This window comes from Gordonibacter pamelaeae (assembly GCF_003340385.1).
Taxonomy (GTDB): Bacteria; Actinomycetota; Coriobacteriia; order Coriobacteriales; family Eggerthellaceae; genus Gordonibacter; species Gordonibacter pamelaeae.
The window spans coordinates 1-115,343 of sequence record NZ_PPTS01000003.1; the positions used below are offsets into that span (position 1 = coordinate 1).

General features: G+C 62.7%; 100 protein-coding genes, 1 rRNA gene, 1 other RNA gene, 1 pseudogene and 1 CRISPR repeat array (1 of these 104 running past the window's edge). Of the genes and pseudogenes, 76 read left to right on the top strand and 27 right to left on the bottom strand.

Annotation, left to right across the window (positions count from 1 at the left end; all coding sequences use genetic code 11):
• Positions 1-89 (top strand): 5S ribosomal RNA (gene rrf / locus C1877_RS05030); the annotation flags it as partial.
• Positions 90-271: 182 nt separating this feature from the next.
• On the opposite strand, the gene C1877_RS15445 is transcribed toward rrf, so the two are convergent.
• Together C1877_RS15445 and C1877_RS15990 are read right to left on the bottom strand one after the other, a co-directional pair.
• Positions 272-598, bottom strand: a complete 327-nt coding sequence (locus C1877_RS15445) for a transposase (RefSeq protein ID WP_220149898.1) — start codon at positions 596-598, stop codon at positions 272-274.
• Between the two features lie 115 nt (positions 599-713).
• Positions 714-1,133: pseudogene (locus C1877_RS15990) on the bottom strand (IS110 family transposase); the annotation flags it as partial.
• Positions 1,134-1,150: 17 nt separating this feature from the next.
• Between C1877_RS15990 and C1877_RS05040 the strand changes: the two are divergent.
• The 8 genes from C1877_RS05040 to C1877_RS05060 all read left to right on the top strand — a co-directional run bounded on the left by C1877_RS05040 (position 1,151) and on the right by C1877_RS05060 (position 7,348).
• Complete coding sequence (locus tag C1877_RS05040; protein ID WP_114568567.1) at positions 1,151-1,423, top strand: type II toxin-antitoxin system RelB/DinJ family antitoxin; 273 nt, start codon at positions 1,151-1,153, stop codon at positions 1,421-1,423.
• 70 nt (positions 1,424-1,493) lie between these two features.
• Complete coding sequence (locus C1877_RS05045; protein ID WP_244909815.1) at positions 1,494-1,634, top strand: type II toxin-antitoxin system YafQ family toxin; 141 nt, start codon at positions 1,494-1,496, stop codon at positions 1,632-1,634.
• 99 nt (positions 1,635-1,733) lie between these two features.
• Entirely contained in the window at positions 1,734-1,979 is a 246-nt protein-coding gene (locus C1877_RS15110; RefSeq protein WP_147274507.1) for a hypothetical protein, read from the top strand.
• 263 nt (positions 1,980-2,242) lie between these two features.
• Positions 2,243-2,470 carry a hypothetical protein gene (locus tag C1877_RS15115; protein WP_147274508.1) on the top strand — a complete coding sequence of 76 codons (228 nt, stop codon included), beginning with the start codon at positions 2,243-2,245 and terminating at the stop codon, positions 2,468-2,470.
• Positions 2,471-2,631: 161 nt separating this feature from the next.
• Positions 2,632-4,107 carry an IS21 family transposase gene (gene istA, locus C1877_RS05050; RefSeq protein WP_114568568.1) on the top strand — a complete coding sequence of 492 codons (1,476 nt, stop codon included), beginning with the start codon at positions 2,632-2,634 and terminating at the stop codon, positions 4,105-4,107.
• Positions 4,108-4,209: 102 nt separating this feature from the next.
• The gene (gene istB / locus C1877_RS05055; RefSeq protein WP_220149899.1) at positions 4,210-4,974 is read left to right on the top strand and encodes an IS21-like element helper ATPase IstB; all 765 of its coding nucleotides are present in this window, start codon (positions 4,210-4,212) and stop codon (positions 4,972-4,974) included.
• 127 nt (positions 4,975-5,101) lie between these two features.
• Positions 5,102-5,680, top strand: coding sequence for a hypothetical protein (locus tag C1877_RS15120; RefSeq protein WP_147274509.1), 579 nt, complete (start codon positions 5,102-5,104; stop codon positions 5,678-5,680).
• A 666-nt stretch (positions 5,681-6,346) separates the two neighbouring features.
• Positions 6,347-7,348, top strand: a complete 1,002-nt coding sequence (locus tag C1877_RS05060; protein WP_181813792.1) for a glycosyltransferase — start codon at positions 6,347-6,349, stop codon at positions 7,346-7,348.
• Here C1877_RS05060 and C1877_RS15125 read toward each other — a convergent pair.
• From C1877_RS15125 to C1877_RS05070, 3 genes are all read right to left on the bottom strand, one after another.
• Positions 7,337-9,703: a hypothetical protein gene (locus C1877_RS15125; protein WP_147274510.1), complete on the bottom strand. Its 2,367-nt coding sequence runs from the start codon at positions 9,701-9,703 to the stop codon at positions 7,337-7,339. The two genes, C1877_RS05060 and C1877_RS15125, sit on opposite strands and share 12 nt — an antisense overlap.
• 626 nt (positions 9,704-10,329) lie before the next feature.
• Positions 10,330-12,174 carry an ATP-binding cassette domain-containing protein gene (locus tag C1877_RS05065; protein ID WP_114568569.1) on the bottom strand — a complete coding sequence of 615 codons (1,845 nt, stop codon included), beginning with the start codon at positions 12,172-12,174 and terminating at the stop codon, positions 10,330-10,332.
• Between the two features lie 10 nt (positions 12,175-12,184).
• The gene (locus C1877_RS05070) at positions 12,185-12,976 is read right to left on the bottom strand and encodes an ABC transporter permease (protein ID WP_114568570.1); all 792 of its coding nucleotides are present in this window, start codon (positions 12,974-12,976) and stop codon (positions 12,185-12,187) included.
• Between the two features lie 339 nt (positions 12,977-13,315).
• Here C1877_RS05070 and rfbA point away from each other — a divergent pair, with 339 nt between their 5' ends.
• The 16 genes from rfbA (at position 13,316) to C1877_RS05150 (ending at position 35,147) form a co-directional block, all read left to right on the top strand.
• Complete coding sequence (gene rfbA / locus C1877_RS05075) at positions 13,316-14,206, top strand: glucose-1-phosphate thymidylyltransferase RfbA (protein WP_114568571.1); 891 nt, start codon at positions 13,316-13,318, stop codon at positions 14,204-14,206.
• 1 nt (position 14,207) lies between these two features.
• Positions 14,208-16,040, top strand: a complete 1,833-nt coding sequence (locus C1877_RS05080; RefSeq protein WP_114568572.1) for a glycosyltransferase family 2 protein — start codon at positions 14,208-14,210, stop codon at positions 16,038-16,040.
• A gap of 67 nt (positions 16,041-16,107) precedes the next feature.
• Positions 16,108-18,966 (top strand): YfhO family protein, encoded by a 2,859-nt coding sequence (locus tag C1877_RS05085; protein WP_181813793.1) that lies wholly within the window; start codon positions 16,108-16,110, stop codon positions 18,964-18,966.
• Complete coding sequence (gene rfbB / locus C1877_RS05090) at positions 18,963-20,045, top strand: dTDP-glucose 4,6-dehydratase (protein ID WP_114568574.1); 1,083 nt, start codon at positions 18,963-18,965, stop codon at positions 20,043-20,045. The genes C1877_RS05085 and rfbB overlap by 4 nt, the downstream gene beginning before the upstream one ends.
• Positions 20,042-21,199, top strand: a complete 1,158-nt coding sequence (gene rffA / locus C1877_RS05095) for a dTDP-4-amino-4,6-dideoxygalactose transaminase (RefSeq protein WP_114568575.1) — start codon at positions 20,042-20,044, stop codon at positions 21,197-21,199. The genes rfbB and rffA overlap by 4 nt, the downstream gene beginning before the upstream one ends.
• Positions 21,192-22,457 carry an ATP-grasp domain-containing protein gene (locus tag C1877_RS05100; protein ID WP_181813794.1) on the top strand — a complete coding sequence of 422 codons (1,266 nt, stop codon included), beginning with the start codon at positions 21,192-21,194 and terminating at the stop codon, positions 22,455-22,457. Before rffA ends, C1877_RS05100 begins: the two co-directional genes overlap by 8 nt.
• Positions 22,458-22,487: 30 nt before the next feature.
• Entirely contained in the window at positions 22,488-23,513 is a 1,026-nt protein-coding gene (locus tag C1877_RS05105) for an NAD-dependent epimerase/dehydratase family protein (protein WP_080143475.1), read from the top strand.
• Positions 23,514-24,473 (top strand): glycosyltransferase family 2 protein, encoded by a 960-nt coding sequence (locus C1877_RS05110; RefSeq protein WP_114568577.1) that lies wholly within the window; start codon positions 23,514-23,516, stop codon positions 24,471-24,473.
• Position 24,474: 1 nt separating this feature from the next.
• Entirely contained in the window at positions 24,475-25,683 is a 1,209-nt protein-coding gene (locus C1877_RS05115; RefSeq protein WP_181813795.1) for a type III PLP-dependent enzyme domain-containing protein, read from the top strand.
• 2 nt (positions 25,684-25,685) lie between these two features.
• Positions 25,686-26,078, top strand: a complete 393-nt coding sequence (locus tag C1877_RS05120; protein WP_114568578.1) for an EamA family transporter — start codon at positions 25,686-25,688, stop codon at positions 26,076-26,078.
• 7 nt (positions 26,079-26,085) lie between these two features.
• The gene (locus C1877_RS05125; protein WP_244909797.1) at positions 26,086-26,427 is read left to right on the top strand and encodes a DMT family transporter; all 342 of its coding nucleotides are present in this window, start codon (positions 26,086-26,088) and stop codon (positions 26,425-26,427) included.
• 48 nt (positions 26,428-26,475) lie between these two features.
• The gene (locus tag C1877_RS05130; RefSeq protein WP_181813796.1) at positions 26,476-27,657 is read left to right on the top strand and encodes a glycosyltransferase family 2 protein; all 1,182 of its coding nucleotides are present in this window, start codon (positions 26,476-26,478) and stop codon (positions 27,655-27,657) included.
• Between the two features lie 46 nt (positions 27,658-27,703).
• On the top strand, positions 27,704-29,428 hold the full coding sequence (locus C1877_RS05135; protein ID WP_114568581.1) for a cell wall-binding repeat-containing protein: 1,725 nt from the start codon (positions 27,704-27,706) through the stop codon (positions 29,426-29,428).
• An 8-nt stretch (positions 29,429-29,436) separates the two neighbouring features.
• Entirely contained in the window at positions 29,437-31,467 is a 2,031-nt protein-coding gene (locus tag C1877_RS05140; protein ID WP_114568582.1) for a cell wall-binding repeat-containing protein, read from the top strand.
• Positions 31,468-31,549: 82 nt separating this feature from the next.
• Positions 31,550-33,220, top strand: coding sequence for a cell wall-binding repeat-containing protein (locus C1877_RS05145; RefSeq protein ID WP_114568583.1), 1,671 nt, complete (start codon positions 31,550-31,552; stop codon positions 33,218-33,220).
• Between the two features lie 73 nt (positions 33,221-33,293).
• Positions 33,294-35,147 carry a glycosyltransferase gene (locus C1877_RS05150; protein ID WP_147274512.1) on the top strand — a complete coding sequence of 618 codons (1,854 nt, stop codon included), beginning with the start codon at positions 33,294-33,296 and terminating at the stop codon, positions 35,145-35,147.
• A gap of 121 nt (positions 35,148-35,268) precedes the next feature.
• Here C1877_RS05150 and C1877_RS05155 read toward each other — a convergent pair whose 3' ends face one another.
• The 5 genes from C1877_RS05155 to C1877_RS05175 all read right to left on the bottom strand — a co-directional run bounded on the left by C1877_RS05155 (position 35,269) and on the right by C1877_RS05175 (position 39,493).
• Entirely contained in the window at positions 35,269-35,868 is a 600-nt protein-coding gene (locus C1877_RS05155; RefSeq protein WP_114568585.1) for a sugar transferase, read from the bottom strand.
• Complete coding sequence (locus C1877_RS05160; protein WP_114568586.1) at positions 35,868-37,094, bottom strand: DegT/DnrJ/EryC1/StrS family aminotransferase; 1,227 nt, start codon at positions 37,092-37,094, stop codon at positions 35,868-35,870. Before C1877_RS05160 ends, C1877_RS05155 begins: the two co-directional genes overlap by 1 nt.
• A 107-nt stretch (positions 37,095-37,201) precedes the next feature.
• Positions 37,202-38,512 carry a glycosyltransferase family 4 protein gene (locus C1877_RS05165; protein ID WP_244909798.1) on the bottom strand — a complete coding sequence of 437 codons (1,311 nt, stop codon included), beginning with the start codon at positions 38,510-38,512 and terminating at the stop codon, positions 37,202-37,204.
• Positions 38,513-38,608: 96 nt separating this feature from the next.
• Positions 38,609-39,103 carry a universal stress protein gene (locus C1877_RS05170; protein ID WP_015538604.1) on the bottom strand — a complete coding sequence of 165 codons (495 nt, stop codon included), beginning with the start codon at positions 39,101-39,103 and terminating at the stop codon, positions 38,609-38,611.
• A gap of 27 nt (positions 39,104-39,130) precedes the next feature.
• Positions 39,131-39,493, bottom strand: coding sequence for an Hpt domain-containing protein (locus C1877_RS05175; RefSeq protein WP_244909799.1), 363 nt, complete (start codon positions 39,491-39,493; stop codon positions 39,131-39,133).
• Between the two features lie 258 nt (positions 39,494-39,751).
• On the opposite strand from C1877_RS05175, the gene C1877_RS05180 reads away from it, so the two are divergent.
• The 11 genes from C1877_RS05180 (at position 39,752) to rsfS (ending at position 51,553) form a co-directional block, all read left to right on the top strand.
• Positions 39,752-41,095 (top strand): glutamine synthetase family protein, encoded by a 1,344-nt coding sequence (locus C1877_RS05180; RefSeq protein WP_114568588.1) that lies wholly within the window; start codon positions 39,752-39,754, stop codon positions 41,093-41,095.
• Positions 41,096-41,128: 33 nt separating this feature from the next.
• On the top strand, positions 41,129-41,800 hold the full coding sequence (locus tag C1877_RS05185; RefSeq protein WP_015538606.1) for a winged helix family transcriptional regulator: 672 nt from the start codon (positions 41,129-41,131) through the stop codon (positions 41,798-41,800).
• Between the two features lie 350 nt (positions 41,801-42,150).
• Positions 42,151-44,778, top strand: a complete 2,628-nt coding sequence (polA, locus tag C1877_RS05195) for a DNA polymerase I (protein ID WP_114568590.1) — start codon at positions 42,151-42,153, stop codon at positions 44,776-44,778.
• Between the two features lie 356 nt (positions 44,779-45,134).
• A complete protein-coding gene (gene rplU, locus C1877_RS05200) occupies positions 45,135-45,527 on the top strand; it encodes a 50S ribosomal protein L21 (RefSeq protein ID WP_015538607.1) in 393 nt (130 codons plus the stop codon).
• An 18-nt stretch (positions 45,528-45,545) separates the two neighbouring features.
• Positions 45,546-45,797, top strand: coding sequence for a 50S ribosomal protein L27 (gene rpmA, locus C1877_RS05205; RefSeq protein WP_015538608.1), 252 nt, complete (start codon positions 45,546-45,548; stop codon positions 45,795-45,797).
• Between the two features lie 159 nt (positions 45,798-45,956).
• Positions 45,957-47,351, top strand: coding sequence for a GTPase ObgE (gene obgE, locus C1877_RS05210; RefSeq protein ID WP_114568591.1), 1,395 nt, complete (start codon positions 45,957-45,959; stop codon positions 47,349-47,351).
• Positions 47,351-48,487, top strand: a complete 1,137-nt coding sequence (gene proB, locus C1877_RS05215; RefSeq protein WP_114568592.1) for a glutamate 5-kinase — start codon at positions 47,351-47,353, stop codon at positions 48,485-48,487. The genes obgE and proB overlap by 1 nt, the downstream gene beginning before the upstream one ends.
• Positions 48,488-48,499: 12 nt before the next feature.
• Positions 48,500-49,792 (top strand): glutamate-5-semialdehyde dehydrogenase, encoded by a 1,293-nt coding sequence (locus C1877_RS05220; protein ID WP_114568593.1) that lies wholly within the window; start codon positions 48,500-48,502, stop codon positions 49,790-49,792.
• A complete protein-coding gene (gene nadD, locus C1877_RS05225; protein WP_114568594.1) occupies positions 49,792-50,466 on the top strand; it encodes a nicotinate-nucleotide adenylyltransferase in 675 nt (224 codons plus the stop codon). The genes C1877_RS05220 and nadD overlap by 1 nt, the downstream gene beginning before the upstream one ends.
• The gene (yqeK, locus tag C1877_RS05230) at positions 50,463-51,122 is read left to right on the top strand and encodes a bis(5'-nucleosyl)-tetraphosphatase (symmetrical) YqeK (protein ID WP_114568595.1); all 660 of its coding nucleotides are present in this window, start codon (positions 50,463-50,465) and stop codon (positions 51,120-51,122) included. The genes nadD and yqeK overlap by 4 nt, the downstream gene beginning before the upstream one ends.
• A 14-nt stretch (positions 51,123-51,136) precedes the next feature.
• Positions 51,137-51,553 (top strand): ribosome silencing factor, encoded by a 417-nt coding sequence (rsfS, locus tag C1877_RS05235; protein WP_041239860.1) that lies wholly within the window; start codon positions 51,137-51,139, stop codon positions 51,551-51,553.
• A gap of 126 nt (positions 51,554-51,679) precedes the next feature.
• Here rsfS and brnA read toward each other — a convergent pair whose 3' ends face one another.
• The 3 genes from brnA to C1877_RS05250 all read right to left on the bottom strand — a co-directional run bounded on the left by brnA (position 51,680) and on the right by C1877_RS05250 (position 54,919).
• Positions 51,680-51,943: a type II toxin-antitoxin system BrnA family antitoxin gene (gene brnA / locus C1877_RS05240; protein WP_041238658.1), complete on the bottom strand. Its 264-nt coding sequence runs from the start codon at positions 51,941-51,943 to the stop codon at positions 51,680-51,682.
• Positions 51,918-52,193 (bottom strand): BrnT family toxin, encoded by a 276-nt coding sequence (locus C1877_RS05245; RefSeq protein WP_015538610.1) that lies wholly within the window; start codon positions 52,191-52,193, stop codon positions 51,918-51,920. The genes brnA and C1877_RS05245 overlap by 26 nt, the downstream gene beginning before the upstream one ends.
• A gap of 98 nt (positions 52,194-52,291) precedes the next feature.
• Positions 52,292-54,919, bottom strand: coding sequence for an AfsR/SARP family transcriptional regulator (locus C1877_RS05250; protein ID WP_114568596.1), 2,628 nt, complete (start codon positions 54,917-54,919; stop codon positions 52,292-52,294).
• A 223-nt stretch (positions 54,920-55,142) separates the two neighbouring features.
• Between C1877_RS05250 and C1877_RS05255 the strand changes: the two genes are divergently transcribed.
• The 19 genes from C1877_RS05255 (at position 55,143) to C1877_RS05345 (ending at position 78,082) form a co-directional block, all read left to right on the top strand.
• Entirely contained in the window at positions 55,143-56,147 is a 1,005-nt protein-coding gene (locus C1877_RS05255) for a P1 family peptidase (RefSeq protein ID WP_114568597.1), read from the top strand.
• Positions 56,148-56,158: 11 nt separating this feature from the next.
• Positions 56,159-57,484 carry a chloride channel protein gene (locus tag C1877_RS05260; RefSeq protein ID WP_015538611.1) on the top strand — a complete coding sequence of 442 codons (1,326 nt, stop codon included), beginning with the start codon at positions 56,159-56,161 and terminating at the stop codon, positions 57,482-57,484.
• A 191-nt stretch (positions 57,485-57,675) separates the two neighbouring features.
• A complete protein-coding gene (secA, locus tag C1877_RS05265) occupies positions 57,676-60,489 on the top strand; it encodes a preprotein translocase subunit SecA (protein WP_114568598.1) in 2,814 nt (937 codons plus the stop codon).
• 7 nt (positions 60,490-60,496) lie between these two features.
• On the top strand, positions 60,497-61,588 hold the full coding sequence (gene prfB / locus C1877_RS05270; RefSeq protein WP_015538612.1) for a peptide chain release factor 2: 1,092 nt from the start codon (positions 60,497-60,499) through the stop codon (positions 61,586-61,588).
• Positions 61,589-61,602: 14 nt separating this feature from the next.
• Entirely contained in the window at positions 61,603-62,442 is an 840-nt protein-coding gene (locus tag C1877_RS05275) for a transketolase (protein WP_114568599.1), read from the top strand.
• The gene (locus tag C1877_RS05280) at positions 62,435-63,409 is read left to right on the top strand and encodes a transketolase family protein (protein ID WP_114568600.1); all 975 of its coding nucleotides are present in this window, start codon (positions 62,435-62,437) and stop codon (positions 63,407-63,409) included. Before C1877_RS05275 ends, C1877_RS05280 begins: the two co-directional genes overlap by 8 nt.
• A gap of 46 nt (positions 63,410-63,455) precedes the next feature.
• Positions 63,456-64,304, top strand: a complete 849-nt coding sequence (gene ftsE / locus C1877_RS05285) for a cell division ATP-binding protein FtsE (RefSeq protein WP_041238666.1) — start codon at positions 63,456-63,458, stop codon at positions 64,302-64,304.
• The gene (ftsX, locus tag C1877_RS05290; RefSeq protein ID WP_114568601.1) at positions 64,297-65,202 is read left to right on the top strand and encodes a permease-like cell division protein FtsX; all 906 of its coding nucleotides are present in this window, start codon (positions 64,297-64,299) and stop codon (positions 65,200-65,202) included. The genes ftsE and ftsX overlap by 8 nt, the downstream gene beginning before the upstream one ends.
• A gap of 22 nt (positions 65,203-65,224) precedes the next feature.
• Positions 65,225-66,514 (top strand): S41 family peptidase, encoded by a 1,290-nt coding sequence (locus tag C1877_RS05295; protein WP_114568602.1) that lies wholly within the window; start codon positions 65,225-65,227, stop codon positions 66,512-66,514.
• A gap of 4 nt (positions 66,515-66,518) precedes the next feature.
• Positions 66,519-68,591, top strand: a complete 2,073-nt coding sequence (locus tag C1877_RS05300; protein ID WP_114568603.1) for a ribonuclease R family protein — start codon at positions 66,519-66,521, stop codon at positions 68,589-68,591.
• A 30-nt stretch (positions 68,592-68,621) separates the two neighbouring features.
• Positions 68,622-69,512, top strand: coding sequence for a DUF2238 domain-containing protein (locus tag C1877_RS05305; protein WP_227155477.1), 891 nt, complete (start codon positions 68,622-68,624; stop codon positions 69,510-69,512).
• 129 nt (positions 69,513-69,641) lie between these two features.
• Positions 69,642-70,112: a MarR family winged helix-turn-helix transcriptional regulator gene (locus C1877_RS05310; protein WP_041239458.1), complete on the top strand. Its 471-nt coding sequence runs from the start codon at positions 69,642-69,644 to the stop codon at positions 70,110-70,112.
• Positions 70,113-70,489: 377 nt separating this feature from the next.
• Positions 70,490-70,708 (top strand): acyl carrier protein, encoded by a 219-nt coding sequence (locus C1877_RS05315; protein WP_015539843.1) that lies wholly within the window; start codon positions 70,490-70,492, stop codon positions 70,706-70,708.
• A gap of 90 nt (positions 70,709-70,798) precedes the next feature.
• The gene (locus C1877_RS05320; protein WP_114568604.1) at positions 70,799-71,794 is read left to right on the top strand and encodes a nitronate monooxygenase; all 996 of its coding nucleotides are present in this window, start codon (positions 70,799-70,801) and stop codon (positions 71,792-71,794) included.
• Positions 71,791-72,747: an ACP S-malonyltransferase gene (locus tag C1877_RS05325; protein ID WP_114568605.1), complete on the top strand. Its 957-nt coding sequence runs from the start codon at positions 71,791-71,793 to the stop codon at positions 72,745-72,747. Before C1877_RS05320 ends, C1877_RS05325 begins: the two co-directional genes overlap by 4 nt.
• Before the next feature lie 16 nt (positions 72,748-72,763).
• On the top strand, positions 72,764-73,528 hold the full coding sequence (fabG, locus tag C1877_RS05330; RefSeq protein WP_114568606.1) for a 3-oxoacyl-[acyl-carrier-protein] reductase: 765 nt from the start codon (positions 72,764-72,766) through the stop codon (positions 73,526-73,528).
• The gene (gene fabF / locus C1877_RS05335) at positions 73,525-74,820 is read left to right on the top strand and encodes a beta-ketoacyl-ACP synthase II (RefSeq protein ID WP_114568607.1); all 1,296 of its coding nucleotides are present in this window, start codon (positions 73,525-73,527) and stop codon (positions 74,818-74,820) included. The genes fabG and fabF overlap by 4 nt, the downstream gene beginning before the upstream one ends.
• A gap of 203 nt (positions 74,821-75,023) precedes the next feature.
• Complete coding sequence (gene fabZ / locus C1877_RS05340) at positions 75,024-75,479, top strand: 3-hydroxyacyl-ACP dehydratase FabZ (RefSeq protein ID WP_015539842.1); 456 nt, start codon at positions 75,024-75,026, stop codon at positions 75,477-75,479.
• Between the two features lie 38 nt (positions 75,480-75,517).
• Positions 75,518-78,082 (top strand): acetyl-CoA carboxylase carboxyltransferase subunit alpha, encoded by a 2,565-nt coding sequence (locus C1877_RS05345; protein ID WP_114568608.1) that lies wholly within the window; start codon positions 75,518-75,520, stop codon positions 78,080-78,082.
• A 140-nt stretch (positions 78,083-78,222) separates the two neighbouring features.
• Here the strand turns inward: C1877_RS05345 and C1877_RS05350 are convergent, their stop codons facing one another.
• The 3 genes from C1877_RS05350 to C1877_RS05360 all read right to left on the bottom strand — a co-directional run bounded on the left by C1877_RS05350 (position 78,223) and on the right by C1877_RS05360 (position 82,709).
• Positions 78,223-81,528 (bottom strand): DEAD/DEAH box helicase, encoded by a 3,306-nt coding sequence (locus tag C1877_RS05350; protein WP_114568609.1) that lies wholly within the window; start codon positions 81,526-81,528, stop codon positions 78,223-78,225.
• 323 nt (positions 81,529-81,851) lie between these two features.
• The gene (locus tag C1877_RS05355) at positions 81,852-82,472 is read right to left on the bottom strand and encodes an NUDIX hydrolase (RefSeq protein WP_227155473.1); all 621 of its coding nucleotides are present in this window, start codon (positions 82,470-82,472) and stop codon (positions 81,852-81,854) included.
• 18 nt (positions 82,473-82,490) lie between these two features.
• The gene (locus tag C1877_RS05360; RefSeq protein WP_041239454.1) at positions 82,491-82,709 is read right to left on the bottom strand and encodes a helix-turn-helix domain-containing protein; all 219 of its coding nucleotides are present in this window, start codon (positions 82,707-82,709) and stop codon (positions 82,491-82,493) included.
• 112 nt (positions 82,710-82,821) lie between these two features.
• Here C1877_RS05360 and C1877_RS05365 point away from each other — a divergent pair, with 112 nt between their 5' ends.
• Complete coding sequence (locus C1877_RS05365) at positions 82,822-83,043, top strand: helix-turn-helix domain-containing protein (RefSeq protein ID WP_015539841.1); 222 nt, start codon at positions 82,822-82,824, stop codon at positions 83,041-83,043.
• Here the strand turns inward: C1877_RS05365 and C1877_RS05370 are convergent.
• Positions 83,040-83,255, bottom strand: coding sequence for a hypothetical protein (locus C1877_RS05370; protein WP_114568611.1), 216 nt, complete (start codon positions 83,253-83,255; stop codon positions 83,040-83,042). The genes C1877_RS05365 and C1877_RS05370 overlap by 4 nt on opposite strands.
• A 92-nt stretch (positions 83,256-83,347) precedes the next feature.
• Between C1877_RS05370 and C1877_RS05375 the strand changes: the two genes are divergently transcribed.
• The 6 genes from C1877_RS05375 to C1877_RS05400 all read left to right on the top strand — a co-directional run bounded on the left by C1877_RS05375 (position 83,348) and on the right by C1877_RS05400 (position 88,256).
• On the top strand, positions 83,348-83,575 hold the full coding sequence (locus C1877_RS05375) for a helix-turn-helix domain-containing protein (RefSeq protein WP_015539839.1): 228 nt from the start codon (positions 83,348-83,350) through the stop codon (positions 83,573-83,575).
• 529 nt (positions 83,576-84,104) lie between these two features.
• On the top strand, positions 84,105-85,271 hold the full coding sequence (locus C1877_RS05380; RefSeq protein ID WP_114568612.1) for a GNAT family N-acetyltransferase: 1,167 nt from the start codon (positions 84,105-84,107) through the stop codon (positions 85,269-85,271).
• 98 nt (positions 85,272-85,369) lie between these two features.
• Positions 85,370-85,668: a CRISPR direct-repeat array (repeat unit 32 nt; unit sequence GTCGCGCCCCATAGGGGCGCGTGGATTGAAAC).
• A 439-nt stretch (positions 85,669-86,107) separates the two neighbouring features.
• Positions 86,108-86,752: a thermonuclease family protein gene (locus C1877_RS15455; protein WP_015539838.1), complete on the top strand. Its 645-nt coding sequence runs from the start codon at positions 86,108-86,110 to the stop codon at positions 86,750-86,752.
• Positions 86,743-87,141, top strand: coding sequence for a GIY-YIG nuclease family protein (locus C1877_RS05390; RefSeq protein ID WP_083809066.1), 399 nt, complete (start codon positions 86,743-86,745; stop codon positions 87,139-87,141). The genes C1877_RS15455 and C1877_RS05390 overlap by 10 nt, the downstream gene beginning before the upstream one ends.
• 117 nt (positions 87,142-87,258) lie before the next feature.
• Positions 87,259-87,714, top strand: a complete 456-nt coding sequence (locus C1877_RS05395; protein ID WP_041239452.1) for a NanQ anomerase/TabA/YiaL family protein — start codon at positions 87,259-87,261, stop codon at positions 87,712-87,714.
• Entirely contained in the window at positions 87,711-88,256 is a 546-nt protein-coding gene (locus tag C1877_RS05400; protein ID WP_114568613.1) for a hypothetical protein, read from the top strand. The genes C1877_RS05395 and C1877_RS05400 overlap by 4 nt, the downstream gene beginning before the upstream one ends.
• A 40-nt stretch (positions 88,257-88,296) precedes the next feature.
• Here C1877_RS05400 and C1877_RS05405 read toward each other — a convergent pair whose 3' ends face one another.
• The gene (locus C1877_RS05405; protein ID WP_244909800.1) at positions 88,297-90,615 is read right to left on the bottom strand and encodes a bifunctional alpha,alpha-trehalose-phosphate synthase (UDP-forming)/trehalose-phosphatase; all 2,319 of its coding nucleotides are present in this window, start codon (positions 90,613-90,615) and stop codon (positions 88,297-88,299) included.
• 211 nt (positions 90,616-90,826) lie between these two features.
• Between C1877_RS05405 and C1877_RS05410 the strand changes: the two genes are divergently transcribed.
• The 6 genes from C1877_RS05410 (at position 90,827) to C1877_RS05435 (ending at position 96,183) form a co-directional block, all read left to right on the top strand.
• On the top strand, positions 90,827-91,108 hold the full coding sequence (locus C1877_RS05410; RefSeq protein WP_114568615.1) for a hypothetical protein: 282 nt from the start codon (positions 90,827-90,829) through the stop codon (positions 91,106-91,108).
• Positions 91,109-91,112: 4 nt separating this feature from the next.
• On the top strand, positions 91,113-92,300 hold the full coding sequence (locus C1877_RS05415; RefSeq protein WP_114568616.1) for a GGDEF domain-containing protein: 1,188 nt from the start codon (positions 91,113-91,115) through the stop codon (positions 92,298-92,300).
• On the top strand, positions 92,297-93,514 hold the full coding sequence (locus tag C1877_RS05420; RefSeq protein WP_114568617.1) for a GGDEF domain-containing protein: 1,218 nt from the start codon (positions 92,297-92,299) through the stop codon (positions 93,512-93,514). Before C1877_RS05415 ends, C1877_RS05420 begins: the two co-directional genes overlap by 4 nt.
• 208 nt (positions 93,515-93,722) lie before the next feature.
• Positions 93,723-94,922 carry a M42 family metallopeptidase gene (locus tag C1877_RS05425; RefSeq protein ID WP_114568618.1) on the top strand — a complete coding sequence of 400 codons (1,200 nt, stop codon included), beginning with the start codon at positions 93,723-93,725 and terminating at the stop codon, positions 94,920-94,922.
• 5 nt (positions 94,923-94,927) lie between these two features.
• Entirely contained in the window at positions 94,928-95,392 is a 465-nt protein-coding gene (smpB, locus tag C1877_RS05430; protein WP_096226801.1) for an SsrA-binding protein SmpB, read from the top strand.
• A 53-nt stretch (positions 95,393-95,445) separates the two neighbouring features.
• Positions 95,446-96,183, top strand: coding sequence for a hypothetical protein (locus C1877_RS05435; RefSeq protein WP_114568619.1), 738 nt, complete (start codon positions 95,446-95,448; stop codon positions 96,181-96,183).
• A 130-nt stretch (positions 96,184-96,313) separates the two neighbouring features.
• On the opposite strand, the gene ssrA is transcribed toward C1877_RS05435, so the two are convergent.
• Positions 96,314-96,682: a transfer-messenger RNA gene (ssrA, locus tag C1877_RS05440) on the bottom strand.
• A gap of 364 nt (positions 96,683-97,046) precedes the next feature.
• On the opposite strand from ssrA, the gene C1877_RS05445 reads away from it, so the two are divergent.
• The gene (locus C1877_RS05445) at positions 97,047-98,792 is read left to right on the top strand and encodes a L,D-transpeptidase family protein (RefSeq protein ID WP_227155469.1); all 1,746 of its coding nucleotides are present in this window, start codon (positions 97,047-97,049) and stop codon (positions 98,790-98,792) included.
• A gap of 18 nt (positions 98,793-98,810) precedes the next feature.
• Here C1877_RS05445 and ybaK read toward each other — a convergent pair whose 3' ends face one another.
• On the bottom strand, positions 98,811-99,296 hold the full coding sequence (gene ybaK / locus C1877_RS05450) for a Cys-tRNA(Pro) deacylase (protein WP_015538661.1): 486 nt from the start codon (positions 99,294-99,296) through the stop codon (positions 98,811-98,813).
• Between the two features lie 210 nt (positions 99,297-99,506).
• Positions 99,507-99,713, bottom strand: coding sequence for a helix-turn-helix domain-containing protein (locus C1877_RS05455; protein WP_231897325.1), 207 nt, complete (start codon positions 99,711-99,713; stop codon positions 99,507-99,509).
• A 337-nt stretch (positions 99,714-100,050) separates the two neighbouring features.
• Here C1877_RS05455 and loaP point away from each other — a divergent pair, with 337 nt between their 5' ends.
• Positions 100,051-101,649, top strand: coding sequence for an antiterminator LoaP (loaP, locus tag C1877_RS05465; protein WP_227155466.1), 1,599 nt, complete (start codon positions 100,051-100,053; stop codon positions 101,647-101,649).
• Positions 101,650-102,062: 413 nt separating this feature from the next.
• Here loaP and C1877_RS05470 read toward each other — a convergent pair whose 3' ends face one another.
• From C1877_RS05470 to C1877_RS05495, 6 genes are all read right to left on the bottom strand, one after another.
• Positions 102,063-102,965, bottom strand: coding sequence for an IS3 family transposase (locus C1877_RS05470; protein ID WP_315970799.1), 903 nt, complete (start codon positions 102,963-102,965; stop codon positions 102,063-102,065).
• A 361-nt stretch (positions 102,966-103,326) separates the two neighbouring features.
• A complete protein-coding gene (locus C1877_RS05475; protein WP_227155465.1) occupies positions 103,327-104,514 on the bottom strand; it encodes an ABC transporter ATP-binding protein in 1,188 nt (395 codons plus the stop codon).
• A gap of 114 nt (positions 104,515-104,628) precedes the next feature.
• On the bottom strand, positions 104,629-105,651 hold the full coding sequence (locus C1877_RS05480; protein WP_015538664.1) for a FecCD family ABC transporter permease: 1,023 nt from the start codon (positions 105,649-105,651) through the stop codon (positions 104,629-104,631).
• Positions 105,652-105,673: 22 nt separating this feature from the next.
• Entirely contained in the window at positions 105,674-107,086 is a 1,413-nt protein-coding gene (locus tag C1877_RS05485; protein WP_181813797.1) for an ABC transporter substrate-binding protein, read from the bottom strand.
• A 163-nt stretch (positions 107,087-107,249) separates the two neighbouring features.
• Entirely contained in the window at positions 107,250-107,783 is a 534-nt protein-coding gene (locus C1877_RS05490) for a hypothetical protein (RefSeq protein WP_015538665.1), read from the bottom strand.
• A gap of 144 nt (positions 107,784-107,927) precedes the next feature.
• Positions 107,928-108,854 (bottom strand): sirohydrochlorin cobaltochelatase, encoded by a 927-nt coding sequence (locus tag C1877_RS05495; protein WP_015538666.1) that lies wholly within the window; start codon positions 108,852-108,854, stop codon positions 107,928-107,930.
• A gap of 527 nt (positions 108,855-109,381) precedes the next feature.
• On the opposite strand from C1877_RS05495, the gene cobM reads away from it, so the two are divergent.
• The 6 genes in view from cobM to cbiE are tightly spaced (at most 1 nt apart) and all read left to right on the top strand, a layout consistent with a single transcriptional unit that may run on beyond the window.
• Complete coding sequence (gene cobM, locus C1877_RS05500) at positions 109,382-110,173, top strand: precorrin-4 C(11)-methyltransferase (RefSeq protein ID WP_114568621.1); 792 nt, start codon at positions 109,382-109,384, stop codon at positions 110,171-110,173.
• A 1-nt stretch (position 110,174) separates the two neighbouring features.
• Complete coding sequence (gene cbiD / locus C1877_RS05505) at positions 110,175-111,359, top strand: cobalt-precorrin-5B (C(1))-methyltransferase CbiD (protein WP_206671493.1); 1,185 nt, start codon at positions 110,175-110,177, stop codon at positions 111,357-111,359.
• A complete protein-coding gene (gene cobI, locus C1877_RS05510; RefSeq protein WP_015538667.1) occupies positions 111,352-112,041 on the top strand; it encodes a precorrin-2 C(20)-methyltransferase in 690 nt (229 codons plus the stop codon). Before cbiD ends, cobI begins: the two co-directional genes overlap by 8 nt.
• Entirely contained in the window at positions 112,042-113,175 is a 1,134-nt protein-coding gene (locus C1877_RS05515) for a cobalt-precorrin 5A hydrolase (protein ID WP_015538668.1), read from the top strand.
• Complete coding sequence (cobJ, locus tag C1877_RS05520; protein WP_015538669.1) at positions 113,175-113,918, top strand: precorrin-3B C(17)-methyltransferase; 744 nt, start codon at positions 113,175-113,177, stop codon at positions 113,916-113,918. The genes C1877_RS05515 and cobJ overlap by 1 nt, the downstream gene beginning before the upstream one ends.
• Positions 113,906-115,343, top strand: partial view of a precorrin-6y C5,15-methyltransferase (decarboxylating) subunit CbiE gene (gene cbiE / locus C1877_RS05525; protein WP_114568622.1) — the 5' portion only. 35 nt of this gene lie beyond the right edge of the window; the window shows 1,438 of its 1,473 coding nt (coding positions 1-1,438); it begins with the start codon at positions 113,906-113,908; the stop codon falls past the right edge of the window. Before cobJ ends, cbiE begins: the two co-directional genes overlap by 13 nt.

Consider the following 115,343-nt stretch of genomic DNA (forward strand, 5'->3'; position numbering starts at 1 on the left):
CCCGATCCCATTCCGAACTCGGAAGTTAAGCCCGCCATCGCCGAAAGTACTGCAGCGCCAGGCTGTGGGAGGATAGGGCGTCGCGCTCGCGGAGGATGCTTCCTTTACATCGCAGGCCCCCGGACCAGTCGCTGGTCCGGGGGCCTGCGCGCGTGTCAGAGGGGTGTTTCTATGGTTTTGTCAACTGGTTTTTCGAATTTGATCAACGGCTTTTGAGCATGGGCGACCAAGCTCCGGCGACGGAGCTTTTCGGAAACGGCGTTGCCGGCGTTCAGGCTCGAACGTGAGGGCGGGCGTCCCTCATGACGGCGTAGATGACCTTCAGCCTCTTTCTGGCCACGGCCTTGAGGGCCTTGTTGTGACACATGCCGCGCTCGCGGCATGCATCGTAGTAGCGGCCGAACTCGCCTTTCGTGCCGACGAGCGAGTTGCACGAGAAGATGGGCGGGTTCTTTAGCTCCTTGTTCCCGGCCCTCGACGACGACGCCGAGTCGAGGGAGGAGCCCGACTGCCTGTTGCAGGGGGCGAGCCCGGTGAACGACGCCAGCTTGTCGTGGCTCTCGAACAGCCTTATGTCGACTCCCGCCGAGCTCGGCAAGAACCCCCACTTGCCACGCCAGCCCCAGGTCGATGGCTGCTTCGAAGGCGGGGTCGGCCTCCAGCAGGACGGAGCGCAGCCTGTTCTTCGACTGGGTCGAGCACTTTGCTAGGAACCTTCTCTGGGAGGCGAGCAGCCTTATCTCCGCGCCCGCGTCGCCCTCGTCGGCGACGGGCCGGAGCGCCCAGGGCGTCCCGACGGCGGTGCGCGCGATGACCTCGGCGTCTATCTCGTCGGTCTTCGCGACGCCGGGGAACATGTCGCGCGCTCGCTTCATCGACAGGCCCGGAAGGTAGGCGACGTCCATGCCCGCCGCGCGAGCGCGCTCGAGCACGAGGGTTCCGATGTTGCGCTTCTGATCCACGATCACGAGGGCCTCGGCCCCCGCGCGCGCCGGGATCCCGTCGATGGGATCCGCCCTGTTGTCCACGGGGACGTCGAACAGAACCTTGCCGGAGGAGCGGGAGACGGCGCACGCCCGATGCGCTGACTTCCCGACGTCGAACCCGACGCAGGTTTCCTTTCCAGCCAACATGGGGAGAGGATGCCATCATGGAGGCTGGAAAGGAAACCTGCGTCGGGTTCGATGAGGGAAAGGCGACATTTGCTGAAATCTGTGACAGCATTGGCGCTGCGCCAAGCAACGCAATTCGAATGTTCGTCTCTGTATTCAATAAGCGCGGAGGATTTCCTTTTGACCTGTCGAATCCGTATGGCTTTAATGCGGAAACGCATTCAGCGATGAATGATGCCTCTAGCGGAAATAATCTGCCTGGTCCTTATGAGAACATCGATGAAATGTTTGCCAAGCTTGATAAGAACTAATTGATGCTCGAAATCAAGTTCACTACAAAATTTAAAAGATTTCAAGAGGACAAAGAAGCAAGGCAAGGATATCTCCAAGCTCTATGAAGCGCTTAATACGCTCGCTCATCGGAGGTGGCCAACAGAAAAAATGCATGATCATTTATTGTCTGGAAACTATGGTGGTCATAGAAAGTGCTATATTGAGCTAGACTGGCTGCTGGTTATCTGATTGATGATGGTGAGCTGATTCTTACGGCTGTTCGCACCGGAAGTCATAGCGAATTGCTGGGGCTGTAATACTTATTGTGAATACGCGTAGGGAGGACAGTTGACGAAAGTCGAAGTAGACACTCTTGAGGCAAAGTCAGCTCTGCTTGAGGCCTACTATGCGCTTCCAGAGAAGCAGCGAAAAAGAATACTTCTACCAAATAAATACATCGATTTGTTTGGCGTCATCGTGGGGCTTCTTAAGTTACTCATCTATTCTGAAAACTCATACGATTCTAAATCAATGATTGATTATTATTTCTCAAGCGTTGATCAGGGTATTCTGACAGGGCATTGTCTGCTTTGAAAAGCATTACTGATGACCAAAACCTTCCTAAAAGAATAAAGCACATCGCGAATGGTAAGACTGGAAAACGTTATTTTGAGCGTGTCCTTGGGGCAAAAGGTCTAAATCTTTACGCCGCGCTTTCCGAGGATCTCGCTTTTCTAGGAATACTGCTTGATCAGTTGATGCAAGGGGCCATGCCTATAATTTAAGCCTGGGAAAATACTTTACCGGTACTTGGTCGTGATAACCGACAGGCTTTAACAAGGCTAATTCCTCTTCCCTTGAGCCTGCTTCAGATGCTAATAGATTTCGAAAATGAGTTTGGCGAAAAAGTGCTCCAAAAATTGCCGGAAGATATGCTTGAAGAGGCGTCAAAACAAGTCTGCCTGTTTGGTACCGATAAGTTTGTTCCGGAACCTTGCAGTGTGGAAAAATACTTGAGAGAGGATGCGGAAAATCGGGTGCGCCTGATAAATGATTCCCTGGTAAAGAAGCTCAGGTGTTTTTAGTAACCTGATTTTTACGGGTTGTCCCAAGAATCTTTTTTCGGAATCCCACTGAAAGCTTTCGCTTCGGATTTTTCGCTTTTTGCAGGGTCATGCCGACTACACACGTAGGCGTATCCTCTTTCCAGTTGTTTTGAAAGCGCTGGAAAGGAGGTCGACGGGAAGTGATCGACATGGAAAGAATCAGCCGAATCAGAAGCTTGCATAGGAAGGGAGAGAGCGTCGCCGCGATCGCGCGGGCAATGGGCGTCTCGGAACCCACGGTTCGAAAATATCTCAGGATGGAAGACTTCTCGCCCACGATGAAGGTGAGGAAGAAGCGGTCTTCGAAGCTCGATGCCTACGAACCCATCGTTCGGCAATGGCTCGAGGAAGACAAGAACGCCTACCGCAAGCAGCGGCACACCATCACGCGGATTCACCAACGGCTGCGCGAGGAGTGCGGGGCGGAGATCAGCTACTCTTCCGTCTGCAACCTCGTTCACGCTATCAAAGACGAGGTCGATCCCGACCCCAGAAGCCAGTACCTGCACCTTGTCTGGTATCCCGGCGAGGCGCAGATCGACTTCGGCGAAGCCGACTGCTGCATCAAGGGGAGCCTCGTCCGGATGCACTACCTCGTCGTGGTCTACCCGTTTTCCAACATCGGGTTCACCCAGATCTTCTACGGCGAGACCGCCGAGTGCGTGTGCCAGGGCCTCAAGGACATCTTCGAGTACGTCGGGGGCGTGCCGAAGCGCTGTGTGTTCGACAACGCCACGGGGGTCGGTTGCCGGATCTGCGACGTGACGCGCCTGACGGACCTGTTCGGCCGTTTCTGCATCCACTACGGCTTCGACGCCGACTTCTGCAACCCCTACTCAGGCAACGAGAAGGGCTGCGTCGAGAACAAGGTCGCCACTTTCAGGAGCAATCTGCTCGTGTCCGTCCCCAAGTTCGACAGCATCGTCGATTACAACGGCGAGCTTCTCGAGCGGTCCTACAGGGCGAGAGACAGGCAGCACTACAAGAAGAAGGAGAACTGCCAGGCGCTGTTCGAGGAGGATTGCGTGTCGTCCTCCGAGCTGCCGCGCACGCCTTTCGACGTTGTGCGGTTCGAGACGCGCCGCGCCGACAAGTACGGCCGCTTGCACATCAACGGCTGCGCCTACTCGATCAACCCCTCGGCGGCTCGGAAGATGGTGACGTTCGGTGCCAGGGCGCATACCATCGACTTCTTCGACGCCCAGACCGCCAAGAAGATCACCACGATGCCGAGGGCCTACGGAGACCGCGTCACCGAGGTGACGAATCCGGGGGCCCAGCTGGAGCTCCTCGTCAAAAAGCCCGGCGGATGGAAGAACAGCGAGGTCAGGAACGCGATGAGCGACCCGGTGCGCGACTGGATCGACGGCATCGACAGCAAGAGGCGCAAGAGGCTGCTCATGTGGATGAACGACCTGTCGCAGGAGATCGGGTTCGACGTCGTGGCAGCGGCGATGGACGGGCTCATGGCATCCGCCAAGACCATCGAACATGCCGAAGTGGAGATCCTCGCCCGCCGCATGAGGGAGTCCGGCACCCTCGAGCCGATCGAGATGTCGTTCGACGACGACCTCTCCGAGTTCGACGATTTCGTCTTCAGCCAGGGGGTGTCGTAGATGGGCACTCACAAAAGGGCCTCGGAAGTCAATGCGATGCGCACGGAGTTCGGCACGCTCGCCAGAGAAATGAACCTAAGTCGTTTCGTAATCAAATGGTACATGGAGAACGCCCAGATCAATCAAATCGAAGCGGTGAACCTCTTGTTCTCGAAGGAAAGCGAGGCGCGGGCCGAGAACCGGCGCGCCCGCCTGTTCAAACGGGCCAAATTCCCGGCGATGAAATCGCTCGAGGGGTTCGATTTCGCCGGAGTCGTGTTCCACGACAGCTGCAGCAAGGAGAGGATGCTCGACCTCGACTTCGTGGAGAACGCGGAGAACCTCGTATTCTTCGGGAAATCCGGGCGCGGCAAGACGCACCTGGCCATCGCTCTGGGCATCCTGGCCACGCAAAGGGGCATGGAAGTCAGGTGGTGGTCCACCGCCGATCTCGTGCGTGCGCTCGGCAAGGCGAAGAAGGAGGGAGATCCCGGCAAGCTGATACACGACATCACGAAGGCGGACTTCGTCATCCTCGATGAGTTCGGATACGTTCCCTTCGATGTCGACGGATCCAGGCTTCTCTTCCAAATCCTATCGGGTTGCTATGAGAACAACAGCATCGTCTTTACCACCAACCTGCAGTTCAGCCAGTGGGGCAGCGTCTTCGGAGACAGAGAACTCGCCCGTGCGGCGATCGACCGCATCATCCACCACGGGCACCTGGTGAAGTTCGAAGGCCCGGACAGGCGCATGCAGGACTCCCCTATGTATCAGGGGAAGAACGAGTCCCTGGAGGCGCTGGACAGGAGCCTGGACGAGGAGGGCGTGCCCCTCGTGCATCCTGTTCTAAGGGCAGCAACCGAAGGAGATGGTGCGCCTGTGTGATCTCTGTTTCCGGGCATAAAAAAAGCCCTCGGGCCATCTGTCAGCAAGGCATGCCATCTTGTAAATCCCCAAAATTCCGCTCTGTGAAATCCGAAAAAAGTAGCTTGTAAAAACCTAAAGAAATTGATTGCAAAACACACTCAGGGGTGCAGTTACGGCATTGCAGTTTTCTGAGGATGGAATATCTCAGGCCGCCAATTCCTTGACTGAGCTTATCGATCGGATGCTAAGGGAGTTTGCCTCCAATGAATCTGTGCTTTTATGGCTGAAACATAACGATCTCTATAGCCATGAGACCGTGTATGAAAAAGACAATAAAGAACTACCAAACAAATTCGGACAGTGTCTTTGCTTCTTATATGGTGGTGGAAAAGTGCTTCAAAACGAAGGTGGGAATCAGGGGGCTGAAATTCTTACCACTCTTTACTACTATTTGGCAAAGTCTATGACAAGTGCTAGAAATTCGCTTCAGGCGATTAAACATTCCGACGCCGGTAACCAGGAGGAAAGAGACAGAATTCAAGAAAGTGCACTTGCAATTATGGGAATTGTCGAAATTGCTCATAGGTTCTGCTGGATTTACAAAGGTGAACTTCCATCCTGTTACTCAATCATGATATCTGAACCCTCTCAAGAAGAACTCAAATCGGAAAACGCAGTGACTCTTGGTTTCAACGATTCGAAATCTCGCGTTGTCGATAATTAGGTCAATTGGTGGTTTCCTTTTGGGGCGCACGTCAAAAGGCTCGCGCGCTTTAAGCTGGCCAAGAATGCCTACGAGTATCATTACGCAAGGGATGGTCCGCCCTGCAAGTATGAGGCCGTCAAAGAGGCTATTCTCGACATCTTTGAGCAAGGTTGCCAAACGTATGGTTGTCGTCGGGGCAAAGGTGATGCTGGAGGGGTTGTGGCATCGTCTTGTCGGGAAAGACGATGAGGAAGCTCATGGGAGATCGCCCACTCCTCATCTAGCGAAAAAGGGGTGCTGCAGTTCCTGCAAGAAGTAGCACAACTCACCAAAGCCGGACATTCCTAAAGCGCAACTTCAAAAGCTTTCGAGGTATACATGAAGATGGTGAGCGATGTCGCCGAGTTCTAGGTCGCTGGACAGAAGGTTTACCTGTCTTCCCTTATCGATCTGCTCAAAAGTAAGGTCGTCAGGCGTTCCATCTCGACGTCACCGACTGCCGCGTTTGCCGATGCCATGATCGACGTCATCGGCGAGAAGGCGCCAACGTGGGCTCTTCCGATAGTGCATACCGACCAGGGGCTGCAATACTGGGATAAAGACTGAGGACAATTAGTCTTCGAATAATGTGATTTGCGTGCGATAATTGATTTATGTGCGATAAGAAGCGAGCAAGGAGCTGTATTGGATTTATCGGTTATCATACCAGTCTACAACACGGAAGACTACTTAAAGCAGTGTCTTGAAAGCATTCCGCGATCGGATATTGATCTAGAGATTCTTTGCATGAATGATGGATCGACCGATGGCTCTCTTGCTATTATGCGGACTGCTGCTCAGAGCGATTGTCGAATAGAGGTAATTGATAAAGAAAATGAAGGATATGGAGCTACAGTTAACAAAGGTATTTTACGGGCCAAGGGGCGTTACATTGCCATTTTGGAGCCAGACGATTACCTTGATGGTGATATGTATACTGTTTTGTTTCGCCTTGCACAAGACTTCGACTATCCCGACATTGTGAAGTCTGCCTATTGGAATGTGGATGAAAGTGCGACTAGGAAAAAGAATTGCAGGTATCGAGGACGTATTCGATCGTCCATGCCGTTTCGTATACAGGATGAGCCGCTACTTCTTCGTTACCATCCGTCGATATGGTCTGCCGTCTATCGAAAAGCTTTTCTCGTTGAGAATAATATTCGTTTTAAGGAAGTTGCAGGCGCTGGGTGGGTTGATAATCCGTTTTTGGTGGACACCATGCTCAGGGCCGAAAACATCGTGTACACCGACGAGGCGTTTTACTGTTATAGAGAGCAACGCGTCGGTTCGTCTACCTCCGCAATGAAAGACATGCACGTACCTCTTGACCGGTGGCATGAAATGACTGATATACTAGAAGATCTAAATATCAAAGATGAAGCTATTCTTAATATTCATGCTTATCGGGCTTTTTACAATTTAAAGGTGGCTCGCTATGCTCAAAACTATACCGAAGAATTATGGCTTGAGGGCGCCAAAAGAATTACCCACCGTTTGGATCCATTGATCGTGGCACACTCTCCTTTCGTTTCGCTGAGAGACAAAAAGCTGTATGAACGATTGGAAAATAGGCGGCTAGAAAGTTTTCGGGTCATTGCTCATTGTCGAACTTTGATTACCGAGAGTTACTGGCGACTATTCGGATGAATCGGCTGTTAAATTACTATCTTTGGGATTATCTTTCGATCCCGTTAGTGCCACCCAAGAAGGAACGAGCCATCCATCAGCCCAATATCCTCCAATCAGATCTCTGTAGTATATTTCAGCCTCATCTTCATTGTCAGAGTGCGTATCTCCATTTGTGATCTCTGCTAATGAACGAGTGAGGGGGGTTCTGCTCATAAAACTCGAGTGCAGTTTAACCTTGTGGAATAATGCGACGAGGATTCCGAGAAAAATTAGGTATTCTACTAAGACAAGTGTTGCCCATAGGAATATCTGTGGGAAGAAGTTGAATCCAGTGTCAGGATTGATAATTGTTAAATAGATGACATTTGTAAGCCCTATTAAAGATGAAAACATAGTGATAGATGCCGAAACCCAAACCCATTCTTCCGATCGCTGACCACTTAATGATTCCCAGACAGACATCAGTCCAGCAAACGTCATCACTGAGAAAAAGATAGCGATGATTTGCATGTCATTGTGAAGACACGGGGATGGTGATTCATTCAGAAAGGGAAATACATATTTGAAGGCTGTGAAGCAAATCAGTGCAAGGCAGATGGCTGTAGAGACACAAATTGTTTGCATTGCGCGATGACTCGTGTCTTCATAGCTAGCCGAGAGGGCCATGTTGTGAAAGCCATGTCCGTTTTTGACGAATAGGCGTGAGTCGCTTTGATCGCATCTGCAGGTTGCCGTCATGCTTTCCGCACTCACTGTGGACTGATTCGTATTTACTTTCATTAATTCAGATTCGGCGTAGTAGGTATTTTCGGGTCCTGAAATTGACAAGTGATAGCTGTTGGCTCTATCGGCGTTTGCTAAGCTGAAATAGAAAGATTTCCTTTTCTTAGTAAGTCGTCGCTGAAGCCATCTTCCTCCCTTCGTGATACTCTCGGATGCGGTATTCCATACGCGAATAAGGGGAATATTCTGGCTTGTGCGGATAATAATGCTGGAACAACCTATGGCTATTTTCTCAAGAGCTGAATTTGCGCATTGAGGGTGATTCGTCGGTTTGGCTTTAGCTCGAACCAAAATAGGCTTGACTCGCCAATAGCCATTAAGCAGCGTTAATACAAGAGCTTCGAGCTCATCATGTTCTTCAGGCTTGCTTTTGCTGTTGCGGCAAAGGATAGCTAGATCGGCTTTAATTATCTCGCTTGTTTTCTGTATGTTGGCATCTCTCTCGTGAGGTGTACGGGTTGAGTTCAGTATGAAACTCGCTATCGTGTTTGAAATACGAAGAGCATCGGATTTCGTGCTACCAACTAGGCATTTGATTGCTATTGCAAGGGAATGAGTAATATATTGCTTAGCTTCGGTATCCTTTAGTCTTTCAAGTGTCTGCTCGTGCTCGTCGGTGTACTTGAGAGCAAATGTCAGCTCTCGCTTGTCCTGGATCGCTGCCGGTACAACTACGGTCTCACCTTGAAGTATTGGAGGAACAGTGATCTCGTATTCTGTTTCTATGTGGAAGAATCGCCCGCTTGAGCGAATGGATTCGTTAATGCGTTTTGTTTGTTTGGATGGGTTGAGAAGTGCGGTAAGCAGCAAAAGACTTAGGGCTTCGTTCTTTGTTTTTGCGGGGGTGAGTCTGTCTAGTATTTTATCGATCTGACTTTGGAGGGTGCAGGAAAGAGCTACACCTTTGAAAAAATACTTGTTTGAGGCGGAGATCACCTTCGCCATAAGCCATGCAAGAAAAAGCATATCAATCGCAAAATCCATCAAGATTGGCCCGAACACAAGGCATTTCGAATTTATAACAACGAGCACGATAGCCAGAATTAAAACGCTAGCACTGGCCACAAGAAAGAAGGCAAGATCAAGGAGGATGAGTTTTCGTAGTTGCGCACGAGATTTAGGGGTGTCGTCAAATAGGTTAAGCCATCGTTGCTCTTGCGGCTGTGTATATGAGCTTGACAGGTTTTTAGATGATTCAGCCCGTTTTTGAGGAAGAAAAACACCGAGTCCTATCGTCACGAAAATTAAAAAAATTGAGACTATACCTATCGGCGAGTTCGTTGGATCATTTAGTGTTTGCCAAGATGCGCTGAAGAAAAAAAGAAGAGCACAGGCGATGATGGCTACTACAAAATAAGAAATTATTACAAGTATTCGTGAGGACGAACGCTGCTGCTTCAGATATAGACCGCATTTCCTATACAAGATGGCGAGTGAGGCGGACATGGTTATCAGGGGGATGCAAAGAGCCATGAGTAGATCAGGAATATCCCTAGTGCAGCCGTTCCATCCGAGAACGATAATGGCGAATAGACAAAGTACCTGCAAAACCAAGAAAGTGATTGGTTGTGAACCTACGCATGCTGCCACCGCTTCTCCGTAAGCAAAGTATAAACAATATGCAATTATATGACATTAGGTAAACTATGATGCTAATTATATGCTTAAGGTACCAGTTTGGTTGATTGGTTCTGGGGCTTTGATGCCTAAATCATGATTTCCCGCTTCGTTCTTTTACCATTCCTGTTTAGCTAGGGTTTTTTGGCCAAGTACGCTTGCGACCGAGTTGGGAGATTGGCCTTCTCCGCCGTGCGCTATAGCGACGAGTCCGGGCTTGGTGCATACCCAATTACTGATGCACTTGGACATTCCCTACTGTGCGCGGGTGTTTTCTGGCGCAACCTTTAAAGGGAGGCATCGACGCAAGTGCCCTATACGAAGGCCGCGTCCCTGCTAGCCTGCCATAGTTTAGCAGTCAAACCGACAATCATGATGGGATGCATGAGGAGGGTTTCATCCTTGCTTTGCGTCGAAGAGGACGTGGTTCTGGCGAGGTTGCTTTGCGACTGAGTTGCATCCGAAAGTAAGTTCACCCATGATGAGGTGATCGATGCTTTGTGCGACGCGTTCGGCTTTCGAACCGGCTATGAGAGACTGACCAATCAAGAGATGGATAGTATGCGACTCCGCGTGATGTCTTTTTGTTTTGAAAAAATTTACAAAGCGAGTGCTTGCGTAACCACTTTGCCCAGAATTTCTTTGTCAAGTTTGCTGAAACGGGTTGAGTCTCCGAGAAATATAAGACTTTTTATGGCTCCCTTTCTGCTTTTGATGAAATCAAAAGCGTGGGCGACGCTGTCAAGATCCTGTGGTTCGACTATGAGAATGAGCGAATGATTTACTTTTGCGTATGGACCAACCGCGAAGGTATCAACTGGATTTCCAAGTGGCGATACAATTAAATTCTCGCTTTCGATGTAGCCATCAGTTTTGAGTATGTCGGATGTCCAGTTATTGATGAGCTCGTTTGCATGATAAGGGGTCGTGCCGCAAAAACGAACGATCTCCATGCCTGCATTTCGAAAAGGCTCAAGACAACTGTCCGGAAAAGATGCTTGTCCGCCAAGGACAATAAGGCGATCAAAAGAGCCTGACAGGATGGCGTGAATCGTCTCTTGCTCTATGGTGCAATATGTAGTAATAAAGAATAGAGGCGCCTTCTTTTCGCAGATATATGGCAGAAGCGAAATGGTATCCCCGGTGCAACCATCGTAAGTGATAACCGCTGTCGAACCCCAGGTCCCTCTTTTCAATCCTTGCCAAAATACTTCTCTCGCTGTTTCGGCGAGATTTTTCCCCTCGATGCGTGAAACCGCGATTTCAGTATTTGCCGTTAGCTCATTCGTAACATGATTTGAAACTTGTTTTTGCGATCCGAGAACGATTACTTCTTCCGGAGCGTAGCGTTTCAGCGCTTGCGATGTTACGTCGGGCAAGGAGTCGTGTTTTGCGAGCAGGAGCGGGGCATCTAGCAGGCCGGCTAAAGAATTCGCGATAAGACACATGGAATCCGACTCCCCGGAAGTCATGATAATCCTGGTACTACGATCTAATTCAGTCGACTCAATTTCTTCGAGAAGTTTTACTGCCGTGCCATAACGGTCGTCGCCAGATATTGTCGTTAGCGTTCCCTCTGGAATGATAACGTTCTCCAAAAGAGCATTGAACACTTTCCCTTCCGACTCAGGACTGCCCAAATGACCTCCCAACGCACGGTATATACGACACACTTCTTTTGCCGATCCAACAGTTCGGATATGTCCCTTTTCTAACCAAATCGCCTTATTGCACAGTCTCTCGATCTGGTCATTGTTATGGGAAACAATCAAGACAGTTACTTCATGCTCTTTGATCAGCTGCATGATGCGCCGTTCGCATTTTTGCTGGAACATAAAATCGCCAACAGAAAGAACTTCGTCTACGATGAGTATCTCGGGGACAATTACCGTCGCGATAGCGAAGGCTATGCGAGCAATCATGCCAGATGAATAGTTTTTCATAGGCATGTCAAGGAAAGTTTCTATTTCAGCGAATTCAACTATTTCATCAAAATGCTGATTAATGAACTTTCGCGAATAACCAAGCAGAGCTCCGTTCAAGTAGATATTCTCTCGAGCAGTGAGCTCCATATCAAACCCTGCCCCCAGTTCGATAAGGGGCGCAATGTTGCCGTTTATGGTGCATGTTCCTTCGGAAGGTTCAAGAACCCCGGCAACAATCTTAAGCAGGGTCGATTTTCCGGATCCGTTTGTTCCCAGGATGCCAAAAACATCGCCCTTCTTTACCTCGAATGAAATGCGATCGAGAGCTCTAAATTCCTTAAATATAAGCTCTCTGCGCGCGACGGCGATCGCATATTCTTTCAAGCTGTTCAATTGCTCACTTGCCATGTTGAAAATCATCGACACATTGTCAACTGATACCATAGCAGCGCGCCCATTTTCGGGTTTTATATGATTTGAGAGCATGCTCAGCGGGGTTGTATTAACGTTTTCGGGCATGTTGACCGCCTTATACGTAGAGGATGAATTTTTTCTCGGTTGCTTTAAATACTGCGAATCCGATTATGAATGTTGAGAGCGCCATGCCAAGGCAGATAAGCTGCTCTTGTATACCCGGGACGATTTGATTCATAGCGATGTCCCGAAAGTACGTTACATAGTGGTACATAGGGTTAAACTGCTCTGCAGCTTGCATCCAGTTTGGAAGGATACCGATCGGATAAAACAGGGGGGTGGCATATGTCCACGCGGTAATGATGACCCCCCAAAGATGACAGATGTCGCGGAAAAAAACAGCTAATGCAGCCAAAAGCATGCCGAGGCCGGCGCAAAATATTGCCACAAACAAAAGCAATAAAGGGAGAGCGAGCAGACTAAAAGTTGGGGAAATGCGGAAGAACAGCATAACGATGACTACAGCAATAAGGGAAATGGCGAAATTTACTAGTTGGAATAGTATTTTTTCCAGAGGAAAAATAAATTTCGAAACTCGTATTTTTTTAATAAGAGGGGCAGATTCGATAATGGAGCTCATAGCGCCGCTGGTGGAATCAGCCATGAGAGTAAATAGGATATTGCCCAATATTAGATACAGGGGAAAGTTTTCGATGTCGTCACCGAACTTGAGAATATTGCTGAATACGGCAACTAGCACACACATCATAAGCAAAGGATTGAGCACTGACCAGAGTACACCAAGGATACTTCGCCGATACTTCAGCTTGAAATCTTTGCTGACGAGAGAAGTGATAATGAACCAATTTCGTTTCATGGTGCCTTTAGCGGCTAATGTACGTGCCATGGGTTCCTTTGTGGTTAGGTTTGGCGCTAGTAGTCTAGTATTGTTTTGTGACAACAAGACTACATTGTACTTCCGTGGGTTTCTTGAATGCAGCAATGCACGAAAATATCAGCTTCGCTAAAAAACGATGCATGAGCGATACAGCAAGAGGGTCGAATTTCGTCGCTGGCCATTGTGCAGAAAAAGAGTGCTAACTTTTCGCATCACTTTCGATTGCGTAAATGCCTATGGTTTTCGGGTGGGATTGACCTCAGTTGGTCATTGTGCTGGTTGCGCAAACGATAAAGTACAAGGATAATCTTAGCTTTACATGTCAGCTAAATTGATGGAGGAATCACTGTGAAGGGCATCATATTGGCGGGGGGCTCGGGTACTCGTCTCAATCCTTTGACGACCGTCACCTCGAAACAGTTGCTACCCGTGTATGACAAACCCATGATTTATTATCCGCTTTCAGTTCTGATGATGGCAGGCATTCGCGACATTTTAATTATTTCGACGCCCGATGATTTGCCGAATTTCGAACGGCTTTTCAAGTCTGGAAAGCATCTGGGATTGAATTTGAGTTATAAAGTGCAGCCAACGCCCAATGGCCTTGCGCAGGCGTTTGTACTCGGAGAAGAATTTATCAATGGTGAAGCTTGCGCTCTTGTTCTCGGTGATAATATTTTTTACGGAAGTGGTTTGGGCGGATATCTTGCAACTGCGGTGCAACGTGCACGGGGAGCAACGGTGTTCGGCTATCGAGTGGAGGATCCAGAGCGATTCGGCGTTGTTGAGTTCGATGCGAGCGGCAAGGCTCTTTCTATCGAAGAGAAACCCAGGCATCCAAAGTCGAACTACTGTGTGACGGGTCTTTATTTTTACGATGAGCGCGTTTGCGAATATGCAAAGCGTGTAAGGCCTTCTGAGCGCGGCGAATACGAAATAACCGACCTCAACAAGATATATCTTGATGAAGGGGATTTAAACGTTGTTACGTTGGGCCGTGGTTTCGCATGGTTCGACACAGGTACGGTGGACTCTCTTTTCGATGCCAGTGAGTTTATTCGAGTGGTTGAGAGCTGCCAAGGTGTCAAAATTGCCTCGCTCGAGGAAATTGCTTACACGCAAGGTTGGATTGCCGAAGCGCAAGTATTTGAGGCAGCTGAAAAATATGGCAAAGCGGAATATGGGCAATATCTTTATAAAGTCATTGAATCAGCTCGTCATGAAGCCATAAGGGGCTAGGATGCAAAAAGTTAAGCTATCCAACATCCTTCTTGAGTCGGGACCAAAGATGGATTTTCATCCTGATCTTTACGCTCGGTCGGCATCCCCGATCATCCCGGATAAAGATAGTTCGTTCGCTGCGCAACTGATGCCGTATGCTAAATATGATTTCGGTACGTACTTCAACACCTGTTCTTGTGCGAAATATAAGAAGTATACTTATGCGGAAAATTTTTTTCTTCATCTCGAATTGAAGGGCAGCGGAGAAGTGAGGTTTGAAACCGTTTCTCGAACCTCACTTTCAACGGTTCGCACGATGGTCGGTCGTGTTGAGTTCGAAAACGAAGAGTTCGATGTAATAGAATTCGAGTTTCCCGAAACAAGCGATATATTGCTGGCATTTGAAATTGTGACTTACGGAACATGTCATATCAAAAACTCGTACTACTTTACACACGTGGCCGATGAAGAGGTTTCTCCCGTAAGGCTTTCTGTCGCAATGACAACGTTTAACAACGAAAAATTCGTAATACCGAACATTCAGTTATTCAAGCGAGAGCTACTTTCGCTTGGCGACGAGATCGCTCGTAGTTTGACAGTTCATGTAGTGGACAATGGTCGTTCGCTCGATGTCGAGGGGCTTTCTGGGGGAGGGGTGTTTATTCATCCCAATCCCAATGTCGGTGGCTCAGGTGGGTTTGCTCGCGGTATGATTGAGTCAATTCACCAGAAGGTCAAGCCCACCCATGTGCTGTTGATGGACGATGATGTGTCGGTGTCTCCCGAAAGCATTAGACGCACCTACGCATTGCTCTCCATCCGTCGCGAAGCCTATATTGATGCTTTTGTCAGCGGAGCGATGCTTAAGCTGGAGAAGCCCAATATGCAGTTTGAGGATGTCGCTTATGTCCGCGAAGATGCGCTCTATGATCGCATTAAACCCGATCTCGATATGGAGGACATCTCGGACGTTGTGCTCAATGAGACTATAGATGTTGAAAAGCGCAACGCTTACTGCGCTTGGTGGTATTGCTGCATTCCGATGAATGTTATCGAGGAAAACGGACTCCCGTTGCCCTTGTTCGTAAGGTGCGATGATGTCGAATACGGTATGCGCTGTCAGCCAACCATCATGGCGATGGGCGGGATTTGTGTCTGGCATTCCGCGTTCGGGGGACGCTTTAAAGCTTCTATTGATTTATACCAATATACTCGCAACTTTATGATTGCTACCGCATCGGTGGATCCTGCTTTGCAGAACATTTTCATAAAAAGGTTTTGGGACAATATCCAGCTGGAATTGAAGAAATTTAATTATGATAGCGCGGATCTCCTTCTCGATGCATTTGAGGACTATCTAAGGGGTCCTAAGTTCATAGAAGAAGTATCGGGAGAGGATACTGTCAAGAGAAATTCAACAAAAAATGAAAAGCTTATACCGTTGTCAAAAATTGATTTCCCTGGCGTTTCCGACGCAGCTATTTCTTTGGGAGAGATAGCTGAGGACGGGGGGCGAACCATCTTGGAGCGATTAGTGGATTACGCAACCTTCAACGGACATCGTTTACCAAATGTCATGTTGAAAGATGGATTTGCGGTTGTGCCCGCTGGTGGTTTTTCGTATCCCGCCAAACGGATGCGTATGCATAGAGTTCTGTTGGCGGTTGATTCCGATGGTAAACTGGGCAGCTTGCGTACAATGGACAGGACTAGATTTCGCCAGATAATGAAGCGCTATAAGAGGTGCCTTGGTGCGTATAGATCCAAAAGAGACGCTGTGATTGCTGAATATGCTGCCGCAGCAAAACATCTACGCTCCGAAGGGTTTTGGAAAAGATATCTAGGTATGTGAGCACGATTAAATCATCAATGATTAAGGTGGCGAAAACTAATATCATATGATGCAAAAAGGGGAAAACTTGATCGAACGCTTTGAGTGTTCAACAAGCAAGCGTTCATACGTTGTCGTATTCAGTGTGGTATTTTTAGCGTTTTTCATCGTCATGTGTTTTAGTTTTTTGATGGCGGGAAAAGGCTTCTTATGGTTGACCGACGGGCTTGAACAGCAGTACGTTTTTTTTGCTGCGCAAGGCGAGTGGCTTCGCCAAATACTTAATACAATTTTCGTCGAGCATAATTTTGCATTGCCAATGTGGTCGACGGAAATTGGTTATGGCGGAGACATGTTGGTGACGCTGTTCTCTTGCATTGGAGATCCTGTTAATCTGATTTCTGTGTTTTTCCCTCTTGAATATGCAGATTTAGCCTTGAATATGACGGTGGCGATCCACCTGTACCTCGCTGGTTTGATCTTCTCATTTTATTGCCTGTACAAGGGAAATGGAAGATTCGGAACGCTTATTGGTGCAGTAGTCTTTATGTTTAGTGGGTTCACGTTACTTGCTTTCACGCAGGTGTTCATGTTGGCTTGTCTCGTGTACGGTCCTTTAGTGCTTTGGGGTATCGATAAGGTATTCGACCGAAAAAATCCAGTCCTGTTCATTGCGTCGATAGCGCTCTGTTTTTTGAATTCGGTGACATTCTCGTATTCGATTTGTCTGTTACTCTTGGTGTACTGTCTCGTCCGTTATTGGCATCTCGATGAGAAGAAAACACCACGGGGGTTTGCGAAATGGGTTTTCAAAATAGCTGGCTACACGATGATCGGTGCCCTTATCGGCATGGTTTTCTTCGTTCCTAACGCAATGGCAATACTTGGGCAAGGCCGGCTAGGAGTTGATCGGCCCGAGGCGTTGTTCTACGAACCCTTGTATTACATAAAGTTACTTGCTGGCTTTCTCGCTGGAACCGATGTTGGTGCAGATTGCTCGTATGGGTTTGCTGCAATTGCCCTCATCGCGGTTTTCGCATTGTTCGGCACGAAGAAGTCGAGGGACGTCTCTGGTAGCGTAGACGGAATAATGAAAATCATGTTCATTGTCTTGACGGTGTTCTTATGTCTGCCAGCCATTGGAAAGGTTTTCAACGGTTTTGCTTATCCGAATAACAGGTGGGTATGGGCTTACGCGCTCTGCGTATCTTATATTGTTGTTGCGGTGATGCCTAGACTGCTCGCTCTGAATGTGCGCCAAAAGCGCTTTGTCGTAATCGGGTCGATTGCGTATGCGTTGGTTACGGGGCTGGTTTTCTTGCCGTTTGCAAGCAAGGAAGTGCTGTTCTCCTGTATCGTGCTGATCGGTTTAGCATTTCTGCTGTGCAATGCGAAGGACATCGCAAAGCAGAAAGCAAAGCTCGCTATCTTAGGTTCTACCTTTGTCTGTATCGCGTTTGTATTCAATAACTTTGGATCGATCTTTACTTCAGGTGGCCCTCATGCCGCCTCCCGTCAAGTCGGCATAGGACGCTCTTATGAACTTCTTGTAAATAACAATCCCAGCAATGTCGTTTCCGAGATAGTTGATGATTCTTTTTGGCGCTACGACGGATCTCGCGTCCCTATGTTCAGAAACAGCAATATGGTTCAACATCAAAACGCTCTTTTGTTCTACAGCAGCTACTACAATGATCTTGTTGATCGTTATCATTCCTATATGGGACTCATCTCGTCGTCGATGAATTTCTCGTACACCGGCCTTGATGCTCGCACGCCCCTCGAGGCTCTGGCCGGCGTGAAGTATTTTGTTGTACCGAAAGGGCAGACTGATATGCTCCCCCCGTTGTTCACGCATAAGGCGGCTTGCGGAGTGTACGATGGGATGGAATATATCGCCTATGGGACGGACGACTACTTGCCCACCACTTTTTTCTACGACGAGGTGATTGACGAAGCTGATTTCGAGGCGATGACTCCCGCACAAAGGCAGCAGGCGCTCCTGCAAGGCGTTGTGATCGAGGAACCTTCGTCTCTTGCGAAGAATGCGGATCTGCGGTTTACTGACCAGGCGGTGTCTTATGAGATTGCCCCGAAGCTGGATAAGGAGCAGTCTTTTGATGATGTTAATGATGCGTTCGAAGAACAGGGTATCGAGATAGATGGTACGAAGTTTACCGTGGTGCGTTCCGGTGCAACGATTGTGCTCAAAGCCGATATACCAGCTGATGTCGAGGCCTATCTTTATATCAAAGGGGTTAAGTATTCCGACGTGCCCCCATCAAGTAGGTTTACCGAGGCGCAGCGGGAGAGTATGAGCTTGTATAGCAAAGAGCTCGCGTTGTTTGACGATGTGTTCTACGGTTCGCCGACGAAGGATGTAAAGCTTGACGTTAAACTCGATGACGTGAGCCAACAGGTTTGGAATCCCACAGCATCGAGTCATTTGTATGGTGGAAAGGATTCTTGGCTGGTGAACTTGGGATATTCTGATGAAGAGCGCAAAGACGTAGAAGTAACGTTTTCGTCTGCTGGGGTGTATGACCTTGAGGATCTGCAGATAGTTGTCCAACCAATCGATGCTTATGCTGATCAGATACAGAAGCTCAAATCAACTTCGGCGAAGATTCACGGCGCCTCTTTTAACGGATCGACTTATTCTTGTACGGCAGATGCAGAAGGGTCGCCGAAGCTTTTGTACTTTGGAATACCTTACTCAAGTGGGTGGAGCGCTTACGTTGACGACAATCCTGTCGAGATAAAGCACTCCAATGTGGCATTCATGGGCGTAGAGCTTGATGGTGGGCGGCATGAAGTAGAGCTGCGGTATGAAACCCCCGGGCTTAAAACCGGTGCGATGCTTTCCTTGGTCGGGCTGGTGATGTTGGGCGCGGTTGTTGTGGTGGGGCGTGTTCGGCGCACAAAAATAGCGGAGGAGACAAAATGAAAACTTATCTAATTACCGGGGGAGCCGGCTTCATCGGAAGCAATTTTGTGCTCTACCTCTTAAAGCGTTATGAGGATATCTGCGTTGTCAATGTGGACGCTCTTACGTATGCGGGAAACCTTGAGAACCTGATTGCGGTCGAAAATGACGATCGATATCATTTTCGAAAAGTGAATATTTGCGATACAAGAGCTGTTGACAGGTTGTTTGAGCAGTTCGATGTCGACTTTGTAGTGAACTTTGCAGCAGAATCTCATGTGGATAGATCCATTGAGACCCCTCAGGTGTTCGTCAACACCAATGTGTGTGGCACCGTGTCCCTGCTTGATGCGGCAAGGAGGGCATGGGAGCTTGACGATGGGTCGTATGGGAGCAAGAAGTTCTTGCAGGTCTCGACCGACGAAGTGTACGGTTCCTTGGGTGTGGATGGTTATTTTACCGAGGATACGCCGCTCGATCCTCATAGCCCATATTCATCTTCCAAGGCATCTGCGGATTTGTTCGTGAAAGCCTACGGCGACACATATGGCTTCCCCTTTAACATTACCAGATGCTCGAACAATTATGGCCCGTTCCAGTTTCCCGAAAAACTTATTCCGCTCATGATCAATAATGCTTTGCATGGAAAGAAGCTGCCGATTTACGGCGATGGTTTGAATATTCGCGATTGGCTCTATGTAGAGGATCACTGCAAGGCTATCGACGTGGTTATCGAGCGAGGTAGACTAGGGGAAGTCTACAACGTGGGGGGGCATAATGAGCGGACGAATGTGGCCATAGTCGAAACCATTCTCGATTATCTTTCGTGCAATGTTAACGAAAATATTTCTCGCGATTTAATTGATTATGTCTCGGATCGAAAGGGACATGACCGCAGGTATGGCATCGATCCAAAGAAGATTTCAAATGAGTTGGGGTGGATGCCCGATACTCCTTTCGAGGATGGTATAAAGAAGACGATCGCTTGGTATCTCGAAAACAAGTCTTGGGTTGAAGGTGTCACGAGTGGCGGCTACCAGAATTATTATAAAGCGATGTATGGCGATCGCAACCGGTTGTCGCAAGGGGAGGATCGATGATTCCTTTTAACAAACCCGCTTTCGTGGGCACTGAACTTGACTATGTTGCTCAAGCAGTGAGAGGTGGAAAAATATGCGGTGATGGACCGTTCACCAAGAGATGCCATGGCTGGCTTGAGCACAATTTCGGTTGCCATAAGGCGCTTTTGACGACGAGTGGAACCTCTGCGCTCGAGATGGCTGCGATTCTTTGCGATCTCGCGCCGGGCGATGAGGTCATCATGCCAAGCTATACATTCTCTTCAACTGCCAATGCGTTCGTGCTTGTGGGCGCAAATATAGTGTTCGTTGACATTCGGCCCGATACTATGAATATTGATGAGCGAAAAATTGAGGCTGCAATAACGTCGAAAACTAAAGTAATAGTACCGGTTCATTATGCAGGCGTTGCCTGCGACATGGATGCAATTATGCACATCGCTCGCACGTATGGACTGAAGGTTGTCGAGGATGCGGCGCAAGGAGTGATGAGCACTTATCGAGGTCTCCCTCTTGGAACCATCGGCGACTTTGGCTGCCTCTCGTTTCACGAGACGAAGAACTACTCGATGGGTGAAGGTGGCGCGCTGCTTGTTAATGATCCTGCGTACGGCGAACGAGCCGAAATCATTCGTGAGAAAGGTACGGATCGTGCAAGATTCTTCCGTGGACAAGTCGATAAGTATACTTGGGTCGATTACGGAAGCAGCTACCTTCCCAGTGATCTTAACGCTGCTTATTTATGGGGCGAGCTTGAGCAAGCTAACCGCATTAACGACAAGCGCCTTACTCAGTGGGAGCGTTATCGTTCGGCATTCGAGTCCTTGGCGTATGCGGGGATGGTAGAGCTGCCGACGGTGCCCGTCGATTGTGCGCACAATGCTCATATGTTTTACCTCAAGTGTCGCAACCTTTCGGAGAGGTCTGAGCTGATCGCCTTTTTGAAGGCTCGAGAGATACAAGCGTCTTTTCACTATGTTCCGCTGCACTCTGCGCCCGCAGGCGTGCGGTTTGGTCGTTTTCACGGAAGCGAAGTCTATACGACTGTCGAAAGCGAGCGTTTAGTTAGATTGCCCCTTTATTTTAACCTTTCCTTATCCGAGCAAGATGAGGTTATCGAGGCGGTCAAAAACTTCTACGACACGAGTGCTCTGGTGGGGAGAGTCGATGAATAATCAATCGCATAATCTTCTTATCCTAGGCTCCATGGATGAATTCGTCGAATTGGTAGAACTCGCTCGGAACCGCGGTTATCGCACGATTGTGGTTGATGGATATGCAGATGGTCCGGCAAAACGATACGCTGACGCAAAGTACGACATTCCCATTACCGATGCCAAAGCTCTCGCTGAAGTGTGCAAACGGGAGCGAGTTGACGGAATCATTACCGCGTATTCCGACATACTTTTTCAGTGTCTCTGTCGGTTGTCGGATCTTACGGGCATTCCAAGCTACTGCCCTTCTGCGGGCATGAATTTTCTTCGCGATAAGACGCTTATGAAGAAGATGTTCGAGGATCTCTCTATCCCAACGCCTCAAAGTTTCGTTGTGTCCTCAAAAGATGAAAGTTTCCCAGTTGTAAATTACCCCTGCGTTATCAAGCCGGTAGCAGGATATGGCTCACGCGGTGTATTCGTGGTTGAGGATGAAGCGCAAGCTCGAGCTCGTGCTGTCGAGGCCGAGTGCGTTTCATCCCAAGGGAAAGCTATTATGGAAGAATATAACCCAGACTACGAATTTAATATGATCGCATGGGTCGCGGACGGTGCCGTGCACGCTGTTAGTATAGCGGATCGTGAGAAGAGTTCGGAAGTATCTTGGGAGGTTCCTCATGTGAGCAGGATTGTTTACCCGAGTCGGCTTCAAGACAGTGTTCGAGAAGAGGCTCTCGCGATTGTTCAGCGAGTTTCCGCTTATGTGGGACTGCGAAACGGTCCGATTTGCATGCAATTTTTCTGGAGCGCCAAGAGGGGCCTTCAGGTTTGCGAGATTGCGGGAAGGGTTTTCGGATACGAACATGAGTTGTTGTTTTATAGCAGCGGCCTGCGTGTTGAAGATTTGTTGCTAGATACCGTTTACGACAAGAAATCGCTTCGGCGCCGACTTGAGGACCACGATATTGATTCTTTTTCTCGCTGCTGTTGTGGCTTGTACTTTCACGGACGCGAGGCAGTGATTGGTTCGATGGACGGAGCGGTTGCCGCTATAGGGAATGCGGGGGATTCTGTCTGCGAAAGTTTTATGTACTATCGTGAAGGCGAGCGCGTCGGGCATGGATTTGGAGAAAAGCCCTACGTCGCCAGGATATACCTATGCGCAGAGAATTATGATTCACTGGATCATTCGACATTTGATTTATACCGGTCGTTTGATGTGTGCGATGAGAACGGAAAAAGTATAGTGTATCATAATGAACTGCCAAGCTACGAATGAGTGCTGGTAGAATGCCGAGAAGGGGGCGACATGAGCAAAAAGATAGTTATTTTTGGTGCGGCGGGAACGCTGGGCCTCTACTTGACCGATTATCTTGTCGAGCGACTAGACAGTGCTGAGTGGGAGATTATTGCTTCTGGGCGAAAGGATCTCACTTTTTTTGACCGATATGCGCCTGCTGTTCGCTACATTTCTGCAGACATAGCGAACAGGGAGTCGTTTGCTTCGTTGCCGCAGGAAGATGTGTACGCTGTCATCCATTTTGCGGGTGCCTTGCCTGCCTATATGAAGGGGTATGATCCGTGGCAGTACGTTAATACGAATGTGCTTGGGACGCTCAACGTTCTCGATTATGCTCACAGAGCGGGTGCGGACAGGATTTTGTACACGCAAACCATCTCCGATTATGCAGGCTATTTTGAAGAGTTGGTGGAATTGAAGGACGACATGCCACGTCGTCCTCCTATGACCGGTGACCATTCGGTTTACGCGATTACAAAGATTGCTGCCGAGCAGCTATGCTGGAACTATCAAGCTAATTACGGTCTCAAGTGTTTTGCATTCAGGCTTCCAAACATCTACTGTTTTATGCATGATAGCAAAACTCTTTATCGAGATGGCAAGCCGGCCACAAGCTCTTATAGATATATGATAGACCAAGCGCAAGCGGGAAAGCCGCTTGAGGTTTGGGGCGATCCAGAAAAAGGCATGGATTTGATTTACGTTAAGGACTTTTGCCAAATGATGGAAAAAGCTTTGTTTGTCGACCGAAATGAGGGCGGTATATATAATGTGGGTACTGGTGTGATGACCTCATTGGAACAGCAGGTGAAAAACATCATCACAGTATTTTCTCCAAAGGACAGACCTTCGGAAATTGTCTATTGTCCAGAGAAGCATGATTGCGTCAACTACTACATGAATGTTGATAAGGCGAAAGTAGAGTTGGGATACTCTCCCGAGTATGATCCTATAGCATTCCTTGTCGACTATAAAAAAGAAATGGAAGATGACCGTTTTGCGGACTTCTTCAAAGAAAAGTATGGTGAAAAATAAGTGGAATGTACGGCGCGTACAGTAGTTTCCGTTGTCATTCCTTGTTACTTCTCCGAGGCTACTATTGCAAAAGTTGTGCATCAAACGCGAGATGAGCTGGTCAAAAAGTTCTTTGACTACGAATTCATACTCGTTAACGATGGATCGACTGACAGAACGTTTCGGGAAATTGAGACGTTGTGTCGAGAAGATCACAAAGTTGTCGGAATAGATTTTGCAAAAAACTCTGGACAGCATAGTGCAATTATCGCTGGTCTCAATTATGCTTCAGGGGACTTGATTATGGTTATGGACGACGATTTGCAAACGCATCCGTCGCAGTGCCTTAAGCTTATCGAGGCCATGGACGGCGGCTACGATGTTGTGTTTGCTTGCTATCCGGAGCATAAAGAGGCATGGTGGCGGCGCCTAGGTTCTCTGTTTACGGTGTGGTCTATGCGCGTGCTGACCCAGCGCCCCAAAGGTATAGTGGCAAGCAGTTTTTTCGTTATGCGAAAGTATATTGCCGAGGAAATCATCAGATACCGCGGTCCCTATGTCTATATCCAGGGTTTGATTTTTCGATCAACCTGGAATATAGGCAATGTTGAAGTTCGGCATTTTGAACGGGAATCAGGGCGGTCCGGCTACACATTTAAGACGTTGCTGCGGCTTTGGTCGACGGTTCTCGGCTTCTCTCTTTTGCCTTTACGACTTTGCTCCGCTATCGGCATGCTGATGGGCGGAGGCGGTATAGTTGGGGCTATCTTCTTGGTGGTCCAGCGTCTTCTCAACGAAGATATGCAGCTTGGATGGAGCTCTCTTATGGTGGCTGTGCTAATTTGCTCGGGCGCGATAATGGTGTTTATGGGGCTGATTGGTGAATATCTCGGGCGCTTATTCATGACAATTAATAATGCACCGCAGTATGTGAAGAAGACCTTGATTGACGAGCGTGTTCATGAGGGGGCGGGAGAGTGACATGTTGAACTTCGCTGAAGTTGATCAATTAGAGACGCCGTGCTTTGTGCTGGACGCTCAAGAGCTCGGACAGAACTTCGATGATTTCAGGCACGCACTTGAAGAAAAATGGTCAGACAAATCTCATGTTGCCTACTCGGTCAAAACGAACCCTTTCCCCTGGATTTTATCAAAAGCGCGAACTGCTGGCTGTCTCGCGGAAGTTGTTTCCGATGAAGAATTTAACTTGGCACTTGCCCAAGGTTTCGCCCCTTGCGAGATCGTGTTTAACGGTCCAATCAAGAGCAGAGATTGGCTTAACTTTGCTCTTAACAATGGAACTTACGTCAATTTGGATTCGCGTCGAGAAATCGAATGGGTAAAAGAATATGCTGCAGCAACATCGCGTCTTGTGAAGGTCGGCGTACGCGCAAACATAGAATTGGAAAAGTATTGTCCGGGTGAAACTTTGTTTGAAGAGCACCATGGGCGTTTCGGTTTTTCTTTCGAGGGGGGCGATTTTGCGCGCGTTGTGGACGAATTGCGTGCGTTCGATGAGGGGGATATTGTGGTGTCGGGACTTCACATGCATGCCACGACGCGCAGTCGCTCAAACAACGTCTACCGGATGCTCGCGCGTTATGCTGCACGCATAGTGGAGGAATGCGAACTCAGCTTGGATTACGTCGATATTGGCGGTGGTTTTTTCGGTGGCGGTCCGCTCAACGTTGGCGCTTATGAAGAATACGTATTCACTATCGAATCGGAACTTGGAAAAGTTTGCGATCCGGACAAGGTCGAGTTGATCGTAGAGCCCGGTGGTGCAGTCGTTTGCACCCCAGGTTATTATGTCGGAAGAGTCGTAGACGTAAAGGACATACTCGATGAGCGCTATGTCGTTACGGAGCTTTCGCGCATTAACATTGATCATGAAATGAAGAAGACGTCATATAATCTAACGTTGCATGCTGTATCGTCTGATACTCATCCGTCGCAGATTTTGTGCGGATATACCTGTATGGATAGCGATAGACTTTGCGAATTGGTTGACGCTGTGGAATTATCTCCTGGCGACATTGTCGTCGTCAACAATGCTGGTGCATATTCCATGGCATTTACTCCGAACATGTTCATCAAATGCCCCCCTGCTGTTTACATTAAGGATGGGGACATAATTGAGATAGAGCGTCAGCCCTCTTTCGTTCGACCTCCTTGCGGTATTTGGGAATAGACATGTTCTCAGGTGTTAAGTCTTCAACGAAGACACTTATTGTTTTACACTTTGTTCTTGTGGTGTATTCCATAACGGGAATTTTGGGTAAAATTGCGTCTACGAAAGATTTCTTCAGTTTTGAGTTCTGCGCATATTATCTTGGAATAATTTTTCTCCTTGGTGTGTACGCAATCGCATGGCAACAGATTATCAAGAGACTTCCTCTGACAACCGCGTTTGCAAACAAGGCGATTACGGTCGTCTGGGGCATTGTTTGGGGTTTTCTTTTTTTTGGGGAATCTATTAATGCGCTTAAAGTGGCCGGAGCGTTGTTGGTTGTCGCAGGCGTTGTTGTTTATGCGCGTTCAGATGGTGCCTCTGGGCAAGACGCAGGGGATATGTCCAATGAATGAAACGGTTGTGATCTATTCGCTCGTTCTACTTTTTGGCGTTTTTGTGAGCGCGATTTCTCAGGTGCTTCTAAAAAAAGCTGCCATGAAAAAATACGATAGACCAATCGATGAATATCTGAACCCTCAAGTTATTTTCGCCTACGTATTGTTCTTCGGAACAACCTTTTTTAGTATCTTGGCTTATCGTGGAATACCCCTATCCCTTGGTCCTGTCCTTGAGGCGACGAGCTATCTGTATATTACGGTTTTTGGCGTTCTGATTTTCGGTGAGAAAATTAATCGCAAAAAGATGTTTGCACTGATGCTTATAGTTGCGGGCATTTGTGTATCGTCCTTAGGTACGGGGTAGGTCCAATGCATAAAAATATGATTTTTCTGTCAAAGAGGGCGAAAGCTGGTGAGCATTCTTTGGGACATCAGCCGGGCCTGTCTGTATGAAAAAAGAGGGGCTATCGTGCCGAAAGTGTCTGTAATTATTCCATGCTACAATCAAGAAAAATATTTAGAAACATGTTTGAACTCGGTGTTGTCGCAAAGCTTGTCTGATATAGAAGTGCTTTGCGTAGATGATGGTTCGACGGATGGCACCGGTGACATACTTGCCCAGTATGCGGCGAGAGATGATCGGCTACACCTCCTCAGTCAAAAAAACAAAGGAGCATCGTTTTGTAGAAATCGTGCGATCGATCAGGCGAGAGGCGAGTATCTTATCTTTTGCGATTCTGATGATATATATCCTGATACTGCAATAATAGAACGGCTTTATTGCGCTGGAGTTGAGCATGATGCCAAGGCGGTAGCTGGCTCGTATAGTATTTTTGACGAGACAGACAACGAGGTAAGATATGATTTCGACGGGCTTCTTTGGGGTCAAAGTTTCAAGAGGGAGGGTTTTGTTTCTTTCCTTGATTACCAATTCGATTATGGATTCACGCGTTTTATGTTTCGTTCGAGAGAGATAAAGAATAGCGGTATCAGGTTTGCTCCATATTCCCGATTTGAAGACCCACCTTTTTTGGTAGCCTTATTAGGGTATTTGGAGATGTTTTACGCAATTCCTGATGTTGTGTATCAAGCTCGAGTTGGCTATAAGCAAGTTGTTTGGGATAGCTCCGCTCAGGTTGATCTGCTTAAAGGGCTGTCGGATAATTTGCGGTATTCAAGGATCCATCGCTTGAAAAACCTTCACGAGCTAACTGTTCGCAGAATAGAAGAAGAATATGCCGGTGTTTTCTATTGGTCGCTTATCGACGAAATGGTTTTTTCGGCGATTGTGCGTGCAAATGGAGAAGTCTCCCCGGAACTTCTCAGCTCGTCTTTTCAAGGTCGTGTTGTTGATGGGTTTCTGTTGTTGAAACCTATGGAGCAGCAAGTTGCCAATGCCCAGAAATGGAACAAAGATATTCAGGATTTGCATGGAGCTGTTTTAGCGGAGCGCGCCGACAAAGAAAACGCTTGGGAAAGGTTGAAGGATGCAGGGCGCGAGTTGGCAGCTGTGTACGATTCTACGACATGGAGAATCGGGTCGGTCTTCACGGCCGTTCCTAGATGGTTTCGCGATTTCGGACGAAAAGTATAGTGATTATGATATGTGGCAGTGCAAATAATCGGGAAGGCGTGAGCTTATGTCGGGCGTCCTAGCCAAGTGTTCTAAAAACATGTCGATCGCTCTTTTAATTCTACTAATGGCTTCTATGCTTTTTCCTTATTCGGCCTGGGCCACTATCGAGGATGAAGATCAGACCTCTTTGACCGCCGATGAACTGCTTGCAGCGATTTCTGCTGGGGCAGTAGACACGCAGGTTGATCCGGGTGATTCAGGCTTGAATGCTAATAGTCGAGCCACTATGTCGGCATCGCATTTTGAGGAGTACTCCGGCGCCGAGCTCTACGACACCGCCGCCGCGCAGTCCGCAGGAGCCTTCGCGTCCTCCGAGTACGCCATCGTCGTCGGCCGCGGCGGATGGCCCGACGCCCTTTCCGCAACGAGTCTGGCGGGCGTGTACCGATGCCCGATCCTGTTCACCGAGAAGGACTCCGTTCCGGCAGCCACGGCCTCGGAGTTGGAGAGACTCGGGGTTAGCCACATCCTCCTCGTCGGCGGCCCCAACCTCGTGTCCCAGGGCGGCTTGGACGCCCTGGGCTCGGCGACGGGGGCGGAGGTGGAGCGCATCTGGGGCGAGTCCCTCTTCGACACCCAGATGGCCGTGTACGAGAGGGGCGCCGGGCAGTGGTCGGGCGACCTCGTGATCGTTGCGACGGGCGCGGACTTCCCCGACGCCTTGTCCATCGCCCCCGTGGCCTACGCAAAGAAGGCGCCCGTGTTCCTCGTCTCCGGAGGGGGGCTTCTTCCGGAGCAGAAGACCGCTTTGATGGACGCCGCCAGGTCCGGTTCCTTTGCGAACGCCGCCATAGCCGGCGGAACGAACGTGGTGTCCGAGGCTACGGAGGGCTTCATGGACGCGGTCACCGTGCTTGCGTCCGGGCGCACGGGGGGATGTGTGCGCTTGGCGGGAGCCGAGCTCTACGACACGTCGGCGGCGGTGGCCGAATGGGCGGTGTCCACCCAAGGGTTCAGCTGGGCGGCACCCGCCTTCGCGACCGGGAGGGACTCCTACGACGCCCTCGCCGGCTCCGTCCTCCAGGGCGAGAGCGGGTCGGTCTTGCTGTTGGTGGACGATCCGCAGGACGCCACCGTGCGCACCGCCGCGTCCCATGCGGGCGACGTGTCGTCCGTGCGCTTCTTCGGCGGGCGCAACGTGGTTTCTTCTGCAGTCCGTATGGGGATAGCCGATTCCTTCGGGTACTCCTACGCTTCGTTGCCCGGCTTTAGAGTTTATATAGACGCGGGCCATGGTTGGAATGATTCAAACAATGGTGTGTACGACTCCGGAGCTACGGGGTGTGGCTACCAGGAGGCGACCCTGACTAAAGAACTTGCTGGAATGGTTGCGAACATTTTGAGGAACGAGTACGGTGTTTCGGTATATCTCAATGATGATGGTGGTTGGTATAAATTGCGTCATGCGGAAGCAGTGGCGCAAAAATGCGATACAATCGTTTCTATTCACTTCAATGCGGGCGGAGGATCAGGCACTGAGTCTTTGATACACGAATACAATGCTGCCGGTCTCTCTCCTTCATGGCAGAGCCAGATACACCCTCACCTAATTTTTGGGACTGGATTGCACGACAGGGGAATGAAGCGCCAAGAGGTTGCGATTTTGGGCGGCCCGCTTCCCGCAACGTTGTTAGAGGTGGCTTTTATTGATAGCCAGTCCGATATGAATCAATATCAGGCTCGAAAAGTGACTATCGCCTATGAAATTGCTGCCGGGATTGTAGAGTAAGGAATGTAATGATTATAAGACGGGGTTATGTAAAGTGCACTTTAGCTGCCATTTTGGTGGTAACTCTTTGTTATCCCAATATATCCTATGCTGAAGATAATTATAGTGATTCCTCGAGTGAGTTTGCGCAAAGCCAAGACTCATCTAGTACTTGGAAAAATGAAGATGGTGACGCTAGTAAAGACATTCCTGCGGATGATTCCATTGTTGAGGATGAGGTGTTCAGCTCAATCTCCGATGATGAAATTGAGCGAGTTGTTGCACAGTCCTCGGGGATCGAGACGAATGGCTACAATCCGATAAATACTTCTAGCTTGTTGGCTTCTAGTTCTTCGAAGAGCGTTGAGGAGTACTCCGGCGCCGAGCTCTACGACACCGCCGCCGCGCAGTCCGCAGGAGCCTTCGCGTCCTCCGAGTACGCCATCGTCGTCGGCCGCGGCGGATGGCCCGACGCCCTTTCCGCAACGAGTCTGGCGGGCGTGTACCGATGCCCGATCCTGTTCACCGAGAAGGACTCCGTTCCGGCAGCCACGGCCTCGGAGTTGGAGAGACTCGGGGTTAGCCACATCCTCCTCGTCGGCGGCCCCAACCTCGTGTCCCAGGGCGGCTTGGACGCCCTGGGCTCGGCGACGGGGGCGGAGGTGGAGCGCATCTGGGGCGAGTCCCTCTTCGACACCCAGATGGCCGTGTACGAGAGGGGCGCCGGGCAGTGGTCGGGCGACCTCGTGATCGTTGCGACGGGCGCGGACTTCCCCGACGCCTTGTCCATCGCCCCCGTGGCCTACGCAAAGAAGGCGCCCGTGTTCCTCGTCTCCGGAGGGGGGCTTCTTCCGGAGCAGAAGACCGCTTTGATGGACGCCGCCAGGTCCGGTTCCTTTGCGAACGCCGCCATAGCCGGCGGAACGAACGTGGTGTCCGAGGCTACGGAGGGCTTCATGGACGCGGTCACCGTGCTTGCGTCCGGGCGCACGGGGGGATGTGTGCGCTTGGCGGGAGCCGAGCTCTACGACACGTCGGCGGCGGTGGCCGAATGGGCGGTGTCCACCCAAGGGTTCAGCTGGGCGGCACCCGCCTTCGCGACCGGGAGGGACTCCTACGACGCCCTCGCCGGCTCCGTCCTCCAGGGCGAGAGCGGGTCGGTCTTGCTGTTGGTGGACGATCCGCAGGACGCCACCGTGCGCACCGCCGCGTCCCATGCGGGCGACGTGTCGTCCGTGCGCTTCTTCGGCGGGCGCAACGTGGTTCACAATAATGTACGCAACGCGATAATTACCGAGCTTATAGGATCCCTGATTTATACCGATTTTGACATATCCTTGAACGCTATGAGCGATCTGGAGGTAGAAGCTTCAAAAGGTTATCAAAATTATTCTAAAACAGAGATCCTAGAAAGCCTCAATCCTGATAATTTTAGTTACAACCAGTCAACGTTTTATCAATTTGCTCGAATTAATGGGGGCTATTCGGGAAAAGTGTCGGCAGATCAGCTCAACGCATTCATAGCGCAATATGGCAGCAATGGGAAGCTTGCAGGTATGGGTTCTGCCTTTATTGAGGCGGCGCAGACTTATGGAGTCAACGAGGTCTATCTGCTTTCGCATGCGATTTTGGAAAGCGATTGGGGGCGATCGCAGCTCGCGATGGGCTTTGATTATGAAGGCGGGTACATTGACGGATCGTATTACCCTGCCGGACGATACTATAATTTTTTCGGTATCGGAGCTTACGATAACTCGCCGTTAAGCGGGGGTCGTAAAATGGCTGTTATCCAAGGATGGAGTACCCCTCGCAATGCGATTCTAGGTGCGGCGAAATGGGTGTCAAATAATTATGTGCTAGGCAGCTGGAGCCAAGATTCGTTGTACAAGATGAAATGGAACGTGTTTCAAGCGGCAAACGAAAATACCGTTTGGCACCAGTATGCTACGGGCAGAACGTGGGCAACAGGCATAGCGAATGTTATGAGCGATTGTTACAGGTTTATCGGTTTGGAAATGGCAACATCAGGTTTGCTCTTTGATGTGCCGCAGTATAGATAAAAGCGTCGCGCCCGCCGGATGGTGTGACTATCTGTTGTGGTGTTGGCGGCTGCGTTAGCATGATGGGAGATGTGTCGGAGGAATGGCTGTTTCGAAAGGGGTCTCTCTCCCGGGTTTTTTACGCGTAGTCGCTGGCATTGTCGCTTTGGTGTTGACTTTTGCGGCTGTGCCGGTGAAGGCGTTAGGCGATCAAAAGAGCAGGACGGTGATATTCTCTGGTTCTTCTGTATCGAGTTATGCGGGACTAACCTTGTTCGAAACGGCTGTAAGCCAATCATCCGCCGCGTTCCCCAACGGTAGCGCAACGGCTATTCTTGTCGGTGAGGGCGGGTGGCCCGATGCGCTGTCTGCTACCAGCTTAGCCGGGCTTCTCGATTGTCCAATTTTGTTTAGTCAGTCTTCGCAACTGCCCAATTGCACGGCAAGCGAGTTAAATCGGCTTGGGGTAAGTAATGTAATTGTAGTTGGCGGACAAAATGTAGTTTCTGATCCGGTTTTGGCGCAGCTAGACGAGATAGGAGTTTCGTGGAGTCGTATATGGGGGCAAACGGCTTTCGATACGCAAATGGCCGTCTTTAACGAGTGGTTCGACCAATGGGATGCGGATTTGGCGATTGTCGCCACAGGCACGGATTTTGCGGATGCTCTCTCGGCTTCCCCAATAGCCTTTGCAAAGAAAGCTCCAATTTTCCTGGTTGATTCAACGCATAATTTATCTGACGAGCAAAAAGTCGCTTTGTCTCGACTTGCTGCCAAAGGTGAGCTTCGGGATGTTCTGCTTATAGGAGGCCACAACGTCATATCTGGTCTCACGAAAGGGTTTTTGGACGGAATTTCTACGTATGTAGGAGGTTCGCTCGTACATCTTTGGGGCAATACTCTATTCGATACCTCAGCGGCGGTGGCGAGTTGGTCCGTGACATCGCATATCCTTTCTTGGGATAATGTAGCTTTTGCATCCGGGGGATCTCCTTACGATGCCCTTTCGGGGGCTGTGCTCCAAGCAAAGACAGGCGCAGCTCTTCTATTGGTTGGAGACGATCGATCTTCCACAATTGAAGTGGCTAAGGCGAATAAGAATTGTATTTCACAAATTCGGTTTTTTGGAGGCACCTCGGTAATATCCGAGCGTTTAAGAATGCATATTGGGTATCAACTTGGGTTACCCATTTCCTATGTTGATTTATCGATGATGTGCATGATGCAATATCCTGAGCTTCCAACGGGTTGTGAAGCCGTGGCACTTAGCAATGCTCTGACGTATTATGGGTTTTCATTATCAAAATATGAAATAGTAGACAGGTGGTTGCCTAGAAGTGGCTGGGATTGGGTCACTGCATATCAAGGAAACCCATACAGCTGGGGTGGGGGCGCATGGAATTCCTGCCGCGCGCCTGCACTGTGCATTGCTGCAAATAACTATCTTGGTGCCCATGGAAGCTCTCTGCGTGCCTACAACATTACAGGTACTTCCTTTAGCAATTTGTATGATTATATCGCGCAAGGCTATCCTGTTATTGTGTGGAATACGGTGGATATGGGTTTGCCTGGGCTGTCGACTGAGACGCGATGGCATGATGGAACGCCGTATCGCCTGTATGGCGGAACCCACACTGTCGTGCTAAAAGGTTTCGATAAAAATAACGGAACTGTACTTGTGGCTGATTCGATATCGGGGTATGTAAGCCGGGATGCCGGGTCGTTTGGTTGGATATACTCGGTGTTGGGTTCGCAGGCTGTCGTGATAATGTAGTTGTCTAAACGCTCGTGTTAGCCAATACTTCAGTATCGATTGTTTTCTGGTTATTTTATAATGATTGAAAGTTTTGCAAGAGAGCAGGATTATTGTGCGAGACCTTTCTTTGGCAAATGTGCTGTTGATCCCTGATGACTTTGCTGCTGGCCACGTTGAGCTGTATTATCGTGCCGATAGGGCCGAATATGATAACAATTTGAGGGCCCTTGCGTTTGTTGGGGAGATAGATTTTTCAACATACTTCAATGCGTTTTCTTTACGTAAATGGTGTCGATACACCAATGTGGGCCCGATTTTTTTGCATCTTGAATTTGCTGGAGACGAATGCAGCGTTCTGTTTGTTGAGTTAACAGAGGGGGTTTCTGCTGCTCATATTAATGGCACACCGATTATGCTTAGAGGGAGCCATGAGGGTTTCGCGTCGGTTGATTTGCGCTTGCCCGAAAGTGATGCTCCTCTTGTGTCGTTTGTGTTGCATTCAAAGGGAACAACGCGCGTAAAAGCAGCATACTACTATACAGAGGTCGATGACGCCTTAGTACGACCAGTGCGTCTTGCTCTGTGTACGACAACATTCAAGAAGGAAGATTATATCGTACCGAATATCGAGACAGTCAGGCGTGAAGTGCTAGCCGGAAACGAGCCCATTTCTGACGGATTTCATATGTATGTGGTGGACAACGGTCGCACGCTCGATGTCGAAACGCTTTCTGACGATGGAGTGACTATCGTTCCCAATCCAAACGTTGGAGGTGCGGGGGGGTTTGCCCGTGGAATGCTTGAGGCACTTGCCGGAGGTGCTACTCATGTGCTGCTCATGGACGATGACGTGCATGTGTCGCCCGAGAGTTTTAAGCGTACGTATAATCTTCTTTCTCTTGTGAAGAACTGCTATAAGCAGGCGTTCCTTAATGGGGCGATGCTGTCGCTTGAGGAGCCTAACCTGCAGTACGAAGACGTAGGCTTTGTGCGAAAAGACGGTATATATGACAAGGTGAAGCCAGATCTGCATGTTGATCAAATGGTCGATGTGGTAAAAAACGAAGTGATCAATGTCGAGGTGGAGAATGCTTACGGTGCGTGGTGGTATTGTTGCATTCCGGTCGAGATGATTCGCGAGTATGGCTTGCCGCTTCCCGTATTTGTCCGTTGTGATGATGTTGAATACGGAATGCGCTGCCGCCCCACTATCATGACCATGGGCGGCATTTGCGTATGGCATGCGAGCTTCGAGGGTCGGTTTCGCGCTTCCGTAGACTGCTACCAATATGTGCGCAACTTTCTTATCATGCTAGCCGCTGACGAAATGAATTTGGAGCGCATGTTTATGCTTCGCTTGAAGCGCACATTCGACATCTACCTACGTTCTCTTAATTATGGAAGCGCCGAGCTTTTGCTCGATGGTTTAGAGGACTATCTGAAAGGGCCTAGTTTTTTAGCATCAGCGAATGGCGAAGAGCTTATGAAATTGAACGGCGCGAAGAATGAACGCCTAGTTCCATTGTCCGAGTTAGACTCGGCAGTTATTAGCAAAACGAAGCCCGATGACAACTACTTGGCTGGGGAGGATATGCGTGGACCTGTCTTGAAGCTCTTAGAGATGCTACCGCATGATCGGCATTTTTTGCCGGATATGCTGCTCTCCGATGAACCTGCAGCTGTTTACTATAGCCGAGGTGCCTATCCAGGATGGAAGACGATGCGCCGTAGGACGCTCGTCGCTTTCGATGCTTCGGGCAAGAATGCGCATGTCCGGACATTGGACCGTGCGCGTTACCAATCGCTCAGGAAGCGTTATCGTCGCCTTATGCAAGAGTATGCCTCGCGTAAGGACGAAGTGGCGCACGCTTATCGTGATGCTATGCCGTGGTTAACGTCAGAAGCATTTTGGCGTACGTATTTGGGATTAGGTGAGTCTGCATAATTCGGAGTGTGTGGCGGTAAAAACTCGTTTAAGCTTGTTGTACACGCTCTGTAGCTTCGAGCGCTACATTACACGTGGGACTGCTGTTAATTACTTCGTGCGGCAATTCGATGAAACTGCATTACTTTCCCCCATCCTCCACGAACACGCCCTCTTGCTTGAACACGGTCGAGAACGTCTTGAAGAAAATCTTCACGTCCAGCGGGAAGCTCAGGGTGCGCACATACTCAACGTCCATCTTCAGGCGGTCGTGCCAGGGGAGCGAGTTGCGGCCGTAGACGGCGGCGTAGCCGGTGATGCCGGGCTTTACGGTGAGCTTCAGCCCTTCGTCGCCCTCGTAGAGCTCGGTCTCGCGGCGCAGGTCGGGGCGGGGGCCCACCACGCTCATGTCGCCCTTCAGCACGTTCAGGAACTGGGGCATCTCATCCAGGCTCGTCTTGCGCATGAAGGCGCCCACGCGGGTCATGCGGGGGTCGTCGGCGCCGTTGTAGGTGGAGCCGTCCTCCATGACCAGGTCGGGGGCGTTCACGCGCATGGAGCGCAGCTTGTACATCTTGAAGTCGCGGCCGCCAAGCCCCACGCGCGGGGCGTTGTAGAAGACCGGGCCCTTGTCCTCGAAGTGGATGAACGGTGCCAGCACCGCTATGATCAGCAGCACGAACGGCAGCGCCGCCACGCCGATCACCAGGTCGCACACGCGCTTTCCGAACTTCGCGTACATCAGCGGACACCCTCCGCCTCAAGCGCGTCCCAGGCGCGGTGGAAGGCCCCCACGACGTAGTCCACGTCGTCATCTAAGAGCAGCGTGTGAAGGGGCAGCGTGACCTCGTTCTCGAACTGCGCGCGGGCGTTCGGGAAGTCGTCGATGTCGAAGCCGAGATCGCGGTAGGCGGTGAGCATGGGCAGCGGCTTGTAGTGCACGTTCGCCGATACGCCGGCGTCGGCAAGCCGCTCGATGAGCGCGTTGCGGAACGCCGCGCTTTTGCCGGGCAGGCGCACGAGCATCAGATGCCCGCTCGAGGCGAAGTCCTCGTCGTAATGCTGCAGCACGTCGACGCCCAGGTCGGCCAAACCGTTCTCGTAGCGCCCCACGAGCTCGCGCCGGCGCGCGAGCAGGGTGGGGTAGCGGCGCATCTGCGCCAGCCCCAAGGCCGCTTGGATGTCGGTCATGTTGCATTTCCAGCCGGGATAGGCGACGTCGTACTCCCAGGCGCCGGCGCGCGTCTTCGACAGCGCGTCCTTCGTCTGGCCGTGAAGCGACATGAGCATGAACTGGTTGTAGAGCTCGTCGGAGTCGAAGGCGACCGCGCGCCATGCCAGCGCGCCGCCCTCGGCGGTGGTGAGGTTCTTCACGGCATGGAACGAGAACGCGGTGAAGTCGGCGACGGAGCCCGAGGGGCGCCCGTCCTGCACGGCGCCGAGCGAGTGCGCCCCGTCGGCCAGCACCGCCACGCGCCCGATCGCCCGCTGCAGGTCGGTGGCGGGCGTCCAGCGGCTGCCCACGCTCTCGAGGGCGGCGAAGAGCCGGCCGTAGTCGACCATGCGGCCGGCAATGTCCACGGGGATGACCGCTCGCGTGCGCTCGGTCACGAGCGACGCCAGCGTGTCGTAGTCCATCTCGTAGGAGTCCGGGGCCACGTCGCACAAAACCGGCGTCGCACCCACGTGGCAGATGACCGAGCACGAGGCCGTGTAGGTGTAGGCGCTCGTGATGACCTCGTCGCCCGGTCCTACGCCCAGGGCGCGCAGCGCGCACTCGAGGGCGGCCGTGGCCGAGGAGAACGAGGCCACGCGATCGGCGCTCGTGAAGGCCGCCAGCTCGCGCTCGAACTCCTTCGTCTTGGGTCCGGTGGTTATCCAGCCGCTTGTCAGCGTGTCCACAACCTCGTCGATCTCGGCCTGCGTGATGTCAGGCGGGGAGAACGAAACGCGTCTCTGCTCGGTCAAGATATCGCTCCTTGCTTCATGGCACGGCAAGCGCGCCCTTGCCTGCGGCGCGCCGAAACTCATATTCTCGCGCGCCGCCGCCGTTTTGGCGAGGCGCTCAACCAAAATCACAGCAGTGTGCGCAGCAAATCCACGATCGCGCGGTACGAGCGCGGCTGGTCGAACTCGCGCTCGGCCACGGCGCGTCCTTTCGCCCCCATGATCTTGCGCAGCGACGCGTGCCCGGCGAGCTTCGCTATCTCTTCGGCGAGCGCGCGCGGATCCTCCGCCTCCACGTTCACGCCGAAGCCGTCGGCGGAGACCTTCGAGCGGAACTCGGGGCTCGAGCCCGTGTTGACCATGGGCTTGCCGCTGGCCAGGTAGTCGCCGATCTTCGTGACGATGCTCTGCGCGGCGGACTTCACCAGCGAGTTCACCACGATGTCGGACGCGCACAGGTAGGCTGCCATGTGCTCGTAGTCCTGGTAGCCGAGGAAGTCGGCGGGGGCGTCCAGCTCGGCGGCCAGCGCCTGGAGCTTCTCGCGGTCGGGCCCGTCGCCGAGCACCTTCACGCGCACGGGCGGGATCGCCTGCCCCGTCGGGCCGGCCGGCGCGCCCGTGCGCGCGAGCCGTTCCTGCTCGAGCAGTGCGGCGGCCCTCACGAGCGTGGCCACGTCGTAGCTCGCGCCGAGCGTCCCCGCGTACGTGACCCAGACCTCGTCGGCGGGCTTCTCTATCGCGTCGGCGAAGCGGCTCGCGCCCGCGTCGAAAGCGGCCAGGTCGTTGCCCACGTAGACGGTCGTGTGGGGGTAGGGGCGCTGCCGGTCCTTGGCCGGGCGGGCAGCGTACTCGTCGGAGGTGCCCACGGCGCCGGAGAGCAGCTGGTAGACGCGCTTCGCGTCGCGCGCGAACGGGTAGAACGCCACATCGCTCACCACGGGGATGTCCACCACCATGCGCATGGCCTCGGGCCACAGGTCGTTGATGTCGGCCACGAAGGGGATGCCCTGCGCCTCGGCCGCCTCGGCGCAGACGCGCGCGACGTCGTTGGGTGGGATCTCCGCGTACACAAGATCGTAGGCGCCGGCGTTCTTTGCGAAGTGCTCGCGCAGGTTCTTGGCGGCAACGCGGTGGCTGCGGATGCGCCCGAGGTCGAGGTTCTTCGTGTAGCCCGGCTCCTCGATGAACACGATGCGGTAGGGAAGGCCCTGGTAGCAGGGCTTCGAGCAATCGCGCTGCGCCTTCTCCCAATGCTGGAACGTGGACGTGACGAGGTCGACGGCGAAGCCCTCGCGCGCGAGCAGCTCCGAGAGGAAGCGGAAGCGCGTGTAGCCGCGCGTCTCGTCGCCCAGCTTCACGCCCATCGTCACGACGGCGATGCGCTTGGGTACGCGCGCGGCGCTCTCCGCCGGTTTCTTCTGCTGGGTCAAGGTATCCATAACCGGGCCATTATACCAAGGGAGGGCGAAAGGCCGGCCGAGAACCCGCAAGGCAGCCGGCTGCTCCACAAGAACAGAAGGCCCGGGCAGCCCGCGCTACTCCTTCTCCGCTTCCTTCGCTATCAGCACCGGCACGTCCGCCGAGCGCAGGACGCCGTAGCTCACGCTGCCCAGCATGCCGCGCAGCACGCCCAGGCCGCGGGAACCCATGACGATGAGGTCGCAGCCGTGGTCGTGGGCGTAGTCGTTGATGCCGTCCACGACGGACGGGGCGTTCACGGCAAGCACCTGCACGGGGTTCGGCAGCCCGTCGAGCAGGGTGCCGATCGCCGCGCCCATGTCCTCCTTCTCGCGGGCGAGCGCCGCCTCGACGAGCTGCTTGTACAGGTCGGGGTCGACCGTGAGCGGCGGGACGCTCTGGTAGGGGTTCGCCTCCAGGCCGAGGGAGGGCGGCATCTCCGAGAGGAAGATGATGCCGACGACGTGCAGCTGGATGGCCGGGTCCTCCTCGGCGAGGCCCTTGGCGATCTCGAGCGCGTGGACGGCGTGCGCGGACTTGTCGAACGGTACGAGGATGTTGGAGAACTTCATCGGTGCCACCTTTCGTGGAATCGCAGGTCAGCGCGCGTCGCGCAGCGAGCTCAAAGCGGAGACGACGGCCGCGTGCGCGCTGCGGACGGGATCCATGAGCGCCGTCGCCCCTGCGAGGTCGCCCTCGCGCAAGGCTGCGTTCACCTTGCTCGCCGCCTCGTACAACGCGGCGAACGAAAGATTTCCTGCAACGCCCTTGAGCGTATGGGCCTCGCGGACCGCCGTGTCCACGTCGCCGCCAGCCAATGCCTGCTCGAGTGCGGCGAAGTGCGTGTCGTCGAGGAACTTCAGGGCAAGGCGCTCGTAAAGCTCCGCGTTGCCGCCGAAGCGCTCCATCGCCCCGTCGTAGTCGATGCCGTTTCTTTTCAACGCTTCCGCGTATTCTGCCATCATGGTTGCCTTGCCTCTCGTTTCGCGTGCCTCGTCCGTCCAGGGCGCTCGGCCGCGGGCGGATTCTAAAGTATAACCTTCCGGCGTGGCGAATGGGGCGCGCCTCCCATCCGTCACGCGCGCGTTACCGACCGGTTCGCGAAAGGCAGGCAAGGGGGCGAAGGGCCTTCCCGCCACCTCGCCGCATGGCCGGGGCGTTGCGTAACGAGACCGAAACATCGCGGGTTATAATGGTAGCTTGAGAGAAAGGATGCGCCCATGACCGCGAACCCCGACCAGGACTTCGTCCTCAAGACCATCAAGAGCCGCGACGTTCACTTCGTGCGCTTCTGGTTCACCGACGTGCTGGGCGCCATGAAGTCGTTCGCCGTCGTGCCGGGCGAGCTCGAGGACGCACTCGCCGACGGCATGGGCTTCGACGGCAGCTGCATCGAGGGGTTCTGCCGCACGCAGGAGTCCGACATGCTCGCGTACCCCGACGCCTCCACGTTCCAGGTGCTGCCCTGGCGCCCCGAGTCCAACGCGGTCGCCCGCATGTTCTGCGACGTGCGCACGCCCGACGGCCTGCCGTTCGAGGGCGACCCGCGCCACGTGCTCGCGCGTACGGTGGGGAAGGCCCGGGAGATGGGCTATGTGTTCAACGTGGGCCCGGAGCTGGAGTTCTACTACTTCAAGGGGCCCGAGGGCACCGAGGTGCTCGACCGCGGCGGCTACTTCGACCTCACGAGCCTCGACTACGCCTCAGACCTGCGCCGCGACACGGTGCTCACGCTGGAGAAGATGGGCATCCCTGTGGAGTACAGCCACCACGAGAACGGGCCCTCGCAGCACGAGATAGACCTGCGCTTCGCCGATGCGCTGTCCATGGCCGACGCGGTGATGACGTACAAGCTGGTGGTGAAGGAGATAGCGCTGAAGCACGGCGTGTACGCCTCGTTCATGCCCAAGCCCATGGCGGGCGAGCCGGGCAGCGGCATGCACGTGCACCAGAGCCTGTTCGACCTCGACGGCAACAACGCGTTCTTCGACGCGCGCGACCCCCAGGGCTACCGCCTGTCGGACGTGGCGAAGCGCTATATCGCGGGCATCCTGAAGTACGCGCCCGAGTTCTGCCTGGTCACGAACCAGTTCGTGAACTCTTACAAGCGCCTCGTCTGCGGGGGCGAGGCCCCCACGTACCTGTCGTGGGCGAGCCGCAACCGCTCCACGCTCGTGCGCATACCCGGCTACCGGCCCGACCGCGAGGACGCCTGCCGCATCGAGCTGCGCAGCCCCGACCCCGCCGCGAACCCCTACCTGGCCTTCGCCGCCATGCTGGCGGCGGGGCTCGCGGGCATCGAGGAGGGGCTGGAGCTGCAGCCCCCCACCGAGGACCAGGACCTGTTCGCGCTCTCGCGCCAGGATCTGCGCCGCCAGGGCATCCAGACGCTTCCCGAGAGCTTGGGCGAGGCCGTGGAGCTGTTCGCCGGGTCCGCGCTCATGCGCGAGACGCTGGGCGACCACATCCACTCCTACCTCGTGGCCGCCAAGCGCGCCGAGTGGAACGAGTACCAGGGCAACGTGAGCGCGTGGGAGCGCGACCGCTACTTGGCGGTGCTGTAGCCGAGGCCATGGCGGACGGTCGGAGACTCTAGTATGGGGAAATCAGTCATATTCGTAGCGGACAGCCTGGACAACGCCCACAAGTTCCAGCAGGTGCTCTCGGGCCTCGACGTGGAGGTGGCTGCCGGATCGTCGGCGCAGCTGAAGAACCTGCTGGTGCAGCATCCCGGCTACGACCTGGTAGTCTACGAGGCGCGCGGCGAGGCGCTGGGGAGGGTAGCCCAGGCCGAGTCGCTGCTCCTGGAGGACGGCTCCGCGGCGCTCCTCGTGATCGTGGGAGAGGACCAGCTGGGCGAGTTCCGCCTGCCCGTGCAGGTGAAGAGCGACTTCGTGGTGCACGGCGCGTCCCCGGACGAGTGCGCGGCGCGCATCCGCCAGCTGCTGTGGCCCGGCAACGAGAGCTCCGCGTCGGACTTCGTCGCCGTGGACTCCCTGACCATCAACCTGGCCACCTACCAGGTGAACGTGGCCGGCGAGCCCCTGGACCTCACATACCTGGAATACGCCCTGCTCGCCTTCCTCGTGACCCACCCCGGCCGCGCGTACTCCCGCGACGCCCTGCTGCGCCGCGTGTGGGGCTTCGACTACTACGGCGGAAGCCGCACCGTGGACGTCCACGTTCGCCGCGTCCGCGCCAAGCTCGGCCCCGACCTCGCCCAACATCTGGAAACCGTCCGCGGCGTGGGCTATCTATGGAGCGCGTAGGGGCCGCTGGTTGAAGCAGCGGCGGTGTCGTAGGGCAAAGCACCCTCGCAGCTACCCGACCCTCGCAGGTTGAACCTCTCACCAAGGTACCGAGCGAGTTGCCCCTCCCTGGTTGATTTCTGCCAGAAGCCAGGCCCTCGCTTCTCGTGTGAATCTTTCGAGGAGATCAAAGTAGCTTAGGGGTCGGGCCGTGCCCACCAAGCGAGTTCCGCACGAGCCGAACAGCCCGGTGGGCTGTTCGTGCGAGCAGGACTGCCCGAGCGACTGGGCACGGCCCGACCCCGAAGCGGACAACGCCCCTCTGCTATACTTGTCAACCTAACATCCAAGCCGACGGAGGACCTCGCCCCATGCCGAAGAAGATCGCCGTCATCGACGGCAACTCGCTCATGCACCGCGCCTACCATGCCGTGCCGCAGACGATGAACGCTCCCGACGGCACGCCCACGAACGCCGTGTTCGGCTTTCTTGCCATGCTGCTCAAGTTCATCGACATGGCCAGCCCCGACGCCATTATCTGCGCGTTCGACGCGGGCCGCCCCGCCTTCCGCATGAAAGCGCTCGAGCAGTACAAGGCGCAGCGCCCGCCCATGGACGACGACCTGAAGGTGCAGTTCCCCATCATCGAGGAGCTGCTCGAGGCCATGGACGTGCCCGTCGTGCGCATCAAGGGCTGGGAGGGTGACGACATCCTGGGCACGGTGGCCGCACGCGACGAGGAGCTGGGATACGAGACGCTGCTCGTGACGGGCGACAAGGACGCCTACCAGCTGGCCAGCGACAAGACGCGCATCGTCACCACGAAGAAGGGCATCACCGACGTGGCCATCTACGGCCCGGCCGAGGTGGAGGAGCGCTACGGCGTGCGCCCCGACCAGTTCATCGACTTCCTGGGCCTCAAGGGCGACTCGTCCGACAACATCCCCGGCGTGCCCGGCATCGGCGACAAGACGGCCGCGAAGCTTCTGCAAGCCTACGGGAACCTGGAGGGCATCTACGAGCACGTGGACGACCTCAAGGGCAAGCAGAAGGAGAGGATGGTCGACAACAAGGACATGGCGTTTCTCTCCCGCGAGGTGGCCACCATCGTGTGCGACCTGGACTTCCCGCTCGATCTCGAGGAGTGCTGCTTCCCGTCGTTCGACCCGGAGCGCGTGACGGAGGCGTTCAAGAAGGTGCAGTTCAACGCCCACCTGAGCCGCGTGCTCAAGCTGGTGGGACGCGAGCTGGAGAAGAAGGCGGCCCCGCTGTCGTGGGAGCCCGTCGTGACCGGTTCGCAGGCCGACGCCCTCGTGGACGCGGCCGTCGCGCGCGGAGAGACGGTGGGCGTGGCGTTCGTGGAGCCCGAGCAGGCGTCGCTCTTCAACGTGGACCTGACGTGCGCCGTCTCCACCACGCAGGGCACGGCGCTCTACGAGGACGAGGGCGGCCCCGCGGCGTTCGCGCGCATCGTGGCGGCGGGCTCGTTCGCGGCGCTCGACGTGAAGCATGCCGTGCACCGTGTCTACCCGGCCGATACATCCGAGCCCGCGCTCGCATCCGACGACGACCTCATGGGCATGCGCGCGTTCGACCTGGGGCTGGCCGGCTACGTGCTGAACTCGTCGGTGACTGAGTACTCCTACGACGCGCTGCTCGACGCCTACTGCGGCGGCGTGCTGCCCGAGACGAAGGCCGAGGCCGACCTGGCCTGCGTGCAGGCCGCCGCGGCCCGCACGCTCGTAGGCCCGCTCACCGAGGCGCTCGGGCGCGACGGCAGCACCCGCGCCTACTTCGACATCGACCTGCCGCTCGTGGGCGTGCTCGCCATCATGGAGCGCACCGGCGCGGCCGTCGACTGCGACCGCCTGGCGGAGCTCGGCGCCAGCACGCAGGCCGAACTCGACGAGCTCTCGGCGCGCATCTTCGACATGGCGGGGGAGACGTTCAACCTCGACAGCCCCAAGCAGCTCTCGCGCATCCTGTTCGAGGTGCTGGGGCTCACGCCCCTCAAGAAGAACCAGCGCGGCTACTCCACCGACGCCGCGGTGCTCAAGGAGCTGTGCGCCGTGCACGAGCTGCCCGCCCTCGTGCTGCGCTACCGGGAGCTGGCGAAGATCAAGTCCACCTACATCGACGCGCTGCCACGCATGCGCGCCGGCGACGGGCGCGTGCACACCTGCTTCAACGAGACGGTCACCACCACGGGCCGCTTGTCCTCGTCCGACCCGAACCTGCAGAACATTCCCGTGCGCACCGAGTTCGGCCGCCAGATACGCGAGAGCTTCGTGCCGCTCGCGCCCGACGAGCGGTTCCTGTCGGCCGACTACTCGCAGATCGAGCTGCGCCTGCTCGCGCACCTCTCGGGCGACGAGCACCTCGTGGTCGCGTTCTGCTCGGGCGCGGACTTCCACGCCGCCACGGCCGCGCGCGTGTTCGACGTGCCGGTGGAGGAGGTGACGCCGGAGCTGCGCAGCCGCGCGAAGGCCGTGAACTTCGGCATCGTGTACGGCCAGCAGGCGTTCGGCCTGTCGCAGAGCTTGGGCATCCCGTTCGGCGAGGCGAAGGAGATGATCGAGCGCTACTTCGCGGCGTATCCCGGCGTGCGCTCCTACCTGGACGCCACGATCGAGGAGGCGAAGGCGAAGGGCTATGCGGAGACGATGTTCGGCCGCAAGCGCCATATTCCCGAGCTCAAGGCGTCGAACGCCGCCACGCGCGGCTTCGGCGAGCGCACGGCCATGAACCACCCCATGCAGGGCAGCGCCGCCGACATCATCAAGTTGGCCATGACCGAGGTGCAGCGCCGCCTCATGGCCGAGGGCTTCAAGGCCCGGTTGCTCCTGCAGGTGCACGACGAGCTGGACTTCAGCGTGCCCGAGGGCGAGATCGAGGCGCTGTCCTCGATGGTGAGGGAAGTGATGGAGGGCGTCGCGGAGCTCCGCGTGCCCCTCGTGGCCGACGTGTCCTGGGGGGCAAGCTGGGCGGAGTCGCACTGAGGTTCCGCCGCCGTACGGCCGACGCGAGTGTGACAGGGGGACGGGGATAATGTCACGCTCTCTTTCGCTTCACTCGGTCGTGGCGCGTCGCGGAGCGTGACATTATCCCCGTCCCCCTGTCACACCCTCGACGCTTCTCGCTGACTTTGTCGGACCTGTGAGATTCTGAAAAAACATGCCACGCCGCCGCGTGTGGCTATGATTATCTGCTACCATATGAACGTTGTGCTTTGTGGAGGCACAGCATCGGAAAGAGTGCGATGATACGCGGAGATTGTGCATAAGATCACCTTGACTTGCTACGATCCCGCTGGTAAGCTATCGCCTTGCGTTTTATTTCATACAAGGAGACACTCATGTACGCAATCGTAAAGACGGGCGGCAAGCAGTATAAGGTTGCCCCCGGAGACAAGCTGAACATCGAGAAGCTCGATGCCGAGGTCGGCGCGAAGGTCGAGCTCGAGGCCATCTGCGTCGTCGACGGCGAGAAGGTCGAGGCCGATCCGGCCAAGGCCGCTGCCACGAAGGTCACGGCCATCGTGCTCGAACAGTTCAAGGGCGAGAAGCAGCTCGTGTTCAAGTTCAAGAAGCGCAAGAACTACAAGAAGCTGCGCGGCCATCGCCAGCAGCTGACGCGCGTCGAGATCGAATCCGTCGGCTCGGCCAAGGCCGAGAAGAAGGTTGCCAAGAAGGCCGCCCCGAAGAAGGCCGAGAAGGCCGAAGAGCCCGCGTCCGTCGACGCCGAATAAAGCAAGGGAGGGAATACCATGGCACACAAGAAGGGTCTCGGTTCCAGCCGTAACGGCCGCGATTCCCACGCGCAGCGTCTCGGCGTGAAGTTGTTCGGCGGCCAGGAGGTGCACACGGGCAACGTTATCGTTCGCCAGCGCGGCACGCACATCCATCCGGGCGAGAACGTCGGCCGCGGCAAGGACGACACGCTGTTCGCCCTGTGCGACGGCAAGATCGAGTTCACGAAGGGTGCGAAGCACAAGGTGCACGTCCGCCCCGAGGCGTAGGGCGAGCCACCTGCTCCACGACTGCGTAACGTTATCTGTTTTCGCGTGCCCCCTGCTCGTCAGGGGGCACTTTTCATATACAATCCGAGTTGCGAGATCAGGGAATTCGTCCCCCGGTTCCCCTCGATGCGGAACCGGAACGGAGATAGAGGTGCCCAGGTGTTCATAGACAAAGTGCGCATACACGTGAAGGGCGGCGACGGCGGCGCGGGCTGCATGTCGTTCCGCCGCGAGGCCCACGTGCCGAAGGGCGGGCCCGACGGCGGCGACGGCGGCCACGGCGGCAACGTGGTGGTGGAGGCCGATGCCGGCCTGTCCTCGCTCATCGAGTACCGCTTCAAGCACCACTTCAAGGCCGAGCGCGGCACGCACGGCAAGGGCAGCCGCATGCATGGCGCCACCGGCGAGGACCTTGTGCTCAAGGTGCCCGTGGGCACGGTGGTGCGCGAGTACTTCGAGGAGTCCAAGGAGACGGGCGAGCTCATCGCCGACCTCACGCACGACGGCGAGCGCGTCACCGTGGCCGAGGGCGGCATGGGCGGCCGCGGCAACATCCACTTCGTGACGCCGACCCGGCGCGCGCCCGCGTTCGCCGAGCTGGGCGAGCCGTCCCAGGAGGGCTGGATCGAGCTGGAGATGAAGCTCATGGCCGACGCGGCCCTCGTGGGCATGCCGAGCGCCGGCAAGTCGTCGCTCATCGCGAAGATGAGCGCGGCGCGCCCGAAGATCGCCGACTACCCGTTCACCACGCTCGTGCCGAACCTGGGCGTGGCGCGCTCGGGCGATCACAGCTTCGTCGTGGCCGACATCCCCGGGCTTATCGAGGGTGCTCACGAGGGCCGCGGCCTGGGGCACGAGTTCCTGCGCCATATCGAGCGCACGGCGCTCATCGTGCACGTGGTGGACCTGACGGGCGACTACGAGGGGCGCGACCCGCTCGAGGACTACGACATCATCAACCGCGAGCTCGCGCTCTACGCCGACGAGCTGGCCGCGCGCCCGCGCATCGTGGTGGCGAACAAGACCGACGTGCCCGGCACCGAGGAGGCGGCCGAGCGGCTGGCGGCGCGCGTGCGCGAGGACTCCATCGCGGCCGCGGGCGGCGACGAGTTCGCCCCGAGCCCCGTCGACCCGAAGCTCTACCGCATCAGCGCGCTCACCGGCGCGGGCGTCGACGGCCTCAAGGCCGCCATCGCCACGAAGGTGCACGAGCTGCGCGAGGCCGCGCGGGCCGACCTGGGCGCCGACGTGCAGTACGACCACGTGTGGGAGCACAAGCGCGAGATGCGCGACAAGCGCTTCGAGGTGTTGAACCTGGGCGGCGGCGTGTTCCGCGTCACGGGCCCGCAGGTCGAGCGCATGGTGGTGCAGACCGACTGGGAGAACGAGGAGGCCATCGCCTTCTTGCAGCACCGCTTGAAGCGCCTCGGCGTGGAGACGGCGCTCGAGCGCGCCGGCGCGGTGGACGGCGACGAGATTCGCATCGTCGGGCGCGCGTTCGGCTTCGAGTCGGCGCGCACGGCGGAGGATATGTTCAAGGAGCTCGACCTGTGATGAGGGCTGAAGAGGGCGGGCGTGGAAAGCGCCTGGTCATCAAGATAGGCTCATCGACGCTCACCACGTCGGAGAGCAAGATCGACTACGGCTACCTGGCCGCGGTGGCCGCGCAGATAGCCGAGGCCAAGGAGGCGGGATGGCATCCGGTCGTGGTCACGTCGGCGGCCATCGCCTGCGGCCTCGAGCGGCTCGGCATAGAGAAGCGCCCGCACGACATGCCGAGCTTGCAGGCGGCGGCGTCGGTGGGGCAGAGCGCGCTCTCGACGGCCTACGCCGAGGCGTTCGCCGCCCACGGCATCGTGACCTCCACGGTGCTGCTCACGCGCCGCGACACGGCCGACCGCCAGGCGTACCTGCATGCGCGCGACACGTTCGACCGGCTGCTCGACCTGGGCGTCGTTCCCATCGTGAACGAGAACGACACCGTGTCAGTGGAGCAGATCCGCTTCGGCGACAACGACACGCTCGCGGCGCTCGTCGCATGCCTGGTGGAAGCCGATCTCATGGTCATCCTCTCGGACATAGAGGGGCTCTTCGACGCGAACCCGCACTTCAACCCCGAGGCGAAGCTGATCGGCCGCGTGGAGGCCATCGGCCCGGAGATCATGGCCGTGGCAGGCGGGGCGGGCACCACCGTGGGCTCGGGCGGCATGATCACGAAGATCAAGGCCGCGCGCGTGCTCATGGTGGCGGGCATCCCCATGGTCGTGTGCAACGGGCGGCGCCCCGGAGCCATCGTGGCCGCCGCGCGCGGCGAGGACGTGGGCACCCGCTTCGTCGCCGCAAGCAAGCCCCACGAGATTACGCCGAAGAAGCTTTGGATCGCCCTCGGCGACGCGGCGCGCGGCGCGCTCGTGGTCGACGAAGGCGCGAAGGCGGCGCTCGTCGGCCGGGGGAGCTCGCTTCTGTCGGTGGGCGTGAGCGCGGTGGAAGGCCGCTTCGAGGCGGGCGACGTCGTGGACATCAAGGACGGCTCGGGGCACCTGTTCGCCCGCGGCAAGGCGGCGTTCTCGTGCGACGAGGCCGCGCTCGCCATCGGCCGCACGCGCGCCGAGCTGCAGGCCAACCGCCTGCTCGCGAGCCTGGCCGACAAGCCGCTCGTCCATCGCGACGAGCTGATCGTGTTCGAGTAGGGAGGATCGACTATGGCGAACGAAACCGTGCGCGAGGAGGTGCGGCGCATCGCTGAGGCGGCGAGGGCCGCGAGCGGGGCGCTGGCGCAGACGAGCGCCGAGGAGCGCAACGCGGCGCTGGCGGCCATGGCGGCGGCGTTGCGCGCGCATGCGGCGGAGATCGTCGCGGCGAACGCCGAGGACGTGGAGGCCGCGCGCGCGGCGGGCACGAAGGAGAGCCTGGTGGACCGGCTCATGCTGGACGAGGGGCGCATCGAGGGCATGGCGGCGGCGCTCGAGGACCTCGCCGCGCTGCCCGACCCGCTCGGCCGGGTGCAGGACGCGCGCACACTCGAGAGCGGCATCGAGCTCGAGCGCGTGAGCGTGCCGCTCGGCGTGGTGGCCGTGGTGTATGAGGCGCGCCCGAACGTGACGGCCGACGCGGCGGGCATCTGCCTGAAGTCCGGCAACGCGGCGGTGCTGCGCGGCGGGAGCATGGCGGCCCGCTCGAACGAGGCGGTGGCCCGCGTGCTCGCCGACGCCGCAGAGGGGGCCGGCATGCCGCGCGGGTGCATCGGCCTCGTGGCCTCCACCGACCGCGCGGCGGCCGACGAGCTCATGCAGCTGCACGGGACGGTTGACGTGCTCATCCCGCGCGGCGGCGCGGGGCTCATCCGCCACTGCGTGGAGACCTCGAAGGTGCCGGTCATCGAGACGGGCACGGGCAACTGCCACGTGTACCTGCACGGGAGCGCCGACCTCGAGCGGGCCCGCGCCATCGTGGTGAACGCGAAGTGCCGCCGCTACGGGGTGTGCAACGCGGCCGAGACGCTGCTCGTGGACGAGGCGGCGGCCGAGAAGTTCCTGCCTGCGGTGCTCGCCGACCTGCGCGAGCGGGGCGTGGCCCTGCACGCCGACGAGCGCGCCCGCGCCGTGGCGGCGGAGAGCGGCATCGAGGCCGAGCCGGCGACCGAGGACGACTGGGCGACCGAGTACCTGGCGCCCGAGCTGGCCGTGCGCTGCGTTGCCGGCGTGGACGAGGCCGTGGACCACGTGAACCGCTACGGTACGAAGCATTCCGAGGCCATCGTGGCCGACCCGGCCGACCCGGCGGGCGCCGCGGCCATCGAGGCGTTCCTCGCGCGCGTCGATGCGGCCGCCGTGTACGCGAACGCCTCCACGGCGTTCACCGACGGCGGGCAGTTCGGCCTGGGTGCCGAGATCGGCATCTCCACGCAGAAGCTGCACGCCCGCGGGCCGTTCGCGCTCGAGGCACTCACGTCGTACAAGTACGTGCTGCGCGGCGACGGGCAGGTGCGCGCGTAGTGGCGGTTGTCTGCGAGCGGTTCGACGACCTGGGGCAGGACGGCGCGCCGGCCCGCCTCGGCATCATGGGCGGCACGTTCGACCCCATCCATATCGGGCACCTGGCCACGGCCGAGCAGGCGCGCGAGGCCTACGGGCTGGACGCCGTCGTGTTCGTGCCGGCCGGCAAGCCCGTGTTCAAGAAGGACCGCGCCGTCACGCCGGCGGCCGACCGCCTGGCCATGTGCCGTCTCGCCGTGGCCAGCAACCCGGCTTTCTGCGTGAGCGCGATGGAGATCGAGCGCGGCGGCGACACGTACACGGTGGACACGCTGCGCGAGCTGCGCGGCCATTACCCGGGAAACGTGGAGCTGTACTTCATCACGGGGGCCGACGCCGTGGCGCACATCGTGCAGTGGCGGGAGAGCGCCGCCATCGCCGACCTGGCGCGCCTCATCGCCGTCACGCGGCCGGGCTACGCGCTCACGGCCGAGCGGAGGCGCGAGATCGAGGAGCACGGCCGCTTCGACGTGTCGTACCTCGAGGTGACGGCCCTGGCCGTGTCGTCGAGCGACCTGCGCGCACGGGTGCGCGCCGGGCGTTCCATCCGCTACCTGGTCATGCAGCGCGTGCTGGACTACATCGCCGTGCACGGCCTGTACGCCCCGGAGGCAGCGGGGGAGGTGCGCCGATGAGCGGGGAGGACGAGGCAGGCTGCTGCGCCGACGCGCTGTCGGACGCGTTCCTCGAGGCGCGCGAGCGCGACCTGCGCGAGCGCTTGGGACGCCGCCGGTACGAGCACACGCTCGGCGTGGCGGGTACGGCCGCGCGTCTGGCACGCGCCTACGGCGTGGACGAGCGCAAGGCGCGGCTCGCGGGGCTTCTGCACGACTGGGACAAGGGCTACGACGACGCCGGCATCCGCGCCCGCGTGGAGGAGCTGGGGCTGGCGGTCGACCCCTACGTGTTCGAGGAGATGCCCTGGCTGCTGCACGGTCCCACGGCCGCGGCGGCGCTCGCCCGCGCGTTCCCGTGCCTGCCGCGCGACGTGGTGCAGGCCATCGCGCGGCATACGGCCGGCGCGGTGGGCATGACCGATCTGGACATGGTGGTCTACGTCGCCGACGCGCTCGAGCCGGGGCGCGACTACGCGGGGCTCGACGAGATCCGCGCGCTTGCGGGCCAGGTGCCGCTCGAGGAGCTGTACCTGGCAACGTTCAGGCATGTGTTCCTGAACCTGGTGGAGCGGCGCAAGCGCATCCACCCGCAGAGCATCGAGATATGGAACTACTACCTCGCCCGCTCGCACGACGCGGCGGACGAACGAAAAGGGAGGAAAGGAACAGCGTGAGCGAACCGAAGAAGATGGAAGAGAAGACCTCGCGGGAGCGCGCCCTCATCGCGGCGCGCGCGGCGGACGCGAAGAAGGCCACCGACATCATGGTGCAGGAGGTGCGCGACCTCATCGGCGTGACGGATTACTTCGTCATCGCCACGGCGGCGAACAACCGCCAGGTGGAGGCCATCGTCGACGAGATCGAGGAGGCCGAGCGCGTGCAGGGCGGCTGCAAGCCGCTGCACCGCGAGGGCACGCAGGACGGCACGTGGTCGCTTCTGGACTACGGCGACATCGTGGTGCACGTGTTCCAGCCGGAGACGCGCGAGTACTACCGACTGGAGGCCCTGTGGAACGACGCCCCGGTCATCGACCTGGCCGAGGAGGCGGGGCTCACCGAGCTCGAATACTCCGACCGCATCGCCAAGCTCCTGGGCAGGGAGTAGCAGGACCAGGGCGGGAGCTCTTATGCCCGCCCGGGTGCAATGCAGGCTGCGGGGGAGGACCGAGGGCCCTTCCGACCTCCCCCTTGCGGGGCCTTCCCCCTCTTGGAGGGAAGGCCCCGCAGCCTCTCAGGCGCTGCGGCGGGATGCCTCCTCGTCGAGGCGCTCGGCGATCCACGTCTTGATGACGGCCTGGCGGCCGATGCCGATGCGTCGCGCCTCGCGGTCCAGCGCCTCCACCACCCAGGCGGGGAAGTCCACGTTCACGCGCCGGGTCTCGAACGCAGGGTCGGAAACTACTGCCTTGTCGAGGTCGCAGTACTGGAGCACGTCCTCCTCGCCCTCGTCAAAGATCCGGTCGAACTCCTCAGTGCTCAAGCTCTTTGCTGTCATAGCACCTCGCCTCCTTCGTTCGGGAGCGGCGCACGGATATGATCCGGACGCGCTCGCCTCGATACGTCACCACCGCCGACCAGTGCTTGCCGTCTATCATGCCCAACACTACGAACCGCGCCTCTCCGCAATCAGCAAGGGACGGGATCGCTACCGTCCTATCATCCCACAGCCTCTGCGCCTCGCCGAAGTCTATCCCGTGCTTCGCGAGGTTCCGTGCGCTCTTTTGCGGGTCGTATTCGAATTCCATTATAACCCCTTATTGATATAATTTCTATATCATGAAAGCACCTTTCAATCCTTGTAACTATCCTGTTGTACAAGGGCGGTGTCGCGCATCCGTGCGCATCACTCCAGCAGCTCCTCCGTCTCGATGATGCTGCGGTAGAGCTCCATGGTGGCCAGTGACGGGTCGATGCCCAGCTCGGTGGTCAGGAAGCGGCGGCACTCGAAGTACGTCTCGAGGGCGGCCGTGCGCTGGCCGGCTGCGATCTGGGCGCGCATGAGGGCCGTGTACGCGTCCTCGCGGGTGCGGTCGCGGCGCAGCGCCGCGCGGGCGAACCACAGCCCCTCCTGCGCGTCGTCCGCCGCGACGAGGCGGTCGGCGGCTGCCACCAGCGCGTCCACGAGCTGCATGCGGCGGTCTTTGCGCGCTTGCACGACGAACTCGTTGTCCTGCTCGCTCGGCATGAGGTCGTCGGCGAACGCCTCGTCGATCTCCGCGTAGAGCTGCGCCCATCCGTCGGCTCCCGGCTGGCCGAACAGCAGCATGCGGCATACGGTGTCGAACCGCGCGACGTCGGTGACGATCAGGCGCTCGTCCAACCGGCAGCCGTTCTGCTGGCGTACGAGGTAGGGGCATGCGCCCGACGGCCCCGACAGCGCACGGCGCAGATGCGACCATACCGAGTAGAAGTTCTTGCGCGCCGAGTCCGTCTCGCTCTCGGGCCACATGATGCCCACGAGGCGGTCGCGCGGGAACTCGCGGCCCCGGTTCAGCACGAGCAGCGTCAGCAGCGTCTTCACCTTCTGGCGGCGGAAGCGGCCCGGATCGACCGGGGTGTCGCCGATGCGCACGTCCAGCCCGCCGAACAGGTTGACGGTGAGCAGGGGCACCATGGTGGGTGCGCGGCCCTCCTTGGGCAGGTAGCGCCCGTCGAGGTACGCGTCGGGACGCGTGACCGCGCGCTCCGCACGTCGCTCGGCGCTCTCGCGGGCTGAGCGCTCGAAGGCGCGGCGCTGGGAGAACAGCTCCATCTCGGCGCGGTGCAGCGCGAGGGCCTCGGCGGCGCGCAGCGCGGGGGAGGCGGGAAGGATGCCCCGCTCGCGGACGCGCTCCAGGGCGAGGCCGGCCGCGGCGGCGAACAGGTCGCCTTGCCCTTCCAGGCCGGCGAGGCGCTTGCGGACGTACCGGTCGATGCGGCTTAGGGCCGCCGCGCCCTGCTCGGCATCCGCCGCGCCCACGCCCCCGCGGCCCTCGGCCACCTCCGCGAGCGCCCAGGCCGCCGCGAGGGCGAGCGCGTCCCCGTCCGCGGTGGAGAGCCTTCCCTCGGCGGCCGCGGCGGCGCCGTGCACGAGCCAGGCGGGGTCGTCGAGCAGGGCAAGCTGCGCCTGCGCGAGCGGGCGCCAGAAAGCGGGGTCGGGCCGCACCGCGCCGCCCCTGCCCGCCGTCCCCACGACGTCGGCCGTATCGCCGGGGCCGGCGAGCCGTGCGAGCTCCTCGCGAGCCCGCTTGCGCGCGGAGCCCTTTCCCTCCCGCACGACCACGAGCGCCGCGAGGGCGCGGATGCCGGCGGGCGCCCCCAAGTCGGAAGCGATGCGCCGCGCGGCGGCAAGGGCTGCGTCAAGGTCGCCGAGCACGGCAAGCCGCACGGCCTCCCCCAGCTCGAGCTGGGCGTTCCCAGAGGGGACCGACGGGCCGAGCGACGCGTGCAGCCGATGGGCCGGCAGCACGCATGCCTGCCGCATGAGCGTGCGCGACCGCTCCGCGAGCCACGCCGCGCGCGCACCGCGCGAGCACAGGGCCGCCACGAGGTCGCACGCGCGCTCTCCCTGCGCGCGGGACAGCAGCACGTCGGCCCAGCGCCCCGCGAGCGCATCGCGGTCGGCAAGGTGCGAGCGCGCGGCCAGGACATCCAGCTTGCCGCCGACCGCCCCCGCCACGGCCTCCACGGGGAAGCAGGGCGTCTCGAAGCGCTCGCAACGCCGGTCGATGCCCAGGTAGGGGTAGCCTGTCGCCATAAGCGCCGCCAGATCCTCCCCGCACGGGCCGAACGCCTCCACGTCGGACAGGGAGCCCCTGCCCAGCACGAGCATGGTGGCCATGGCCAGCAGCAGGTCGGCCGGCAGCTCCTCGCGCAAGGCGTCCTCCAGGAAGGAGCCCTCTCCTCCGACCGGCCCCCACACCAGCCCGGGCACGCGCTCCGTCGGCGGGACGGCGGCAGCGGGGCGGGCGGCCCGGTCGTCGGCAGGGCGGGCGGCGTCCAACTCGGCATCGGCCAGCAGCAGGTCGGCGGCGGAGAGCTTCAGGCGGTCGTGCTGAAGCGGCCCGTAGGCGTCGCACGAGGGGGCGCACGTGGCCAGCACCTCGCATCCGCGCCCCAGCAGCTCGTCGAACACGCCGGAGAGCGCGGCGGCTCGGGCCGCATCGAGGGGCGGCACGTCCTCCACCACCGCGAGGAACGATGTGGCATCGGCCGCCGTCAGCGAGGACACGATAATGCCCCGGTCGAGGTCGCGCAGAAAGCAGGGGCTCTTCCCGTTGATCCAGAACACGTGGTCGAACGAGAACACCACGTCGGCGTACTCCATGGCGAGCCCCGTCTTGCCGAAGCCCTCGGGCGCCACGAGGAAGCGCGCCACATGGCGCTCGCGCAGCAGGCGCGCGATGAGGTCGGGGCGCGGGTAATGGCGGCGCGATGCCAGATGGTTGGGACGATGGCCCTTGCAGGACGATTGCTTCAGGAACCCGGTCATAGGGAAACGCTCCTCTCGCGGAGGCAGCGCATCGGCCCGGTTGGATTCGATCATCATAGCGGCGAGGTCAGCAATTAGCAAGCCCGGACATTCGTTCGCCGCGTTGCGCAAACGGCTTTTCGGCATGCGAACAACGCCTGCCCGACCGTCCGCCAGGCGAGGCGGACGGTGTACAATGGCTGCAGCCCGCCTACTGTCGCCCGACCCGAGCAAGGAGAGAACCATGTTCCGAACCGCCTCCCTCGCCGACCTGCCCGCCTTCCGCTGCGGGCACGCCCAGGACCCCCGAGCCGCCACCGGATGCACGGTGGTCGTGGCGCCCGAGGGCGCGGTGTGCGGCGTGGACGTGCGCGGCGGCGGCCCCGCCACCCGCGAGACCGACCTGCTGCGCCCCGAGAACATGATCGAGGCCGTGCACGCCGTGGTGCTCGCCGGCGGCAGCGCCTTCGGGCTGGCCGCCTCCGCCGGCGTCATGGACGAGCTCGCGGCGCGCGGCATCGGCTTTCCCGTGGAGGGCGCGCGCGTGCCCATCGTGGTGGGGGCCTGCCTCTTCGATTTGCTGGTGGGGGAGAATGCCCACCCGGACGCCGCCATGGGCGCCGAGGCCTGCGCCGCGGCGTTCGCCCGCACGCCCGAAGAGCCGCTGGCCGAGGGCAACGTGGGCGCCGGCTGCGGCGCCACGGTGGGCAAGCTCCTGGGCGGCGGGCGCGCCATGAAGGCGGGCCTGGGCATCTGCGGGCTCGCGCTCGGCGAGCTGGCGGTGGTGGCCGTCGTGGCCGTGAACGCGCTCGGCAACGTGCGCGACGAAGACGGCGCATGGATCGCCGGCTGCCGCGATGACGAAGGGCACGTCATGGACCCGCTCGCCGCGTTCGGCGCGATGGCGGCTGCGGCGGCGGCCGGCGACGGGACGGCTCCCGCCGCCGGCGGGCCCTGCGCCAACACGACCATCGGCGTCGTGCTCACGAACGCGCGGCTCACGAAGGCCCAGGCGACCAAGACCGCCTCGACCGTCCACGACGCCTATGCCCGCGCCATCAAGCCCGTGCACACCCTGAACGACGGCGACACCGTGTTCGCGTTCGCGTCCGGCGAGGTTGAGGCGCTGCCCGACGCGGTATCTGTGCTGGCCTGCGAGGCCATGCAGGGCGCCATCGTGCGTGCCGTGTGCCAAGCCGAGGGCGCCTGCGGCCTGCCGGCGGCCCGTGACCTGGTTGCCGGCCGGTAGGGGGGGCGCGGATGAAGCTCGCCAAGCTTGCGAACCGCACGCTGTTCGTCCTCTCGGTCGTGGTGACCGGGTCGGTGGCCGGCGCGTTCGTGTGGGCGCTCCTGTTCGTCATGAACCTGGGCATCTCGTTCGTCTGGGACAACGTGGGGGGCCGCTTCGGCATCTACTTCCCCTTGGCCGCCTGCCTCGTAGGCGGCCTCGTCGTCGGCCTCTTCGCCAAGCGCTTCGGACCCTACCCCGAGGACCTGGACGCCGTCATGGCGAAGGTGAAGCGCGACGGACGCTACGACTACGACAAGCTGGGGGTCATGTCCATAGCCGCGCTGCTGCCGCTGTTCTTCGGCGGCTCCATCGGTCCCGAGGCGGGCCTCACCGGCGCCGTCGCGGGCATCTGCACCTGGGTGGGCGACCGCATGAAGCGCTTCGGCGCCGACTTCCAGCAGCTCACGTCCGTGGGCACCATGGCGGCGCTCTCGGCCATCTTCACCGCCCCCCTGTTCGGGTTCGCGGCGCCGCTCTACGGCGACGGGAAGGACGGCGGCGAGGGCGGGGACGGTCCCAAGGGGGCGGCCACCATCACGCTGCCGAAGAACTCGAAGATCGTCGTGTACTTCTGCGCCATCGCGGGCGCGCTCGCCGCGTTCATGGGGCTGGGGGCGCTGTTCGGCGGCGGCATGTCGCTGCCGCGCTTCACCGACATCCACGTCGGCACGGCGGAGCTCGCCTGGCTTTTGCCGCTCGCGTTCGTGGGCGCGGCGGCGGGATGGCTCTTCTGCGTGTTCGACGGCCTGTTCGAGCGCGCGGCGGGGAAGATGGGCGACCGTCCTGTGGCGAAGGCGCTCATCGCCGGCCTCGTGCTGGCCGTGCTCGGCATCCTGCTGCCGTTCACCATGTTCGCCGGCGAGGTGCAGGCCGAGCAGCTGGGCGAGGTGTGGACCTCCATGGGGGCGCTCGCGCTTCTGGCCACCGGCTTCGCGAAGGTCATGATCACGCCGCTGTGCATCCGCTTCGGCTGGCGCGGCGGGCATTTCTTCCCCGTCATCTTCGCGGGCGTGTCGATCGGCTACGGCATGGCCGCCCTCACCGGCGCCGACCCGGTGTTCTGCCTCTGCGCCTGCACGGCCGCCCTCGTGGGTGCCGTCATGCGCCAGCCCCTCATGGCCGTGCTGCTGCTTTTCCTGTGCTTCCCCGTCAAGGGCGTCGTGGTCATGTTCCTGGCCGCCGCCCTGGGCGCCGCCATCCCGCTTCCGAAGGCCCTGCGGAAGGACAAGGGCGGAAACGGCGGCGGGCAGGCGGAAGGCGCCGCGCCCGACGCCGGGCAGGGAGCCGAGGGCTAGGGGCCGATCGTCGCGGGGCTTGCCGGGCCCAAGGCCGGCAGGGCGCACGGGGGGCGTCGCCCGTGCGGCCGCCGCATAGGCGATCGGTTGCTGGCAACGCCTTGCGGCCACTGTGGATTTCCTTTGAGGCCAGGCGCGTTATGCTAGAGTAGCAGGTACTGTTCAAAGCCAAGAAAAGGACGGCGCATCACATGGCAGGATTCCTATCCAGGCTGCTGACGCTCGGCGAGGGCAAGCAGTTGAAGAACTACGAGGCGCTCGTGCAGAAGGTCAACGCCCTCGAGGGCGGGATGCAGGCGAAATCGGATGCCGAGCTTGCCGCCCTCACCGCCGCCTTCCGCGAGCGCGCCGACAACGGCGAGGACCTGAAGAGCCTGCTGCCCGAGGCGTTCGCTGCCGTGCGCGAGGCATCAGTGCGCACGCTCGGCCTGCGCCACTTCGACGTGCAGCTCATCGGCGGCATGGCGCTCAACGACGGGCAGATCGCCGAGATGAAGACCGGCGAGGGCAAGACGCTCGTGTCCACGCTGGCCGGCTACCTGAACGCGCTCAACGGCAACAACGTGCACATCGTCACCGTGAACGACTACCTGGCCCGCCGCGACAGCGAGTGGATGGGCCAGATCTACCGCTTCCTGGGCATGAACGTGGGCCTCATCCAGAACGGCATGCGCCCCGACAAGAAGATCCCCGCCTACCAGGCCGAGGTCACGTACGGCACGAACTCCGAGTTCGGCTTCGACTACCTGCGCGACAACATGGTCACGCGCGCGGAGGCCCGCGTGCAGCGCGGCCACCACTTCGCCATCGTCGACGAGGTGGACTCCATCCTCATCGACGAGGCCCGCACCCCGCTCATCATCTCGGGCGCCGGCACGCAGGCGGCCGAGACGTACAACAAGTTCGCGCGCGTCATGCCCGGTCTCGTCCCCGAGGTGGACTTCGACATGGACGAGGCGAAGAAGACCATCAACGCCACCGAGAGCGGCCTGGAGAAGATCGAGTCCATGCTGGGGATCGACGACATCTACGCCGACCCGTCGGGCCAGCTGGCCAACCACCTGCAGCAGGCGCTCAAGGCGCAGTTCCTGTTCCACCGCGACGTGGACTACGTCGTGGTGGACGGCGAGGTGAAGATCGTCGACGAGTTCACCGGCCGCATCATGGAGGGCCGCCGCTGGTCGGAGGGCCTGCACCAGGCGGTGGAGGCCAAGGAAAAGGTGCTCGTGCGCGAGGAGAACCAGACGCTCGCCACCATCACGCTGCAGAATTACTTCCGCCTCTACGAGAAGCTCTCCGGCATGACCGGCACCGCCATGACCGAGGATGCCGAGTTCCGCGAGATCTACAAGCTGCCCGTCGTGGCCATCCCGCCGAACCGCCCCGTCGCGCGAAAGGACGAGGACGACCTCATCTACCGCACGGTGGAGGCGAAGTTCAACGCCGTCGCCGACGACGTGGCCGCGCGCAACGCGAAGGGCCAGCCCTGCCTCATCGGCACCGTGTCCATCGAGAGCTCCGAGAAGCTCTCGCGCCTGCTCGACAAGCGCGGCATCCGCCATGAGACGTTGAACGCGAAGAACCACGAGCGCGAGGCGCACATCATCGCGCAGGCCGGCCGCGTGGGCGCCGTTACCATCGCCACGAACATGGCCGGCCGCGGCACCGACATCCTGCTCGGCGGCAACCCCGACGTCATGGCCGAGGACGCCCTGCGCGCGCAGGGGCTCGACCCCGACCGAAGCCCCGACGACCTGCCGGCCGAGAGCGACGAGGCTGCGGCCCCCGCGCCCACCGACGAGCAGCGCGCCGCCGCGCTCGCCGAGGCGAAGCGCGTGTGCGCCGCCGAGCACGACCAGGTCATAGCCGCCGGCGGCCTCACCGTCATCGGCACCGAGCGCCACGAGTCGCGCCGTATCGACAACCAGCTGCGCGGCCGCGCCGGCCGCCAGGGCGACCCGGGCACCACGCAGTTCTACCTGTCGCTCGAGGACGACCTCATGCGCCTGTTCGGCGGCAACCGCATGGACTCCATCGGGCGTATGATGGAGAAGACCGACATGCCCGACGACATGCCCATCCAGGCCGGCATGGTGTCGAAGGCCATCGAGAGCGCGCAGCGCCAGGTGGAGAGCATGCACTTCTCCGCCCGTAAGAACGTGCTGGAGTACGACGACGTCATGAACCTGCAGCGCGCCGCCATCTACGGCGAGCGCAACGCCATCCTGGACGGCAAGGACCTCTCCGAGCGCATCCCCGAGATCGTGCGCGACGCGGCCGAGGCCGTGGTTGCGGAGAACTGCCCCGACAAGGCGCCTTCCGACGACTGGGACGTGAGGCCTGTGGAGACGTGGGCCGCCAACATGACGGGCCGCGACGACTTCAAGGTGGCCGGCGTCGACCACGAGGACGATCCGGGCCTTCTGGCCGACGCGCTCGTGGAGTACCTGGACGGCGTGTACGCCGAGAAGGCCGAGCAGCTGGGCGAGCCGGTCATGAAGATGCTGGAGAGCCAGGTCATGCTCCGCATCATCGACACGCGCTGGATGGCCCACCTCCAGGAGATGGACTACCTCAAGTCCGGCATCGGGCTGCGCGCGTTCGGCCAGCGCGACCCGCTCGTGGAGTACAAGAACGAGGCCTACAACGCCTTCCAGAACCTCACGTCGTCCATGTACGAGGACTACCTGCGCACGCTGCTGCGCCTGCAGGTTGCCGTGCAGCAGGCCCCGCAGCTCGCCGAGGAGAAGAGCCCGCTCGACGGCAAGGTGAGCTACTCGTCGCCCGAGCAGGCGCTCGAGCAGACGGGCGTGGCCGCCGCACGCCGCTCCGCCCCCGCCGCCGCCCCCGGCGGCCAGGCCGCGCCCCCGCCGAAGCCCGCGGCCGCGAAGCCGCAGACGTTCGAGAAGGACAAGGACGACCCCTTCGCGAACGTGGGCCGCAACGACCCGTGCCCCTGCGGCTCGGGCAAGAAGTTCAAGAAGTGCCACGGCGCGAACCAGTAGGACGAACATGGCAGACAGCGAACACGATATCGAGCATATGGCCGCGCGCGTGACCGACGCGCACGGCTTCCTGCACATCGACGACAAGACGGCCGAGCTCGCGAAGCTCGACGAGGAGATAGCCGCCCCTGGGTTCTGGGACGATGCGGCGCATGCCCAGGGCGTCTCGAAGCAGGCCTCGAACCTGCGCGAGACCATCCGCGAGTACGACGAGGCTGCGGCGCTCTTGGAAGACGCCCGGGCGGCGCTCGAGCTGGCGGGGGAGGACGAGGCCTTCGCCGCGGAGGCCGACGACGCCCTGGCGCGCCTGTCCGACCTGCTGGACGCGCTGGAGATCACCTCGTGGTTCTCGGAGCGCTTCGACGGCGGCGACGCCATCCTCACGGTGAACCCCGGCTCCGGCGGCCTCGAGGCCCAGGACTGGACCGACATGCTCTACCGCATGTACGTGCGCTACGCCGAGAAGAAGGACTGGAAGGTCACGATCCTCGACGTGGTGCCCGGCGAGGGCATAGGACTCGACAAGGCCACCATCCAGATCGAGGGCCGCAACGCCTTCGGCATGCTGAAGAGCGAGAACGGCGTGCACCGTCTCGTGCGCATCAGCCCCACCGACGACAAGAAGCGCCGCCACACCACGTTCGCCGGCGTGGAGGTGCTGCCCGTACTGCCCGACGACATCGAGGTGGACCTCAACCCCGCCGACGTGCGCGTGGACGTGTACCGCTCGAGCGGCCCCGGCGGCCAGTGCGTCAACACCACCGACTCCGCCGTGCGCCTCACGCACATCCCTACGAACATCGTGGTGACGTGCCAGAACGAGAAGTCCCAGCTCCAGAACAAGGAGGCGGCGTTCCGCGTGCTCAAGGCGAAGCTCTACGAGCGCGAGGAGCAGAAGCGCGCGCAGGAGCTGGCCGAGCTGCGCGGCGACCGCATGGACAACACGTTCGGCAGCCAGATCCGCAACTACGTGCTCTACCCCTACCAGATGGTGAAGGACGTGCGCAGCGGCGTGGAGACCGGCAACGTGGACGCCGTCCTCGACGGCGATCTGGAGGAGTTCGTGATAGGCTACCATAAATGGAGGGTGTCCCAATAATGGAAGGAACCGGTATGACCGAGCTTGAACGGCGGGCGAACGACATGCGCGCCGACATCGTGCGCATGATCGCGGAGGCGGGGAGCGGGCACCCCGGCGGGTCGCTGTCGTGCGCCGACATCCTGGCGGCGCTGTATTTCGGCGGCGTGCTGGAGCACGACCCCGAGAACCCGGAGTGGGAGGGGCGCGACCGCTTCATCCTGGCCAAGGGTCACGCGGCGCCGGCGCTCTACGCCGCGCTCGCGCAGGCGGGCTACATCCCACGCGAGGAGCTGGCCACGCTGCGCAAGCTGGGAAGCCGGCTGCAGGGCCACCCGGACTCGAACCAGGTGCCCGGCGTGGAGGTGTCCACGGGCTCGCTCGGCCAGGGCCTGTCCATCGCGGCGGGGGCCGCGGCCGGCTTGAGGCTGGACGGCGCCCCCCAGACGGTGTTCGCCCTGCTCGGCGACGGCGAGTGCCAGGAGGGCCAGGTGTGGGAGGCCGCCATGTTCGCGGCGCACCGCAAGCTGGACAACCTCGTGGCCATCGTCGACCGCAACGGCCTGCAGATCGACGGGCGCACCTGCGATGTGTGCGACCCCGGCGACCTGGGCGCGAAGTTCGCGGCGTTCGGCTGGGACGTGGACGAGGTCGACGGCCACGACCTGGACGCCCTCGTGGCGGTGCTCGGGGCCGCTAAGGCCGGCCGCGACGGCCGGCCGCACGCGGTCATCGCCCGCACCGTCAAGGGCAAGGGCGTGCCGTTCATGGAAAACGAGGCGGGTTGGCACGGGAAGGCCCCGAACGCCGAGCAGGCCGCCGAGGCGCTCGCCGCGCTCGAGGGCGATGCGGGGAAGGAGTCGAGCCGTGGTTAAGCTTGCAGACGGGGCCCAGGCCCAGCAGAAGAAGGCCACGCGTGCGGCCTACGGGGCGACGCTCGCCGAGCTCGCGTCCGAGGGCGTGCCCGTCGTGGCGGTGGATGCCGACCTCACGGGCTCCACGACCACGAAGAAGCTGGCCGACGCCGGCTTCGCCGACCGCCTGTTCAACTGCGGCATCGCCGAGCAGAACATGGTGGACGTGGCGGCGGGCCTGGCCATCACGGGGCATGTGGCCTTCACCGGCTCGTTCGCCGTGTTCGGCACCGGGCGCGCCTACGACCAGATCCGCAACACGGTGTGCTACTCCAACCTGGACGTGAAGATCGCCCCCACGCACGCCGGCATCTCGGTGGGCCCCGACGGCGGCAGCCACCAGATGCTCGAGGACGTGTCGCTCATGCGCGGCCTGCCGAACATGCGCGTGCTCGTGCCGGCCGACTACGCCGCCGCCCGCGCCGCGCTGCGCCTGGCCGCCGCCACGCCGGGCCCGGTGTACGTGCGCATGGGCCGCGCGAGCGTGCCGTGCGTGTACGCCGACGACGTGGAGCTGGAGCTCGGCCGCGCCTACGTGCTGCGCGAGGGCGGCGACGCCACCATCGTGGCATGCGGCGTGGAGGTGGAGCAGGCGCTCAAGGCGGCCGAGCTGCTGGCTGCCGAGGGCATCGAGGCCGAGGTCATCGACGCGTTCTCGGTGAAGCCGCTCGACGAGGAGACGATCCTCGCCTCCGTGGGCAAGACGGGCTGCGTGGCAGTTGCCGAGGAGCACAGCGTGATGGGGGGCCTCGGCTCGGCCGTGGCCGAGACGCTGGCGCGCACCTGCCCGGCACCGGCAGAGTTCGTGGGCATGCGCGACGCCTTCGGCAAATCGGGCGAGTTCGACGAGCTGATGGCGTACTTCAACCTGGATGCGGGGGCGATTGTCGAAGCTGTGAAGAAGGTTATGGCCCGAAAGCAAGTCTGATAGAATCGAGCCGTCTCAGTACATCACTATTCGAACGGAGCATTCTGTGACGAACGATACCAGCCAAGGGGTTCCTGCGCGCCAAGCCCGGCGCGGCGGTGCCCATGCGGCGCCGGCGCCCGTGCGCCAGACGGCGTCGCAGCTCTCGGCGTCGCTGCCCGTCTTGGAGGTCGACGACATTCCCCAGCAGACGGGCACGCCGGTCATCACCTTCGACCACGTGACGAAAGTCTACCCCGCGCAGCCCAACAAGCCGGCGCTCAACGACATATCCCTGCAGATCTACGCGGGCGAGTTCATCTTCCTCGTGGGCCATTCCGGCTCCGGCAAGTCCACGTTCATCCGCATGCTCATCCGCGAGGTGAAGCCGACGCAGGGCCATATCTACGTGGCCGACGAGGACCTGACCACCATGCGCAACTGGCGCGTGCCGTATTTGCGCCGCAACATCGGGTGCGTCTTCCAGGACTTCAAGCTCCTGCCGAACAAGACCGTGTTCGAGAACGTGGCGTTCGCGCTCGAGGTCATCGGCAAGAGCCGCCACGTCATCAAGACGCAGGTGCCCGAGGTGCTGCGCCTGGTGGGCCTGCAGGACAAGCTCAACAAGCGCCCCGACCAGCTCTCCGGCGGCGAGCAGCAGCGCGTGTCCATCGCGCGCGCCATCGTGAACCGCCCGCCGCTGCTCGTGTGCGACGAGCCCACCGGCAACCTCGACCCGCAGACGTCGCGCGGCATCATGGACCTGCTCGAGCGCATCAACCGCACGGGCACCACGGTGCTCGTGGCCACGCACGACCGCGAGATGGTGGACAACATGCGCCGGCGCGTCATCGCGCTCGACCGCGGGCACCTCACCCGCGACCAGGACCGGGGGGTGTACGGCTTCGATGTCTAGTTTCGCTTACTTCATACGCGAGTCGCTCAAGGGCTTCACGCGCAACCTCTCGACGACGCTCGGCTCCATCGTCACCATCTTCCTGTCGCTTATGATCATCGGCGTGTTCCTCGTGGGCGGCCTCGTCATAGAGAACGTGGTGTCGGGCGTGGAGAACGAGGTGTCCATCGCGGCGTACGTCGCCGACGACGCCTCGCAGGCCGACATCGACAAGGTGGAGGACTACGTCCGCGGCCTCGAGGGCGTGGCGTCGGTGACCTTCACGGACAAGGAGCAGGCGCTCGAGAACTTCCGCTCCTCGAACACCACCGATATCATCGATGCCCTCGACGGCCAGAACCCGCTGCCCGCGTCCATTGACGTGGAGCTGTCCGACCCCCAGCTGGTCGAGCAGGTGGCCGGCGCGATCTGGGACAATTCCACGTACCAGCAGATCCGGGACGGCGAGACGAAATCCGAGTCGCTCAAGTACGGCCAGCAGACGGTGGAGAAGCTGTTTACGCTCACCAACTACGTGCGCTACATCGGCATCGCGCTCATCGCGCTGCTCATCTTCATCGCCATGGTGTTCATCAACAACACCATCCGCCTGGCCATCCTCGCGCGCCGCAAGGAGATCGCCATCATGCGCCTCGTGGGCGCGTCGAACGGCTTCATCCGCGGGCCCTTCCTCATGGAAGGCGCGTTGCATGCGCTCATCGGCTCGCTTCTGGCGGTGGGCGTGCTGGAACTGCTGCGCAACACGGCGCTGCCGAAGCTGCAGGGCGCGCTGCCGTTCCTGTCGTTCGACGTGAGCCTTAACATGTTCCTGCTCATCTATGCCGCGCTCGTCGTCGCGGGCCTGCTCATCGGCCTGCTGGGCTCGGCTCTGGCCATGCGCCGCTACCTGAAGGTGTAGCGGGCGCTCGGGGCGGCCCCTCATGGCCAAGCATGGCGACAACAAGCAGGTTGCGGCGTCGGCGCGCAAGGCGCGGCTCCGCAACCTGCGCCTTATGCGGGCGTTCGCGTTCGTCGTGATACTCTGCACGGCCTTCGTGGCCGGCTTCGCCGTGCGCAGCAACGACGCGCTGCTCGAGTCGCTCGGCTTCGCGGCGCTGCTCGAGAGCGGCGACTCCACGGCCGGCACGGCGGCCTCGAAGGACAAGAACACCTACAACGCGCTGTCGGCGCGCGTCGCCGAGGTGGAGGACGCGCTCGCCAACGACTCGCTGGACTCCTACGACCTGGACGCGGCCACCATGAGCGTGCTCGACGCGTTCGCCGACACGACCGAGGACGCCTACCTGCGCTACTACGATCCGGCGCGCTACTCCTCGCTCATGCACGACAGCTCGGGCAGCTACGCGGGCGTGGGCGTGCTGTTCTCGGAGTACAACGGGCTGGCGTACGTCGTGGACGTGTTCGACGGCTCCGTGGCCCAGGCGGCGGGCGTGCGCCAGGGCGACTTCGTGGTGGCCATCGACGGTGACCGCGGCCAGGAGTGGTCGATGAACGAGGTCACGGCCTCGCTCGACCGTGCCGAGGGCGACACCGTCGTGGTCACGTGGCGGCGCCCGGCCACGCTCGAGGCCGAGGGCGGGGAGGAGTTCACCACTACGCTGGCCTGCTCGAAGTACGACGTGAAGAACGTCACGACGAGCCTCGAGGGCACCGTGGGCTACGTGAAGGTGCGGCAGCTGACGCAGACGTCGGCCGACCTCGTGAAGCAGGCGCTCGCTGACCTGGGCTCCCAAGGAGCGCTCTCGTTCGTGCTCGACATCCGCGACAACCCGGGCGGCTACCTCACGCAGGCCGTGGATATGGCCAGCCTGTTCGTGAAGAGCGGCTCCATCGTGCAGATCGAGACGAAGGACGGCAAGAGCGTGAAGTCCGCCACAGGCAACGTGGCCACGGACAAGCCGCTCGTGGTGCTGGTGAACGAGAACACGGCCGCCGCGGCCGAGGTGCTGGCGGCGGCGCTGCAGGAGAACCAGCGCGCCACGCTCGTGGGCGCCTCCACGCTCGGCAAGGGCTCCGTGCAGGTGGTGCGCGACCTGAGCTTCGGCGGCGCGCTGCGCTACACGGCGGCCTACTACCTAACCCCCCAGGGGCGGACCATCAACGACGTGGGCGTGACGCCCGACGTGTCGGTGGGCCTGGGCGGCGAGGCCGGCAGCGACAACCAGAGAAGCCTGGCCCTGGAAACCGCCCAGTCGCTCGCGCGGGAGTAGCGCCATGGCGCGCAAACGGTCGCATACGCGACGCAGCCCCCGCAGCAACCCGCGCGGCGTGCTGACCGTCCATGGCGGCGGCTTCGGCTTCGTGCAGACGGCCGAGGGCGCCTACTTCGTTCCCGCATCGAAGATGGCCGGTGCCTTCGACGGCGATCTGGTGGAGGTGGCGCCCTTGCCGCCCACGGGCGGCAAGGGCGGCGCACGCCAGCCGCACCAGGGCGCTGCGCGCCCCGGCGACCAGCCGGCCGCGCGGGTGCTGCGCGTTGTCGACCGCGCGCACGACACGCTCGTGGGCCGCTACGAGGTGGCCGAGCCCTTCGGCGTGGTGGTGCCCGAGGATGCGCGCATACCCTACGACATCTTCACCATGCGCTCCGACCATCCGGACGTGCCGGACGGCTCGCTCGTGCGCGTTCGCATCACCGCGTTCCCCACGCGCCACACCGCGGCCACCGGCGTGGTGGAGGAGGTCATCGGGCAGGCGGGCGACGAGGGGGTGGGCGTGGACCTCATCGTGGCGCGTCGCAAGCTGGAGACGGCGTTCTCGGACGGTGCGCTCGCCGAGGCGCGCGCCGCCGTGCTGGACGAGGCGGGCGCGCTCGCGGAGGGCTACCGCGACCTGCGGGAGCGCTTCACGCTCACCATCGACCCCGCCGACGCCCGCGACTTCGACGACGCTCTGTCGTTGGAGCCCGTCGTTCTGGAGAGCGGCAAGATGCCCCGCAGCGTGCGGTTCGTGGACGAGCGCGGGCCGGGGGCCGTGCGCTGGCGGCTGGGGGTGCATATCGCGGACGTGTCGCATTACGTGCCCTGGAACTCGTCGATCGACCTGGATGCGCGGCGGCGGGCGACGAGCGTGTACCTGGCCGACCGCGTGATACCCATGCTGCCCGAGGAGCTGTCGGGTGACCTGTGCTCGCTCAAGCCCGGCGAGGTGCGCCGCACGATGACGGCCGACCTGTACCTGGACGACGGTGCGCGCCTCGTGGGCTACGAGCTGTACCCGGCGCTCATCCGCTCGGATGCGCGGCTGACCTACGACGAGGCGCAGGCCCTTCTGGAAAGGGCGGCGGGCCGTGCCGACGGCACTGCGGAGGACGACGCGCTCGCGCGCCGGCTCGCGGGGCTCTCGTGCCTGGCGAGGAAGCGCGCGGCGGCGCGCGAGGCGGCCGGCGGGTTGGACTTCGCCACGGTGGAGGCGAAGGTGCGCCTGGATGCGGAGGGGCACCCCGTGGGCATCGACCTGCGCCGCAAGACGGACGCGACGTCGCTCGTGGAGGAGGCCATGATCCTGGCGAACGAGACGGTGGCGCGCCACCTGCGCGATGCCCGGTTCCCCGGCATCTTCCGCGTGCACGACAAGCCCTCTCCCGACAGCCTGGCCGCGCTCGTGCCGGTGTTCCAGGAGTTCGCGTGGTTCGGCGGCATCGACCAGAACCGGCTCGTGGCCGGCGACCCGCACGTGCTCGGCCAGGTGCTCGAGGCGAGCGCGGGGCGCCCCGAGGGCGAGCTCGTGTCCACGCTCGTGCTGCGCTCCATGAAGCGCGCCGTGTACCGCCCCGCCTGCGAGCCGCACTACGGGCTGGCGAGCGCGGCGTACACGCATTTCACGAGCCCTATCAGGCGCTACCCTGACCTCGTGGTGCACCGCATGCTCAAGGCGCAGCTGACGCGCCGCCCCGAGCGCTTCGATCAGGAAGTGGCGGCGCTGCCGTGGATAGCCGAGCATTCCTCGAACATGGAGCGCGTGGCCGAGAAGGCGGCGCGCGAGTCGCAGGAGCTCAAGATCGTGGAGTATATGGAACGTTCGGTGGGCCAGGCGTTCCCGGCCGTCGTGTCGGGCGTGACGAACTACGGCGTGTACGTGCGGCTCGAGAACACGGCGGAGGGCCTTGTGCCCTTGAAGTGCCTGGGCCGCGAGTACTTCGCGTTCGACCCGGTGCTGCACCGCCTGACGGGGGAGGACACGGGCACGGTCTACCGGCTGGGGCAGCGCCTGCCCGTCGTCTTGGCAGCGGCCGACCCGCGTTCCGGCCGGCTCGACTTCCGCCCGGCGCGCGACGGCGGGCGCTGAGCGCGGCGCCAGGAGGCGAAGGAGGGGAAGATGGGGCGGGTACGCGAGAAGGCGCAGGCCATGGGACGCGTCATGCGCCGCAGCAAGAAGGCGCTCGCGCTCTTCGTCGTGCTGCGCCTCATCGTGCTGGCCTGCGCGGTGGGCGCGCTCGTGTTCGGCAACTACGAGGCGTTCTTCCTGTGCCTGCTCACGCTCGTGCTGTTCCTGGTGCCCCCGTTCATCGAGGCGAGCTTCAGCATCACCATCCCCGAGACGCTCGAGGTGGTCATCGCGCTGTTCATCTTCGCGGCCGAGATACTGGGCGAGCTGTTCCACTTCTACACCCTCATCCCTTTTTGGGACACGCTGCTGCACACGTTCAACGGATTTCTGGCGGCGGCCATCGGCTTGGCGCTCGTGTCCATCTTGAACCGCTCCGACCGCATCGCGTTCTCGCTGTCGCCGTTCTTCTGCGCCGTGGTGGCGTTCTGCTTCTCCATGACCATCGGCGTGCTGTGGGAGTTCTTCGAGTTCGGCATGGACTGGGTGTTCGGGCTGGACATGCAGAAGGACACCGTGCTGGGAGGGATCGCGAGCGTGCTTCTGGACCCCGAGGGGCTGCAGCGGCCGTTTCGCATCGACGGTATCCAGACCGTGGTGGTGTACGGGCAGGACCTGGGTTTGGGCGGGTACCTGGACATAGGGCTCGTCGACACGATGGAGGACCTGCTGGTGAACTTCATCGGCGCGCTGGCCTTCTCCGCCATCGGCTACCGCTACCTGAAGAGCAAGGGCGCCGGCACGTTCGCGCGCCGCTTCGTGCCGGTGCTGGCCGCGCCGGGGGAGGGCGGCCGGGCTGGCGATGCCGGCGGTTCGGGCGGCGCGGCAGGATGCGGGGAGGCTGCCGCGGGCGACGGGGAGGGCGGCGCGGGCGCTGCTTGAGGCAGGCGCGCGGGCGGCGAGGCCTGGGGCGCCCCGGTTCCCGGTGGCTGGCGCAAATGCTTTGATCATCTAACTAATTGCGGTATGATGCAGGGGATGAGAACGAAGGATGAGAAGGAGGGAGGGCTGATGGACGGTTCCGCCAGGGATGCCGATGCCGTGTCCAAGCGGCGCGAGGAGATCGACGATCTGCTGTCCGGCACGTTCAACTCCATCCTGCGCATCGAGGAGCAGTCGCTCGACAACCGCCTGACGCACGGGCTCACCATCACCGAGGTGCACACCATCGTGGCCATCGGCCTGCACGAGCGCAACCCGATGAACGTGGTCGCGGCACGCCTGGGCGTGACGCTGGCCACCCTGACCACGGCCGTGAGCAAGCTGGCGGGCAAGGGCTTCGTTGAGCGCTCGCGCGCCGAGGACGACCGGCGCAAGGTGCTCGTGTCGCTCACCAAGAAGGGCCGGCAGGTGCTGCGCGCCCACAACCTGTTCCACCACCAGATGATCGACGAGGCGCTCGCCGGCCTCACCGAGGAGGAGGAGCGCGTGTTCGCCGAGGCGCTTTCCAAGGTGAAGGCGTTCTTCGACGCGCAGGCGTAGGCGCCCGCGCGGCACGCGGCCTGCTGCACGGGACATGCCGTGTGGGACATGCCGCGCGCTGCACATCCACGAATGTTTCACGTGAAACATTCGTTCGCGCGTACAAGTGTTTCACGTGAAACATCGTGACGGATGCCGTGTGAAAAGCGAGGGGCATCAAGACCGGCCAACCTCTGCGGGGCGGGGAGGGCGATGGTGCCGGCATGCCGGGCGCCCTGGTCGCCGTTCGCCATCCCGGTGCCTCGCGACGTGCGGGCGCGCAGAAATCGTGGAGCGGGCGCCGCAGCGCTTGCATTCGAAGGCTCCTCACCATACCATTACTCCCGTAGAAATACTTTGATTATCAAACTAAATGGCATGACGCGAAAGGAAGACCCATGGCTACCATCGACACCGTCAAGGAAGTGCTCGTCGAGAACCTCGACCTCGAGGCCGACAAGATCACCGAGGAGGCGACGCTCGAGTCGCTCGGCATCGACTCGCTCGACATGGTCGAGCTCATCTGCGACCTCGAGGAGAAGTGCGACGTCGAGTTCGGCGAGCCCGAGGGCATCGAGACGGTGGGCCAGCTGGTCGCGCACATCGACTCGCTGTAACACGCGTTGGCCGGGCCCCGTACGGGGCCCGTTTTGCCGCAGCCCGCACGGCGGGCGCTGGGAAGACGAGCGTCCCCGCGGGGACGGGACATGAAGACGAAGGGAACCGCGACCGTGAAAACGAGGATTACGGAACTGCTGGGCATCGAGGCGCCCGTCGTGCAGGGCGCGATGGCGCGCATCGCCGACGCGAGCCTCGCAGGCGCGGTGAGCGAGGCCGGCGGCCTCGGCATCATCGCGTGCGGCGGCGCGCCGCTTGCGTGGGTGGAGGAACAGGTGCGCATCGCCCGCTCGATGACCGACAAGCCCATCGGCGCGAACGTCATGCTCATGGATCCGAACGCGGGCGAGACGGCCGAGCTTCTGGCGAAGCTGCGCGTCGACGTCATCACGACGGGCGCGGGCAGCCCGGCGAACTACCTGCAGATGTGGAAGGACGCCGGCATCAAGGTGGTGCCCGTGGTGGCCTCGAGCGCGCTCGCGGCGCGCATGGAACGCCTCGGCGCCGACGCCGTGGTTGCCGAAGGCACCGAGGCCGGCGGCCACATCGGCGAGCTGACCACGATGGCGCTCATCCCTGCGGTGTGCGACGCCGTGTCCATCCCCGTGATCGCCGCCGGCGGCATCGCCGACGGGCGCGGCATGGCCGCCGCCTTCGCGCTGGGCGCCGAAGGCGTGCAGGTAGGCACCCGCTTCCTCACGGTGGAGGAGTGCACCATCGCCGACGCGTACAAGGAGCGCGTGATCGCCGCCAAGGACGCCGACACCATCGTCACGGGCCGCGGCAGCGGGCATCCCGTGCGCTGCCTCAAGAACAAGTTCGCCCGCACGGTGCGCAAGCTCGAGGGCGACGTGGCGGCCAACGGCGACGAGCTGGAGGCCATGTACGTCGGCTCGCTCAAGCGCGCCGTCGAGGGCGACGTGGACAACGGCACCATGATGGCGGGCCAGTCGGCGGCGCTCGTGCGCGAGCGCGCGACGGCGGCCGAGGCGATCGCCTCCCTAGTGGCCGAAGCCGAGGAGCTGGGGGGACTGGGGCTCGAGGCCCTGGCTGCGCGCAACGCGACGCGCGGGGAAGCGCGATGATCGGGCCGGTGCCCGCGGGCGCGCCCGTGCTCATGCTCTCGGGCCAGGGCTCGCAGAAGCCCGGCATGGGCGCCGACCTCATGGATCTGCCCGAGGTGCGGGAGACCTTCGCATGCGCGTCCGACGTGTTTGGCTTCGACGTGGCCGACCTTGCGTTGAACGCCGAGCCCGAGAAGCTGAACGACACGCGCAACGCCCAGCCCGCGCTCGCCGCGCTGTCGGTGGCCGTCGCCCGCGCGCTCATGGCGCGCGGCGTGGAGCCGGCGGCGGTGCTGGGCTTCTCGCTCGGCCAGATAAGCGCGCTCGCCGTGTCGGGGATGCTCGCCGACGAGGAGGCGTTCGCGCTCGTGAAGGTGCGCTCGGAGCTCATGGCCGAGGCCGCCGCCGCGCATCCCGGCGCGATGAGCGCGCTGCTGAAGGCCGACGAGGAGAACGTGCGCGCGCTCTGCGAAGAGTGCGCCGAGGGCGACGTGCTCGTGCCCGCGAACTTCAACTGCCCGGGGCAGATCGTCGTCGCCGGCACGCCGGCGGCCGTCGAGCGCGCCGAGGCGGCGTGGGCCGAGGCGGGGAAGCGCTCGTCGCGCTTGGCCACGTCGGGCGCGTTCCACAGCCCGCTCATGGCCGACGCGGCCGCAGGGCTCGACGCGTACCTCGAGGACGTCGCGTTCTCCGAGGCGCGCATCCCGCTCGTCTGCAACGTCGACGCCGCGCCGCTTGCCGCCGCCGACGCGCGCGAGCACCTGGTTCGCCACCTCACGAGCCCCGTGCGCTTCCAGCAGAGCGTCGAGGCGCTCGCCGCGTCCGGGGCCGACACGTTCGTCGAGGCGGGCTTCGGCGGCGTGCTCGCGAACCTTGTGAAGCGCATCGACAAAGCCGCGACGCGCGCCTGCGTGCAGGATCGCGCGAGCTTCGACGATTTCCTGGCCGCCCAGGCCGCAACCGATACCGAATAGGAGCGACGGGACCCCTATGACCAACGTTACCGAAACCCCGCGCCGAAGCGCGGTCGTCACCGGCTCGAGCCGCGGCATCGGCCGCGCCGTGGCCGAGGAGCTCGCGCGCGCGGGCTTCGACGTGTGCGTTAACTGCTCGAGCGAGCGCGGCCTGTCCGGCGTGCAACAGCTGGCCGACCAGCTGGCCGCCGAGCACGGCGTGCGCGCCATCGCCGTGGCCGCCAACGTGGCCGACGCCGCCGAGGCCGAGGCGCTCGTCGCGGCGGCCCATGAGGCGTTCGGCCGCGTGGATGTGCTCGTGAACAACGCGGGCATCACGCGCGACGGGCTCATCGCCCGCATGAAGGAGGAGGACTTCGACGCGGTCATCGACGTCAACCTCAAGGGCACGTTCAACTGCTGCAAGGCGGCGGCGCAGCGCATGATGAAGCAGCGCTACGGGCGCATCGTGAACCTGTCGAGCGTCGTGGGCGTGGCGGGCAACGCGGGGCAGGCGAACTACGCCGCGTCGAAGGCCGGCGTCATCGGCCTCACGAAGTCGCTCGCCCGCGAGCTGGCCGCGCGCAACGTCACGGCGAACGCGGTGGCGCCGGGCTTCATCGCCACCGACATGACCGACGCGCTGTCGGAGAAGCAGCGCGAGGCTATTCTGGGCCGCATCGCCGCCAAGCGCCTCGGCGCGCCCGAGGACGTGGCCGCGCTCGTCCGCTTCCTGGCGAGCGAGGAGGCGGGCTACATCACCGGACAGGTTGTCTGCATCGACGGAGGTATGTCGCTATGAGCGAGAACAGCACGAACGCGGGCGCCACGCGCCGCCCCGACGGCACGCATCGCGTGGTCATCACCGGCATGGGCGCCGTGTCGCCCGCAGGCGTGGGCGTGGAGGCGCTGTGGGACGCGGTCATGGGCCGCGCCTGCTGCATCGGCCCGGTGACGCGCTTCGACACGGCCGACTACGACGTGCACCTCGCCGCCGAGGTGCACGACTTCGACCCGGTCGAGCACGGCATCACGAAGAAGGAGGCGCGCCGGTTCGAGCGCTTCGTGCAGTACGCTATCGTCGCGTCCGACGAGGCGATCGCCCAGTCCGGGCTCGACCTCGAGGCCGAGGACACGACGCGCATCGCATGCGTGTTCGGCACGGGCATCGGCGGCATCGACGAGCTGCAGAGCGGCTTCTTCACGCTGGCCGAGAAGGGGCCGAAGCGGGTGAGCCCGCTGTTCATCCCCACGATGATCGGCAACATCGCGGCCGGCAACCTCTCCATCCGCTACGGCTTGCGCGGCGAGTGCCTGAATGTGGTCACCGCCTGCGCCACCGGCGCGCACTCCATCGGGGCGGCCGTGCGCGACATCCGCCACGGCTACATCGACGCGGCCTTGGCCGGCGGCTCGGAGGAGAGCGTATCGCCCATCTGCCTGGCCGGGTTCGCGAACCTGGGCGCGCTGTCGAAGGCCGACGACCCCTCCCAGGCCTCGCTGCCGTTCGACGCGCGCCGTGCCGGCTTCGTGGCGGGCGAGGGCGCGGGCGCGGTGGTGCTCGAGTCGCTCGAGCACGCGCTCGGCCGCGGTGCGACGGTGCTCGCCGAGATCACGGGCTTCGGCTCCACCGGCGACGCCTACCACATGACGGCCCCCGAGCCCTCGGGCGAGGGCGTCGCGCGCGCCATGCGCCAGGCGCTTGCGGAGGGCGGCTTCGCGCCGGAGGACCTCGGGCATCTGAACGCGCACGGCACCGGCACGCCCGCCAACGACGCCACCGAGTCCAAGGCGCTCTTGGCGCTTTGCGGCGAGGAGGCGGGGCGCGCCGTTCCGGTGACGTCGGTGAAGGGCACGACGGGCCATACGCTCGGCGCCGCCGGCGCGATCGAGGCCATCGTCTGCGCGCTATCGGTCATGAACGACTGCGTGCCGCCCACGGCCGGCTTCGCCGAGGCCGACCCGGAGTGCCCGGTCAGCGTCGTGACGGAAGCCAAGACGGGCTACCCGCAGAAGGTGGCCCTGTCGAACAGCCTCGGCTTCGGCGGCCACAACGCTTCTCTGGCGCTATCGCCGTTCTGCGAGCGGCGATAGCTGCCGACGCTGCGGCCGTCTGCGGCACCCGATCTCGCGGCGAGGCCGAGGGCTCGCGTACCCAAGTACGCCACGCCCTCGCCCTCCCCGCGATCTCGGGCACCGCAGGCGCCCTCGCTGACCGACTAGCGCCAACCTGTGAGTTCGTTATGCGCCTTTCAGGCGCATGGCGCGCAAAGCGCGCACCGTTGAAAGGAGCCATCATGGACATCGAGTATCCCTGCGGCAAGGACGTCGTCGAGGCGGTGCTGCCGCATCGCGACCCGTTTTGCTGGGTGAGCCGGGTAGTCGCGTGCGAGCCGGGCGTCGAGGTGACGGCCGAGCTCGACGTGGACCCTGCGCTGCCGCTGTTCAAGGGACACTTCCCGGGTCATCCGGTGCTGCCGGGCGTCGTCATCATGGAGGCGCTCGCGCAGGCGGCCTCGTTCTGCATCCTCGTGGAGCGCGGCGCCGAGGGTTCCATCGGGTTCCTCACCGGCATCGACGGCGCGAAGTTCCGCCGCCAGGTGGAGCCGGGCGAGACGCTTACCCTGAAGGGGCGCATCGTGAAGTCCTCGTCGCGCCTGTGCGTGGCCGAGGTGGAGGCGAGCGTCGACGGTGCGGTGTGCGCGACAGCCACCCAGAAGTACGTGCTGGCGAAGGCGGAAGCGCAGGCATGAGGCGCAGGTGTCCCGAGGCAAGAGGCAAGGAGCATCCGATGAGGCAACGCAAGCAGAACTACATCACGCTCTCCTGCGACGGCGAGGTCGTCCCGCAGCGCGGTGCGGCAGCCCCCGCGCCGGAGTCGGCCGACGTCGCCTACCGCCTGTCGCGCATGGTGGAGGAGGCTGCGGCTGCGCTGCCGCTCGCCCCGAATGCGCTCGAGGCGGCCGACGCGTCCGAGTACACGGCGGTCGCCCCGGGCGAGGCCCAGGCCAGCTCGCGGGCGCGCGTCGCGGCCGATGCGCAGGCCGGCGCCCCCGCGACGGCCGCCCAGCCCGTGGCGCTCGTGATGGCCCGCTCCAAAGCGGCCAAGCGCCTGCTGCAGGCCGTGGCCGATGCGGGCTTCTGTGCCTGCGCCGTGTACACGCAGGACCGTCGCGGGGAAGGGTACCTCAAGGCGGCTCAGCGCACGGTGTGCTTGGGCGAGCGCTACTCCGACGCGCTCTTCGGCAACGGCCATGCCGTGCTGCAGGCGGCGGACGAATGCGGCGCCGCAGTGGTGCTTCTCTCCGACGAGGCGCTTCCCCTGGCCGAGGTGGACAGCTTCCTCGCCCGCGCCGCCGCGCGGGGCGTGCGCGTGTTCCGCGCGATGAGCCCGGACGCGCCGGCCCTCGGCTGGATACTCTGCTCCACCGACAAGCCGCCGCTCGACGACGGCACGTGGCGCACCTGCCAGCGCTGCGGGCTCTCGTTCGACGAGGCGAGCCTCGCATCGGGGCACTCCACGTGCCCGTCGTGCGGCGGCTACTTCCGCATGTCGTCGGCCGAGCGCATTGACGACACGCTCGACGCGGGCAGCTTCGAGGAATGGAACCGCTCCGTGCCCGAGACCGATCCGCTGGGCTTCCCGGGCTACGGCGGCAAGCTGGCGGCGCAGCGCGCCAAGACGGGGCTCGAGGAGGCCGTGCGCACGGGCGAGGGCCGCATCGCGGGTCTGCGCGTGGCCGTGGGCATCATGGAGTCGCAGTTCTTCATGGGCTCCATGGGCTCGGTGGTGGGCGAGAAGCTGTGCCGGCTGGTGGAGCGCGCCACCGACGAGCGCCTGCCCGTCGTGATCTTCACGGCCTCGGGCGGCGCGCGCATGCAGGAGGGCCTCGTGTCGCTCATGCAGATGGCGAAGGTGTCGTGCGCGCTGGCACGCCACGGCGAGGCGGGGCTGCCGTACCTCTCGGTGCTCACCGACCCCACCACGGGCGGCGTGACCGCGTCGTTCGCCATGCAGGGCGACGTGGTCCTGGCCGAGCCGGGCGCCCTCATCGGCTTCGCGGGCCAGCGCGTCATCAGGGACACCATCAAGCAGGAGCTGCCCGAGGGCTTCCAGACGGCCGAGTTCGCGCTCGAGCACGGCCTGATCGACGCCATCGTGGAGCGCTCGGAGATGCGCTCGACGCTCGCTCACCTGCTGGCCATCCACCTGGCCACCGCGAGGTCGAACCGCGGCGCGCACGAGCCGGGCGACTGCGCCATCCTCGTGGACTTCCAGACGGTGCGCGACAACCTGGAGCATGGCACCGACACGTACAACACGGTGACGTACGGCCTGCTGGAGCCCGAGGGCGGCCTGCCGTTCGGCGAGTCGTCCCCCTGGCGTCCGCGCCGCGCCCAGCAGCTGCTGGGCGGCCTGGCGGGGCGCCTGGAGCGGAAGGCCTCCGGCGCCGTGTCGCCAAAGCGCCTGGGGAAGGTTCTCGCCCGCGGCGGCTTCGACGCCGAGGGTGGCGCTTCGCTCGAGGTGAACGGGGCGCCCGCTGACATCTCCGCCGCCGCGGCCGTCGATCCCGGCAACCGCGCCTGGCAGAGCGTGCAGCTGGCGCGCAACGTGCACCGGCCCACGGCGCGCGCCTACATCGACGCGTTCGTTGACGGCTTCATCGAGCTGCACGGCGACCGCTCCTTCGGCGACGACGCGGCCGTGGTGGCGGGTGTCGGCTGGATCGGCGGGCGGGCCGTGACGGTGATCGCGCAGGAGAAGGGGGCCGACCTGAAGGAGCGCATCCGCCGCAACTTCGGCTGCCCGCAGCCGGAGGGGTACCGCAAGTCCCTGCGCCTCATGCGCCAGGCCGAGAAGTTCGGCCGTCCCGTCGTGTGCCTCGTTGACACGCAGGGCGCGTTCTGCGGCATGGAGGCCGAGGAGCGCGGGCAGGGCAACGCCATCGCCGACAACCTGCTGGCCCTGGCCGGCTTGCGCGTGCCCGTGGTGAGCGTGCTGGTGGGCGAGGGCGGAAGCGGCGGGGCGCTCGCGCTCGCGCTGGCCGACCGCGTGGCCATGCAGGAGCACGCGGTGTACTCGGTGCTCTCGCCGGAGGGCTTCGCGTCCATCCTCTGGAAGGATCGCACCCGCGCCCCCGAGGCGGCCGCCGTCATGAAGATGAGCGCCGCGGAGGCGTGCCAGATGGGCATCGTGGACGCCGTGCTCTCCGAGGGTCCCGCCCCCGCCCACGAGAACCCGGAGGCCGCCGCCGAGCAGGTGCGCGCCTACGTGAGCGCCGCCCTGGCCGAGCTCGCCGAGCAGCCGACGGAGGCTCTGCTGCAAGCCCGCTACGAGCGCTTCGCGAAATTCTAACGGCCGCCCGGCCGGGGGGGGGCGTGACAGGGGGACGGGGATAATGTCACGCTCCCGAACGTCTTGCGCAGCCCTGTCGCACAGGGGAGCGTGACATTATCCCCGTCCCCCTGTCACCTGCTGCCATGCCCGGATCCTCGCTACCCCTGCAAAAGGTCGATCAGGTCCTCGCGGGTGAGGCTGGCCAGCGAGACGCCGCCTGCGCCGACTATCTGCTCGGCCAGATCGCTTTTCGCCTCCTGGAGGCGCATGATGCGCTCCTCGATGGTGCCCTTCGCGATGACCTTCTGCACGCTCACCACCTTATCCTGGCCGATGCGGTGCGCGCGGTCGGTGGCCTGGTTCTGCGCGGCGGCGTTCCACCAGGGGTCGGCATGCACGACCACGGAGGCGCCCGTGAGGTTGAGGCCGGTGCCGCCCGCCTTGAGGGATACGAGGAACACGGGCGTGTCGTCGGCGTTGAAGGCGTTCACCAGCGCCAGGCGGCGCTTCTTCGGCGTGGCTCCCGTGATGGTGAAGTAGCCCACTCCTGCGGCGTCGAGCCGTTCCGCAATGCGGTCGAGGAAGCTGGTGAACTGGGAGAACACGAGCGTTTTCTCGCCGGCGTCCCGTGCGGAGGACACGAGCTCCATGATGGCGTCGAGCTTGGCCGCGCCCTTCTCGTAGTTCTCGTAGAGCAGGCGCGGGTCGCAGCACAGCTGCCGCAGCTTAGTGAGCTCGGCGAGCACCTCCACCTTGCGCTGGTCGAAGCTGCGGTCGTTCTTGTTCTTGCGCTGCGCGGTCAGCTCCTCGCGTAGCCGCTGCTCGTGCGCGGCGTACAGGCGCTGCTGCTCGCCTTCGAGCGGAGCGTACACGATGGATTCCAGCTTGTCGGGCAGCTCGCGCAGCACGTCGGTCTTCAGGCGGCGCAGCATGAACGGCCCTGCGATGGCCTGCAGGCGCCGTGCCGCCTCCTCGTCGCCGCCTACGATGGGCAGCTCGAAGCGCTCGCGGAAGCGGTTGTACGGTCCCAGAAGGCCCGGCATGAGGAAGTCGAAGATGCTCCAGAGCTCGCTTAGGCGGTTCTCCATGGGCGTGCCGGTGAGCGCGAAGCGGTGGCGCGCCCGCACTCGCTTGACGGCGCGCGTGGTGAGGGTCGCCGGGTTCTTGATGTACTGCGCCTCGTCCAGCACGCAGCAGAACAGTTCGTGCTCCGCCCAGGCGGCTGCATCGATGCGCAGGAGGTCGTACGAGGTCACGAGCACGTCGCACCCGCCGCCTTCGAAGGCCTCGCGCCGCGACTGCACGCGCTCGCGTTTCGTGCCCGCCACGGCACGCACGTCGAGCTCGGGCGCGAACCGCTCGAACTCCGCGAGCCAGTTGTACACGAGCGACGCGGGGCACACGATAAGGGAGGGGCCGACCGTGCGCGCCTCCTCTCGCCGGGCGAGCAGCAGGGTTATGAGCTGCACCGATTTGCCGAGGCCCATCTCGTCGGCCAGCACGCCGCCGAAGCCCGCGTCGCAGCGCGCCGAGAGCCAGCGGAAACCCTCGGCCTGGTAGGGCCGCAGGACGCCTGCGAGCGCCGGCGGCACGTCGTAGGCGCGCTCGTCGGCGGCGCGGAAGCCCTCCACGTAGCGCGTGAACGAGCGGTCGCGCGCAAGGTCGGCCTCCTCGTCGAGGTAGAACGCGCGGTAGGCGGGCAGCTCCACCGAGCCTGCGGCCAACTCCTTGGCCGTGAGGCCCAAGTCGGCTGCGAGGCGGTCGAGCTGCGAGAGGTCGAAATCCTGCAAATCGAGGAACATCCCGTCGCGCAGCCGGTGGTACCGCTTGCGCTTGCGGTAGCTCGCCAGAAGCGACGCGAGCTCGCGGGCGGGCAGGTCGCCCGAATCCACCGTGAGGTTGACGAGGTTGCCCGCGAGCGACACGCCGAGCGTTACGCGCGGCTTCTTGTCGCGGATGAGGCGGTCGAACGCGGGCGTGGTGAACACCGTGCCCAGCGCGCGGAACTCCGCCAGGCCGCCGAACAAAAGCGCGCCCACGGCCTCGTCGTCGGCGAGGGGAAGGGTGGCGTCCACCGCATCGAGGTACCTCGCCGCCAGCTCGCCCGCACGCGCCTCCAGGCGCTCGTCGCGCAGCGGGCCGGAGGGCTTCGGCGGGGTTTCCGTCTTCCTCGCCGCCGCTTCCGTTCCCGTGCCTGCTTTCGGCGCGCCCGCCCCTTCCCCCTGCGTCTCGAAACCGAACAGCAGATGGCGCACCTCGCCATAGGCTGCCCAGGCGTCGCAGGTCACGCGCGTGTCGTCGCGGTCGAAGAAGAACTCAAGCTGGCAGGGCACGGGCTTGTACGCCTCGATCTGGGCGGGCAGGTCCACGTGCAGGTGCCGCTCGATGGCCGGCAGCGCCGCCGCGCAGAACAGAGGCATGTCGGCCTCGGCCACGTAGAGGTCGCTCTCGCTGCTGTCGTAGACGTTGCGCAGGAAGTCGGCGCATTGGGCGAACTCGGGCGAGCAGTTGTGGAAGAGGCCGTCCTTCCACACGTAGAGGCGCTCACCCTGCGCGGCCAGCGCCAGAAAATCAGTGCGCTCGACGAAGTAGCCGCCCCGATCGGCGGGCCTCAGGGCGACGGTGATGCGCGGGTCCTCATCGACGATGCGGGTGCGCATGGCTCGTCGCGCGCCGATCTCGTCCTCGTCCATGGCGAAATCCCGACCGGCCAGGAGATCGAGCAGCTCGACGGCCTCGGCATCCGTGAGCTCCAAGTCGCGCCCAACCACGTTCGAGGAGCGGTAGCGCCAGTACGCCGCCGCGCTCGTCTGCTCGCGCAGGGCCACGGCGCGGTCGAGGAAGCGCGCAATGTGACGGGCGTGCTCGGTGAGCTGGGCCGGCACATGGTGGAACGCGAGCTTCTTGCCGTAGGAGAAGAACTCGCCCGTGCGCATGCGCTCGACGAAGTCGGAGATGCCCTTCATCACATAGGAGCCCTGCGGCCCCGAAAGGCGGAAGCGCGCCGACCACGAGCGGTAGCCGCAAGCGAGCGTCGTCTCGATGTCGACGTTTCCGATTGCCTCCTGCGCGCCGGCCAGCCGCTCCGCGCGCTTCATGAAGTCCTCGATGCAAGCCGAGGTCGTGCGCGTGCGCTGCGCCTGGTAGCCGAGGAACCGCTGAGGTGCGCGGCTGTAGGAGAGCATCAGCGCCGCGCAGTGCTTGCACATGCCGTCGTGCTCGCGGTCGGCGGGGCAGGTGCAGGAATAGTCCAGCATGATGCCGCTGTCATCCTCGAAGCACACCGATGTGCGGTAGCGGTCGTCCCAGCCGCTGCTCGAGGCCACGAACGCGGAAAGCGTGATCTCGTCGCCATCGTAGCGCACCTGCTTCGTGAGGATGTTGCGGTCGGAGGCGGCTATCTGCTCCGCACGTGCAAGGGTGCGCGCGGAGCAGATAGCCGCAAGGGCGTTCTCCGGGATCATCGGTGCTTTCCCCACCTTCCTCTCCGAACGGGTGTACTAGTTCATCATACTACAGCACCGTCCGCGCGGGGGCGGCGGCCGGGGCCCGACGCGAAAACGGCATCGGGCTCGCAGTGGCCGGGTTGGATCGCGCAGCTGCGCCTCCATGGCCGCGCTATGCGCGTTCGCCGGGGGAGAGCGCCGCCATGGCCACCACGGCGCCGCTGAACCCGAGCGCGCTGACCGGTACGGGCGCCGCGATCATCGGTTCGCTGGCGGGGGGGGGGGGCTGTACGCGCCGGCGATCATGCCTCTTTCCGTTCGTCCGGGAGGATCCCGCCCTGTCAGAGCGCGACGCCTGCCAGCTTCCCGATAAGCTTGCGGTAGATGCGGTCCACGATCCACGGCTCGGTGGACACGGTGCAGACGTCGTCCAGATCGACCCACCGCACGCCGCTGTTCTCGTCGGGCTTGACGCGCAGCGGCTCCTCCGGCGAGGCCACCGCCAGGTACGTGACGTTCAAATGGAGGTGCGAGCCCACGTAGCGCCCGCGCTTCTCGTGGCCGTCCACGGTGAGCACCTCGAGCGAGAAGATGCCGCCCGGCCCGCTCGGCACGAGCCGGGCGCCGGCCACGCCCGTCTCCTCCTCGAGCTCGCGCAGCGCCACGCGCGCCAGGTCGCGCTCGCCGTCCGCATGCCCGCCGATCCAGCTCCACGAGTCGTAGAGGTTGTGGTACACCATGAGCGTGCGCTGCTTGGCAGGGTCGACCGTCCAGATCGAGCATGCCATATGCGCCGGTGCCGAGCGGTCGAACACGTGCGGGTCGTTCGCGAGCGCGCGCAGGATGGCCAGCCGGTCGACGGCCTCCTGCTCGTTGAAGGGCTCGTAGGCGCGTATGTCGTCGATGAGGGCCATAGGGGCATTGTACGCGCCCAGCGTTGGTGGTGCAACGGAGCTGGGCATACATAGTTCCCATCGTGATCAACCCGGTTTCTCGTCGGGAAAGTATCCCAAGATGTCCCCTGGCTCGCATTCGAGTTCTCGGCAGAGTGCGTTCAGTGTCGAGAACCGAATCGACCTCACCCTGCCCGTCTTGATGCGGGAGAGGTTGACCGGGGTGATCCCGACCCTCGCCGCGAGCTCGACGGTGCCTGCGCCGCGCTTTTCCATCATGCGGCCGAGCTTGGAGACGACGGCCATGAGCCCCTCCTTTCCGATCCGGGACAACGGGTGTTCGACGATACCGCTCCGGGTGTCAAATAGACCCCCAAAGTGGACTATTAGAGCAGCAGTGATGCGCAAACATGGGCGAATGCGCACATCGTCCGAAACGCAGAGGAGGCTCGGCCTTAGGATCAAGGACCTACGCGAGGAGCGGGGCCTGTCGCAGTACGCCTGCGCCCCCTTGCTCGGGGTGTCGCGGACCTATCTGGCCGACGTCGAATGCGGCAGGCGCAACGTGAGCCTGGCCACGCTCGATTCGATCGCCCGCGGGTTGGGCATCTCCCTGGAGGAGCTTCTCAAAGGCGTCTAGCGAGCAGGTCCGCCGCCTCCCCGAGGCGCGAGGCGCCCGAGCCCAGAACCTCCCTTCATCATCGCGTTGACGCGGAGGGCACCGAACGTGTCGAGTCCCTCGTTTTCCAGTCGCCCGCCGTACAGCTCCAAGCGCACGACGAGTCGCTCCAGTACGGCCTTCGCCTTGTCGGCGGCTCTCTCGGCATCCGCCGCCCCCTCCAGCTCGACCATGCTGCTCCCCTCCGCCGGACAGGGCGGAAACGATTTCGTCAAGGTCACTCACATGTGACTATGACGAATAGTCTAGCGCATACCCTTGGCACATGGGAGTGACACAGGACAACAAATACGAGCGGCTCGGAAAGTCGATCCGCGAGGAGCGCTTGGCGCAGGGCCTCTCGCAGCGCACGCTCGCGGGCATGATCGGCCAGCCCAACTCCCACACCTACATCACCCGCGTCGAGCAGGGGAAGATCAAGATCGGGCTCGAGCAGCTGGGAAGGATCGCGGACGCGCTCGGCGTGGAGGTGCGCGACCTGATCGATTTCTGACTGCGTCTCGGCTCGGTGCCAGAAACTGCGCAGAAGCGTTGAGATGGTGGGCATCTCGCCTGCCTCCGGCGCTTCGGGCATGCACGGGGCTATCCTCGGCGCCTCGTAGGCGGGCTCATGGGTTCGGTTGCCGCGCTTGGTTTTCCGGGAGTCCACGTCGATTCGGCTCGATTCCTCCTCCATCTCGCGTGCGTACCGGCCGATCTCCGGTTTGAGCGATTCGGATGCCGCCGGGCTCGCCTTCGCGCTGGCAAAGTCGTGCCTGACCGTCAGGTTCGGATACCCGCCATGCGAGCCTTCTTCACGGCCGTCATCGCCGCCGCGACCTCGCCGGCAGGGGGTGCTTTTCGGCATCAAATGCTCTCTTCGTCGGGCTCCGGCCTGAGACCATGCAGCCCGCCGTGTGCATCCGGCGGGCAGTCGTCGTAGCGAGGCGTTCGCCCGCATCGTCTCCGGCCTTATGTTCGCCGCGCTGCTCCGTGCTAGAATGACGTTCGCAGCTGTATTCCGCCGACGAAAGGCGCAGACGTTGAAGATAGCCATCAGTTCCTGCTTGCTGGGAGAGCCTTGCCGCTACGACGGGAGGTCGTGCCCGTCCGAGGCCGCCCGGCTCCTGCAGGGCTTGGACGGCGTCGAGCTCGTGCCCGTGTGCCCGGAGGTCTTGGGCGGCCTGCCGGTGCCTCGGCCGCCGAGCGAGGTCGATGCCGCCGAGCGCGTCCTGCGCGTGACGAGCGCGGAGGGCACGGACGTCACGGCCGCCTTCATGGTCGGAGCGCAGGCGGCGCTCAAGGCCGTGGGGGAGGGCGGCTGCAAGCTGGCCGTGCTGAAGGCGAAGAGCCCGTCGTGCGGATGCGGCCTGGTGTACGACGGCACGTTCTCCGGCGTGCTCGTTCCCGGCTACGGCGCCACGGCGCGCCTGCTGCGGACGGAGGGCGTGCGCGTGATCGACGAGGAGCAGCTGGCGGCCGTTCTCGCCGCCTCTGCCGTGCGGCGCCCCGGTGCCCTTCCGGCCCTGTTCGCCGAGACGTCCGCCGCCTGCCCCGTGCTCCAGACCGAGCGGCTCGTGCTGCGTGCCATCGAGCCGGAGGATGCCGAGGACGTGTTCGCCTACTGCTCCGATCCCGACGTGGGCGCCGACGCCGGCTGGCCCGTGCATCGCACGCTCGATGACTCGCGCGCGTTCATCGAGGCCGTGGCCTGCGAGCCGCACGTGTTCGGCGTGTTCGAGAAGCTTTCCGCCACCGGGACTGACGGGACTGCCGGTTCAGACGGCGCCGCGTCGGAGCTGCGCACGGGCCCCTGCATCGGCTCGGTCGGGCTCATCCCCGACCCGCAGCGGCGCAACGTCGATGCCCTCATGCTGGGGTACTCCCTGGCGAAGCCCGCCTGGGGCCGGGGCTACATGACGGAGGCGTCGCGTGAGGTTATCCGCTACGGTTTCGAGGAGCTGGCCCTCGGCCTGATCTCCTGCACGCATTACCTGTTCAACGACCGCTCCCGACGCGTCATCGAGAAGTGCGGCTTCGAACGCGAGGGCGTCATCCACGCCGCCGAGCCCGCCCCCGACGGCACCATGCAGGACCTGGCGACGTACTATCTGACGCGCGCGTCATGGGAGGCTGCCTCGCACGAGAGCGCGCGAAACGGCGCGAACCCGAAGCTCCGGCAATCCACTCAAGAGGTTCGCGCAGAATGACACGTTCAATGGTGCTGCCTGCTGGTTGCGCGAGGTGCTACGCATGTTGAAAAATGAATACTATAAGTGAAAAATGCACTATCCTGCATAAACTACCAGTCGCGCCCCATAGGGGCGCGTGGATTGAAACCGAAGGCGCACTTGATGACGAAGCGATCATGCGCGTCGCGCCCCATAGGGGCGCGTGGATTGAAACGGCCGGCGGGAGGGGCGCCGCGTGGCGCTGCCCCGTCGCGCCCCATAGGGGCGCGTGGGTTGAAACATGATGCAATCACTTACCATCTGCGGTAGCTGCTGGTCGCGCCCCATAGGGGCGCGTGGGTTGAAACCAGAAGATCGTGCAGGGCCCCCAAACGCTTTCCATGGTCGCGCCCCATAGGGGCGCGTGGGTTGAAACAAAAACACGTCGCCAACAGTCATTAAAGATATGGTCGCGCCCCTCGCGGGCTCGCGGGTTGAAACTGGGATTTCCGCAACGTGCCGACGAGGAAGCAGGTCGAGCCCTCACAAGCTCGCGGGTTGGAACGAGCGCTCCCACAGTGGTTTCTTGCAGAACTGGTTGATCATGGCGGGCTCTTTCGCGAAAGCGGCGCCGCATGCGTCGATGGACTGGACGGGTTATTTTCCTTCGAAGACGATGCGGTTGCCGAAGCTCGCCCGCCCGACTTCGCGCAAATGCTATGGCGCACTCCTCGACGGGCGGTTGCAGCGAGCGGCGAGCCGACTGGTGCGGTCCCTGCACTGGCAAGGAGGCTCAACGAAGGTTGGAGCTTGCGGCGACCTCCAAGCAGTTGGTCTATAATTCTCGTTCGTAGAAAAACGGGGGAAGGGAATCCATGGCATCGGAGAAGCAGCAGGCGGGGCGCGCCTTAAGGCGGTTGGCGCGGAGGAGCCCGCTTGTCGCCCTCGCCATTGCGGCCGTGCTCGTGGTCGGCGCCGCGCTCGGATGGTTCGGCGCTGCAGGCGGCGGGGGCGCGGAGGATGTCGCGCCGGACCGGAACGGCCAAGCGACTATCGCCCCCGTAGGGGACGGCCTCCAGCAAGTCCAGGTCGTGCGCGTAGTCGACGGCGACACGCTCAAGGTGAGCGTGCCCGGCGACGAGAACGCCACGGTGCGGCTCATCGGGATGGATACGCCGGAGAGCTTGGCGGCCGACGAGGCGCGCAACTGCGAGGAGGGCCGCATCGCCTCGGACTACGCGAAGTCGCTCGTGGCGCCGGGGCAGACGGTGTGGCTCTCGCGCGACGTCTCGGACGCCGACCGCTACGGCCGCCTTCTGCGCTACGTGTGGCTCGAGCGGCCGGACGACCCGGCGGATGAAGGCGGGATCGCGGAAAAGATGCTGAACGCTATCCTCGTACGCGACGGATACGCGCAGGTCAAGCGCTACAAACCCGACACCACGCTGCACGACCTCTTCCAGCGCTGGGGCGACGAGGCCACCGCCGACGGCAGGGGCGTGACCCACAAGTGGGCGTAGGCGGGACGCACCCCGAGCCGGACGCGGCGCCGCAGGAGCAGCCGGCCTTCTACGTGTACGTGCTAGCCTGCGCCGACGGCACGCTCTACACGGGCTATACGAACGATGTGGAGCAGCGCACCCGTGCGCACAACGCCGGCAAGGGGGCAAAGTACACGCGCAGCCGCACGCCCGTGGAAGTGGTGGCGCAGGCGCGCTTCGCCACGAAGCACGAGGCCATGAGCGCCGAGTTCCGCTTCAAGCACCTGTCGCGCCGCGCGAAGGACCGCCTGCTTGCCCGCGCCCGCACGGAGGGCTTCGCCGTCGTCCTCGCCGAGCTGCAGGAGGCCGCGAGCGCCGATGCGGGCGCTGCCGTCGATGACGGCGGGCATCCGGGCGGTAAAGCGTAGGGAGATGGCAGGCGCATCCAGTGCCCGATGCTGCTAGAATGGCAGGCGATACCCATCAAGCTTCCGCCCCGCGGCGCTGCGCGCCGCAGGGGTGCCCGCCGTCGAAAGGACCTTCCCGTGCTCGTGACCCCGCTTCCCACCGCCGACAAGAACGACTACCTCTCCGCGCGCATGCGCACTGCCTTCTCCTTCCTGCGCGAGGCCGACCTGGCGCGCCTTCCGCTGGGACGCGCGGACATCGACGGCGACGAGGTGTTCGCGAACGTTCAGGAGTACGACACGGTGCCCGCCGGCCAGAAGCAGATGGAGGCCCACCGGCGCTACTACGACGTGCAGTACGTGGTGGAGGGCGAGGAGGTGCTGCAGTACGCGCCGCTCGCAGGTCTCGCGCCCAGCGGGGAGTTCGACGAGGAGGCCGACTTCGGCCTGTTCGCCACGCCCGAGACGCCGAGCTCCATCGTGCTGCGGGCGGGGGAGATGGCCGTGCTCGCGCCCGAGGACGCCCACAAGCCGGGATGCGCGGTTGGCGAGCCGGGGCGCGTGCGCAAGATCGTGGTGAAGGTGCGGGCTTGACGGCCGGCGAGGATGCGCTCGTCGGGCAGCTTGCGCGCCTGCTGGAAGCGGAGCGCGACCGCTTGAGCCCACGTCGCGTGCTGGAGCTGCTGTCGCTTTTGCTGGGAGAGCGCGCCCAGGCGGGCGACGCCTCGCACTACGTCTACGAGTACGGCCGCCGCGCGGGCTACAGCCTGCCGGCGTACCCGCTGGACGGCAGCGGGGAGTTCCGGGAGTTCTTCGCCGAGGAGGGCGTGCGCAACGTGCCCGAATGGTACGAGCGAAAGCTCGGCGTGCCCCCGCAGCTCTACGCCCAGCTGCCCGCGCGCACCATCGTGGCGGTGCGCGACGCGGCGAACCGCCGCCGCGCGTTCGTGCTCGACGGCGTGCGGCATGCCCAGGACGCCGGGTTCGCGGGCCTGGCGAAGAGCGGCCTTTCGCGCACGCTGCCGCCGGAGGGGCTGGCCGAGCTGCTGGACGCTGTCATGGCGTACCTGCTGGGAGAGCCCGTGCGCGAGGGCCCCCGTCCGGGCGCCGTGCGGTTCGTGTCGCGGCTGTTCTAGGCGATGCGGACGGGCGCCCATCCGCATCGCGGCCTTGAGCCTACGCCCGCGCGAGCGCCCGCGTGCGCGGCATGACCGTCGCCGGCGCGCGCAGCACGTCCCGGCGCCCGGCGCCCGGCGAGGCGCCGTCCCCGCCTTCGGCGTCCTCCTCGGCGCATGCGACCGCCAGCTGCTCCAGCAGCGCGCGCATCTCGCCCGTGTTCTTCAGCGCGTAGCGCGCCCGCGTAGGGCCGTCGCCTATCTTCACGGTCCAGGCGCTCTCGGGCGCGGCCTCGAACACGTCCTCGTCGGTGCGGTCGTCGCCGGCGGCCAGAACGAAGCCGTAGGCCGGGTCGCGGAACCACCGGTGCGCCGCATGGCCCTTGTCCACGCCGCGCGGCTTCACCTCCACCACCTTGTTGCCGTCCATGAGCGCGATGCCGCGGTCGGCCAGCCCATCGCCCAGGGCGTTCTTTATCTCGATGACGCGCCGCTCGGCCAGCTCCTGGCTGCACATGCGGTAATGCCACACGAGCGAGAAGTCCTTCTCCTCCAGCATCGAGCCCGGCGTGCGGTCAACGAAGTCGGCCACCACCGGGCGCACGGCGTCCTTCCAGTCGTCGCTCAACGGCTCCTCGAGCACCCACGTGCGCTCGTCGCGTCCGCGGAACCAGATGCCATGCTCGGCCACCAGGTCCACCGGCAGATCGCCCAGCCACGACTCCAACGTGGCGCGGTCGCGGCCCGACACCACGGCCACGTCGGTGCGCGCGGCCGCTCCCAGCTGCTGCAGCAGCGCGCGCAGCCGCGCGTCGGGGGCCACGCGGGCCGGGTCGTCGGAGAACGGCATGAGCGTGCCGTCGTAGTCCAAGAGGAGCGCCCGCCGCCGCGCCCCGCGGAACGCCTCAAGCAGCCGTCCCGCCGACGTGGGCCCCAGCAGATGAGCGCTCAGCCCCGCCTGGCGGCGCTTCACGTCGGCCGCCGCGTCCAGGAACTCGCGCGCCCACTTCTCGGACGTGTAGCGGGCCAGGCGCTCCTGCATGGGGGCGTTGCGCCGCCGCTGCTCGGCCTCCGGCATCTCCAGCGCGCGCCGCATGGCGTCCACGACGCCCTCCTGGTCGAACGGGTTCACGCACAGGGCCTCGTGCAGCTCGTAGGACGCGCCGGCCATCTCGGAGAGCACGAGCGCCCCGCCGCCCCCGTCGTGGCAGGCAAGGTATTCCTTGCACACGAGGTTCATGCCGTCGCGCAAAGGCGTGACCAGCATGACGTCGCTCGCGGCGTACAGGCTGACCAGCCGCTCGAACGGCAGCGAGCGGTAGTAGTAGTCCACGGGAGTCCAGTCCATGGTGGAGTGCTTGCCGTTGATGAGGCCCACCAGCTCGTCCACCTGCTTCTTCAGGGCCGCGTACGACGCCACGTTCTCGCGCGACGGCACCGTCACCAGCACCAGCACCACACGGCCGCGCCACTCGGGGAAGCGGTCCAGGAACGCGTCGAAGGCCAGCAGGCGCTCGGGGATGCCCTTGGAGTAGTCCAGCCGCTCCACCGACAGCATGAGCTTGCAGCCCTCATGGCCCTTCTCCTCGCCCAGTTCCGCCACCAGGCGGCGCACTGCGGGGAGGCGCGCGGCGTCGCGGTAGCGCACGTAGTCGATGCCCAGCGGGAACGCGTCCACCTGCGCGAGTCGGCCGTCCGCGAACAGCGTGCCGCTCTCGTTCTCCACGCCCACGATGCGCCGGCAGCTGGACAGGAAGTGGCGCACGTAGTCGTAGGCGTGGAAGCCCACGAGGTCGGCGCCCAGCACGCCGCGCATGAGCTCGCGGCGCCACGGCAGCATGCGGAACGTCTCGTAGTCGGGGAAGGGGATGTGCAGGAAGAAGCCGATGGAGGCGTCCGGCAGCGCCTCGCGCAGAAGCGACGGCAGCAGCATGAGGTGGTAGTCGTGCACCCAGATGGTGTCGCCGGGCCGTGCCAGCGCGAGCACCGCGTCGCGGAAGCGCTCGTTCACGCGCACGTACGCCTCCCATGCCTCCTCGTCGAAGCGGGTATGCTGGGGGAAGCCGTGGAACAGCGGCCACAGCGCGGAGTTCGAGAAGCCCTCGTAGTACAGCTCGGCGTCGCGCTCGTCCAGGCGCACCGGTGCGCAGGAGCGCTCGGCCAGCGCCCGCTCGAACCGCGCCCGCCCTGCTTCGTCGAGCCCGGCCGGCTCGTCGGCCCAGCCCAGCCAAACGTTGCCCGGCTGGGCGTGCAGCGGCTCCAGCCCGGCCACGAGGCCGCCCACGGTGCGCGTGAAGGCGAAGCCCTCGCGCTCGTCGGGCTCGATGCGGTAGGGTAGGCGGTTCGATACGATGATGAGGCGGTTGTGCGGGTTGTCCATGCGGTTCACCTTACCTGTTGCCGGTTTCCGTCCCATTGTACGGGTGCGCCCGGCGGCCCTGCGAAGCGGTTGCGGGGCCGTTGCGGGGCCGTGGTTCTCTTGTGACCGCCGCCGCACCGCCCTCGCGCAGCCGGTCGGCGGGCTATTCGACGGCGCATCGTGGTATCATCTTCGTTACCGTTTGAAAGCCGCTCGACCGTGAGGGAAGGACATGCAGACCTACATCGCCCACTACCGCTCGCCCGCCGCTTCCGATGCGCGCGCCACGGGGCTCTTCGAGTTCCAGAGCGACGCACGTGCCGGCACCAAGGCGAACTCCCGCGACGCGCGCCTGCGCATGCTGGAGCTGTACGGCAAGGACGCCGTATCGTGGACGGTGGACCGCGTCGAGCGCAAGAAGGCGTCGAAGCCCGTCCAGGACGGCCAGCTTGAACTGGACTTCCGTCCGCCGAAGAAGGAGCGCAAGCGAGCGAAGAAGAAAGAGTACTGGTAGGAGGGTGGCCGCGCCCGCAGCCATAGCCGCAACCGTCGTCCTCGCCGTCTGCGCGGCGCTCGCCGGTTGGGGCCTCGTCCGGCGCCTGGGAATCGGCGGCGACGGGCGCCGGTTCCCGCCCGTCCTCCTCGCCGTCCTCCTCGCCGCCTGGGGGTCGGCCGCCTCGCTTGCCGCGGTGCCGCTCGTCGTGCTGTGCGCGGGCGCCTGGGCTGCGTTCGCGCTGGCCTTCTGCCTGGCATCCGGTCGGGCGGCCCACGGCCTGTTCGCGGCGAACCTCGTGTTCTCCTGCTTCGCGGTGTCGGTGCTGCTGGTGTTCTCCGCGGCGTCCATCCTCGTCGGCGGCATGCCGTGGCAGGTCGTGGAAGACGACTCCCTCCGCCCGGCCGTGCTCGCGGCGGGCCTCGCCCTGTTCTGCGGTGCCGCGCTGGCGTTCCGCGGCCTGCTCGACCGCTTTCCGCTCGACGCGGAGGGCGGTCGGTCGTACGCCGCGCTGTTCTGGTTCGGCTGGTTCTCGCTCGCCTACATCCTGTTCGACGCGCTTCCCAGCTTGTTCCGCCTCGACGTGCCGCTGTTGTCGGAGTTCTTGGGCGCGAGCATGCTGCTGCTGGGCGTGTCGGTGGCCGCCTTCGTGGTAGCCACGTCGCTGCTCGGGCGCGACGCGCACGTGGAGGAGGAGTACCTGGCGCTCATGGAGCGGCGCGAGCGCCAGGAGGCGCGCCTCGGGCAGCTGCGCGACCAGGCGTCGCGCGATGCCCTCACCGGCCTGCGGACCGTCGAGGACCTGCTGGAGCACGGGCGTCCGTTCGCCGTCGCCTACCTCGACATGAACGGCCTCAAGGCCGTCAACGACACGTTCGGCCACGAGGCGGGCGACGCCTGCCTCGTCAGGCTCGCCGACGCCCTGCGCTCGTCGTTTCCCGGCCGGGCGGCGTTGTGCCGCATGAGCGGCGACGAGTTCCTCGTCGTGCTCCCCGAAGGCGACGAGCGCGAGGTCGGGCGGCATGCCGGGGAGGCGCTCGAGGTGCTGGCCGCCCAGCCGGTCGAGGGCGTGGGGGCTGTGTCGTTCTCGTTCGGCACGGCTGCATCGGGCTGCGAGGGGGAGTCCGCCGCCGCCCTCGTCGCGCGGGCCGACCGCGCCATGTACCAAAGCAAGCGCGCCTACCACGGCCGGGTTTCAGGCGGTGCCCGATGAGAGTCGCGCCCTTCGCGATCAGCGCCGTGTGCTACTTCTTGTTCAACGCGGCCATGTTCGCCGGCCTCGAGGCCCAGGCGGGCTTCGCCGCCCCGAGGCGCGGCGCCGAGATTGCCGTGTTCGCCGGGAACTACCTCGCATTCGCGGCGCTCAGCATGCTGCAGTTCAACCTGGTGGCCAACTGGCTCGTCATCTGCGTGCTGTTCCTGTTCGAGATCAAATGGGCCTTCAGGTGCCCCTGGCGGGCCTCGCTGCTCTGCGCGCTGCTCGTCTCCCTGGTGGGGCTTGGCGCCAACGAGTTCGCGCGGTCGCTGTGCGCCATCGCCTTCGACGTGCCGCAGAGCGCGTTCAGCAACGACATCGGCGAGGAGGGGAACTTGAAGACGGTTCCCGTGGCGCTCGGGTTCCTGCTCGGCGCCCTGCTCCTGTGCGTGCAGCGGCGCGTGCTGCGCCACGGCGAGACGGCCGTGGTGTACGGGAACGACCGCTCGCGCCGGTTCGTGCTGGCCATGGGCGTGCTCGGGTACCTGTACCTCTGCTCCATCCTGCTGCTGTACTACGTGGACGTCAACGCGCTCGTGGTGAAGGTGTGGGCGCTCAAGGCGTCGGTGAGCGTTTTCGCCAGCCTGTCGCTGGCATTCTACTACGCGTACCGGACGGCCGCGGTCATACGGCGCAGCGAGGAGCGCCGCCTGTTGGAGCGCGAGGTGGCCGAGCGCGAGCACGAGGGCGACAAGCTGCAGGACATCGTCCGGCGCGACGAGCTCACCGGATGCTGCTCGCGCCGTTTCGCCGAGGCGCGCATCGACGAGCTCTTGGGCCGAGGGCGCCCCCTCTCGCTCGCTTTCGTGGACGTGAACGACCTGAAGGGCGTGAACGATGCAGGCGGCCACGAGGACGGGGACCGGTGCCTCACGTGCGTCGCCGCCGTGCTCGACGACGTGGCGAGCGGGCCCGACGACGTGCTCGGCCGCCTGGGCGGCGACGAGTTCGTGGTCGCGCTCCCCGACGTGCCCGCCGCCGTGCTGCGCAAGCGCCTCGAGGAGGCGCGGCACCGCCTGCGCACGCAGAGCGATTCCGAGCGCAGCCCGTTTTCCATGTCCGTCAGCGTGGGCGTGGCCTCGGCGCGGCCAGGGGACGACGCGGCCTCGCTCGTCGCGCGGGCCGACGCCGCCATGTACGAGGACAAGCGGGCCGGTAGGGAGGCGCGCTGAGGGGCGGCCGCCCGCCGCGTGCCGCCGCCTGTTCGTGATGGGCGGGTGACGGCCTTGCGTCATCGGGCGAAAGACGCGCGCGCCGCGTTCGCGAGGCGCTATAATGAGGCCCGACATCAGTGGAAGCGCGCCGTGAGCGGTGCAGGCGGCAGGTCGGCCTCGGCCTGGCGCGCTGCGGGCCGGCGCGCGCGAACCAGCAGGGAGCGCCATGAAGAAGAAACAGGTGAGGTTCCTCAAGGAGCTGCTCGAGACGCCCTCGGCCACCGGCACGGAGATAGCCGTCGCGCGCCTGGTGCGCGAGCGCCTGGCCGACACGGCCGACGAGATAAGGACCGACGTCATGGGGTCGGTGCACGCCACGCTCAAGGGTGCCGGCGCGGGCCCGTCGCTCATGCTGTCCGCCCATATGGACGAGATCGGCCTCATGGTCACGTACATCTCGGACGAGGGCTACCTGTCGGTGGCCTCGGTGGGCGGTGTGGACGCGGCCGTGCTGCCCGGCATGCGCGTGGACGTGCACGCCTCGGAGTCGGTGGAGCCGCTGCGCGGCGTGGTGGGCCGCAAGCCCATCCACCTCATAGAGCCCGACGAGCGCAAGAAGGTCACGCCGCTGGACAAGCTGGTCATCGACCTGGGGCTTCCGGGGAAGAAGGTGCGCAAGCTCGTGCGCGTGGGCGACGTCATCACGTTCGGCGTGGGCTTCGAGCGCTTCGGCGCGGGCATGGCCGTGTCGCGCGCCTTCGACGACAAGGCGGGCGTCTGGGTGGGCGTGCGCGTGCTGGAGCAGCTGGCGCGTGCGGGCCGCGCGCCCGGCGACTTCACGTTCGCCGCCACCGTGCAGGAGGAGATCGGCACGCGCGGCGCCGAGACGAGCGCGTACTCCGTGCGCCCCGACGTGGGGCTCGCCTTCGACGTGACGCACGCCACCGACTACCCGGGCATCGATCCGACGAAGCACGGCAAGATCGTGTGCGGCCAGGGCCCCGTCATCGCGCGCGGCCCCAACATCAACCCCGAGGTGTTCGAGCGCCTGGTGGCCGCCGCCGAGGCCGAGGGCCTGCCGTACCAGCTGGAGGCCGAGCCGGGCGTGACGGGCACCGACGCGCGCGCCATCCAGATGGCCCGCGGCGGCATCCCCACGGGCCTCGTGTCCGTGCCGCTGCGCTACATGCACACGCCCACTGAGGTGGTGTGCCTGGCCGACCTGGACGCCACGGTGAAGCTGGTCGTGCGGTTCGCGCGCGACCTGGGCGGGGACGCGTGCTTCGTGCCCGGCATGGCCGGCGCGAGCCCGCTTGCGCGCGAGGAGGCCGCCGACGACGCCGAGCTGGCGGCCCAGGCTGCCGCCGACGCCCCCGCGCACGAGTCGGCCGCGCAGCGCCGGTTCGACGAGACGGGCGCGGAGTAGCCGCCATGAAACGCGAAGCCTCAACCATCGCCAAGAACAAGAAGGCCTTCCACGAGTACGACATCCTGGAGACCTACGAGGCCGGCATCGAGCTCACCGGCACCGAGGTGCGCTCGCTGCGCGAGAACCACTGCCAGCTCACGGACTGCTTCGCGCTCGTGCGCGACGGCGAGGTGTGGCTGCACAACGTGCACATCCCGCCGTATGCCAACGGCAACCTGGCCAACCCCGACCCCGACCGCAAGCGCAAGCTCCTGCTGCACAAGCGGCAGATCCGCCTGCTGCGCGAGCAGGTGAAGGAGAAGGGCATGGCCCTCGTGCCGCTGAAGATGTACTTCAAGGAGAACTCGCTCGTGAAGGTGGAGCTGGGCGTGGCGCGCGGCAAGAAGCTGCACGACAAGCGCGCGACCATGGCCGAGCGCGACTCCCGCCGCGAGATCGAGCGCGCGCTCAAGGAGCGCAGCCGCTAGGACGAAACCCTGCGCCGCCCGAGCGACGGCGCCTTACGCGAAGGAGGCCTTCCATGGGCTTGGACGAGGAGCTTGAGAACATAGAGGACGGCGCCGAGACGGAGGCCGAGCAGATCGACGAGGAAACCGAGCTGGAAGACCTCGAGGAGTTCCAGGACGACGAGGAGTTCGACCCCAACGCCGGGGAGACCGACCTCGAGGAGGCCTACGAGAGCTTCTTCGCCGAGGAGGGCCCGGACGGCGAGGGCGAGACGTCGCCCTCCGGCGACGACGGCGGCCTGGCCGCGGTGGTCGAGCGCTCCACGGGCATCGACCTTTCCGAGGAGGGCTTCCACTTGGTGGACGGCGACGGGGAGGACCTCGAGGCGGAGCTAGGCGAGGAAGGCACCGTGGACGGCTACGACGGCGAGGAGCTGGCCGATGACACGGAGGACGTCACCGTGGTGGAGCCGGCCGACAACGAGGACGGCTACGAGCTGGTGGAGCTGGAGCTAGACGAGGACGACATCGTGCGCTACCTGGAGGACGAGGACGGCAACCGCATAGGCTTCGTGCTCATGGAGGACGGCGAGGAGTGCGAGTACCTCTACGTCGAGGAAGACGGGGACGGCGCCTCGGGTGACGACGAGGACAACCCCTACGACCTGGGCATCACCAAGGAGGGCGTTGCCGAGGCCACCAACGACATGAACGCCATCTACAAGGACGGCATCGCCGTGGCGGCCGAGCTGAAGGACGCCTTCGACGACATCAAGAGCGCCTTCGACTTCTCGTTCCTGAAGCAGAAATAGGGCGCCGGCCGCACGTGCGCGGCGCAGCGGGCCGTTCGGTGCCGGTGTGCTCCGCGCGGCTCCCGCCGCCGGGGGACGCAACGCAAAGGAGCCCTGCCGGCGCGCTGCCGGCAGGGCTCCTGCCTTTGGTTGGTGGAGGCGCGGAGAATCGAACTCCGGTCCATACTACCTCGTCCATGAGGCTCTACAAGCTTAGTCGGCGATCAGCATTCGGTTGCGCGCGGCCCGCCGACGGGCATTGCGCTTCCTAGCCGGTTCAGTCTTTGCCCGGGCCATACCGGCTACGTGCCCGAGCGCATTCCCCTAAGTTGATGCCGGACCGAGGGGCGGGGAAGTCCCAAGGCCGACAGCCAGGCGCTATTAAGCAGCCATGGCGAGCGCCGGAGCGCTCTGAGTCTTAGCTTTGCCAATTAAATTGACGTTACCCCTGTTTAACGTGGCGAGGAGACCACGACCTGCTCCTCATTTCAGACGTACCATGTCGAAACCAGTCGCCCCCGGATGCTTGCCGCGATGCCCGTGCCGGGCCGGCGCAGCTGTCGGGAGGGGATGGCCCCACCTTTTCAAGGATCGCGCCCGATGCCGGGCGCCCGCCGCGCCGAGGCGCTGCGGAACGTTCATTCTATCCCGCCGCGCGCGTTTGTCAAGCACGGCGGCACGGCCGTTCGCCTCCTGCGACCTTCAGCCGGTCGTTGAGGCTCGGGGAAAATGAGACTTTTCCCATGGCGAATTTGTGGCGAGTGTAACCTCCGGGCCATGTTAGCCGTTTTGTTTACGAGGGATACGTGCTTCTCTTGGTACAATGCAACGGATAGAGAAGAGGCGTATCTCGAACGAGACAAACGAGTGTATGAGAGTCGCACATGAACGATAAGAAGAACAGCAAGGCCCGGCATGCGCGCCATGCCGCCCCGACGCCGCAGCCGGGCAGCGATGCCGCGCAGGAAGATTCGTCGCCTGCCAGCCATGCCGCGCCGCCGAAATCGGCGGCCCCTGCAAAGACGCCCCCGGATGCGCCGGCTCCCGGCAAGGTCGCTCCCGGCAAGCCGGTTCCCGGCCAGACCGCTGTCATGCCCCAACCCGTGCGCCCCGTCGCGCCGAACGCCAAGGCGAAACCCGGCGGCCAGCCGGGCCAGCCCGCGTTCGCTGGCGGCCCCATGCTGCCGGTGGACGTGAGCGAGGCGGACGCCAAGGGCGGCCGCAAGCCGCTCAAGGTGCTCGGCATCGTCCTCGGCGTGATCGTCGCCCTGCTGGCCGTGGTGTACCTGGCCGGGGCGCTCGTGTTCATGGACCGCTTCCTGCCGCGCACGACCGTGGGCGACCTCGACGTGTCGCTCAAGTCGTCCGCGGAGGTTCAGGGCATGCTCGCCGACGTCATCGACGACTACGTGCTGAAGGTGGAGGGCCAGGGCTTCTCGCTCAAGCTGTCCGCGGCGGAGGCGGGCATGAGGCTGGACGGCCGGGCCGCCACCGATGCGATGCACGCCTCTGCGAACGCGTGGGCGTGGCCTCTCGAGATACTGAAGGCCCATGACGAGAGCGACAAGCTCGCAGCCACATATAACGAGAGCGGCCTGGGCGACACGGTGCGCGCCGCGGTGGACGAGTTCAACAAGACCGCCACGCCGCCCACGGACGCCGTGATCGCCTACAGCGAGGCCAAGGGCGCGTTCATTGTGGAGCCGGAGGCTGTGGGCACGGCGCTTAGCTACGATGCCGTCATCAAGGCCGTGGACGACGCCGTGCTGGCCCTGCAGCCCACGGTGAAGCTGGGGGCGGACGTCCTGCAGCAGCCCAAGGTGCTCTCATCCGACCCGAAGCTCACGGCTGCGGCCGAGCAGGCGAACACCATGATCAAGGCCGACCTCGTGCTCACGATGGCCGGCGGCACGGCCGGCGAGGTGAACGCCGACCTCATCTCGCAGTGGGTGCGCCTGGGCGACGACCTCTCGGCCACGCTCGACGAGGCCGCGCTCACGGCCTGGGTCGACGAGCTGGCGGCCGCCTGCAACACGGTGGGCACGCAGCGCACCTACACGCGTCCCGACGGCAAGGTGGTCACGGTGGCGGGCGGCGTCTACGGCTGGAGCGTCGACCGCGACGCGCTGCTCAACCTGGTGAAGGAGTCCGTGGCGGCCGGCACCGTGCAGACCGCGGAGGTTCCCTGCACCTCGGTCGGCACGGGCTATAACGGCGCCGGCGCGCAGGACTGGGGCCTGCGCTACTGCGACATCGACCTGGCCGAGCAGTACGCGCGGTTCTACGACGAGACGGGGGCGCTCATATGGGAGTCGCCCATCGTGTCGGGCATTCCCGACGGCGTGCATGATACGTCGGTGGGCGTGTACTGGCTCAACCAGAAGGCCAGCCCCTCGAAGCTCATCGGCTACGAGAACGGGAAGAAGATCTACGAGTCTGACGTGCAGTACTGGATGCCGTTCGTGGGCAACGTCATCGGCCTGCACGATGCCGACTGGCAGTCGTCGTTCGGCGGCACGCGCTACCGCGACGGCGCCGGCAGCCACGGCTGCGTGAACCTGCCGCCGTACAAGGCTGCGGAGCTGTACGGCATCATCCAGTCGGGCGACGTCGTGGTAAGCCACTGGTAGGAGGCGCCGCGTCCGCCCTCATACCACCGTCAGGTCGGCGCGCACGAGCGGCACGATGCGCGCCAGGTCGTCGGGCGCCATCTCCACCTGGCAGCCCAGGCGACCTCCCGAGAACGCGATGCGCTCGAAAAGGTCCGCCGTCTCGTCGATGGCGGTGGGGAAGGGGCGCCTCATGCCGATGGGCGAGCAGCCGCCGTGCACGTAGCCGGTGAGCGGCAGCAGCTCGCGCGCGGGGAGCATGGCCACGGCCTTCTCGCCCACGGCCGCGGCGGCCTTCTTCAGGTCCAGCTCGCAGGCTACGGGTATCATGAACACGTAGTGCTCGCCCGACTTCGCTTGCGTGACGAGCGTCTTGAACACGCGGTCCGGGTCGAGGTCCAGCAGGCTTGCCACCTCCACACCCGAGAGCGCCTCGGGGCATGCGAAGAACCGCGCCTCGTACAGCACGCCCGCCGCATCCAGCTCGCGCAGCGCGTTCGTCTTGCGGTCGTGGTCCTTCGGCATGGGTTCTTCCTTCCTGTTCGGTCGCTCTCGGGGTTCGTCGGGTCGGCCACGGCGTCGTCTGTCCCGCAGCATAGCACGAAACCGGCCGGCCCAAGGCTGCTCGCAGGTGGGTGCCGCGCCGTTCCCCCGGCATCCTGTTACTCAATTGTTGTTTTTATACAACTATAGGTTATAATCGGGTAGCCGAGGTGCGGAAAGCATCGCGGGCCTCTACTCGCGGGGATCGATGCGGGGGATGCCCTCGAAGAACTCCGACAAGGTCATGTCGAAGCCGTTGGCGATTTTGGCGAGGTTCTGCAGCGTGACGTTGCGCCCGCCCACTTCGATGGAGGCGAGATAGGTGCGGTCCATGCCGATCTTCAGGGCGAACCGCTCCTGGCTTAGCCCGGCGGCGGCGCGCAGGTCCTTGATCCGCAACCCGACTTTTGTTTGCAGTAAGTTTCGCATGAACGAAGACTACGGGCGTGTTGTATGTATAACAACGGACTATATACAACATTGCCCAACCGTTGACCATTCGAAGGGCGCAAGGCGCCTTTCTTTGGCTCCTTGATGTTGTATAAAAGCAACATCAAGGCAACTTACATATCTTGAGATGGCGTAATCGTCGCTAAGCGCGTTCCGTCGATCGACAAGAGGATGAATAGGTGCAGGCGAACTCTCTCGCGGTCATAGGCCGGGAAAGCAGAAGCGTGCAGCTGTTCATCCTCTTTTCTTTTGGCGGAGCATCGACGCGGCGGGAAAGGGGCTGGCGATGTGGTACGTGGCGCAGGTGCAGGCGGGGCGCGAGTCCGCGACGCGCGACCTCTGCCTTCGCCTGGTGTCCCCGGACGTGCTCGAGGAGTGCTTCATGCCCGAGTACGAGACCATGTGGCGCGTCCGCGGCGAGTGGAAGCTGGCGCGCCGCCTGTTGTTCCCCGGCTACCTGTTCTTTGTCACGGGCGATGCCGAGGAGCTCAACAAAGAGCTGCTGCGCGTACCCCTGCCCATTCGCCTGCTGGGCAACGAGGAGAACTCCTTCTTCCCGCTGACGAAGAAGGAGCAGGACTGGTTCCTGTCGTTCATGGACGGCGAGCACATCGTCCGCATGAGCGAGGGCTACATCACAGGCGACAAGGTCACGGTGACGCGCGGCCCCCTCATGGGCTTCGAGGGCGACATCCGCAAGATCGACCGCCATAAGCGCCGCGCCTTACCTCGACGTCACCCTCTTCGGCCGCACCGTGCCGGCAAGCGTCGGCCTGGAAGTAGTAAGGAAGACCGCGTGAGCCACCCGAACCGGACGGTTATGGGGAAGAGTGTCGAACCTGTCGGCGGTATTTTTGCAGGCCCGCGATCGAAGGGAAGAGCGCATCATTTTCTTGGGTCTTCGTCCGAATGGCAGGCTGTCAATCTGAAACGCGCCATTGCGATCACCGTTTTCGTGCTGTCGGCACTCGCCTTCTTCTTTCTCGTCTTCAACGGTCTTTTCGTGATATATGCCGAAACCTGTCACCCGGAGCTGACTTGGGAGCAGGTTGCCGAAGTTGAGGTAGACGGGAAACCCGCGTCTCCTTCCGAAGGCGAAGAGGCGCCTCAAAGCATGCGCCCGCAGATCGAGCTGGCCTTGTCGCTGTTCAGCGCAGTGGTCATGCTTATTTCGGCCAGGCTTGTCTGGCGGTACTACCGGAAGGGCTATGAAGTCAAAGAGGAGCCGGTCGTGTTCCCCCAAAAGGGGAGCGAGATTCGGTGGCGTAAAATTTTTGGCTCTCAAACAGATCTGAAGGAGAACGTCCAAGCGTATGCGGACGAGTTCCTCGTCAACGCGTTTGTGGAGCCCCGCATGGTGTTCTCCCGCATCAGCGAGAGCGTGAGCCCGGGCAGGCGGATGCTGGACAGCGTTGTGAGCTACGAGGTTCTTCCTCCCACTGAGCGGGGGTTGAGCTTTTTCGACGCCGACGACTTGATGTTGAAGAAGGATAAGGAGAACCGCAAGTTCCGGTCCTGTTCCTTGGTTGTGCCAGTGAGTTTTCAGAAAAGGGGCAAGCTGGTCATGAAACAGGAAGTGCGGAACGCGTCCGGAACCATTCTGCCGGTGTTGAAGCAAAGCGAGTTCGTTGCCCGCATTCTCGAGTTGATCCATAGTTTCCTTGCTAGTGTATGTGTCGACGCTGATGCGAAGAATCGTCCCATTGGGAATCTGCCCCAATGGGACGATTTGCTATCTGATTTAGAGGCGGCTTTTCGGAGCTGGTTCATCGCCGATGACGGTCGGAATGAGCTGCAAAAGTCTGGAGATTCAAACTCCAGAAGACAAATAGCTCAACTACCTAGCCGGAGTATTTCTGCAGGTAATCTTGTTTTTTCGTCTTGACAAAAGGGATGTCCACGGTGGGCCCGCGCCCGGAGTTCTCTGAGAAATCTATGGGTGCGTTCGCGCTTCCCGCCAAATCTAGCACGAACAAAGTAAAGGTGTTTTCGCAGGTCGTGAGCTGTTTCGCGAGCGGCCTGCGGGTGCGCCGCGTCTCTGAGTGTAATTGTAACCGCATCGACGGTATGGGGCCCCAATTTCTTGCAAAACCTGTTTTCGGTGTGTCTCCTGTGCATACGGGATCTCTGTTTCATAAGCCAAATAATGGGCTGGCTAAAGCAGCATGGTAATTGATAGCGATAAAGCAATTGGAGGCGGTAGGCCGGAAATGGTGACACGAACCTCGAGAGCCTTGGGAGTCTAAAGTCTCTTATATCCGTTGACACGCTGAAGGCCATGCAGCTTCTCGGCTTCGATTATAAGTGGAAGGAGCGCGAGGTATACTGCGCGCCTTGGTCGTCATGGAAGACAAGGCTGCCGTCGTCTGGCGGACCCTCCCTGCCAACCGCCTGCTCTATCGCATCGGTCGCAACCTTCTCGGTGATGCGCTCGGACATCGACCAGCCCACGACCTTGCGGGAGGAGGCGTCTATCACGGCCGCGAGATAGAGCCACCCTTCTCTTGTGGGTATGTAGGTGATGTCGCCCACCCAAAGCCTGTTGCGCTCGCCCACGGCGAAGGCGCGCTCTACCAGGTTCAGCCGAGGGTGTCCCGGCTCGATCTTCTTCTGGATGCGGCGTTTTCGGGTCGCGCCCTTTCCGGCGAGTCCGAGCTTCTGCATGATGCGGAGCACGCGCTTCTCGCTCACGGCGATGCCGCTTTTTCGCAGTTCGCGGTCGATGCGCCGGCAGCCGTAACGGCCCTTGCGCCGATGGAAGGCCTCGACGGCGAACCCTTCGAGCTCCTCTCGCTCTATCTGGGCGTTGGACTTCTTCCGGGAGAGATACTCGTGGAAACCGGATTTCGAGACCTTCATCAGCCCGCATGCCTTCTTGATGGGGCCGATCTCGCCCCCTATGCTCTTCGAGGAACCCGCGCCTCGCGCATGGCCTTGACTCAAGAAGGCCCGGAAATTTTTCAGTATCTCGTTCTCGCGCTCGAGCTCCTCGACCTTCTTCTCGAGCTTCGCGATCTCGTAGTCCTTGTTGATCTTCGGAGAGCCGTTTCCGGGGAACGCGTCGTATCCCATCTCCTCGTATTCGCGGGCCCATCTTCTCAGCGTCGTCCCTTTATGCCGAGTTCCTCCGATAGGTCTTTGACCGTCATTTCCCCGGACAGGGCCGCCTTTTCCGTCGAGACCTTGAACTGCCTGTCGTATCGCTTTCTTCTTTGGGTCATCCTAAACACCTTTCGCTCTTAACCTGGTGTCCAATTCATCATACCCACTCCACTTCCCTGAAGATAATGCGAACATCGTTTATGGTGGAAGTCTTGCGCGCTGGGGTACGTATCCATTTCATAACGATGCGCCTGCAGCGCAGAGCGGCGAGCACGAAGGAGAAATGCATTGCCGGGTGGCGCGCGCGGGCTGTGCGGTCTGGGGAGCCCGCCCCGTTCGGCGTTACGCGGGTGCGTGTATGCTTTGCTGCAGGCAACCTGCGGGATAGTGAGGGCCCGGTCTCATTGCGCTCGGGAATCTCCCGCTTTCGCTCTACGCATCTGCCTTGCTGCTCTAATGGCTATTGGGAATCCTCCGATGCGCCTTCGCACGCTCGCATGACCTCGATACCATGCGAGCGTGCGAACTCGACGAGCTCGGCGTTGCGGGCGTTTATGGTGCCGAAGGCGGCGGGGCACACGATAAGGCGCGCGCAGTGGACGAGGAGCTCTTTGGCGCGGGCTATGGTTTTATCCCCGATCGGCTCGAAGGCGCGCTCGGCCACGCATTCCGCCGCCAGGTCGCGCGCGAGCTCGCAATCGATGTCCCCTTCGTGCAGAACGCCCGCGTAGAACGCCTTGCCCTGCCGGATGAGCTGGCGAAACACAGCCGACCCTGTACCTGCGCCGGCGATGACGAACGTGTGCGCATTGCCGTGCGGGCGCCCAATTTCCACGCTGCCGAAGCGCTCGTTGAAGGTGCCATGTTGAAGGCCGTAGAGCTCGTCGATCGTCTCGCGCGTGAATATGTCCTCGGGTGCGCCGGCGCGGAAGACCCGGCCGTCCTTCACGCAAATCACCTTGTCGGCGCTTTTTTGCGCGAGCTCGAGTTCGTGGATGGACATGATGACAGCCACATTCCGCGATTTCGCAAGGTGGCGAAGTATTCGCAGCAGGTCGATCTGGTAGCGGATATCGAGATACGACGTGGGCTCGTCGAGCACGAGCACACGCGGATCCTGCGCGATGGCGCGTGCGAGCATGACGCGCTGGCGTTGCCCGTCGCTTATCTGCATGAAGTCGCGCTCGGCGAGCTCTTCCACATGCGCGGTTTTCATGGCCTCGTCGACCCGACTATGGTCGTCGGGCGAGAGTGTGCCCATTCGCCCGGTGTAGGGATGCCTTCCCGCCTCTACGATATCGCGGCAGGTGAGGAGCTCGGTCTGGGGGCGATCTGTCAGCATAACGGCAAGGTTCCTTGCGAACTCCGCCGTCTTCCATCGGGAAATCTCCCGCCCGTCGAGCTCGACCGCGCCGGCAAGCGGTGCCAGATGGCGTGTGATGGTTTTCAAGATGGTCGACTTGCCCGAGCCGTTCGGCCCGATGAGCGCCACGACGTCGCCCGCGCGAACCTCCAGATCGACGCCTTCGACTACGACCTTCTTGTCGTAGCCCGCCGACAGGTCGCTTATGCGGAAAAGCGGCGCTCCGTCAGCCTGCGTTTCGACCGGGGTTTCGAGGTTCGACTCCGCTCGGAGGGGGCGTTCCACGCGCAGTTCCGCACGAGCCGAAAGCGCCTTCTGGCGCTTTCGTGCGAGCTCAGGACTGTCTAAGCATGGAATGTCCCCTCCGAGCGTTTTGGGCCGCGGCACGAATTTCCCCATCTACCTCACCCGCTTCTTCAACATGAGCGCGATAACCACCGGCGCGCCGAAGATGGCGGTGACGGCGCTGATGGAAAGCTCGACGGGAGAGAACAGCGTGCGCGCGATCAAATCGCAGCCCGCGCAGAAGATGGCGCCTCCCAAGAAGCACGCAGGAATCACGCGGATGGGCTTCGACGACTTCAGCGCCGACTTCACGAGATGCGGAACCGCGATGCCTACGAACGACACCGGGCCAGCGAACGCGGTCACGCAGGCGGAGAGCATGCTCGCTAGAAGGACGAGCACCACGCGGAAGCGTGCGACGTTCACGCCGACGCTTTTCGCGTAGGCTTCTCCCAGCTGGAAGGCGGAAAGGGGCTTCGATATCGCGAATACGCATGCGCTCACGGTGATCACCACGACCGCTATGACCGCAACGTCGTCCCAGCTCGAACCCGAGAAGCTACCCAAAGACCAGTTGTGCAGGTTCACGATGGACTGGTCGTCGGCGAAGGCGATGAGGAAGTTCGTCGCCGCCGAGCAGATGTATCCCACCATGACGCCCGCCACGATGAGCATGGCCATGGAACTTATGCGCCGTGCGATGAGGAGCACGAAGCCGATGGTGATAAGCGAGCCCAGAAACGCTGCGGCCACCATGGCCGGCGAGGACATGGCCTGGTTCGCGCCCAGAAGCACGATCATCGTAAGCGCGACGACGAACTTTGCGCCCGAGGAGACGCCCAAGATGAACGGGTCGGCGATGGGGTTGTTGAAAAACGTCTGCAGCAGGAACCCGGAGAGCGAAAGTGCCCCGCCGAGAAGCACGGCTGAAAGCACACGCGGCAGGCGAATCTCCCAGATGACCTGGCTTTCCATGGAATTGGCCGCGCCGCCCGAAAGGATGCCGGGGATGTGGTCTGCGGGCACGAGCACGCTCCCGATGCACAGGTTGGCCCCGACGAGCACGATGAGGGCAACAGCGAGCAGCGCCGTCACGATGCGACACCGCGCGGCGCGCCCCGATTCGTCGTATGCCATGGAAAGCCGGCTTCTCATGGCGCTAGCCGAGCTTCCTCAGATAATGGAAGTCACTCGCGTCATCGCCGGTGAACGCCCCGTGCAGCTCGTCGATAATGTCGGCGGTAGAAGTCATCTGCTGGTACATGTCGGCGCTTGTGACCCAGACGTTGCCGTTCTTCACGGCTTTGAACTGCGACAATAGCGCGTTTTTGCCTACGAAGTCGTTCAAGGTGGCAACCGATTCGTCGATGGTGCCGTTGTAGACGATGATGTCGGCATCCTTCGCCGTCGCGTAGAAGCGCTCCATTTCGAGCGTTACTGACGAACCTGACGTCGACGCCGTCTGCGCGTCATCGAGCGCGTAGCTGCCGCCTGCAAGCTCGATCATCTGCGCCACGTAGTCGCCCGCCCGCCGCGTGACGGCGGCCCCGTTCGAGTTAATGTAGAAATACGCCACGGTTTTACCTGACGACGCGAGCCCCGACGTTTGCTCGACGCGGGCCTTCTGCTCGTTGAACAGGTGCGCGGCCTCGTCTTCCTTGTCGAACAGGACGCCGAAAAGCTTAATCCACTCGACGCGCCCGAGTGCTTCGGGCTCGCTCGACGACTGTTCGGTGAGCACGACGAGCCCGAGCTTTTGCAGCTTTTCCTTCACATCGGGCGTGTGGTTGATCATGGCGTTCTCGATGGCGAGCGTGCAGCCCGAGGCCGATATTCGCTCGTAGTCGGGCGCGCTGTACTTGCCGCCGTAGGCGATCGCCCCGCTTTCGAGCGCGCTTTTGAAGCCCGCGACCGAGCAATCGTCGGCCTTCGTGCCCGACATGAAGATATTGTCGTTCGCATCGAGCGCGTCGACCAGGCACATCGTCGCCGACGACACGAGGTACACCTTGTCGGCGGGGCGCCTTATGACCGCGATGTCGGAGCTCAACCCATCAGGTACCTTCGCATCTTGCGGCACCACGAGGAAGCGCTCCCCGTTCGAAACGCAGATAAGCCGCAGGCCGCCTTCGAACTCGTCGACAGTGAAGTGCTCGGCGTATTCAAGCTGAAGCGCCCCCGTCGGCTCCCAGCCGCAGCCCAAATCGGCGTTGTGGAAGTCGGCCGCGGCGCTTGAAGCCGTTCCCGCAGGGGAGCCGCCGCTTGCATCGTCGCCCGATTTCTCCTTCATGGTGGATGAGTCGAAGTAGAGCGTGTAGTCGATGGTGTGCGGCGTCGACATGGCGACGGTCTCGGCCGACACGGCGATGTCCTCGTCGAGCGTGACGGGTATCTTGAACGTGGAGTTGCCGCCGTCGTTTACGGGCGCGTAGTCCACGCCGTCGGCGGTCATCTTGTCGTAGTTCGAACTCGACCAGGTAATGGTCGCGGTGTAGGTGTCGCCATCCTTCACAATTGTGGTGGGTGAGGCGATGCTTGCGCGCCCTGACCCGCCGGAAAGCGAGACGCTCACAGTGTATTCCTGAGAGCCCGCCGTGCCACCGGTCGCGTTCGGGCTCGCACTGCACCCCGCGAAGGGAAGCGCGAGCAGGGCGACGAGAATGCAGGCGATCGCGCGCGCCGCGATGCTGCGGCGCTTCCTGCTTTCCCCCTTGGGAAGAATCGACCGCATGGCGTTACTTCAGCGCGTCGGCGCGCAGATCGACGCCGGCGGATTCGAACACGAGCGTGCGGTCGTACCACTGCTCCTTTTTAATGCTCCAGGCGGCGCAGGCGATGTCCTCGTCGAGCGCTTCAACGGGCACGTCGTAGGTGTACTTGCCTTCCGCGTTTTCCACATAGGGGATGAAGTCGGCCTCGCTCGCGGCGGCAGCCTCATCGCCCGTGCCCATGAAGAGCTTGCCGTAGCCCGTGCCGGAAAGCGTCATCACGCAGTGCATGGAGCCGTTTTCCACGATGAGCTGGGCGTCCACGATCTTGAACATGTTCGAGCTGGAATCTACGGTGATCGGATAGGTGCCGTCGGCCACCTTGTCGGCGGTGATGGGGGCAGCGCTTGCGCCCTCGGGCGCATCGGCCGCCTGTTCGGTCTTTTCCTGGGAATCGGCATCGCTTGCCTTTGCGCTGCCGCTTGAATTTCCGGCGCAGCCGGCGAGCGAGAACGCGCAAAGCGCCGCCGACAGGGCGAAGGCGAGGGTTTTCTTCAACATGGAGGGGTTCCTTCCAATCGGTTCGACCGCCCGCGCCGTGCGGTGGGCGGGCGGGATGCGAATGCAACGGGCATGCGCCGTCAGTCGGGGAAGGCGCATGCCCGTTGCACGGGGACGCGACCGGCGCCCCCGTGCGCGGCGAGTTTACAGCTTGGCGATGGCGTCGTCCACGTGCGAGACGTAGATGTCGTCGACCGCGACGTTCTGTCCCAGACCCTGGAGCAGGCACGTCACTTCGAAGCCGGCGGCCACGAACTTCGCAGCCCAGCTGTCGGGGTCGGTCTCGTCTGCCATGTCGTTGTTCGCGTGGTCGCCCGCGACCACCATGAACGGTGCGAGCACGGCCTTCTTGTAGCCTGCGGCGCTCGCGGCGGCGATAACATCCTCGCAGGTCGGTTCAGCCTCGACGGTGCCGACGAAGAACTGCGTCAAGCCCTCGTTCTTGAACACTTCCTGCATCTTGGCATAGTCGGCGTTGGAATCGGCTTCGGTGCCGTGGCCCATGAGACACAGCGCCGTCTTGCCGTCGTCGAAGGACGCCATGTTCTCCTTAATGGCTGCGGCCACCTTCTTGTAGTCGTCGTCGGAGGTGAGCAGCGGGTCGCCGAGCGAGATCTTGTCGAACTTGTCGGCGTACTTGTCGAGCTCGTCTTTCACGTCGGTGTATTCCAGGCCAGCCATGAGATGCGTCGGCTGCACGACGACTTCCTTCACGCCGTCTTTCACGCAGCGGTCGAGCGCCTCGGTCATGTTGTCGATCGTGATGCCGTCGCGCTCCTTCAGCTTGTCGATGATGATCTGCGCGGTGAAGGCGCGGCGGATGTCGTAGTCCTGCCAGTACTTCTCGCGGATAGCGTCTTCGATGGCGCCGATGGTGATGTGGCGCGAGTCGTTGTAGCTCGTGCCGAAGCTCGTGACGAGGATGACCGGCTTCACGGCTTTCTCCTTTTCGCTCGATTTCTCGGAACTCGCGGAGGTGCTGGAGCAGCCCGCGAGCGCGACTCCGGCGAGCGCGACGGCTCCGGTTGCTGCGGCGCCCATGAAGCCGCGGCGTGACATCTGGTCGGACATGGTTTTCCCTTTCCTCGGTTTGCCGGTCCCCCGGCGACAGTTGCTTATCGGCACAAGCGAAAGAAAAGCGCGCTCGTCCGCAAAGGGATAGCGCGCCTGTTTCTTGCCGGCTGCGGCCGGCTCATTCGAAAGGGAAGCGCACTCCTCGGGGTTCACAAGGAGCTAACGCCACGGCGATGCCGTGAGGAAAAGGCGAAGCAGTCTGGCTTGGGGCGCGAGGCGGTTCGCCCGCGCGTCCTATACAGTAATGTCCCTTGCCCAGGATTCCCACCTGGTTCCCTCCGCAAGCCAGCGCGGGCTGTGCGGGCGCCGCGCCGGTCGTTTCCTTTTATTCGATTGTCATATGCTCGTTGCCGAAACTGCTACTATGATAGTGGGCGCTTGTGGGCGTGTCAAAGCCAGGGCGGGCGGCATTGCGCCTCCTGCCTACGTATTTGCGCCGATTGCCGCTGCGGGCGCCGTGTTTTGCCCGCTGCGCGAAGGGCGGCGTAAACGGTTGCGATGAGAAACGGGAAGGGAAGGCTCGGATGATCCATATCGTTGGCGCAGGTTCGGGCGCCGCCGACCTTATCACGCTGCGCGGGGCGCGTCTTCTGCGCGCGGCCGACGTGGTCGTTTGGGCGGGGAGCCTTGTGAACCCCGAGCTGCTCGCCGAGTGCAAGGAATCCTGCGTCGTCTACGACAGCGCGCACATGACCTTGGAGGAAGTGCTCGACGTGATGTGCGCGGCGGATGCGCGGGGCGAGGAAGTGGTGCGCCTGCACACGGGCGACCCGTGCCTGTACGGCGCCATCCAGGAGCAGATGGACGCGCTCGACGCGCGCGGCGTGGACTACGAGGTGGTGCCCGGCGTGTCGAGCTTTTGCGGTGCCGCGGCGGCGCTTCGCCAGGAATACACGCTGCCGGGAATCAGCCAGTCGGTCGTGATCACGCGGCTTTCCGGGCGCACCCCCATGCCCGCGGGCGAGGGCATGCGCACCATGGCGGAAAGCGGCTCGACTATGGTCATCTTCCTGAGCTCGGGTATGCTCGCCGAGCTTTCCGCCGAGCTTTTGGCCGCGGGCCGCAGCTCCGACGAGCCGGCGGCGCTCGTGTACAAGGCGACCTGGCCTGAGGAGCGCGTGGTGCGCTGCACAGTGGGCACGCTCGCCGATGCGGGCGCGCGAGAGGGCATCGACCGCACGGCGCTCGTGGTGGTGGGCCGCGTGCTCGGAGCTCGCGGCGGGCTTGCGCACGACGGCGCGCAAGCGGAGCCGTACGAGCGCAGCAAGCTTTACGACCCTTCGTTTGCCACGGGGTATCGGAAGGCGAGCAGCTAGCGTGGCCTTCGAGCACTACATATATACCGGGACGACCCGCCTGCGCTGCGGCTACACCACGGGGAGCTGCGCCGCGCTCGCGGCGAAGGCGGCCTGCGAGATGCTCTTGTCACGAAAGCCCGTCGGCCGCGTGTCGATCGTCACCCCCGGCGGGCTGCCCGTCGAGGCGGACGTGGTCGACGCATGCATCGGCGAGGGGTGCGCCCAGTGCGCCGTGCGAAAGGACGCAGGCGACGATGCCGATGTGACCGACGGCGTGCTCGTGTACGCGCGCGTGGAACATGCGGGGTCGGGCACGGGCGCTGCGGGCAGCAAGGGCGTGCCCGCGCGCGAATCGGAAGTTTCCGTCGATGGCGGCGTGGGCGTGGGGCGCGTGACGTTGCCCGGGCTCGAGCAGCCGGTGGGGGCGGCCGCCATCAACGCGACGCCGCGCGCGATGATCGCTTCGGCGGTGCGCGAGGTGTGCGCCGCGCACGGCTCTTCTGGAAATATCGCTGTGACGATTTCGGTACCCGAGGGTGTTGCCCTTGCCGAAAAGACCTTCAACCCGCACCTGGGGATAGAGGACGGCATCTCCATCCTGGGCACGACGGGCATCGTCGAGCCGCGCAGCCTCGCTGCCTTGCGCGACAGCATCGAGCTCGAGATCCGGCAGCATGCGGCTATGGGGCGGCGCGGAGTCGTGCTCACGCCCGGCAACTACGGCGAGCAGTTCATCTCGGGGCATTTCCACCTAAACGGTGCGCCGGTGGTCGTCATCTCCAACTTCGTGGGCGATGCGATTGATTGCTGCGTTCGCGAGGGATTTACCAATGTCCTTCTTGTGGGACACATCGGCAAGCTGGTGAAGGTCGCGGGCGGCATCATGGACACCCATTCGCGTACCGCCGACTGCCGCGCGGAGATTCTGGCCGCCCACGCGGCCTTGGCCGGCGCGGGCGCGAAGACCGTGCGCGAGATCATGTCGTCGGTCACGACCACGGCGGCGCTCGAGGTAATCGAGGCCGCCGGCGTGGGGGACGCCGCGCGCGCCTCGCTCGCTGCGGCAATCGAGGACAGGTTGCGCCGCCGCGCGGCGGGCGCATGCGACATCGCCGCGGTCGTGTTCGACGCCGAGCGCCGCGAGCTTTTCCGCACGTCGGGCGCCGATGCAGTTATCGGGGAATTGGGGGCGACGTATGAGTAAAGGCGTGCTGTACGGGGTGGGCACGGGGCCTGGCGACCCCGAGCTGCTCACGATCAAGGCCGTCCGCACAATCGAATCGTGTCCGGTCATCGCCGCACCGCAGACGGCGGACGGGGTCATGGTCGCGCTCGACATCGTGCGCGGCGCCGTTGACCTTACAGGCAAGACGGTGATCCCCGTGCGATTCTCGATGACGCGCGACGCCGAGCGCCGCGCGGCTGAGCATGCCTCGCTTGTTCGCGAGCTTGTCGCGCACCTGGATGCGGTCCGCGACGTCGCGCTGCTGAACCTGGGGGACCCGAGCATCTACGCCACCTTCCAGCGCATAGCGCCCGACGTGCGCGCCCGCGGGTTCGAGGCGCGCGCCATTCCCGGCGTGCCGAGCTTCTGCGCGGTCGCCGCGGCGCTCGAGCGCGACCTCACGCCCGAGATGTCGTCGCCTCTGCACATCGTGCCCGGCGGCTACGACGACGTGCGCCGCGCAATCGGCTGGCCGGGGACGAAGGTGGTCATGAAGGCGCGCCGCTCGCTTGCGGACACGAAGCGCATCCTTCGCGAGGAGGGCGCCTTCGACGGTGCCGAGCTCGTAGAGGACTGTGGGCTTCCGAGCGAGCGCGTGTACCGCTCGCTCGACGATGTGCCCGATCGGGGCAGCTACTTCTCGACGATGGTGGTGCGCTAGATGAGGGTTTCCTGCATAGCGTTCACTGAGAGGGGGTATGCGTTAGCGGAGCGCACCGCACGCGCGCTTTCCGATTGCGCGCAGACGGGTGAAGATGACCCTGGCTGGGGCGTTTCCGTTTCGCGCGGGTTCGGCGAGGGGAAGGTCGACCTGCGCGCATGGACGGCGCTCGCGTGGGAAGCGTCGGACGCGCTTCTGTTCGTGGGCGCGGCGGGCATCGCCGTGCGGGCGATCGCGCCGCATGTCGCCTCGAAGGCAAGCGATCCCGCGGTTGTGGCGATCGACGAGGCGGGGCGCTTTGCCGTCCCGCTTTTGTCGGGACATTTGGGCGGTGCGAACGAGCTTGCGCAAACTGTGGCACGCGCGGCAGGGGCCATCCCCGTCATCACCACGGCGACCGACGTCCGCGGCGTGTGGGCGGTGGATACGTGGGCGCGCTGTGCGGGGCTCGCCGTTTCGAATCCCGAGGCCATCAAGCGAGTGTCGGCGCGGCTGCTTTCGGGCGGGCGCGTGGCGCTCTATTCCGACATGCCGATTTCGGGACAGCCGCCTGAGGGGGTTGACATTGCGTCCGACCGCGCTCGGGCCGATATCGTCGTGTCGCCGTTCGCTGGCGCGAATGCAGGTGCGTCCGTTCGCGCGGCGGAGACAACGGGCGAGGTCATGCCCGCCGGTGAGACGGGGAAGCCGGCGGGCGTGCGGGCGCAGGCGCCTGCGCCCGAGCCGCTTCGCCTTGTCGTGCCCTGCATCGTTGCGGGCATAGGGTGCCGTCGCGGTGCGTGCGCCGAAGCGATCGAGGAGGCGTTTCTTCTCGCGTGCGGGCAGGCGGGTATCTCGCCTTCGGCCGTGCGCGAGGCGGCGACGATCGACGTGAAGGCGCACGAGGAGGGTCTGCTCGCCTTCTGCCGCGCGCGCAATATCTCGCTTGCGACGTATTCCGCAGAGGAGTTGTCGCAGGTCGAAGGCAGCGTTTCGCCATCTGATTTCGTGCGCGCGACGGTGGGGGTCGACAACGTGTGCGAGCGCGCGGCGCTCGCGGACGGGGGCAAACTTATCTTCCCGAAGCTCGCTCACGGCGGCGTGACCGTCGCGTTTTCCAAGGTAACTATCGAACTTTCGTTTAAGGAGCGGTGATGGGAAATCTCTTCGTGGTGGGGATCGGCCCGGGCGGCCCCGACGGCATGACGATTGCGGCCCGGCGCGCGCTCGAGGCGGCCGACATCGTTGTGGGGTACACGAAATACGTGGAGCTTGCGCTCGCCGCCGTGCCCGACGCGGCGCATCTCGCGACGCCGATGATGCACGAGGTCGAACGGTGCCGCCTGGCGCTTTCGCGCGCGCAGAGCGGAGAGGCCGTGGCGCTCGTGTGCAGCGGTGACGCGGGCGTGTACGGCATGGCGAGCCCCGTGCTGGAGCTTGCGGAGGACTACCCCGATGTAGACGTGGAAGTTATCGCCGGGGCCACCGCGGCTCAGAGCGGGTCGGCGGTGCTCGGCGCCCCGCTTGCCCACGACTTCGCGGTCGTGTCGCTCTCCGACCTGCTCACGCCGTGGGAGGTCATCGAGCGCAGGCTCGCCGCCGTGGCGAGCGCCGACTTCTGCATCTGTTTGTACAACCCGCGCAGCAGAAAGCGCGCCGACAGGCTCTCGCGCGCGGCGAGGATCATGCTCGAATGGAAGGCCCCCGACACGCTCTGCGGCTGGGTACGCAACATCGGGCGCGAGGGGCAGCAGTCGGGCATGTGCAGGCTCTCCGAGCTGGGGGAGTTCGACGCCGACATGTTCACCACCGTGTTCGTCGGCAACGCGGACACGAAGCGCGTAGGCGGCCGTATGGTCACGCCGCGCGGGTATCGGGAGATTCCATGCGAAAGGTAACGATCATCGGGGCGGGGCCCGGAAACCCCGATTTGCTCTCGCGCGCGGCGCTCGATGCGATCGACATCGCCGACGTGGTCATCGGCGCTCATCGCGCGCTTGCCGGCATCGACGTGCCGCCCGACGTGGTGAGATGCGAGCTCGTGAAGACGGCGGACATCGTCGCCGCGCTCACCGATGTGGCGTCGTGGCAGCGCGCCGTGGTCGTGATGACGGGCGATGTGGGGCTGTTCAGCGGCGCGCGCCGCCTGGTGGAGGCGCTCTCCGGCGACGCGCAGGTGGACGTGCGCGTCGTTCCCGGCATAAGCTCAGCGTCGTATCTCGCCGCGCACCTCGCGCGTCCATGGCAGGATTGGCGCTTCGCGAGCGCTCACGGCGTGGCGTGCGACATCGTGGCCGAGGCCGAGCGCGCAGGTGAGCTCTTCCTCGCCACGTCGGGCGGGGAAGACCCCTCGCGGCTTTCGGGCGAGCTTGTGCAGGCGGGCTTCGGGGACGCGCGCGTGACGGTGGCCGAGCGCCTGTCGTACCCCGACGAGCGCATCACCTGCGCGACCGCAAGTGAAATCGCAGGTCAGACGTTCGACGACTTGAACGTGATGCTTATCGAGTTCGCAGGCGGCGCCGGGTCGCCCGCGGGCTCTAGCGCAGCCTCCGAGGCGCCGGCCGGCGCGTCTGCGCCCGCGGCGGCTTCTTCCGCGGCGGACTCTGCGGGCGCATCCCGCGCCGCGAGCTCCCGCTGGCCGTACGCTTCCTCGGGCATTCCCGACGAGCTCTTCATCCGCGGCGACGTTCCCATGACCAAGCAGGAGGTGCGCGCCGTCGCGCTCGCGAAGCTGCGCCTTGCCGCGACCGACACCGTGTGGGACGTCGGCGCCGGCACGGGGAGCGTGTCGATCGAGGCGGCGCTCGTCGCGCGAGCGGGGTCGGTATGGGCGGTCGAGCGCAACGCGGCCGGCGTGCGGCTCATCCGAGAGAACGCGGATGCATTCGGGTGCGGCAACGTGCATGCGGTCCCCGGTGTCGCCCCCGAAGCGCTCGCGAAACTGCCCGTCCCCGACGCCGTGTTCGTCGGCGGGAGCGCGGGCGAGCTTCCCTCCATCGTGGAGGCGGCGCTCGAGAAGAACTCGCAGGTTCGCCTGTGCGTGCCATGCGTCACCGTTGAGACGCTCACCGAGGCGTGCGCGCTCCTCTCGGGTTCGCGCTTTAAGGGGTTCGAGGCGTGCCAGGTGTCTGCCGCCCGCGCCGAGGCTGTAGGCTCGCACCATCTTATGAAGGCGCAAAACCCCGTGTTCCTCGTCAGCGCGCGTGGTGCGGGCGCGGATGCCGAGGAGCTTGCCGAAGTCGGGGCGCTTGCTGAGTCGCCTGTCGGGGAGGACCCCTCTGCCGAGGGGAACCCATCCGTTGAGGTGGTCTCGCTTGCTAACT

Excerpts from the sequence above, each read along its gene's own strand:
- C1877_RS05040 (WP_114568567.1), top strand. The coding sequence starts at position 1,151 with ATGGAGGCTGGAAAGGAAACCTGCGTCGGGTTCGATGAGGGAAAGGCG.
- istB (WP_220149899.1), top strand. The coding sequence starts at position 4,210 with ATGGAGAACGCCCAGATCAATCAAATCGAAGCGGTGAACCTCTTGTTC.
- C1877_RS05065 (WP_114568569.1), bottom strand. The coding sequence starts at position 12,174 with ATGCCCGAAAACGTTAATACAACCCCGCTGAGCATGCTCTCAAATCAT.
- C1877_RS05070 (WP_114568570.1), bottom strand. The coding sequence starts at position 12,976 with ATGGCACGTACATTAGCCGCTAAAGGCACCATGAAACGAAATTGGTTC.
- C1877_RS05080 (WP_114568572.1), top strand. The coding sequence starts at position 14,208 with ATGCAAAAAGTTAAGCTATCCAACATCCTTCTTGAGTCGGGACCAAAG.
- rfbB (WP_114568574.1), top strand. The coding sequence starts at position 18,963 with ATGAAAACTTATCTAATTACCGGGGGAGCCGGCTTCATCGGAAGCAAT.
- rffA (WP_114568575.1), top strand. The coding sequence starts at position 20,042 with ATGATTCCTTTTAACAAACCCGCTTTCGTGGGCACTGAACTTGACTAT.
- C1877_RS05100 (WP_181813794.1), top strand. The coding sequence starts at position 21,192 with ATGAATAATCAATCGCATAATCTTCTTATCCTAGGCTCCATGGATGAA.
- C1877_RS05105 (WP_080143475.1), top strand. The coding sequence starts at position 22,488 with ATGAGCAAAAAGATAGTTATTTTTGGTGCGGCGGGAACGCTGGGCCTC.
- C1877_RS05115 (WP_181813795.1), top strand. The coding sequence starts at position 24,475 with ATGTTGAACTTCGCTGAAGTTGATCAATTAGAGACGCCGTGCTTTGTG.
- C1877_RS05120 (WP_114568578.1), top strand. The coding sequence starts at position 25,686 with ATGTTCTCAGGTGTTAAGTCTTCAACGAAGACACTTATTGTTTTACAC.
- C1877_RS05135 (WP_114568581.1), top strand. The coding sequence starts at position 27,704 with ATGTCGGGCGTCCTAGCCAAGTGTTCTAAAAACATGTCGATCGCTCTT.
- C1877_RS05140 (WP_114568582.1), top strand. The coding sequence starts at position 29,437 with ATGATTATAAGACGGGGTTATGTAAAGTGCACTTTAGCTGCCATTTTG.
- C1877_RS05145 (WP_114568583.1), top strand. The coding sequence starts at position 31,550 with ATGGCTGTTTCGAAAGGGGTCTCTCTCCCGGGTTTTTTACGCGTAGTC.
- C1877_RS05155 (WP_114568585.1), bottom strand. The coding sequence starts at position 35,868 with ATGTACGCGAAGTTCGGAAAGCGCGTGTGCGACCTGGTGATCGGCGTG.
- C1877_RS05165 (WP_244909798.1), bottom strand. The coding sequence starts at position 38,512 with ATGGATACCTTGACCCAGCAGAAGAAACCGGCGGAGAGCGCCGCGCGC.
- C1877_RS05170 (WP_015538604.1), bottom strand. The coding sequence starts at position 39,103 with ATGAAGTTCTCCAACATCCTCGTACCGTTCGACAAGTCCGCGCACGCC.
- C1877_RS05175 (WP_244909799.1), bottom strand. The coding sequence starts at position 39,493 with ATGGCAGAATACGCGGAAGCGTTGAAAAGAAACGGCATCGACTACGAC.
- C1877_RS05180 (WP_114568588.1), top strand. The coding sequence starts at position 39,752 with ATGACCGCGAACCCCGACCAGGACTTCGTCCTCAAGACCATCAAGAGC.
- C1877_RS05185 (WP_015538606.1), top strand. The coding sequence starts at position 41,129 with ATGGGGAAATCAGTCATATTCGTAGCGGACAGCCTGGACAACGCCCAC.
- polA (WP_114568590.1), top strand. The coding sequence starts at position 42,151 with ATGCCGAAGAAGATCGCCGTCATCGACGGCAACTCGCTCATGCACCGC.
- rplU (WP_015538607.1), top strand. The coding sequence starts at position 45,135 with ATGTACGCAATCGTAAAGACGGGCGGCAAGCAGTATAAGGTTGCCCCC.
- rpmA (WP_015538608.1), top strand. The coding sequence starts at position 45,546 with ATGGCACACAAGAAGGGTCTCGGTTCCAGCCGTAACGGCCGCGATTCC.
- proB (WP_114568592.1), top strand. The coding sequence starts at position 47,351 with ATGAGGGCTGAAGAGGGCGGGCGTGGAAAGCGCCTGGTCATCAAGATA.
- C1877_RS05220 (WP_114568593.1), top strand. The coding sequence starts at position 48,500 with ATGGCGAACGAAACCGTGCGCGAGGAGGTGCGGCGCATCGCTGAGGCG.
- yqeK (WP_114568595.1), top strand. The coding sequence starts at position 50,463 with ATGAGCGGGGAGGACGAGGCAGGCTGCTGCGCCGACGCGCTGTCGGAC.
- rsfS (WP_041239860.1), top strand. The coding sequence starts at position 51,137 with ATGGAAGAGAAGACCTCGCGGGAGCGCGCCCTCATCGCGGCGCGCGCG.
- brnA (WP_041238658.1), bottom strand. The coding sequence starts at position 51,943 with ATGACAGCAAAGAGCTTGAGCACTGAGGAGTTCGACCGGATCTTTGAC.
- C1877_RS05245 (WP_015538610.1), bottom strand. The coding sequence starts at position 52,193 with ATGGAATTCGAATACGACCCGCAAAAGAGCGCACGGAACCTCGCGAAG.
- C1877_RS05250 (WP_114568596.1), bottom strand. The coding sequence starts at position 54,919 with ATGACCGGGTTCCTGAAGCAATCGTCCTGCAAGGGCCATCGTCCCAAC.
- C1877_RS05255 (WP_114568597.1), top strand. The coding sequence starts at position 55,143 with ATGTTCCGAACCGCCTCCCTCGCCGACCTGCCCGCCTTCCGCTGCGGG.
- C1877_RS05260 (WP_015538611.1), top strand. The coding sequence starts at position 56,159 with ATGAAGCTCGCCAAGCTTGCGAACCGCACGCTGTTCGTCCTCTCGGTC.
- secA (WP_114568598.1), top strand. The coding sequence starts at position 57,676 with ATGGCAGGATTCCTATCCAGGCTGCTGACGCTCGGCGAGGGCAAGCAG.
- prfB (WP_015538612.1), top strand. The coding sequence starts at position 60,497 with ATGGCAGACAGCGAACACGATATCGAGCATATGGCCGCGCGCGTGACC.
- C1877_RS05275 (WP_114568599.1), top strand. The coding sequence starts at position 61,603 with ATGACCGAGCTTGAACGGCGGGCGAACGACATGCGCGCCGACATCGTG.
- ftsX (WP_114568601.1), top strand. The coding sequence starts at position 64,297 with ATGTCTAGTTTCGCTTACTTCATACGCGAGTCGCTCAAGGGCTTCACG.
- C1877_RS05295 (WP_114568602.1), top strand. The coding sequence starts at position 65,225 with ATGGCCAAGCATGGCGACAACAAGCAGGTTGCGGCGTCGGCGCGCAAG.
- C1877_RS05300 (WP_114568603.1), top strand. The coding sequence starts at position 66,519 with ATGGCGCGCAAACGGTCGCATACGCGACGCAGCCCCCGCAGCAACCCG.
- C1877_RS05305 (WP_227155477.1), top strand. The coding sequence starts at position 68,622 with ATGGGGCGGGTACGCGAGAAGGCGCAGGCCATGGGACGCGTCATGCGC.
- C1877_RS05310 (WP_041239458.1), top strand. The coding sequence starts at position 69,642 with ATGGACGGTTCCGCCAGGGATGCCGATGCCGTGTCCAAGCGGCGCGAG.
- C1877_RS05315 (WP_015539843.1), top strand. The coding sequence starts at position 70,490 with ATGGCTACCATCGACACCGTCAAGGAAGTGCTCGTCGAGAACCTCGAC.
- C1877_RS05320 (WP_114568604.1), top strand. The coding sequence starts at position 70,799 with ATGAAGACGAAGGGAACCGCGACCGTGAAAACGAGGATTACGGAACTG.
- C1877_RS05325 (WP_114568605.1), top strand. The coding sequence starts at position 71,791 with ATGATCGGGCCGGTGCCCGCGGGCGCGCCCGTGCTCATGCTCTCGGGC.
- fabG (WP_114568606.1), top strand. The coding sequence starts at position 72,764 with ATGACCAACGTTACCGAAACCCCGCGCCGAAGCGCGGTCGTCACCGGC.
- fabF (WP_114568607.1), top strand. The coding sequence starts at position 73,525 with ATGAGCGAGAACAGCACGAACGCGGGCGCCACGCGCCGCCCCGACGGC.
- fabZ (WP_015539842.1), top strand. The coding sequence starts at position 75,024 with ATGGACATCGAGTATCCCTGCGGCAAGGACGTCGTCGAGGCGGTGCTG.
- C1877_RS05345 (WP_114568608.1), top strand. The coding sequence starts at position 75,518 with ATGAGGCAACGCAAGCAGAACTACATCACGCTCTCCTGCGACGGCGAG.
- C1877_RS05350 (WP_114568609.1), bottom strand. The coding sequence starts at position 81,528 with ATGATCCCGGAGAACGCCCTTGCGGCTATCTGCTCCGCGCGCACCCTT.
- C1877_RS05355 (WP_227155473.1), bottom strand. The coding sequence starts at position 82,472 with ATGCCCAGCTCCGTTGCACCACCAACGCTGGGCGCGTACAATGCCCCT.
- C1877_RS05360 (WP_041239454.1), bottom strand. The coding sequence starts at position 82,709 with ATGGCCGTCGTCTCCAAGCTCGGCCGCATGATGGAAAAGCGCGGCGCA.
- C1877_RS05365 (WP_015539841.1), top strand. The coding sequence starts at position 82,822 with ATGCGCACATCGTCCGAAACGCAGAGGAGGCTCGGCCTTAGGATCAAG.
- C1877_RS05370 (WP_114568611.1), bottom strand. The coding sequence starts at position 83,255 with ATGGTCGAGCTGGAGGGGGCGGCGGATGCCGAGAGAGCCGCCGACAAG.
- C1877_RS05375 (WP_015539839.1), top strand. The coding sequence starts at position 83,348 with ATGGGAGTGACACAGGACAACAAATACGAGCGGCTCGGAAAGTCGATC.
- C1877_RS15455 (WP_015539838.1), top strand. The coding sequence starts at position 86,108 with ATGGCATCGGAGAAGCAGCAGGCGGGGCGCGCCTTAAGGCGGTTGGCG.
- C1877_RS05405 (WP_244909800.1), bottom strand. The coding sequence starts at position 90,615 with ATGGACAACCCGCACAACCGCCTCATCATCGTATCGAACCGCCTACCC.
- C1877_RS05410 (WP_114568615.1), top strand. The coding sequence starts at position 90,827 with ATGCAGACCTACATCGCCCACTACCGCTCGCCCGCCGCTTCCGATGCG.
- C1877_RS05420 (WP_114568617.1), top strand. The coding sequence starts at position 92,297 with ATGAGAGTCGCGCCCTTCGCGATCAGCGCCGTGTGCTACTTCTTGTTC.
- C1877_RS05425 (WP_114568618.1), top strand. The coding sequence starts at position 93,723 with ATGAAGAAGAAACAGGTGAGGTTCCTCAAGGAGCTGCTCGAGACGCCC.
- smpB (WP_096226801.1), top strand. The coding sequence starts at position 94,928 with ATGAAACGCGAAGCCTCAACCATCGCCAAGAACAAGAAGGCCTTCCAC.
- C1877_RS05435 (WP_114568619.1), top strand. The coding sequence starts at position 95,446 with ATGGGCTTGGACGAGGAGCTTGAGAACATAGAGGACGGCGCCGAGACG.
- C1877_RS05445 (WP_227155469.1), top strand. The coding sequence starts at position 97,047 with ATGAACGATAAGAAGAACAGCAAGGCCCGGCATGCGCGCCATGCCGCC.
- ybaK (WP_015538661.1), bottom strand. The coding sequence starts at position 99,296 with ATGCCGAAGGACCACGACCGCAAGACGAACGCGCTGCGCGAGCTGGAT.
- loaP (WP_227155466.1), top strand. The coding sequence starts at position 100,051 with ATGTGGTACGTGGCGCAGGTGCAGGCGGGGCGCGAGTCCGCGACGCGC.
- C1877_RS05480 (WP_015538664.1), bottom strand. The coding sequence starts at position 105,651 with ATGGCATACGACGAATCGGGGCGCGCCGCGCGGTGTCGCATCGTGACG.
- C1877_RS05490 (WP_015538665.1), bottom strand. The coding sequence starts at position 107,783 with ATGTTGAAGAAAACCCTCGCCTTCGCCCTGTCGGCGGCGCTTTGCGCG.
- C1877_RS05495 (WP_015538666.1), bottom strand. The coding sequence starts at position 108,854 with ATGTCCGACCAGATGTCACGCCGCGGCTTCATGGGCGCCGCAGCAACC.
- cobM (WP_114568621.1), top strand. The coding sequence starts at position 109,382 with ATGATCCATATCGTTGGCGCAGGTTCGGGCGCCGCCGACCTTATCACG.
- cobI (WP_015538667.1), top strand. The coding sequence starts at position 111,352 with ATGAGTAAAGGCGTGCTGTACGGGGTGGGCACGGGGCCTGGCGACCCC.
- C1877_RS05515 (WP_015538668.1), top strand. The coding sequence starts at position 112,042 with ATGAGGGTTTCCTGCATAGCGTTCACTGAGAGGGGGTATGCGTTAGCG.
- cobJ (WP_015538669.1), top strand. The coding sequence starts at position 113,175 with ATGGGAAATCTCTTCGTGGTGGGGATCGGCCCGGGCGGCCCCGACGGC.